Annotated in this window: 96 protein-coding genes, 8 tRNA genes, 2 pseudogenes, 2 riboswitches and 1 other annotated feature (1 of these 109 running past the window's edge); of the genes and pseudogenes, 16 read left to right on the top strand and 90 right to left on the bottom strand. The window is 30.9% G+C overall.

Going from position 1 to position 115,343, the window contains the following annotated elements; all coding sequences use genetic code 11:
- From CPJCM30710_RS18215 to groES, 11 genes and pseudogenes are all read right to left on the bottom strand, one after another.
- Window positions 1-283 (bottom strand): annotated as a pseudogene (locus tag CPJCM30710_RS18215) (PTS sorbitol transporter subunit IIB); the annotation flags it as partial.
- 87 nt (window positions 284-370) lie between these two features.
- Window positions 371-820, bottom strand: a pseudogene (locus tag CPJCM30710_RS18220) (PTS glucitol/sorbitol transporter subunit IIB); the annotation flags it as partial.
- A gap of 41 nt (window positions 821-861) precedes the next feature.
- Window positions 862-1,437 (bottom strand): PTS glucitol/sorbitol transporter subunit IIC, encoded by a 576-nt coding sequence (gene srlA / locus CPJCM30710_RS05600; protein ID WP_212903198.1) that lies wholly within the window; start codon window positions 1,435-1,437, stop codon window positions 862-864.
- 19 nt (window positions 1,438-1,456) lie between these two features.
- The gene (locus CPJCM30710_RS05605) at window positions 1,457-1,882 is read right to left on the bottom strand and encodes a transcriptional regulator GutM (RefSeq protein ID WP_212903199.1); all 426 of its coding nucleotides are present in this window, start codon (window positions 1,880-1,882) and stop codon (window positions 1,457-1,459) included.
- Entirely contained in the window at window positions 1,879-3,849 is a 1,971-nt protein-coding gene (locus CPJCM30710_RS05610; protein ID WP_212903200.1) for a BglG family transcription antiterminator, read from the bottom strand. Before CPJCM30710_RS05610 ends, CPJCM30710_RS05605 begins: the two co-directional genes overlap by 4 nt.
- Window positions 3,850-4,134: 285 nt before the next feature.
- Window positions 4,135-5,667 carry a glutamine-hydrolyzing GMP synthase gene (gene guaA, locus CPJCM30710_RS05615; protein WP_212903201.1) on the bottom strand — a complete coding sequence of 511 codons (1,533 nt, stop codon included), beginning with the start codon at window positions 5,665-5,667 and terminating at the stop codon, window positions 4,135-4,137.
- 49 nt (window positions 5,668-5,716) lie between these two features.
- Window positions 5,717-7,174 carry an IMP dehydrogenase gene (gene guaB / locus CPJCM30710_RS05620; protein WP_212903202.1) on the bottom strand — a complete coding sequence of 486 codons (1,458 nt, stop codon included), beginning with the start codon at window positions 7,172-7,174 and terminating at the stop codon, window positions 5,717-5,719.
- A 181-nt stretch (window positions 7,175-7,355) separates the two neighbouring features.
- Window positions 7,356-7,453: riboswitch (purine riboswitch) on the bottom strand.
- Window positions 7,454-7,827: 374 nt separating this feature from the next.
- Window positions 7,828-8,232, bottom strand: coding sequence for a type II secretion system protein (locus CPJCM30710_RS18045; protein ID WP_281413959.1), 405 nt, complete (start codon window positions 8,230-8,232; stop codon window positions 7,828-7,830).
- A 434-nt stretch (window positions 8,233-8,666) separates the two neighbouring features.
- The gene (locus CPJCM30710_RS05630) at window positions 8,667-9,422 is read right to left on the bottom strand and encodes a prepilin peptidase (protein ID WP_212903203.1); all 756 of its coding nucleotides are present in this window, start codon (window positions 9,420-9,422) and stop codon (window positions 8,667-8,669) included.
- 115 nt (window positions 9,423-9,537) lie between these two features.
- On the bottom strand, window positions 9,538-11,166 hold the full coding sequence (gene groL / locus CPJCM30710_RS05635; protein WP_212903204.1) for a chaperonin GroEL: 1,629 nt from the start codon (window positions 11,164-11,166) through the stop codon (window positions 9,538-9,540).
- 16 nt (window positions 11,167-11,182) lie between these two features.
- Window positions 11,183-11,467: a co-chaperone GroES gene (gene groES / locus CPJCM30710_RS05640; RefSeq protein ID WP_212903205.1), complete on the bottom strand. Its 285-nt coding sequence runs from the start codon at window positions 11,465-11,467 to the stop codon at window positions 11,183-11,185.
- A gap of 424 nt (window positions 11,468-11,891) precedes the next feature.
- On the opposite strand from groES, the gene CPJCM30710_RS05645 reads away from it, so the two are divergent.
- Complete coding sequence (locus CPJCM30710_RS05645) at window positions 11,892-12,563, top strand: TIGR01906 family membrane protein (RefSeq protein WP_212903206.1); 672 nt, start codon at window positions 11,892-11,894, stop codon at window positions 12,561-12,563.
- A 266-nt stretch (window positions 12,564-12,829) separates the two neighbouring features.
- Here CPJCM30710_RS05645 and CPJCM30710_RS05650 read toward each other — a convergent pair whose 3' ends face one another.
- Together CPJCM30710_RS05650 and CPJCM30710_RS05655 are read right to left on the bottom strand one after the other, a co-directional pair.
- Window positions 12,830-13,570 carry a TVP38/TMEM64 family protein gene (locus CPJCM30710_RS05650; protein WP_212903207.1) on the bottom strand — a complete coding sequence of 247 codons (741 nt, stop codon included), beginning with the start codon at window positions 13,568-13,570 and terminating at the stop codon, window positions 12,830-12,832.
- 441 nt (window positions 13,571-14,011) lie between these two features.
- On the bottom strand, window positions 14,012-15,502 hold the full coding sequence (locus CPJCM30710_RS05655; RefSeq protein ID WP_212903208.1) for a 4Fe-4S dicluster domain-containing protein: 1,491 nt from the start codon (window positions 15,500-15,502) through the stop codon (window positions 14,012-14,014).
- A gap of 246 nt (window positions 15,503-15,748) precedes the next feature.
- On the opposite strand from CPJCM30710_RS05655, the gene CPJCM30710_RS05660 reads away from it, so the two are divergent.
- On the top strand, window positions 15,749-16,048 hold the full coding sequence (locus tag CPJCM30710_RS05660; RefSeq protein ID WP_212903209.1) for an HNH endonuclease: 300 nt from the start codon (window positions 15,749-15,751) through the stop codon (window positions 16,046-16,048).
- Window positions 16,049-16,205: 157 nt separating this feature from the next.
- Here the strand turns inward: CPJCM30710_RS05660 and CPJCM30710_RS05665 are convergent, their stop codons facing one another.
- The 11 genes from CPJCM30710_RS05665 to CPJCM30710_RS05715 all read right to left on the bottom strand — a co-directional run bounded on the left by CPJCM30710_RS05665 (window position 16,206) and on the right by CPJCM30710_RS05715 (window position 26,937).
- Window positions 16,206-17,159, bottom strand: coding sequence for a DNA-3-methyladenine glycosylase family protein (locus CPJCM30710_RS05665; protein WP_212903210.1), 954 nt, complete (start codon window positions 17,157-17,159; stop codon window positions 16,206-16,208).
- A 49-nt stretch (window positions 17,160-17,208) separates the two neighbouring features.
- Complete coding sequence (locus CPJCM30710_RS05670) at window positions 17,209-17,355, bottom strand: hypothetical protein (protein ID WP_212903211.1); 147 nt, start codon at window positions 17,353-17,355, stop codon at window positions 17,209-17,211.
- Between the two features lie 226 nt (window positions 17,356-17,581).
- Complete coding sequence (gltA, locus tag CPJCM30710_RS05675; RefSeq protein ID WP_212903212.1) at window positions 17,582-18,967, bottom strand: NADPH-dependent glutamate synthase; 1,386 nt, start codon at window positions 18,965-18,967, stop codon at window positions 17,582-17,584.
- The gene (locus tag CPJCM30710_RS05680; protein ID WP_212903213.1) at window positions 18,967-19,857 is read right to left on the bottom strand and encodes a sulfide/dihydroorotate dehydrogenase-like FAD/NAD-binding protein; all 891 of its coding nucleotides are present in this window, start codon (window positions 19,855-19,857) and stop codon (window positions 18,967-18,969) included. The genes gltA and CPJCM30710_RS05680 overlap by 1 nt, the downstream gene beginning before the upstream one ends.
- A 330-nt stretch (window positions 19,858-20,187) precedes the next feature.
- The gene (locus tag CPJCM30710_RS05685) at window positions 20,188-21,036 is read right to left on the bottom strand and encodes a 3-hydroxybutyryl-CoA dehydrogenase (RefSeq protein ID WP_212903214.1); all 849 of its coding nucleotides are present in this window, start codon (window positions 21,034-21,036) and stop codon (window positions 20,188-20,190) included.
- Between the two features lie 110 nt (window positions 21,037-21,146).
- Complete coding sequence (locus CPJCM30710_RS05690) at window positions 21,147-22,154, bottom strand: electron transfer flavoprotein subunit alpha/FixB family protein (RefSeq protein WP_212903215.1); 1,008 nt, start codon at window positions 22,152-22,154, stop codon at window positions 21,147-21,149.
- Between the two features lie 20 nt (window positions 22,155-22,174).
- Window positions 22,175-22,954 (bottom strand): electron transfer flavoprotein subunit beta/FixA family protein, encoded by a 780-nt coding sequence (locus CPJCM30710_RS05695; protein ID WP_212903216.1) that lies wholly within the window; start codon window positions 22,952-22,954, stop codon window positions 22,175-22,177.
- Window positions 22,955-22,975: 21 nt separating this feature from the next.
- On the bottom strand, window positions 22,976-24,115 hold the full coding sequence (locus CPJCM30710_RS05700) for an acyl-CoA dehydrogenase (protein ID WP_212903217.1): 1,140 nt from the start codon (window positions 24,113-24,115) through the stop codon (window positions 22,976-22,978).
- Window positions 24,116-24,259: 144 nt separating this feature from the next.
- Window positions 24,260-25,042, bottom strand: a complete 783-nt coding sequence (locus CPJCM30710_RS05705; RefSeq protein ID WP_212903218.1) for a short-chain-enoyl-CoA hydratase — start codon at window positions 25,040-25,042, stop codon at window positions 24,260-24,262.
- A 210-nt stretch (window positions 25,043-25,252) separates the two neighbouring features.
- The gene (locus tag CPJCM30710_RS05710) at window positions 25,253-25,888 is read right to left on the bottom strand and encodes a redox-sensing transcriptional repressor Rex (RefSeq protein WP_212903219.1); all 636 of its coding nucleotides are present in this window, start codon (window positions 25,886-25,888) and stop codon (window positions 25,253-25,255) included.
- A gap of 329 nt (window positions 25,889-26,217) precedes the next feature.
- On the bottom strand, window positions 26,218-26,937 hold the full coding sequence (locus tag CPJCM30710_RS05715) for a TerC family protein (RefSeq protein WP_212903220.1): 720 nt from the start codon (window positions 26,935-26,937) through the stop codon (window positions 26,218-26,220).
- Window positions 26,938-27,489: 552 nt separating this feature from the next.
- Between CPJCM30710_RS05715 and CPJCM30710_RS05720 the strand changes: the two genes are divergently transcribed.
- Window positions 27,490-28,350: a phosphatase PAP2 family protein gene (locus CPJCM30710_RS05720; RefSeq protein WP_212903221.1), complete on the top strand. Its 861-nt coding sequence runs from the start codon at window positions 27,490-27,492 to the stop codon at window positions 28,348-28,350.
- A 48-nt stretch (window positions 28,351-28,398) separates the two neighbouring features.
- On the opposite strand, the gene ilvC is transcribed toward CPJCM30710_RS05720, so the two are convergent.
- The 12 genes from ilvC to CPJCM30710_RS05780 all read right to left on the bottom strand — a co-directional run bounded on the left by ilvC (window position 28,399) and on the right by CPJCM30710_RS05780 (window position 40,826).
- On the bottom strand, window positions 28,399-29,400 hold the full coding sequence (gene ilvC / locus CPJCM30710_RS05725; RefSeq protein ID WP_212903222.1) for a ketol-acid reductoisomerase: 1,002 nt from the start codon (window positions 29,398-29,400) through the stop codon (window positions 28,399-28,401).
- A 22-nt stretch (window positions 29,401-29,422) separates the two neighbouring features.
- Complete coding sequence (locus CPJCM30710_RS05730) at window positions 29,423-30,943, bottom strand: 2-isopropylmalate synthase (protein WP_212903223.1); 1,521 nt, start codon at window positions 30,941-30,943, stop codon at window positions 29,423-29,425.
- A 23-nt stretch (window positions 30,944-30,966) separates the two neighbouring features.
- A complete protein-coding gene (ilvB, locus tag CPJCM30710_RS05735) occupies window positions 30,967-32,631 on the bottom strand; it encodes a biosynthetic-type acetolactate synthase large subunit (RefSeq protein ID WP_212903224.1) in 1,665 nt (554 codons plus the stop codon).
- Between the two features lie 11 nt (window positions 32,632-32,642).
- Window positions 32,643-34,301, bottom strand: coding sequence for a dihydroxy-acid dehydratase (gene ilvD, locus CPJCM30710_RS05740; protein WP_212903225.1), 1,659 nt, complete (start codon window positions 34,299-34,301; stop codon window positions 32,643-32,645).
- A gap of 19 nt (window positions 34,302-34,320) precedes the next feature.
- On the bottom strand, window positions 34,321-35,397 hold the full coding sequence (gene leuB, locus CPJCM30710_RS05745) for a 3-isopropylmalate dehydrogenase (RefSeq protein WP_212903310.1): 1,077 nt from the start codon (window positions 35,395-35,397) through the stop codon (window positions 34,321-34,323).
- Window positions 35,398-35,437: 40 nt separating this feature from the next.
- Entirely contained in the window at window positions 35,438-35,923 is a 486-nt protein-coding gene (leuD, locus tag CPJCM30710_RS05750) for a 3-isopropylmalate dehydratase small subunit (RefSeq protein WP_212903226.1), read from the bottom strand.
- Window positions 35,924-35,935: 12 nt separating this feature from the next.
- Entirely contained in the window at window positions 35,936-37,201 is a 1,266-nt protein-coding gene (gene leuC, locus CPJCM30710_RS05755) for a 3-isopropylmalate dehydratase large subunit (protein ID WP_212903311.1), read from the bottom strand.
- Window positions 37,202-37,207: 6 nt separating this feature from the next.
- On the bottom strand, window positions 37,208-38,800 hold the full coding sequence (cimA, locus tag CPJCM30710_RS05760) for a citramalate synthase (protein WP_212903227.1): 1,593 nt from the start codon (window positions 38,798-38,800) through the stop codon (window positions 37,208-37,210).
- A gap of 28 nt (window positions 38,801-38,828) precedes the next feature.
- A complete protein-coding gene (gene ilvN / locus CPJCM30710_RS05765) occupies window positions 38,829-39,356 on the bottom strand; it encodes an acetolactate synthase small subunit (RefSeq protein ID WP_212903228.1) in 528 nt (175 codons plus the stop codon).
- Between the two features lie 710 nt (window positions 39,357-40,066).
- Window positions 40,067-40,255, bottom strand: coding sequence for a hypothetical protein (locus CPJCM30710_RS05770; protein ID WP_212903229.1), 189 nt, complete (start codon window positions 40,253-40,255; stop codon window positions 40,067-40,069).
- A gap of 83 nt (window positions 40,256-40,338) precedes the next feature.
- Window positions 40,339-40,566, bottom strand: coding sequence for an HAD family hydrolase (locus CPJCM30710_RS05775; RefSeq protein ID WP_212903312.1), 228 nt, complete (start codon window positions 40,564-40,566; stop codon window positions 40,339-40,341).
- Window positions 40,563-40,826, bottom strand: a complete 264-nt coding sequence (locus tag CPJCM30710_RS05780; protein WP_212903230.1) for a hypothetical protein — start codon at window positions 40,824-40,826, stop codon at window positions 40,563-40,565. Before CPJCM30710_RS05780 ends, CPJCM30710_RS05775 begins: the two co-directional genes overlap by 4 nt.
- Before the next feature lie 1,027 nt (window positions 40,827-41,853).
- On the opposite strand from CPJCM30710_RS05780, the gene CPJCM30710_RS05785 reads away from it, so the two are divergent.
- Window positions 41,854-42,711 (top strand): tetratricopeptide repeat protein, encoded by an 858-nt coding sequence (locus tag CPJCM30710_RS05785; RefSeq protein WP_212903231.1) that lies wholly within the window; start codon window positions 41,854-41,856, stop codon window positions 42,709-42,711.
- Between the two features lie 189 nt (window positions 42,712-42,900).
- Here the strand turns inward: CPJCM30710_RS05785 and CPJCM30710_RS05790 are convergent, their stop codons facing one another.
- The 9 genes from CPJCM30710_RS05790 to CPJCM30710_RS05830 form a co-directional block, all read right to left on the bottom strand.
- Window positions 42,901-43,056, bottom strand: a complete 156-nt coding sequence (locus CPJCM30710_RS05790) for a hypothetical protein (RefSeq protein ID WP_212903232.1) — start codon at window positions 43,054-43,056, stop codon at window positions 42,901-42,903.
- Between the two features lie 467 nt (window positions 43,057-43,523).
- Window positions 43,524-43,736, bottom strand: a complete 213-nt coding sequence (locus CPJCM30710_RS05795) for a hypothetical protein (protein WP_212903233.1) — start codon at window positions 43,734-43,736, stop codon at window positions 43,524-43,526.
- A 270-nt stretch (window positions 43,737-44,006) separates the two neighbouring features.
- Window positions 44,007-44,936 carry an ornithine carbamoyltransferase gene (gene argF / locus CPJCM30710_RS05800; protein ID WP_212903234.1) on the bottom strand — a complete coding sequence of 310 codons (930 nt, stop codon included), beginning with the start codon at window positions 44,934-44,936 and terminating at the stop codon, window positions 44,007-44,009.
- A gap of 45 nt (window positions 44,937-44,981) precedes the next feature.
- Window positions 44,982-46,151 carry an aspartate aminotransferase family protein gene (locus CPJCM30710_RS05805; RefSeq protein ID WP_212903235.1) on the bottom strand — a complete coding sequence of 390 codons (1,170 nt, stop codon included), beginning with the start codon at window positions 46,149-46,151 and terminating at the stop codon, window positions 44,982-44,984.
- Between the two features lie 85 nt (window positions 46,152-46,236).
- Window positions 46,237-47,097, bottom strand: a complete 861-nt coding sequence (gene argB, locus CPJCM30710_RS05810; protein ID WP_212903236.1) for an acetylglutamate kinase — start codon at window positions 47,095-47,097, stop codon at window positions 46,237-46,239.
- Window positions 47,098-47,123: 26 nt separating this feature from the next.
- The gene (gene argJ / locus CPJCM30710_RS05815) at window positions 47,124-48,341 is read right to left on the bottom strand and encodes a bifunctional glutamate N-acetyltransferase/amino-acid acetyltransferase ArgJ (protein ID WP_212903237.1); all 1,218 of its coding nucleotides are present in this window, start codon (window positions 48,339-48,341) and stop codon (window positions 47,124-47,126) included.
- A gap of 19 nt (window positions 48,342-48,360) precedes the next feature.
- Window positions 48,361-49,401: an N-acetyl-gamma-glutamyl-phosphate reductase gene (gene argC / locus CPJCM30710_RS05820; RefSeq protein ID WP_212903238.1), complete on the bottom strand. Its 1,041-nt coding sequence runs from the start codon at window positions 49,399-49,401 to the stop codon at window positions 48,361-48,363.
- A gap of 15 nt (window positions 49,402-49,416) precedes the next feature.
- Window positions 49,417-50,796 carry an argininosuccinate lyase gene (gene argH, locus CPJCM30710_RS05825; protein ID WP_212903239.1) on the bottom strand — a complete coding sequence of 460 codons (1,380 nt, stop codon included), beginning with the start codon at window positions 50,794-50,796 and terminating at the stop codon, window positions 49,417-49,419.
- Window positions 50,797-50,833: 37 nt separating this feature from the next.
- On the bottom strand, window positions 50,834-52,045 hold the full coding sequence (locus CPJCM30710_RS05830; protein ID WP_212903240.1) for an argininosuccinate synthase: 1,212 nt from the start codon (window positions 52,043-52,045) through the stop codon (window positions 50,834-50,836).
- Between the two features lie 705 nt (window positions 52,046-52,750).
- On the opposite strand from CPJCM30710_RS05830, the gene CPJCM30710_RS05835 reads away from it, so the two are divergent.
- On the top strand, window positions 52,751-53,161 hold the full coding sequence (locus CPJCM30710_RS05835; protein ID WP_212903241.1) for a GNAT family N-acetyltransferase: 411 nt from the start codon (window positions 52,751-52,753) through the stop codon (window positions 53,159-53,161).
- 87 nt (window positions 53,162-53,248) lie between these two features.
- On the opposite strand, the gene CPJCM30710_RS05840 is transcribed toward CPJCM30710_RS05835, so the two are convergent.
- The gene (locus CPJCM30710_RS05840; protein WP_212903242.1) at window positions 53,249-54,514 is read right to left on the bottom strand and encodes a cation:dicarboxylate symporter family transporter; all 1,266 of its coding nucleotides are present in this window, start codon (window positions 54,512-54,514) and stop codon (window positions 53,249-53,251) included.
- A 583-nt stretch (window positions 54,515-55,097) separates the two neighbouring features.
- On the opposite strand from CPJCM30710_RS05840, the gene CPJCM30710_RS05845 reads away from it, so the two are divergent.
- The 3 genes from CPJCM30710_RS05845 (at window position 55,098) to CPJCM30710_RS05855 (ending at window position 59,115) form a co-directional block, all read left to right on the top strand.
- On the top strand, window positions 55,098-56,378 hold the full coding sequence (locus tag CPJCM30710_RS05845) for a sensor histidine kinase (protein WP_212903243.1): 1,281 nt from the start codon (window positions 55,098-55,100) through the stop codon (window positions 56,376-56,378).
- 4 nt (window positions 56,379-56,382) lie between these two features.
- Window positions 56,383-57,303 carry a response regulator gene (locus CPJCM30710_RS05850; protein WP_212903244.1) on the top strand — a complete coding sequence of 307 codons (921 nt, stop codon included), beginning with the start codon at window positions 56,383-56,385 and terminating at the stop codon, window positions 57,301-57,303.
- Between the two features lie 552 nt (window positions 57,304-57,855).
- Window positions 57,856-59,115 carry a VanW family protein gene (locus CPJCM30710_RS05855; RefSeq protein ID WP_212903245.1) on the top strand — a complete coding sequence of 420 codons (1,260 nt, stop codon included), beginning with the start codon at window positions 57,856-57,858 and terminating at the stop codon, window positions 59,113-59,115.
- Between the two features lie 429 nt (window positions 59,116-59,544).
- Here the strand turns inward: CPJCM30710_RS05855 and CPJCM30710_RS05860 are convergent, their stop codons facing one another.
- From CPJCM30710_RS05860 to CPJCM30710_RS05900, 9 genes are all read right to left on the bottom strand, one after another.
- Entirely contained in the window at window positions 59,545-60,498 is a 954-nt protein-coding gene (locus CPJCM30710_RS05860) for a protein kinase domain-containing protein (RefSeq protein WP_212903246.1), read from the bottom strand.
- Between the two features lie 166 nt (window positions 60,499-60,664).
- The gene (locus tag CPJCM30710_RS05865) at window positions 60,665-63,916 is read right to left on the bottom strand and encodes a ligand-binding sensor domain-containing protein (RefSeq protein WP_212903247.1); all 3,252 of its coding nucleotides are present in this window, start codon (window positions 63,914-63,916) and stop codon (window positions 60,665-60,667) included.
- Window positions 63,917-64,110: 194 nt separating this feature from the next.
- Window positions 64,111-65,727: a phosphoenolpyruvate carboxylase gene (gene ppcA / locus CPJCM30710_RS05870; protein WP_212903248.1), complete on the bottom strand. Its 1,617-nt coding sequence runs from the start codon at window positions 65,725-65,727 to the stop codon at window positions 64,111-64,113.
- 304 nt (window positions 65,728-66,031) lie between these two features.
- Window positions 66,032-68,029 (bottom strand): fructose-1,6-bisphosphatase, encoded by a 1,998-nt coding sequence (locus CPJCM30710_RS05875; protein ID WP_212903249.1) that lies wholly within the window; start codon window positions 68,027-68,029, stop codon window positions 66,032-66,034.
- A gap of 282 nt (window positions 68,030-68,311) precedes the next feature.
- On the bottom strand, window positions 68,312-69,379 hold the full coding sequence (locus CPJCM30710_RS05880) for a mannose-1-phosphate guanylyltransferase (RefSeq protein ID WP_212903250.1): 1,068 nt from the start codon (window positions 69,377-69,379) through the stop codon (window positions 68,312-68,314).
- 245 nt (window positions 69,380-69,624) lie between these two features.
- On the bottom strand, window positions 69,625-71,511 hold the full coding sequence (locus CPJCM30710_RS05885; protein ID WP_212903251.1) for an alpha-amylase family glycosyl hydrolase: 1,887 nt from the start codon (window positions 71,509-71,511) through the stop codon (window positions 69,625-69,627).
- A 482-nt stretch (window positions 71,512-71,993) separates the two neighbouring features.
- Window positions 71,994-73,004 carry a LacI family DNA-binding transcriptional regulator gene (locus tag CPJCM30710_RS05890; RefSeq protein WP_212903252.1) on the bottom strand — a complete coding sequence of 337 codons (1,011 nt, stop codon included), beginning with the start codon at window positions 73,002-73,004 and terminating at the stop codon, window positions 71,994-71,996.
- Window positions 73,005-73,009: 5 nt separating this feature from the next.
- Complete coding sequence (gene budA / locus CPJCM30710_RS05895) at window positions 73,010-73,726, bottom strand: acetolactate decarboxylase (RefSeq protein ID WP_212903253.1); 717 nt, start codon at window positions 73,724-73,726, stop codon at window positions 73,010-73,012.
- Window positions 73,727-74,116: 390 nt separating this feature from the next.
- Window positions 74,117-76,864: a calcium-translocating P-type ATPase, PMCA-type gene (locus tag CPJCM30710_RS05900; protein WP_212903254.1), complete on the bottom strand. Its 2,748-nt coding sequence runs from the start codon at window positions 76,862-76,864 to the stop codon at window positions 74,117-74,119.
- A gap of 471 nt (window positions 76,865-77,335) precedes the next feature.
- Between CPJCM30710_RS05900 and hydE the strand changes: the two genes are divergently transcribed.
- Window positions 77,336-78,379, top strand: a complete 1,044-nt coding sequence (hydE, locus tag CPJCM30710_RS05905) for a [FeFe] hydrogenase H-cluster radical SAM maturase HydE (RefSeq protein WP_212903255.1) — start codon at window positions 77,336-77,338, stop codon at window positions 78,377-78,379.
- 53 nt (window positions 78,380-78,432) lie between these two features.
- Here the strand turns inward: hydE and CPJCM30710_RS05910 are convergent, their stop codons facing one another.
- The 7 genes from CPJCM30710_RS05910 to CPJCM30710_RS05940 all read right to left on the bottom strand — a co-directional run bounded on the left by CPJCM30710_RS05910 (window position 78,433) and on the right by CPJCM30710_RS05940 (window position 85,908).
- Complete coding sequence (locus CPJCM30710_RS05910; protein ID WP_212903256.1) at window positions 78,433-79,575, bottom strand: ABC transporter permease; 1,143 nt, start codon at window positions 79,573-79,575, stop codon at window positions 78,433-78,435.
- A gap of 1 nt (window position 79,576) precedes the next feature.
- A complete protein-coding gene (locus CPJCM30710_RS05915; protein WP_212903257.1) occupies window positions 79,577-80,695 on the bottom strand; it encodes an ABC transporter permease in 1,119 nt (372 codons plus the stop codon).
- 10 nt (window positions 80,696-80,705) lie between these two features.
- Complete coding sequence (locus tag CPJCM30710_RS05920; RefSeq protein WP_212903258.1) at window positions 80,706-81,641, bottom strand: ABC transporter ATP-binding protein; 936 nt, start codon at window positions 81,639-81,641, stop codon at window positions 80,706-80,708.
- Window positions 81,642-81,769: 128 nt separating this feature from the next.
- The gene (locus CPJCM30710_RS05925; RefSeq protein ID WP_212903259.1) at window positions 81,770-82,399 is read right to left on the bottom strand and encodes a response regulator transcription factor; all 630 of its coding nucleotides are present in this window, start codon (window positions 82,397-82,399) and stop codon (window positions 81,770-81,772) included.
- A gap of 10 nt (window positions 82,400-82,409) precedes the next feature.
- A complete protein-coding gene (locus CPJCM30710_RS05930) occupies window positions 82,410-83,522 on the bottom strand; it encodes a sensor histidine kinase (protein ID WP_212903260.1) in 1,113 nt (370 codons plus the stop codon).
- A gap of 108 nt (window positions 83,523-83,630) precedes the next feature.
- Window positions 83,631-85,007 (bottom strand): aldehyde dehydrogenase, encoded by a 1,377-nt coding sequence (locus CPJCM30710_RS05935; protein WP_212903261.1) that lies wholly within the window; start codon window positions 85,005-85,007, stop codon window positions 83,631-83,633.
- 187 nt (window positions 85,008-85,194) lie between these two features.
- The gene (locus tag CPJCM30710_RS05940; protein WP_212903262.1) at window positions 85,195-85,908 is read right to left on the bottom strand and encodes a DUF3298 and DUF4163 domain-containing protein; all 714 of its coding nucleotides are present in this window, start codon (window positions 85,906-85,908) and stop codon (window positions 85,195-85,197) included.
- A gap of 306 nt (window positions 85,909-86,214) precedes the next feature.
- On the opposite strand from CPJCM30710_RS05940, the gene CPJCM30710_RS05945 reads away from it, so the two are divergent.
- Both CPJCM30710_RS05945 and CPJCM30710_RS05950 read left to right on the top strand, forming a co-directional pair.
- Window positions 86,215-87,144, top strand: a complete 930-nt coding sequence (locus tag CPJCM30710_RS05945) for an alpha/beta hydrolase (protein ID WP_212903263.1) — start codon at window positions 86,215-86,217, stop codon at window positions 87,142-87,144.
- A 2-nt stretch (window positions 87,145-87,146) separates the two neighbouring features.
- Window positions 87,147-88,046, top strand: coding sequence for a polysaccharide deacetylase family protein (locus CPJCM30710_RS05950; protein ID WP_212903264.1), 900 nt, complete (start codon window positions 87,147-87,149; stop codon window positions 88,044-88,046).
- Window positions 88,047-88,084: 38 nt separating this feature from the next.
- Here CPJCM30710_RS05950 and rluF read toward each other — a convergent pair whose 3' ends face one another.
- Window positions 88,085-88,858 carry a 23S rRNA pseudouridine(2604) synthase RluF gene (gene rluF / locus CPJCM30710_RS05955; RefSeq protein ID WP_246503476.1) on the bottom strand — a complete coding sequence of 258 codons (774 nt, stop codon included), beginning with the start codon at window positions 88,856-88,858 and terminating at the stop codon, window positions 88,085-88,087.
- A 31-nt stretch (window positions 88,859-88,889) separates the two neighbouring features.
- Complete coding sequence (locus CPJCM30710_RS05960; RefSeq protein ID WP_212903266.1) at window positions 88,890-89,906, bottom strand: anti-sigma factor domain-containing protein; 1,017 nt, start codon at window positions 89,904-89,906, stop codon at window positions 88,890-88,892.
- Window positions 89,907-90,587: 681 nt separating this feature from the next.
- On the opposite strand from CPJCM30710_RS05960, the gene ispF reads away from it, so the two are divergent.
- On the top strand, window positions 90,588-91,055 hold the full coding sequence (gene ispF / locus CPJCM30710_RS05965; RefSeq protein WP_212903267.1) for a 2-C-methyl-D-erythritol 2,4-cyclodiphosphate synthase: 468 nt from the start codon (window positions 90,588-90,590) through the stop codon (window positions 91,053-91,055).
- Between the two features lie 218 nt (window positions 91,056-91,273).
- Here ispF and CPJCM30710_RS05970 read toward each other — a convergent pair whose 3' ends face one another.
- The 7 genes from CPJCM30710_RS05970 to CPJCM30710_RS06000 form a co-directional block, all read right to left on the bottom strand.
- Entirely contained in the window at window positions 91,274-91,642 is a 369-nt protein-coding gene (locus tag CPJCM30710_RS05970) for a hypothetical protein (RefSeq protein ID WP_212903268.1), read from the bottom strand.
- A 166-nt stretch (window positions 91,643-91,808) separates the two neighbouring features.
- Window positions 91,809-91,884: transfer RNA gene (locus tag CPJCM30710_RS05975), tRNA-Lys, on the bottom strand.
- A gap of 6 nt (window positions 91,885-91,890) precedes the next feature.
- Window positions 91,891-91,964, bottom strand: a tRNA-Gly gene (locus tag CPJCM30710_RS05980).
- Between the two features lie 79 nt (window positions 91,965-92,043).
- Window positions 92,044-92,118: transfer RNA gene (locus CPJCM30710_RS05985), tRNA-Gln, on the bottom strand.
- Window positions 92,119-92,376: 258 nt separating this feature from the next.
- A tRNA-Gln gene (locus CPJCM30710_RS05990) sits at window positions 92,377-92,451 on the bottom strand.
- Window positions 92,452-92,456: 5 nt separating this feature from the next.
- Window positions 92,457-92,533, bottom strand: a tRNA-Arg gene (locus CPJCM30710_RS05995).
- Between the two features lie 95 nt (window positions 92,534-92,628).
- Window positions 92,629-93,303, bottom strand: coding sequence for a hypothetical protein (locus CPJCM30710_RS06000; RefSeq protein WP_212903269.1), 675 nt, complete (start codon window positions 93,301-93,303; stop codon window positions 92,629-92,631).
- A 202-nt stretch (window positions 93,304-93,505) separates the two neighbouring features.
- On the opposite strand from CPJCM30710_RS06000, the gene CPJCM30710_RS06005 reads away from it, so the two are divergent.
- Window positions 93,506-93,907, top strand: coding sequence for an HNH endonuclease (locus CPJCM30710_RS06005; protein ID WP_212903270.1), 402 nt, complete (start codon window positions 93,506-93,508; stop codon window positions 93,905-93,907).
- Between the two features lie 172 nt (window positions 93,908-94,079).
- Here CPJCM30710_RS06005 and CPJCM30710_RS06010 read toward each other — a convergent pair.
- The 3 genes from CPJCM30710_RS06010 to CPJCM30710_RS06020 all read right to left on the bottom strand — a co-directional run bounded on the left by CPJCM30710_RS06010 (window position 94,080) and on the right by CPJCM30710_RS06020 (window position 94,908).
- Window positions 94,080-94,154, bottom strand: a tRNA-Gly gene (locus tag CPJCM30710_RS06010).
- Between the two features lie 13 nt (window positions 94,155-94,167).
- Window positions 94,168-94,251: transfer RNA gene (locus CPJCM30710_RS06015), tRNA-Leu, on the bottom strand.
- 582 nt (window positions 94,252-94,833) lie between these two features.
- Window positions 94,834-94,908: transfer RNA gene (locus tag CPJCM30710_RS06020), tRNA-Gly, on the bottom strand.
- Between the two features lie 315 nt (window positions 94,909-95,223).
- On the opposite strand from CPJCM30710_RS06020, the gene CPJCM30710_RS06025 reads away from it, so the two are divergent.
- Together CPJCM30710_RS06025 and thrS are read left to right on the top strand one after the other, a co-directional pair.
- Entirely contained in the window at window positions 95,224-95,487 is a 264-nt protein-coding gene (locus CPJCM30710_RS06025; protein ID WP_212903271.1) for a hypothetical protein, read from the top strand.
- Between the two features lie 207 nt (window positions 95,488-95,694).
- Window positions 95,695-95,900: a binding site (T-box leader), on the top strand.
- Between the two features lie 311 nt (window positions 95,901-96,211).
- Window positions 96,212-98,149 carry a threonine--tRNA ligase gene (gene thrS / locus CPJCM30710_RS06030; protein WP_212903272.1) on the top strand — a complete coding sequence of 646 codons (1,938 nt, stop codon included), beginning with the start codon at window positions 96,212-96,214 and terminating at the stop codon, window positions 98,147-98,149.
- Between the two features lie 146 nt (window positions 98,150-98,295).
- Here thrS and CPJCM30710_RS06035 read toward each other — a convergent pair whose 3' ends face one another.
- The 16 genes from CPJCM30710_RS06035 to CPJCM30710_RS06110 all read right to left on the bottom strand — a co-directional run bounded on the left by CPJCM30710_RS06035 (window position 98,296) and on the right by CPJCM30710_RS06110 (window position 114,192).
- The gene (locus CPJCM30710_RS06035; RefSeq protein ID WP_212903273.1) at window positions 98,296-99,006 is read right to left on the bottom strand and encodes a hypothetical protein; all 711 of its coding nucleotides are present in this window, start codon (window positions 99,004-99,006) and stop codon (window positions 98,296-98,298) included.
- 228 nt (window positions 99,007-99,234) lie between these two features.
- Window positions 99,235-99,804, bottom strand: a complete 570-nt coding sequence (locus CPJCM30710_RS06040; protein WP_212903274.1) for a 5-formyltetrahydrofolate cyclo-ligase — start codon at window positions 99,802-99,804, stop codon at window positions 99,235-99,237.
- Window positions 99,805-100,075: 271 nt separating this feature from the next.
- Entirely contained in the window at window positions 100,076-100,228 is a 153-nt protein-coding gene (locus CPJCM30710_RS06045) for a hypothetical protein (protein WP_212903275.1), read from the bottom strand.
- Window positions 100,229-100,308: 80 nt separating this feature from the next.
- Complete coding sequence (gene fsa, locus CPJCM30710_RS06050; RefSeq protein WP_212903276.1) at window positions 100,309-100,956, bottom strand: fructose-6-phosphate aldolase; 648 nt, start codon at window positions 100,954-100,956, stop codon at window positions 100,309-100,311.
- Between the two features lie 381 nt (window positions 100,957-101,337).
- Window positions 101,338-102,591, bottom strand: a complete 1,254-nt coding sequence (locus CPJCM30710_RS06055) for an ammonium transporter (protein WP_212903277.1) — start codon at window positions 102,589-102,591, stop codon at window positions 101,338-101,340.
- Window positions 102,592-102,950: 359 nt separating this feature from the next.
- Entirely contained in the window at window positions 102,951-104,015 is a 1,065-nt protein-coding gene (locus CPJCM30710_RS06060) for a YncE family protein (RefSeq protein WP_212903278.1), read from the bottom strand.
- Window positions 104,016-104,198: 183 nt separating this feature from the next.
- Window positions 104,199-105,932, bottom strand: a complete 1,734-nt coding sequence (locus CPJCM30710_RS06065; RefSeq protein ID WP_212903279.1) for an NADH-dependent [FeFe] hydrogenase, group A6 — start codon at window positions 105,930-105,932, stop codon at window positions 104,199-104,201.
- A 17-nt stretch (window positions 105,933-105,949) separates the two neighbouring features.
- The gene (locus tag CPJCM30710_RS06070; protein ID WP_212903280.1) at window positions 105,950-107,842 is read right to left on the bottom strand and encodes an NADH-quinone oxidoreductase subunit NuoF; all 1,893 of its coding nucleotides are present in this window, start codon (window positions 107,840-107,842) and stop codon (window positions 105,950-105,952) included.
- A gap of 13 nt (window positions 107,843-107,855) precedes the next feature.
- The gene (locus tag CPJCM30710_RS06075; RefSeq protein WP_212903281.1) at window positions 107,856-108,338 is read right to left on the bottom strand and encodes an NADH-quinone oxidoreductase subunit NuoE family protein; all 483 of its coding nucleotides are present in this window, start codon (window positions 108,336-108,338) and stop codon (window positions 107,856-107,858) included.
- 480 nt (window positions 108,339-108,818) lie between these two features.
- Window positions 108,819-110,045, bottom strand: coding sequence for a beta-N-acetylhexosaminidase (nagZ, locus tag CPJCM30710_RS06080; protein ID WP_212903282.1), 1,227 nt, complete (start codon window positions 110,043-110,045; stop codon window positions 108,819-108,821).
- Window positions 110,046-110,122: 77 nt separating this feature from the next.
- Complete coding sequence (locus tag CPJCM30710_RS06085) at window positions 110,123-110,818, bottom strand: CbiQ family ECF transporter T component (protein ID WP_212903283.1); 696 nt, start codon at window positions 110,816-110,818, stop codon at window positions 110,123-110,125.
- Window positions 110,806-111,075 (bottom strand): energy-coupling factor ABC transporter substrate-binding protein, encoded by a 270-nt coding sequence (locus tag CPJCM30710_RS06090; RefSeq protein WP_212903284.1) that lies wholly within the window; start codon window positions 111,073-111,075, stop codon window positions 110,806-110,808. The genes CPJCM30710_RS06085 and CPJCM30710_RS06090 overlap by 13 nt, the downstream gene beginning before the upstream one ends.
- Complete coding sequence (locus tag CPJCM30710_RS06095; RefSeq protein ID WP_246503477.1) at window positions 111,075-111,794, bottom strand: energy-coupling factor ABC transporter permease; 720 nt, start codon at window positions 111,792-111,794, stop codon at window positions 111,075-111,077. The genes CPJCM30710_RS06090 and CPJCM30710_RS06095 overlap by 1 nt, the downstream gene beginning before the upstream one ends.
- A gap of 136 nt (window positions 111,795-111,930) precedes the next feature.
- Window positions 111,931-112,114, bottom strand: a riboswitch (cobalamin riboswitch).
- A 620-nt stretch (window positions 112,115-112,734) separates the two neighbouring features.
- On the bottom strand, window positions 112,735-113,028 hold the full coding sequence (locus CPJCM30710_RS06100; protein WP_246503478.1) for a metallophosphoesterase: 294 nt from the start codon (window positions 113,026-113,028) through the stop codon (window positions 112,735-112,737).
- 57 nt (window positions 113,029-113,085) lie between these two features.
- The gene (locus CPJCM30710_RS06105; protein ID WP_212903285.1) at window positions 113,086-113,781 is read right to left on the bottom strand and encodes a PHP domain-containing protein; all 696 of its coding nucleotides are present in this window, start codon (window positions 113,779-113,781) and stop codon (window positions 113,086-113,088) included.
- Window positions 113,782-113,805: 24 nt separating this feature from the next.
- Window positions 113,806-114,192 carry an RIO2 family protein gene (locus CPJCM30710_RS06110; RefSeq protein WP_246503479.1) on the bottom strand — a complete coding sequence of 129 codons (387 nt, stop codon included), beginning with the start codon at window positions 114,190-114,192 and terminating at the stop codon, window positions 113,806-113,808.
- Window positions 114,193-114,516: 324 nt separating this feature from the next.
- Here CPJCM30710_RS06110 and CPJCM30710_RS06115 point away from each other — a divergent pair, with 324 nt between their 5' ends.
- A protein-coding gene (locus CPJCM30710_RS06115) for an IS1595 family transposase (protein ID WP_212903287.1) crosses the window boundary here: on the top strand, window positions 114,517-115,343 show its 5' portion. The gene runs 211 nt beyond the window's last position; the window shows 827 of its 1,038 coding nt (coding positions 1-827); it begins with the start codon at window positions 114,517-114,519; the stop codon falls past the right edge of the window.

Consider the following 115,343-nt stretch of genomic DNA (forward strand, 5'->3'; position numbering starts at 1 on the left):
GTATAAAATCTGCAGCTGCCTGTGAATTGATTGCAAATAATGCTGGAAGTGCTAAGTGTGGTGGAATATTTCCTTTTCCTATTTCAACACCAATTAGAACTCCTATTATTTGTGCTATAACTGATCCTGGTGCTAAGAATGGAGATAATATTGGCAAGGAACAGATTAATGTTATAATTACTAATCCAACTATATTACCAGTCAATGGTGCAAGAAGATGTGCAAACCATGTACCTGCTCCAGATGCATTGATAATACCAATCAATGTTGCAACGAAAGCCATAAAAGGTAATATTGTATGAATAACAGTATCTATGGTATCTCTACCTGCTTGGAAGAAGGTACTCGTTATTTTTCCTATTCCAATACCTATCTTTGCAACTAATCCTTGGCTTTGTTCACTTATCTTTTTACTTGTATCGTATGCCATTTTATACCCCTCCTTTTATTAATCTATAACCTGTACATTTTCCGATCTAACTGATGAAACATAAATATCTTCTCTTATAAACATTGCTAATGGGCCACTCTTTCCTGTTGCCATAATATTCACTGTAGGAATTTTCTTTTGAGGGTAAATTCCACATCTTAAGGTACCACCACAGTTAATTACAGCACATGCTATTTCGCTATCTTTAACACCATATTTAAATCCGTTAATAAGCTCACATCCTGTTAATTCTGCAATCCTTGCAGCTACATCTGGTTTTGCTCCACCAGTGATATAAACTACCTTATTTCTTACATTAGTAGGCTCTACAATTATTGGACCACCCCAACCACCTGAACCTTTGTTTATTTTTACTTTTTTATATGACATAAAAATCTCTCCTCTCAAATTAAATTATTTTTACTTTAAGCTTAATGAGATTCTTCATGATTAAGATCTACAGAAGTCTTAAGCTTGATACCCTGTTGCTTTTCAACTATAGCAGTAGTGAAATCTGTAACCCATCCTCTGATGAAGTTAGTAACTATACCTACTAACAAATATCTAACAGCTAAGTCCGCTGTTGAAAATCCTAATTTCGTTATTCCACTTGCTATTCCAAGAAATACAAATAACTCTCCTGGGTTAATATGTGGGAATAATCCATTCATTGTATGACATGAGAAACTAGATGCTGCATAATAGCTTGGCTTATATTTCTCCGGCAAAAATTTTCCTAATGATAATGTCATTGGGTTTGCAAATATAAACGTTCCCAACACTGGTAATACCATATACCTGGTAATTGGGTTTGATGCAGATTTCTTTGCAAGCCTTTCAATTCTGTCAGTTCCAACAAATTTTATTATGGCATTCATAATTACTAATGTTGCAATTAATAGTGGTATAATACCAGTAGTAAAGTCTATAAAGACCTTACCTCCTGCTCTAAAAAGATTCATAAACCATTCAGCACCATTTGCTAAAACTTGAAAAAATGTTGTCATTTAAAATATCTCCTTCAATTTAAATAGTATCATTAGCTAATTGAGTACTACTAAGACTTGTTGCCTCTTTATCAGCCTTAAATTTTCTGTAATTATTTATTGCATCTTCAATAGCGGCTCTCATTAATCTATTATATCTATTTAAATCTTCTTTTTCTATTTCATATATTTTCTTACCTTCTAATCCAAGAAATCTTTTAACACTTGCAAAAATGGTTATTCCTTGAATTTTTTTAGCTACTATAATTCTTTCTTCATCATCAATAACTAGCATAACTACTGTTCCTGCTCTTAAATGTCCTTTTTTCTTACCAATGGCTACTCTTCCAAGTTTTCTAAGTTCTATGAAATTTTTATTAAAATGCTTTATCTGTAAAAAACCAAATAAAAAATTAAGAGTCCACATAATTATACAAATAATAATAAGATTTAATACTGGATTCATGAAATCAACTCCTTTTGTAATAATTTTTTAAACTCCTTATAGCTATTAACATTTGTAACACTTTCAATCAGTTTTTTATTCTGACATAATTTCAATAACTCATCATAATATTTAATTAAAAACTCAGAATCAATATATTTTTCATCAGGAATCATTAGCATTAATATTACCTTTATCTCATTACCTGAACAATAGATAGAATTATGCAGAATTCCTACAGCAAGTGATATCATAGTACTGTTATAATTAACAGTATGGGGAAGGGCTATATAGTTACCAAAAGAAGTAGAGGATTTTTGCTCTCTTTCAAGTATTCTTTGTTTAAAAGTTTTATCAACTACTTCTCTTTTCTCTAATTCTTCTAACATAAAATATATATTATCCATGAACTCTTCTTTATTAAGAATAAAAAATCTTTCCTCATCTATAGAGGCGTCTATTAATGATAATTTAGGTTCTTCCCCACTTAAGCTAAGTTTTTTAGTATAGTAACATTTCTCAATTTCTTTTTGTACGTCTTGTTCATTAAAAAGAGTTGTTACCTTAACAAAAGGTGTTTCTGTATCAATATCTATATTTACTGTAGAAAAAACCAAATTGTATTCATCTAATAAGGACTTGGAAACCTCAGAATCAGAGTAAGTATTTATAATCACATCTTTTCCAAGAAGTTTTTTTAACTTTACATATAATAATTGAGCAGTTCCCAATCCTGTACCACAAACTAAAGCTACCTTTTTTATATCGAAGAGCTGATCACTGTTTCTTTCTATATAACTTCCAAAGTGTAATGCTAGGTAGCCAATTTCATCTTCATTTACATTAACATTATAAATTTCTTCAATTACTCTTGCAGACACTTTTGCCATTTCGTAAGGAAGAGGATAACATTTTTTAATGTCGTCCAATAAATTGTTTTTAATTTTTATCTCGAATATAAGTCGATTTAGAGCAAAATTTAAATGACACTCTAGTGCCCATATCAATTCCTTGTCTTGTTTTACATCTATACCAAAACTTACTGATATTTCAGTCAACATTCTTTCCACCAAATTAATGACTGATGATGTAATTCTAGTATCTGATAAGGTGCTCTTTATTGGAGCCTTACGTCCTAATAGAGGAAGAGTAAGAAAAATTGCTTCATTTGAACTAAACGTAGTGTTGAATAGTTCTGTTAATCCTTCAATTATTTTGCAAGACAACTTATACTCATCAGTTAATACTATCTCTCTATATTTTTTTTCTAGAGTATCTATATATTTTTCATTTTTCAATCTGAAGATTGTAACTAAAATATAGTTAAGCACTTCTTTTACTGTTTCATCAGAAACCATGAAATTGTTATTATAAAAAATGGTACTTATTAACACTTTGATCTCTTTATAGTATCCTTCATTACAACTACCAAACAGACTATTTTGCACATCTTCTTCACTTAAACCTTTACACAAAAAAGCTAAAATAAATAGCCTTATTTTTAACTCACTACCTTTAAGTTCTATACCTTCATTTTGTTTACCTTTTACTGATAAATCATATACATCTAGAGCGGTTGAAACTTTCTTCAAATCGTTTATTAGTGTGGTCCTTCCTACATTCATTTCATCAGCTAGATTATCAATAGTTATAGCCTCATTTACCTTTATAAGTTTATTAACTATATATTTAGATCTCTCTTCTGGAGTGTTTAATAACTTAAATTCTTGATGCTTAGATAAGTTAAAACGTATTAATTCATTAAATTTTTCCTTATTGTATACTTCTAACTTGTATCCAATATCCTTAACATTAACTAACTGTGCCACGTCACTTGTTAAATCTGTATTTAACTGCTTAATGTAATTTCTTATACTTCTAGTACTAACCCCAACTACTTCTGCAAAGTCATCTAGTTTATTAGTTTTATTATCAATCGCTTTTAGTAATACCTTTAGCACCCTACCATCAAGTAGTACTATCTTCATATCAAAACTCCCCTCACCAACTTGTCTATATTCCAATCTTATTGTACCCAATAAGTATCAAATAATTAATACACATTTTTTCATAATCATTGCGAAAAAAGTAACTTAATTTATCAACTAAATACTTTGTATTCTTTTTCAGTCTTTAATTTATAATACAACTGCCTCTTTTTGTACCAACTTAATCTATAATAATAAAAATAAAGTAGTGTATGATAATCAACTTTTCACTTAAAAATCATACACTACTTCATTACTGCTAAATATCTAAATTACTGTATTTTCTTATTCCCACTCAATAGTTGCTGGTGGTTTTGAAGTTACGTCATAAACAATTCTATTTACTCCCTTAACTTCATTTACTATTCTTCTTGAAACCTTATCTAATACTTCATATGGTATATGAGCCCAATTTGAAGTCATTCCATCTGATGATGTTACTGCTCTTAAAGCAATTGTATGACAGTAAGTTCTTTCATCTCCCATAACTCCAACGCTTCTTATGTCAGGAAGCACTGCAAAGTACTGCCATATCTCACCTTCAAGACCTGCTAGAGCTACTTCTTCTCTAAATATAGCATCTGCTTCTCTTGTTATTTCAAGCTTTTCTTCTGTAACTTCTCCAAGAACTCTTATTGCAAGACCTGGTCCTGGGAATGGCTGTCTCCACACTAAATGATGTGGAATTCCAAGTTCTTCACCAACAGCTCTAACTTCGTCCTTGAATAATTCTCTTAATGGTTCTATTAACTTGAATTCCATATCCTCTGGAAGTCCACCTACGTTGTGATGGCTCTTAATTACAGCTGAAGTTCCTGTTCCACTTTCTACAACGTCTGGGTAAATAGTCCCTTGAACAAGGAATGCTATTTCTCCAAGTTTGTTAGCTTCTTCTTCAAATACTCTTATGAATTCTTCACCTATAATTTTTCTCTTTCTTTCTGGATCTGAAACTCCTGCAAGCTTTGAAAGGAATCTATCCTTAGCATTTACTCTTATAAGATTCATATCAAATTGCTCTTTAAATATCTTCTCAACTTCATCACCTTCGTCTTTTCTTAATAGACCATGGTCAACGAAGATACAAGTAAGTTGTTTACCCACAGCTTTATGAACCATTACTGATGCAACTGATGAGTCTACACCACCTGATAATCCGCATATAAGCTTCTTATCTCCAACTATTGCTTTTATTTCTGCTATCTTCTCTTCAGCAAATGAAGCCATAGTCCATGACTTTGAAAGACCACAAACTTCATATAAGAAGTTTTGAAGCATTTGCTGACCAAATGGAGTATGTTCAACTTCAGGGTGGAATTGAACTCCATATAATTTCTTTTCTGCATTTTCCATACCAGCTACAGGACATACATCAGTATGTGCTACTATATTAAAACCTGCTGGTGCTTCTGCTATATAGTCAGTATGGCTCATCCAGCATATTTCTTCTATGTTTATTCCTTTGAATAGCTTTGATGTTTCACAAAGGTTTATATTAGTCTTTCCATACTCTCTTACTGGAGCAGTGTCAACTCTTCCACCTAAAGTATGTGCCATAAGTTGGCTTCCATAACATATTCCAAGTACAGGTACTCCAAGTTCGAATACTTCTGCATCTACCTTTGGTGTGTCTTCTCCATAAACGCTGTTTGGACCACCTGTAAATATTATTCCTCTTGGTTCCTTTGCCTTTATTTTTTCAATTGGGTAGTTATATGGAATTATTTCACAATAAACTCCACATTCTCTTACTCTTCTAGCAATAAGCTGATTATATTGCCCTCCAAAATCTATGACTAAAACAAGTTCTCTGCTCATGAGTATCCTCCATAAAATTATTCTAAAAGTATACTTCTATCTTATCCTTTTATTGTTGATTTACGCTGTAGTTTGGAGCTTCCTTAGTTATGTTAATATCATGTGGATGGCTTTCTCTTAAACCTGCTGAAGTTTGAACTACAAATCTTGCAGTTTCAAATAATTCTTCTAAAGTCTTAGAACCAAGATAACCCATACCAGATTTTATTCCACCTAATAATTGATATAAAGTTTCTGATACATATCCCTTATATGCTACTCTTCCTTCAACGCCTTCTGGTACAAGCTTTTTGTTACCTTCTTGGAAGTATCTATCCTTACTTCCACATGCCATAGCACCTAAAGAACCCATTCCTCTGTATACTTTGTAGTTTCTACCTTGGTATATTTCTACTTCACCTGGTGCCTCGTCACATCCAGCAAATAATGAACCCATCATTGCGGCACTTGCTCCAGCTGCTAAAGCTTTAACTATATCTCCTGAGTACTTTAATCCGCCATCAGCTATAACTGGAACTCCATACTTTCTTCCTTCTTCAGCACAATCCATAACAGCTGTAAGTTGTGGTACTCCAACCCCTGCAACTACTCTTGTAGTACATATTGATCCTGGTCCTATACCAACCTTTACACAGTCAGCTCCTGCTTCAATAAGATCTCTAGTTGCTTCAGCAGTAGCTACGTTACCAGCTATTATTTGAAGATCTGGATATAATCCTTTTATCTTTCTAACTGCATCTATAACACCTTTTGAGTGTCCATGAGCTGTATCTATAGTGATTACGTCAACTTGTGCTTTAGCGAGAGCATCTACTCTCTCTACCATATCACCAGTTACACCAACAGCAGCTCCACATAGTAATCTGCCTTTTTCATCCTTTGCTGCATTTGGATATACTCTTGCCTTTTCTATATCCTTTATTGTTATTAATCCTTTTAAGTATCCATCTTCATCTACTAATGGAAGCTTTTCTATCTTATGCTTCTTTAATATTGCCTTTGCTTCATCAACAGTTGTTCCTTCTGGAGCAGTTATAAGGTTATCCTTTGTCATAACCTCACTTATCTTTCTCTCGAAGTTTGTTTCAAAAAGTAAATCTCTATTTGTTATGATACCAATTAGTTTACCATCTCTAGTTATTGGTACTCCTGAAATTCTATATTGGGCCATAAGTTCATTAGCTTCTTTTAATGTATTATCTTCTCCTAAGAATATAGGATCAGTTATAACTCCATTTTCTTGTCTCTTTACTCTATCAACTTCTTTAGCTTGTGCTGCAATTGACATGTTCTTATGGATTATTCCTATTCCACCTTCTCTAGCCATAGCAATTGCCATCTTTGATTCAGTAACAGTATCCATTCCTGCACTCATTAAAGGTATATTAAGCTGTATCTTCTTTGTTAAGTTTGTCTTAGTTTCCACATCTCTTGGTAATATCTCTGATTTGTTTGGTACTAATAATACGTCATCAAAAGTATAAGCAGTTTTCCATATTATAGCCATTTTATTCTTCCTCCCATCAAATTATTTAAATTTTAATTGTATTCCTGCATAAGCGGTTCATTATGACTTTTTTTCTTGCAAAATTATGTACTGTACTCTATTTATTTATTATTTCCTTTATTAAAAATAAATATAAATAGCATATTAACTTTATAAGTGAGTTAATATGCTATAAGTCCTTATAGAATACTAATTCACTCATAGTCGGAAATTTACGGTTTCCGGTAGAAACACTCTGCCATATTCAGAGAGTATACGAGCGTATTAATTATGTCCGTTATTAAATTTTAATCATATTATAATTTATGATTTTTTTATTGTCAATTATAATCGAAAAATAATATGCTGATTTTTGGTAATGAATAATTTCTTTCATGTAATCTTTTATTAAGAATTAAAAAATTCATTATTATTCTTCGGAAAATCTGAAAAACTTAAATAAAAAAAATAGAGCTTGATTAAATCACACTCTATTTTTATTTGCTGTCATTTAACAAATTAAAATCTGGCTTAAATTTAATAGATTCAATAACTATTAAACTTTATTTTAAAAAATTTTTAACTAGACCGTGGGAACCACCTCTATCTTATACGATGGAAGATGGATAACACATTATTGTAAATAACTCAATACTACTTATAATAATTAACTATTAATTCAATTCTATATCTCCAGTTACTACTGAAGTAATATCACCTGATTCAACTTTAAATTCATAAGTAGATCCGTTATGACTTTGAGGCTTTTTTACATCTTTGAATGCACTTGCAATTGTTTCACTAACACTACCGTCTCCCTTAGTTACCGTAGGATCTCCTGAATTTTCAACTGTAATAGTATATTCACCATCCAGCATATCTCCTTGAGAAACTAAAGATAATGCTGTTCTTTTTATAGTTTCACAACTTTGAGTATCTGCTTTTTTCTTAGAATTGTTAATGATTGAAGAAAAATTGGGTATAGCTACTGCAGCTATAATAGCCATTATTGCTAATACAATAATAAGTTCAATTAAAGTAAATCCTTTCTTATTCTTCTTTATTTGTACTGCTCTCATTTTCATACCTCCTAGATAATTAATTTATTTTAATGTACAATACATAGAAAACCTTAATTAAATAATTCATACTATTAGCAAAGTAATAATAATCTTTATAATTATTACCTCCTCCTCCCCCCTGTATATTTTTAAAGTCTTGACATATATAAATTTAAATATTCTCCTAATTCAATATTTTGTTATTTATTTTCAAATATGTAAAATTATTTAATAAATGTAAAAATCATAGATATAGGTTTATATCAAAAAATCTTAATCGTATAGATATATAACTTCATAATTGAATGTATAATTCAAAATTAATACTTTAAACTAATGTGTACCCACAATTTATTACGTAAGAATTTTAATAAGATTTCACTTTACAAAATGACAATAAATAAATAAATAAAGCTGATTAGGCATCAAGCCTGCTCAGCTTTAGACAGATTTCACTTAGTGAAAAATAACAGCAAATAAAAATTTATGATATCTGATTTTAATAATAATGAAATAAGTGCACCTATAGCTAAATAAGGTCCAAATGAAATTGCATCCTGTTTACCTTTTATCTTAAAAACAATAAGTAAAATTCCAACTATAGCGCCAAGGATGAATGAAATCATAAGAGTTATAATCATTCCTTTCCATCCAAGAAATATTCCACAAAGTGCTGCAATCTCAATATCTCCTTCTCCCATTCCTTTAGTTAAAAATACTATAAGAGCAATAATACCTACACCAATTCCTGCTCCTAATAACTCATCCACTAAAGAATCTCCATTTAAAAATAATCCTACTATGCTTAATAGTATTCCGATTGCAATTCCACTGTAAGTAGTTATAGAAAATACATCTGTTGTTTCAAAATCTATTATTGCTATAACGATTAAAAAAGAAGCCATAATTAAATATTTTATTAGATTAAAGGTTATACCAAATTTAATATAAATCACTAAAAATATCCCACCAGTTAATAGTTCTATAAGTGGATATTTAAATGAAATTTTTTCTCCACAGTACCTACATTTTCCTCTTAAAAAAGTATAGCTTATAATTGGAATTAAATCATACCACCTGATATCATTTAAGCATTCTGGACAATGTGACTGTGGATATGCTATAGACTCTCCCCTGGGAATTCTATATATGCATACATTTAAAAAACTTCCAATTAGAAGTCCAAACATAACGATCAAAAGACTCATGTTATACCCCTCTCTACCCAAGTTATAATTTTACATTTTTTACATCATATACAATATTATCATGTTATTAAGAAAAGAAAAAGCCAGTGGTATAAAACCACTGACTATATTAATTTTAGTACATTCCACCCATTCCCATATCCATTCCTGGATTTGGTGCTGGAGCATTCTTTTCTGGAATTTCAGCAACAGCTGCTTCTGTTGTTAAGAATGTTGAAGCTACTGATGCAGCATTTTGAAGTGCTGATCTTGTAACCTTAGTTGGATCTACGATACCAGCTTTAATCATGTTCTTATATTCTCCATGTAAAGCATCGTATCCTAGTCCAGCTTCACTATTCTTAATTTTTTCGATGATTACAGAACCTTCAACTCCAGCATTTGTAGCTATTTGTCTCATTGGTTCTTCTAATGCTCTTACGATTATATTTATCCCCACTTGAGTATCTACAACATCTGATGTTAACTTAGCAACTTCATTTATTACATTTGCATAAGCAGTTCCACCACCTGGAACGATTCCTTCTTCAACAGCTGCCTTAGTAGCTGCTAAAGCATCTTCTATTCTTAACTTTCTTTCCTTAAGCTCTGTTTCTGTAGCAGCTCCAACCTTAATAACTGCAACTCCACCAGCAAGCTTAGCTAATCTTTCTTGATACTTTTCTCTATCGAAATCTGAAGTTGTTTCTTCTATTTGAGTTTTTATTTGGGCAATTCTATTCTTGATTTCTGCCTTGTTGCCCTTACCATTTACGATTGTAGTATTTTCCTTAGAGATCTTAATGCTTTCAGCTTCTCCAAGCATTTCTAAAGTTGTTTCCTTTAGATCTCTTCCAAGTTCTTCTGAAATAACTGTTCCACCAGTAAGAATAGCTATATCTTGAAGCATATCTTTTCTTCTATCACCGAAACCTGGAGCTTTAACAGCTACGCAAGTAAAAGTTCCTCTTAACTTATTAACAACAAGTGTAGCCATTGCTTCGCCTTCAATATCCTCAGCTATAATAAGAAGTTTCTTTCCTATTTGAACTATTTGTTCAAGTATTGGTAAAATCTCTTGTATGCTTGATATCTTCTTATCAGTGATAAGTATTAATGGATTGTCTAATACTGCTTCCATTTTTTCAGTATCAGTTACCATGTATGCTGAAACGTATCCTCTGTCGAATTGCATACCTTCAACAACGTCAAGTTCTGTGCCCATTGACTTTGATTCTTCAACAGTGATAACACCTTCATTTCCTACCTTCTCCATAGCATCTGCTATTAACTTACCTATTTCTTCATCAGCAGATGATATAGCAGCAACTCTTGCTATATCTTCTTTTCCTTCAACTTGTTTAGAAATCTTCTTTATTTCTTCTACCGCTTTTTCTACAGCTACTCTTATACCATTTCTAATAAGCATTGGATTAGCTCCAGCAGTTACGTTCTTTAATCCTTCTCTTATGATAGCTTGAGCTAAAAGTGTAGCTGTAGTTGTACCATCTCCTGCTACATCATTAGTCTTTGTAGCAACTTCTTTAACTAATTGAGCTCCCATATTTTCATACGGATCTTCTAATTCTATTTCTCTAGCTATTGAAACACCGTCATTAGTTATTAGTGGTGCTCCAAATTTCTTATCTAATACAACATTTCTTCCCTTAGGTCCTAATGTAACCTTTACTGTATCAGCAAGCTTATCAACACCAGCTTGCATAGATCTTCTAGCTTCTTCACCGAATCTAATATTCTTTGCCATTTCTCTATACCTCCCCTTATTCTACTACTGCTAAGATATCTTCTTGCTTTAATATAATGTATTCTTCCCCATCAAGTTTCACTTCTGTTCCAGCATACTTGGAGAATAATACTTTATCGCCTACCTTAACTTCCAGTTCAACTCTAACACCATCAATAATAGTTCCTGGACCAACAGCTAAAACTTCAGCTTCTTGTGGTCTTTCCTTTGCTGTTCCTGTAAGTACTATACCGCTCTTTGTTTTTTCTTCTGCTTCTAATCTTTTAATAACAACTCTGTCACCAAGTGGTTTTACTCTCATAATAGACCCTCCTTATTAATTTAAAGTATATTTAAATATTTATAATATTGCTTTTTTGTTAGCACTCACTTAAGTTGAGTGCTAATACAATTATTATAATAGACAATAGTAGTCATAAATTCAAGAATAATTATCCATTTAAATCCACTGAAAATTCTTAAATTTTTTGATTACTTAGAAATAATTCCATAATACTCACTTTTTCTCAATTTTATTCTTTATTTTTTTATTTTCTTAAGATAGAGTGAAAATTAACATTTTCTTAACTAAATCCTTATTATTTCTTCAAAAATGTATATAATTATTAATATATATAAGTTAATAACTAAACTTAGAATCTAAAAAAATATTAAAGGTTAAAATCATTTTATAGAATTACGAAAATACTTAATTTAAATAGTTTTATGAAAGGGTGTTATTATTATTGTTAAGTAAAATTAAAATACATTATTTATTTACAAAAACAAAAAATGTGTTTCTATCTTTGTTAATCTCTATTTTTTCTATAGCAATATGGCCAATACTTGCTTTAAACTTTACTCCAATATATAAGATAAGCATTAAAATATTAGATATACCTAGAGTTACATCACTTTCTGAAAAAGCATTGATTATAAATTATAATATTTTAATAAAATATCTTCAGGTACCATTTATATATAAGCTTAAATTTCAGGACTTTCCTATGAGTCCACAAGGAGAATACCATTTTACAGAAGTAAAAAATATTTTTTTAAATATATACTCAATAGTTTTCGCTCTACTTATTTTCTTTTTATTATGTATATACCTCTATAAAAAGAAAAAGTTATCTTTTCCCATTGAAATTTTTAACTATACCTTTTATATTCTTTCATTTTTTTCATTATCTATACTATATGTTGTTTTATCGGACTTTTCTAAAACTTTCGACAAATTTCATAAACTTTTCTTTAATAATAATTACTGGCTTTTTGACCCTAGATTAGATCCGGTAATTAATGCTCTACCAGAAGAATTTTTTATGATTTGTGGAGTGATAATTCTATGTTCAATAATAGTTGAAGCGATAATCTTAAAGGTTATATATCATAAACAACTAAAAAAACAAAAATAATAAATAATGCTTAATAGAAGAAGGGGCTGTCTCAAAATGCATAAACATGCATTTTGAGCAACCCCTTTGTTTTGTTGTATAACCAGGATTATTATTTTATTTCTTAAAAATATTCTACAAATTTATTGCATACCATATTCATTTTGAGACAGCCCCTTTATAACTTATTCTTCAATATATAAAATTATATAAAGAGATAAAATTGAATAGGTATCGAACTATCAATTTTAGTTAGATTTCATTTTGTGAAATGACAGCAAATAAGTTTATTCATACCTATGTTTAATAATTCTTTTTGCAATTACTACACCTAGTATAAGTAAAACTGTAGAGATTATTATAATTATTAATAAAAGTTCCCAATTACCCCAAGATAACTTATGACCAAAAAAAGTTGATACAAATAATGCAGGTATTCTTCCTGTATTTGATATTATCAAAAAATCCTTTAGAGACAAGCTCGAAATTCCACAAATATATCCCAAAATATCCTTAGGTATTCCTGGAATTACATAAAGTAAAAATACTACTCTCTTTAATGCTTCCATCCTATTCTCTTCATTTCTCTTAGTACTTTCCTTCATCTTTTCTTTTATTTTTCTATCTTTAAAACTTTCTATTTTTCTTAGAAGCCAAAGATCTTTTTCACTTACTAATCTTTCTACGAAAGATTTTCCTAATTTCTTTGAAATTATAAAGGTTAAAGCACTTCCAATAACGGCTCCAACTAAAGATAAAAATGATCCTATCCAAGGACCAAAAATATATCCTCCTGCAACTTGCACAAACTCTCCTGGTATGAAAAAGAATACTATCTGAACTATTTGAAGCAAAATAAATATTAACCCGCTAAAACTTCCATAGCTTAATATAATAACTTTTAATCTTTTTATATCCTTAAACGTATCAAAGTAACCTACATAATATTCATATATTACAAATATAATAAAACATAATATAACTGCAAAGATTGTATGATACTTATATTTCTTTAATTTATCTTTCATAAAAACCAGTCCTCTTAACTCCTTTTGGAATATATTATATATTTTTTTTAATTTTTCTTTCTATTTAACTTTTATTAGCTCTTTTTAAGTTTACCCTCATTCTTTGAAAATAAAACTTAACAACCATCATATCTGCTCATCTCATACATATATTTTCAAATGAAGTAGGAGAAAATAAAACTAAAAGTTTATCGTACCTACTCAGTTTTAGCTAAGCTTCGCTTAGTAAAATGGTCGCAAATAAAAACGCACAGCTTATGCTGTACGCTCTCATTTCCTGTCATTTCAGTAAGTGAAATCTTACTCAATAGCTACACAACTTCATAATTGAATTTATAATTCATGAAAAAACACTCCATATTCAGGCTATTTTTATGAATTATTTAAGGAGTGAAGTTGTGTAGAATTAATAGGCTCGACACCTGTTTAGCTTTATTTATATTATTCTCTTTCAAGATTTATATCATGGAAATCTTCAATCTTTTCATTTGCTAATATTGCTTTCTTTGAAGCAGAGGCATTTAATTTATTAAATACTGCTTTAGATTTCATTGAATTTACTATTGTAGCAGCACCATTTATACAACCACCATCACACATCATACCCTCAATGAAATTTCCATCTAACTTACCTACCTTAGCTAAGGTTATTGTCTTCTTAATATCTAGTCCACAAACTTTTACTGGCTTAAATGTTGCATTTATGCCTTTATCTTTTACATAGTTTTCTATAGCAGCTGTAAGTCCACCATGAGCGCCAAAACCTCTTCCGAATATAGATGCATCATCTACTTGTCTATCTTCACATTGCTCTAAATTTATATTAAAAGCATCAAATAGTGCTATAAGTTCTTCAAAAGTTAAGACATAATCAATTGCATCCTTTATTGATTCTTTAACTGCTTCGCTCTTTTTTGCTGTACATGGTCCAATAAATACAACCTTTGCATCTGGATCATTTTTCTTTATATATCTTCCTGTAGCAATCATTGGTGAAATTGTTCCTGAAATTCTTTCAACTTGATCTGGAAACTTCTTCTCGATAAATGATAAAAATCCTGGACAACAAGAGTTAGTCATATACTTGTCCCCATTTTCCATTCTTTCAACGAACTCATTACTTTCATGAACAGTAACTGCATCTGCTCCAAAAGCAGCTTCAACCATATCTTCGAAACCTAGCTTTAACATGGCATCTTTTATTTGTCCGTATGTTATCTTCATTCCAAATTGTCCTGCTATAGCTGGTGCAACTACTGCATATAATTTTTCTTTTCCAGCTAACTTTTTAGCTACAGGAGCCACCAAACTTTTATCTGAAATAGCTCCAAATGGACATGCAGACATGCATCTTCCACAGTTTACACAATCATCTTCTTTTATCACTGCTCTTCTGTCTTCTGGATCAACATTAAGAGCTCCTGTTGGACATGATACTTTGCATGGTCTTATAACTTCTGTGATAGCATGATATGGACACGCTTTCTTGCACATACCACATTCTTTACATACCTCTTGATTGATATATGATCTTCCAGCAGCCATAGCTATTGCATTAAAATTACATGCTTCAATACATTTATGAGCTAAGCATCCTCTACAAGCGTCTGTAACAGTATACCTGTTGATAGGACATCTATCACATGCTGCTTCTATAATATACACAATTTGCTCATTTGGCATTATATCAGTAAATTCATCATCAACATTATCTCCATTTGCTAAGAATCCTGCTGCAAGCTTTACTCTTTCAGCTACTATGGCTCTTTCCTTATAAACACAACATCTATAATTAGCTTTTGAGCCTGTAATTACTTCATAAGGAATTCTCTCAAGTTCTTCTTTAGTAAGTCTGTCTTCCTTTGCTAAAATGGCAACATGTTTTAATACTTCATGTTTAAGTTTTTTAAGTTGAGTTTCAAATTGAAACATTATTAAACACTCCCCTATATAAAATGTAGCATTTTTATTACAATTTAATTATACCGCAGGATTTAAAAAAAATAGCAAAGTCTTAATTATAAAAATTTTCTAATTTTTCAAGTTTCAAGAATAAATCATTTTATAAAATAAAATTCTTAGATAATATTAAAATAATATTAAAGCAATATTAAGACAATATTAAGAAAATATTAAAATAGTATTAGGAATAAAATCTCTGATGTAAGAAGGTGTAAGATGTTCAACCCAAAGTACATTTGTGATTTATGCGAAAGAGAGGTTTCCAAAGTATCAGAACATCACTTAATACCTAAAAAAGAAGGCGGGAGAAATCTTAATACAGCATTTCTTTGTATACCTTGCCACACGCAAGTACACACTTTATATACAAATAAAGAACTAGCTGCAAGACTATATAATATCGCTCTATTAAAGGATGATATTAAAATTAAGAGGTATTTAAAATTTATTACAAAACACCCGGGAGATGCTCATATATCAATAAAAAAATCGAGACATGTAAGAAGGTTTAAATAAAAAAGTTTACTCCGTGGATTGTGTTATAAGTCATCCATAACTTGACGATTTTATAATTTCCTATAGAGTAAAATCATAAAAGGAATTCAGTTAAAACTGAATTCCTTTTAGTATTAGCTGGATTTCACTTTGTAAGATGGCAACAAATACGTATAAATTACACCTTTATGTTATTTTCTCTTGCATAATAAAATAAATACTGTTGAGCAAAACCTGCAAGTTCACCAAACTTATCTCTTGCAAATATTCTTATCTTATTTAGTGATACATCTGGAGCTAGATAAAAATGCTGCATAGCTCTCTTTATCCAAACGTCTACTGGAAAAGCTGAATATTTTCTCATAGAAAATAACATTATACAATCTGCAACTTTTGCTCCTACTCCTTGAAACTCTTGAAGAGCAAGATGACATTGGTCATCGTTCATATCAGTTATCATATTTAAATCATATTTTAGAATATCCGGTTTATTTTCTTCTGTAAAAATAAATTTAGTAGGATCTTTTTCTATATCATTAAGAAGTTCATTACATTTATATACTTTTTGTATAGTATCATAAATATACTTACTTCTAAAAGATGCTCCCGTCCCTTTTATATCTTCTAAATCAGCCCTATGTAGTTGTTCTACCGTAGGAAATGAAAAGTATGTTCTTCCTTTATATTCAATTGATGTTCCCCATCTTTCGCTTATTTTCTTTATAGTTTTACTTATTATGGGTATACTATTTCTAGCAGATATAATAAACGATACTAATATCTCAAAGGGTTGCTGCTTTAATATTCTTATACCATAACCAAATTCCACCGATTTTTTTAACAGTTCATCCTCTGAAAGTTCCTCTTTAATCTTTGAATAATTTCTTTTAAGATCAAAATAATCTATCCATAAGTTATTAAAATCTTCCTCATTGGTATTATGAATAATAACATCATCACCATTCTGTTCTAATTCTATTACCCTATTATGAGCAACACCAATGTAATTTCCGTTTTTTTCTCTTTCCCATCTAAAACACTGACCACATTCAAAAGTTTGTTTTATATTAAAATTTCTTGTATTTCTTAAGATGACTTTATTATTATCATATTCAACTTTTTCAAAATCCATTTCATCACCTATTTCTCATGCTTATTAATTTTTTTCTATTAAACAAAAATTATCTTCTTTCGCTACTTACAGTATCATAAAGTATTTTTCCAACAGTATCTATCATAATAATACATTTATTCTCGTCACCTTTTTTATATTTTGCTTTTAGTTCATCACATTTATTCGTTTTAAGTTCATCCTTGAATCTCACCATAAACCATTAGTCACCAAACTCTAATAACTCCTTTTATATGTAAGGATTATACATTTAAACGCTATGACTCTTCTTATTAATAATTATATATTTCTCTATTTTTTATTACAACAATAAAAAAGAGCAGGTATGGAGCCTATTAAAGATACGTAAATTCATGAAATGGCACGAAATACAAAAACGAGTGATATTTTCAATCACTCGAATTTATAAAAGAAAACTTATACTATTTTCCAATTAAGTATTCATGTATTGCTTGTGCAGCCTTTTTACCAGCACCCATAGCTAATATAACTGTAGCTGCGCCAGTTACAGCATCTCCTCCTGCATATACACCTTCTCTAGAAGTTAAACCAGTCTCTTCTTCAGCGATTATACATTTTCTCTTATCTATCTTTAATCCCTGGGTAGTTTGTGAAATTAACGGATTAGGTGTTGTCCCAAGAGACATTATCACTGTATCAACATTCATTATAAACTCAGATCCTGGAACTTCTGCAGCACTTCTTCTACCTGAAGCATCTGGTTCCCCAAGCTTCATTTTTATGCACTTCATTCCTCTAACCCATCCTTTTTCATCTTGAAGAATTTCAACAGGGTTTGTTAATAGATCAAAAATTACCCCCTCTTCCTTCGCATGATGAATTTCTTCTACCCTTGCTGGAAGCTCATCTTCTCCCCTTCTATAAACTATGTGTACCTCTGCACCAAGCCTTAAAGCAGTTCTAGCAGCATCCATAGCAACATTACCGCCACCTACTACTGCAACCTTTTTTCCTACTTTAATAGGAGTGTCATACTCTTCTTTAAAGGCTTTCATTAAATTACTTCTTGTTAAGTATTCATTAGCAGAAAATACTCCATTAGCATTTTCCCCTGATATACCCATGAACTTAGGAAGCCCAGCTCCAGAGCCTATAAATATAGCATCAAAGTGCTCATTTTCAAAAAGTTCATCTATAGTTATAGTTCTTCCAATAATTACATTAGTCTCAATTTTAACACCTAATTTTTTCACATTATCAATCTCATGCTTAACTACAGTATCCTTTGGAAGCCTAAATTCAGGTATTCCGTATACTAAAACTCCTCCTGGTTCATGAAGAGCTTCAAAAATTGTAACTTCATATCCAAGTTTAGCTAAATCTCCAGCACAGGCTAATCCTGCTGGTCCACTACCCACTATAGCTATCTTTCTTCCATTTTTCTCTGCTGGCTCTGAAAGTTCTACTCCATGCACTCTTGACCAATCTGCTACGAATCTTTCTAGCTTACCAATAGCTATAGCCTCTCCTTTTATTCCTACTACACACTGTCCCTCACATTGACTTTCTTGAGGGCAAACTCTTCCACATACCGCTGGGAGGGCTGATGACTTTGCTATAACCCTAGCTGCTTCTTTCATATCTCCTTCTTTTACCTTTTCTATAAAGTCTGGTATATCTATATTAACCGGACAACTTCCTACACATCTAGGATTTTTACAATTAAGGCACCTCGCAGCCTCTATTCTTGCTTCTTCTTCTGTATATCCAAGACAAACCTCTTTAAAATTTCTTGCTCTTACTTGTGGTTCTTGCTCCTGTATTGGTACTCTTTTAAATCTGTCCATTACTTGTCACCTCCACATCCACATCCTCCATGATGGTGAGTATTTCCTTCTTCTTCTTGTAATATTTTTCTTCCTTCTTCTGATTTATACATTGTTTGCCTTCTCATTGCCTCATCAAAATTTATGAGATGACCATCAAATTCTGGACCATCAACACAAGCAAACTTAACCTGATTACCTACTGTTACTCTACAAGCACCACACATTCCAGTTCCATCTACCATTATTGGATTTAAGCTTACGATGGTTTTAATTCCAAGCTCCTTTGTAAGCACAGAAACAAACTTCATCATTATCATAGGACCTATAGCAATAACTAAATCATATTTCTTTCCTTGATTTTGTACTAAATCTTTGAGTAGGTCTGTTACAAGGCCTCTATGACCATAGGAACCATCATCTGTCGCTATGTATACATTTCCTGCAACTTCTCTCATTTCCTCTCTCATTATTATTAAATCCTTTGTTTTTGAGCCAATTATAACATCAGCTTTAATTCCTCTTGAGTTTAACCACTTTACCTGAGGATAAACAGGTGCTGTTCCTACCCCACCTGCGATAAATATAATTTTCTTGTCTTTTAGCTCATCTAAATCTTCATATATCATTTCAGAAGGCTGTCCTAAAGGTCCTACAAAATCATTGAAATAATCGCCTTCCTCTAATTCTGCCATCCTTTGTGTGGAAAAACCTAAGATTTGAAATACAATCGTGACAGAACCTTCTTCTGCATTATAATCACAAATTGTTAAAGGTATTCTCTCTCCTTTTTCATCTACTTTAACGATCAAGAACTGTCCTGGCTTAGCTGATTTAGCTACTCTAGGTGCTTCTACATTCATAAGATAAATATTTTCTGTTAACTGTTGTTTTTTTATTATCTTATACAAATTTAATCCCCCCCTAATGGTCAAATATAAAACTATTGACTATTTTATTTTTAAAGAAAAGAGTTTTATAAACATAATCTTTTTTAAAGAAGATATTTATTCTATTTTAGGAATGTGTAATTAAAAATTAGTATTTTTCGAGATATTATTCATATTTTATACACTTATATTAAGTTTAAACTTAACAGATTAAAAATTTAACAGAATATTTTTTAAATATTCTGTTATTTCGCACTAACATTATTACAAATTTTATAATTGTCAGCTGTAAAAAGCTATTCCTATTATACGAACAGCTCTTTATGTGAATTGATATTAAATAAACTATACTTATCTATTGTAAATATGAAATCCTTTTTTTGTCTTTCTTCCTAACCATCCAGCTCTTACATATTTTCTTAAAAGACTATGAGCCCTATACTTAGCATCTCCAGTTTCCTTATATAGAACATCCATAATAGCTAAACATACATCCAATCCTATTAGATCACCTAAGGCTAATGGTCCCATTGGGTGATTAGCACCTAACATCATAGCCTTATCTATATCCTCAGCTGATGCTATTTCCTCTGCTAATATTCCAACAGCTTCATTAATCATAGGGATAAGAATTCTATTGACTACAAATCCTGGAGCTTCTGCAACTTCTACTGGCTCCTTACCAATGTCTGTTGAAACTCCCTTAACAGCATCAAAAGTTTCTTGTGAAGTAGCCATTCCTTTAATTATTTCAACTAGCTTCATTACTGGAGCTGGATTAAAGAAGTGCATTCCTATAACCTTATCAGGTCTTCCTGTAGCTGTAGCTACTTCTGTTACTGATAATGATGAAGTATTGGATGCTAATATTGTTTCTGGTTTACATATCTTATCAAGTTCAGCAAATATTTGTTTCTTTACTTCCATGTTTTCGACTACAGCTTCAACAACTAAATCACAATCAGCAGCAAGATTTATATCAGTGGTTCCTGTTATCCTAGAAAGGATTTCTTCTTTTTCTGCTTCTGTCATCTTACCTTTTTCAACAAGCTTAGTTAAGCTTTTATTGATTCCAATTAACCCTTTATCAACAAACTCTTTCTTTACATCGCTTACAATAACTTCGTAACCTTTTTGTGCAAATGCTTGAACTATTCCAGCACCCATTGTGCCTGCTCCAAGAACAAAAATCTTTTCCATGATATTATACCCCCCATAAAATTTATACTTGTCCTACTTCCATAAAAGCCGGACCCCATATATCATTTATAATAAAATACCCTTTTTAAAAATTTTTACGTGATATTATATTATTCAGCTTCTTTCATAGCCTTAGCCTGAGCTATCATTTCTGGGAGAACCTTTTTTAGATCACCAACTATAGCATAATCAGCAACCTTCATGATTGGTGCATTTGCATCCTTGTTAACTGCTATAATCATATCTGAATCTTGCATACCAGCAACATGTTGAATAGCACCAGATATACCACAAGCGATATATATAGTTGGTCTAACTGTTTTTCCTGTTTGGCCTACTTGATAATCTCTTTCTATCCATCCATTCTCAACAGCTGCTCTTGAAGCTGCAACTGTTCCTCCAAATACTTCTGCAAGCTCTTCTAAAAGCTTAAAAGTTTCTTTATCACCAACACCTCTACCACCTGATACTATTATGTTAGCTTCACTTATATCAGCGATATTCTTTTTCTCTTTAACTATCTTAACTACCTTTGTTCTAATATCAGCATCAGTTAAATTTACATGTACTTTTTCAACTTTAAATTCTTTCTCTTCTTTTGGTAACTTTGAAAATACTCCTGGTCTTACGGTAGCCATTTGCGGTCTGTGATTAGTACATTCTATAGTTGCCATTAAGTTGCCACCAAATGCTGGTCTAGTTGCTAGAAGATATTTTTCTTCCTCATCTATATCAAGTGAAGTACAATCAGCAGTTAATCCTGTTGAAAGTCTAGCAGCTACTCTTGGACCTAAATCTCTTCCTATGAATGTAGCTCCAATAAATAATATTTCTGGCTTTCTTTCATTTACAAGGTCGCATACAGCTTTAGTATATCCATCAGTTGTGTAGTGTGATAATAATTCATTATCAACTACTAAAACTTCATCAGCGCCATGAGTTCCTAACTCGTTAATTAAAGTATCAACTCTGTATCCTATTAATAATGCACTTAGTTTTACTCCTAACTTATCTGCAATTTTTCTTCCTTCTCCTAAAAGTTCTAAAGAAACTTTTTCAAGCTGGCCATCTCTTTGTTCAGCAAAAATCCATACCCCTCTATAATCTGCTATATCCATGATAAATTACCTCCTAAATTCTAGATATAGTGTTTTTCCCTTAATCGTCCTAAAACATAGCTTACTGCTTCTTGAACTGGCTTATTAACTACTTCTCCTACTCCTTTAGATTCCTTTGTAGTTGATTTCTTAACTTTTGTTGGAGAACCTTTCAACCCAAGCTCATTCTTGTCTACATCTATATCATCGGCTGACCATTTTATTATTTCCTTATTAGCTTTTTCAAAAATATACCTTACATTCATGTATCTTGGTTCATTTAATTCCTTTATGGCTGTTAATAGTACTGGAGTTTGAACCTTTATAAGTTCATATCCGTCTTCTAATGCTCTATTTACTAATAATTCATCTTTTTCAACCTTTACTTCTTGCACATAAGTGACTTGAGGAATATCTAAGTGTTCAGCTATTTCCGGACCAACTTGAGCTGTATCTCCGTCTATAGCTTGTCTTCCTGCAAATACTATATCGTATTGAAGCTTTCTTAATGCTCCAGCCAAGGCTTTTGATGTAGCTAATGTATCTGCTCCTGCAAATGCTCTATCTGTTATAAGAATCGCTTCATCAGCTCCCATACATAAAGCTTCTCTTAAGGCTGCTTCTGCTTGTGGAGGACCCATACTTATAACAGTAACATGTGCATCATACTCATCCTTAAGTTTTAAAGCCTCTTCTAAAGCATGCTTATCTTCTGGATTTATGATCGATGGAACACCTTCTCTTATAAGGGTTCCGGTTTTAGGATCTATTCTTACAGCTGTAGTATCTGGTACTTGCTTTAAACAAACTACTATCTTCATTTCCCGCATCCTCCCGAAAAACTATTTTAAAATATTAGCCGAGATAACCATCTTTTGAACTTCTGAAGTTCCTTCATATATTTCTGTTATCTTGGCATCTCTCATTAATCTTTCTACTGGATATTCCTTAGTATACCCATATCCACCAAAGACTTGAACTGCTTTAGTTGTTACTTCCATAGCAACTTCTGCAGCGAATAACTTAGCTCTTGCAGCATCTAATGAATATGGAAGACGTTGATCCTTTAACCATGCAGCTTTATAAACTAAATGCCTTGCCGCTTCAACCTTAACGTCCATTTCAGCTATATACCATTGTAATCCTTGGAATGCTGAAAGTGGTTTCCCAAATTGCTTTCTTTCCATCAAGTAAGTCTTAGCTTCTTCTAAAGCACCTTCAGCTAATCCTAAAGCTTGAGCTGCTATACCTATTCTTCCTCCATCAAGAGTCTTCATTGCTATCCCAAATCCCTTACCTTCTTGACCAATTAGATTTGATTTAGGAATTATGCAGTTTTCCATGATAAGCTCAGTTGTCGATGAGGCCCTGATACCCATCTTGTTTTCAACCTTACCAATTGAGAATCCAGAGAAGTTTTTTTCAACGATGAATGCTGATATTCCTTTTGTTCCCTTACTTCTATCAGTCATAGCAAAGATTATGAATATCTCAGCAACACCTCCGTTTGTTATGAATATCTTAGATCCATTTAAGATATATCTATCCCCATCTAACACTGCTGTAGTTTGTTGTCCTGAGGCATCCGTACCTGCACCTGATTCAGTTAAACCAAATGCGCCTATTTTTTCTCCTTTTGCTAATGGAGTTAAATATTTTTCTTTTTGAGCTGGAGTGCCAAATTGCTCTATTAATGAAGCGCATAGTGAAGTATGGGCTGAAATTATAACACCATGAGTTCCACAAACTTTTGAAAGTTCTTCTACAGCTAATATATATGAGAGTGTATCGCCCCCAGCCCCTCCATATTGGGATGAAATTGGAATTCCCATCATGCCTAATTTAGCCATTTTCCTTACATTTTTCATAGGAAACTCTTCAGTCTCATCTATTTCACCTGCTATTGGTTTTACTTCACTTATAGCGAATTCTCTAGCCATTTGCCTTACCAGCTCTTGTTCTCTTGTTAATTGAAAATTCATTTACTTCCCTCCTGTCTTCTTATTAGCACCCAACAATCATTAATTGTTGGGCCTCCAATCTTCTTATTATCACTGAACAATTATTAATTATTTAGTCTCCTTATTCTATAAGCTTTTTTCAACGTTTACTAATCAATAATTAAATTATCTATTTTGGAAATTCTTAGTCCTCTTTTCTATGAAGGCTGTCATACCCTCTTTTTGATCAATAGTAGTAAAACACTTCCCAAAATCCTCAACTTCCATCATTATAGCGCTATCTATATCAACTTGAATTCCTCTATCTATAGCATCCTTACATAACTTAACAGCTATTGGAGCATTTTTAGCTATTTTATTTGCCATAGCTTTTGCTTCATCCATTAAATTTTCTAAGGGAACAACCGTATTAACTAATCCTATTTTTAATGCTTCTTCAGCACTTATAATCTCTCCTGTATAAATAAGTTCTTTAGCCTTTCCTAATCCAACTATTCTTGAAAGCCTTTGAGTCCCACCAAATCCTGGAGTTATGCCAAGCCCAACCTCCGGCTGTGCAAATCGTGCTTTTTCACTAGCTATTCTTATATCACAAGCCATTGCAAGTTCACATCCTCCACCTAAAGCAAATCCTGATATTACAGCTATAACTGGTTTATCTAATGTTTCTAATCTTCTGAATACTTTATTGCCTAATACACTAAACTCTCTTGCTTGTTCTTCATTAAGATTTTTCATTTCAGAAATATCAGCACCAGCAACAAATGCTTTTTCACCTGCTCCTCTTAGAATTACAACATATACCTCATTATCAGTTTCAAGTTCAGCTATAATATTATCTAAATCCTTTACAACTTGTGAATTTAATGCATTTAGTGCCTTAGGTCTGTTAATCGTTACAACAGCAATTTTACCTTCTTTTTCAAGAATAACATTTTTTGATTCCATGGTGATAATCCTCCTTTAAAAATGAGATTTATCTTTCAGATAGAATTAGGTGTGAGAAAACTTTATATTGAAGAAGATATATTAAATTAATTGTTAATAATGTAACAAGAATAAAAAAAAATAATTGAAGTAAACTACTTCAATTATGATTATAAAGGTTGGATATTTCTTTTGCAATATAAATAATGTAAAATTTTAACAAACATTATATTACTTCTGGGACTCATTTAAAAGATATACTAATGTTAATAAACTTTCACTTAAATGAACATTTTCAATAATAACATCCTCTGGAGCTACAAGGTCTATTGGTGCAAAGTTCCAAATACCTTTTACCCCTCCTACTATAAGTTCATCACATATCTTCTGAGCATTTACTTTAGGAACGCAAAGAATTCCTATATCTATATGATTTTTGTGTAAAAAAGCACCAAGATTATCTATATCTTGAATTTCTACATCCCTTATTTTCATACCTAAAAGCTTAGGATTTGCATCAAATATTCCAGAAAGTTCAAACCCTAAATTCTTGAAGTTTGAATAATTTGCAATAGCCTGACCTATATTCCCTGCTCCAACTATCACAGCATTATAGTGTTTATCTAATCCAAGTATTGCTCTTATCTCACCGTAAAGTTGTCTAACATTATAACCATAACCCTGCTGCCCAAAGTCTCCAAAGCAGTTTAAATCTTGTCGAATTTGAGAAGCTGTGAATCCTATCTTTTCACTTAATTCTTTTGATGAAATTCTATCTACATCATTTTTTAGAAGCTCTAATAAATATCTATGGTACTTTGGCAATCTTTTTATTACAGCCATAGATATATTTTTCTTTTTATCCACTTATGGCACCTCTTCCATTATAATTTAAGTTCACTTATCTATTTTAACTCAGCATAATCTATTTTTTGTAAGCTACTTAATATATATTATCATACTTCATTATTAATAATCTTTATTTTAACATTGTTTTCTGTTTTTTGCATCATATACGCAATCAAATTTATTTCAAAAATTTTCTGAAAATACACTTCTTTTATTGTTTCTTCTTCATTTACAACTAATCTTCCCATTAGAAAATAATTTAAAATTATTGTTAAAAATGTCACATTATTTTCTTTGTATTTTTTATTAAATAAACATAAAAGGAGAGATTTCTCCCTCCAACATTATTAATTAGTTTTAGCATTTCTAAATTTGTGTAATACAAATGTACAACTTAATACTAATACAAATATTAGAAAGAATATTACTTCTGGTACTTCAACATGGAATAGTTCTAGTAACATCTTAAAACCTATTATTGCAATGAGTATATATGCTCCACTTTCAAGTTCAGGTACTTTATCTATAAGTGCTACAAATACCTTGGCAACACCTCTCATCATAAGTATTCCAAATATTGCACCTAAATATAAAACCCATATTTCACTTGAAACTCCAAATGCAGCCGCAACACTATCTATGGAAAATGCGATATCCATAAGTTCTACTGCTATAACAGTTCCCCATAATGATTTTTCTATAGCTTTAACTTCATTTTCACTATGTTCTTCATCTAAGAAAAAGCCTACAGATAACTCTAATAGATAGCCTGCTGCTATTAACTTTACCCACCATATTTTTATTAAATAAGTTCCAACTCCAATTGCAAGAAATCTAAATATATAAGCTCCCCATATACCATATGTTAAAGCCCTTCTCTGCTCTTTTTCAGGTAAATGTTTCACCATCATAGCTAGTACTAGTGCATTATCAGCGCTAAGTAAACCTTCCATAATAACTAAAGTTATTATAATAGCCCAACTACTGGGGTTTAATAAAGTAGAAATCATAACATCCCATGAGAAAAATTGAGAATAATTATCTAGTATACAATTTATAGAGTTCATTATGTTCCCTCCTGTATTCCTTTTTTGCACTAAATAATTAATAATTATTCAGACTCCTGTATTCCTTTTTTGCACTAAATAATTAATAATTATTCAGACTCCTGTATCCCCTCTTTGCACTAAACAATTATCAATTGTTTAGCCCTTAAGCAAGTTTACTAACAAAGCCTTAAATACCATTAGAATATCCTTATTCAACAGAATTAAACTTCTATTCATTATTATACTTATAAAATTCTCAAGCTATTACACAAGCTTTAGTTAATATAAAAATAAGGCTTATGTATAACGCAACCCTCGTTATACATAAGCCCTACAACTAAATACAAAGCCAATAAAAAATATCAATATGTTGACTCCGTAGCAGTACACAAGTACTGCATGCTACTCCCTACGCCTGAAAGTATTCTCAACAAAAGATATTATATTTAATTATATATTCAATGTCAATAATTTTGTTGAATTTTTTCGATTTTTGTTGTAAATTGTATAGGTCTTTTTCAAAGTATTAAAATTATGATAAACTAATATAAAAAACGTAAGGGAGTAAACATGGAAATAATTAAATTTCTTCAAAGTTTTTCAAATCCTATATTAGATTATTTTTTCTTATTTATAACCAATTTAGGGGGACAAACCTTAGGACTTATTATCTCCCTAATATTCCTGTGGTGTATTGACAAAAGATACGGTTATAAACTTATATTTGCAATTGCTTTTTCATTAGCCGTAAATAACATAATAAAAATACTTATTAACTCTCCCAGACCTATAGGAGTTGAAGGTATAAAAAGTCTTGGTAAAGAAACTGCCACAGGTTCATCCTTTCCATCAGGACATTCTCAAGGAACAGCATCTACTTTTACCTCGCTAATTGTAGAATTTAAAAAAACATGGATTATTATATTATCCATTACAATGATGATTTTAGTACCTCTTTCAAGGCTTTATCTTGGGGTTCACTGGCCGAAAGATGTAATCTTTGGTACTATTTTCGGTATAATTTGTGTATTTATATCAAACCATTTATTTGAATATTGTGAAAGAAATGAAATCGCTTATCCTATGTTTTTTCTTTCTGCGCTATTCATAATATTAGGTATATTTCTAAAAAATAGTGACTACTTTAAATCTATTGGCGCTTTCACTGCAATATGTATAGGATATTTTCTTGAAGATAAATACATAGGCTTTAATCCTCAAGAAGCCCAAATTCAAAAAATATTTAGAATGATTATTGGAACTATAGGTTTCGTGGTAATATATATTTCTTTTAAAATTCTTATGAGCACAAGCTATGCAAGGGATTTTCTTTGCTACTTTTCTCTAGGATTATGGGCAACAGTATTAGCTCCATATATATTTGTAAATGTTAGTTTTAAAGAGCAAACGGCTAAAAAGGAGTTGAATTAAATTCAACTCCTTTTTATTAATTATACATAATAGTAATATTATCTTATATTACTCTATGTCGTTCTTTATCCAGCTCATCATGCTTCTAAGTTCTTTACCTACTTTTTCTATTTCATGTTCTTGTTCCATTCTTCTTACTGCACTGAAGTAAGGTCTGTTTACTGCATTTTCAGTTAACCAGTTTCTAGCAAATGTTCCGTCTTGTATTTCTTTTAAAACTTCTTTCATTGCCTTTTTAGTTTCATCAGTAACTATTCTCTTACCAACTACATAGTCTCCATATTCTGCAGTATCACTGATTGAGTATCTCATAAGGCTCATTCCACCTTGGTATATTAAGTCAACTATTAATTTCATTTCATGAAGACATTCAAAATAAGCGTTTTCTGGTGAATAACCTGCTTCAACAAGAGTTTCAAATCCAGCCTTTATTAACTCAGAAACTCCTCCACAAAGAACCGCTTGTTCTCCAAATAAATCTGTTTCTGTTTCATCCTTAAATGTAGTTTCTAAAACTCCTGATCTAGCTCCACCAACTCCTATTGAATAAGCTAAAGCTAAGTCCTTAGCCTTTCCAGTATAATCTTGATGTATAGCTATTAAACATGGAACACCTGATCCCTCAGTATAAGTTCTTCTAACCATATGTCCTGGTCCCTTTGGTGCAACCATGAAAACATCTACGTTCTTAGGAGGTACTATTTGACAGTAGTGAATATTGAAACCATGAGCAAAAACTAAAGCTTTTCCTTCTGTTAAGTATGGTTCTATATCTTCTTTATATACTTTAGCTTGCTTTTCATCAGGTATTAATATCATTATAACATCACATGCTTGAGCTGCATCCTTAACAGTAGCAACCTTTAATCCTGCTGCTTGAGCTCTTTCCCATGACTTACTTCCATTATATAATGCAACAGTTACATCAACACCGCTTTCATGCAAGTTTAATGCATGTGCATGACCTTGGCTACCATAACCTACAACAGCCACCTTCTTACCTTTTAACAAGTCTAAATTTCCATCTTTTTCATAATACATTTTTACCATTATAAATTCCTCCATTCGTTTATTACTTTTTATTATCAAAGTAATCCATCATTTTATTAACAGCATTTATTAAAGCATTTATGCTTGCTTCCATTACATCTCCTGATAGTGCCTTTCCTACAAACACTTCTCCGGATTCTTCTATCTTAACTGTTACTTCACCTAAAGCGTCCTCTCCATCAGTAACTGAATGAATAGAGTAATCTCTAAGCTTTACTTCTTTTCCTACAGCTTTCTCTACTGCTTTAAAAGCTGATTCTATAGAACCATCTCCTACTGCACTTTCTCTAAGCACTACACCGTCTTTCTCAATTTCAACTGTAGTAGTAGCTATGATTTTGTTTCCTCCAAGAATTTGGAAGGATACAAGCTTGTAGGCTTCCTGAGGTAATGTAACATTATTGCTAACTAAAGCCTCAATATCTCTCCATGTAATTGTCTTCTTTCTATCTGTAAGCTTCTTAAATCTATCAAAGGCTTCTTCTAATGCTTCTTGTTCGAGCACAATTCCATTATCTTTTAAATAACTGGAGAACGCATGTCTTCCAGAGTGCTTTCCAAGAACTATATTATTATTATCTACTTTACCAACAGATTCTGGAGTTATTATCTCATAAGTAGACTTTTCTTTCAATACTCCATCTTGATGTATGCCTGACTCATGAGCAAAAGCATTTTCTCCAACTATAGCCTTGTTTGGTTGAACTACAACTCCACTAAGTGAAGAAACCAGTTTACTAGTTCTCCAAAGACCTGTAGTATTTATATTAGTATACATACCAAGATGATTTTTTCTTGTCTCTATGGCCATAACAATCTCTTCTAAAGATGCATTTCCAGCTCTTTCTCCTAAACCATTTACAGCACATTCAACTTGAGTTGCACCAGCTAATACTCCGCTTAGGGAGTTAGCCACTGCAAGCCCTAAATCATCATGACAATGTACAGAAACATCAACTTTTTCTATTCCTTCAGTATTATTAACTATATACTTTATAAAATCATGATAATCATTAGGAAGAGCATAACCTACAGTATCTGGTATATTTAATACCTTTGCTCCTGCTTTTATTACTTTTCCAAAAAGCTTAACTAAAAATTCAGGGTTACTTCTATATGCATCTTCTGCAGAAAATTCTACATCACTACATAAAGTAGAAGCATATTTAACCATTTCTACTGCTCTTTCAAGTACTTCATCCTCTGTCATATTAAGCTTATATTTTAAATGAATTGGTGAAGTAGCAATGAAGGTGTGTATTCTCGGACTTTGTGCTACTTTTATAGCTTCATAAGCCCTATCAATATCACTTTTTGTAGCTCTACATAAAGCTGCTATAGTTGAATTCCTTATCTCCTTAGCAATAGTGTTAACTCCTTGAAAATCTCCTAAAGAAGCCATTGGAAATCCTGCTTCTATTATATCTACCCCTAAATTTTCTAAGCTTTTAGCAATCATCAGTTTTTCTTTCAAGTTTAGGTTTACCCCTGGAGTTTGTTCACCATCTCTTAAGGTTGTATCAAATATCTTTATTCTTTTCATGCAACAACCTCCGCTACTATTGTTTACTCTTCGCTGATTATTTCACTTATAGGTGCACCAGGTGCTACCATTGGAAATACCTTTTTATCTTTATTAATCATATAATCAATTACTACTGGTACTTTACTTTCAAAGGCTTCTTTAAGAACATCTTCAAGCTGTTCTTCCTCAGTAACCCTAAAGCCTTTTGCACCGTATGCATCAGCTAATTTTACAAAATCTGTGCCTCTATTTAATGTAGTATTAGAAAATCTACCTTCATAAAATAATGTTTGCCATTGTCTAACCATTCCCAAGCATCCATTATTTAAAATTATTACTATTACAGGAGCCTGATTAAATACAGCCGTTCCAAGCTCTATAGCATTCATGGAAAAACTTCCATCTCCAGCTATATTTATTACCTTTTTATCTGGCATAGCAAGTTTTGCACCAATTGATGCACCTAATCCATATCCCATTGTTCCTAATCCGCCAGAAGTTAGTAAGGTTCGTGGTTTCATAAACTTATAATTAATCGCAGTCCACATTTGATGCTGACCTACTTCAGTTGAAATAATTGCATCTCCTTGAGTAAGCTCATTAAGTTTATTAAACAAAAACTCTGGAGTAAGATCATATGTCTCATGGTTTTTAGGAGCTTTTAAAGCCTTAAATTCCTTTAACTTCCCTATCCACTCTTCATTTTTGTTCTCTTTTACCAATGGAAGTAATCTTTCTAAAGTAGAGTTAACATCACCTACAATATAAGCATCGGCCTTAATATTCTTATTAATTTCTGCAGCATCTACATCTATTTGAATTATCTTAGCATTTTTTATATGATTTTTACTGCTTACAACTCTATCAGAAAATCTAGATCCTATTGCAATAATTAAATCAGATTTTGTAGCTAATAGATTTGATGCTTTTGTTCCATGCATGCCTATCATTCCAGTATAAAGCTCATGGTCTCCTGGAAAAGATCCTATTCCCATTAATGAAGTTGCTACAGGTGCATTTATTTTTTCAGCTAAATTTTTTAAAGCTTCAGAAGCGCCAGCGCTTATTATACCTCCACCTGCATATATAAGTGGTCTTTTACTTTCATTTATAAAAGTAGCTAGATTCTCAAGAGCTTTTTCAGTAATATATTTTGTATTTGCCTCAACTTTTAAAGCTTCCTTATGCTCAAATTCAGCCATTTTTGCTGTGATATCTTTTGGTATATCTATGAGCACCGGACCAGGTCTTCCTTCTTTTGCTATGTAGAAAGCCTTTCTTATTGTATCTTGAAGTTCTTTAACATCTCTAACTATAAAGTTATGCTTAGTGATAGGCATTGTAATCCCAACAATGTCAACCTCCTGAAAGCTATCTCTTCCAAGTAAAGGAGTAGTTACATTTCCTGTTATAGCAACCATAGGAATTGAATCCATATAGGCTGTAGCTATACCTGTAACTAAGTTGGTTGCGCCTGGTCCTGAAGTTGCAATACAAACCCCAACTTTTCCTGTTGCCCTAGCATAACCATCTGCAGCATGAGCTGCTCCTTGTTCATGACAAGTTAATACATGTCGTAATCTATCTTCATATTTATATAAAGTATCATAAATATTTAATACTGACCCACCAGGATACCCAAAAATAATATCAACACCTTCATCAAGTAAAGTGTTTACTAATATTTCTGAACCATTTAATAACATAAAGGCACCTCCTATTTAAAAATCGCTCCACTACTTGCTGAACTAACTAGCTTAGCATAACGACTTAAATATCCATCTTTAACTTTAGGCTCTGGTGCTTTCCAAGCTTTTCTTCTTGTGTCTAATTCCTCTTCACTAACCTTTAGTTCAAGCTTACCATTAGGGATGTTTATAGATATTAAATCACCTTCTTGAACAAGTGCTATATTTCCACATTCAGCTGCTTCTGGTGATACGTGACCTATAGCAGCACCTCTAGTAGCACCAGAGAATCTTCCATCAGTAATTAATGCTACATATTTGTCTAATCCCATACCAGCTAAAGCTGAAGTTGGAGAAAGCATTTCTCTCATTCCAGGACCACCTTTAGGGCCCTCATATCTAATAACAACTACATCTCCCTTATTTATGTTTCCACTAAGAATAGCTTCTATTGAATCCTCTTCACAATCAAAAACTCTTGCTGGTCCTTCATGAACCATCATTTCTTCCACTACTGCTGAACGCTTAACCACAGCACCATCTATAGCTAAGTTTCCTTTTAGTATAGCTATACCCCCAGTTGTGCTATATGGATTTTCTATAGGAGTTATAACTTCTGTATTTGTTTCCTTAACACTCTCTATTAACTCTCCTTGAGTTTTTCCTGAAACTGTTACACAACTTAAATTTAAAAGATCCTTTTTAGTAAGTTCCTTCATAACTCTTTGTACGCCACCTGCCCAATAAAGATCTTCAATATGATGATCTCCTGCTGGTGAAAGTCTACAAAGGTTTGGTGTTTTGTCACTTATCTCATTAATCATATCTAAATTCAAATCAATCTTCGCTTCGTTAGCTATAGCTGTAAGATGTAGAACGCTGTTTGAAGAACATCCTAAAGCCATATCAACAGTTAAGGCATTTGTTATACTTTCCTTATTAACAATATCTCTTGGTTTTATATCTTTTTTCACAAGATCCATAACCTTCATTCCTGCTTCTTTAGCTAATCTTATTCTTTTTGAATAAACAGCAGGTATTGTTCCATTCCCTGGTAATGCAAGACCTAAAACTTCACTTAAACAGTTCATTGAGTTTGCAGTAAACATTCCAGAACAAGAACCACAAGTTGGACAGGCGTTTTCTTCTAATTCCTCTAATTCTTCCATAGTCATATCCCCTGCTCTGTAGGCTCCAACCCCCTCAAATACAGTTGATAAACTAACATCCTTACCATTAAATTTTCCTGCAAGCATTGGTCCACCACTAACTACTATTGCAGGGATATTAAGTCTTAAAGCTCCCATCATAACTCCTGGTACTATTTTGTCACAGTTTGGTATAAGGACTAATCCATCAAAGCCGTGAGCTTTAACCATACACTCAATGGAATCAGCAATTAACTCTCTAGTAGCTAATGAATACTTCATCCCCTCATGTCCCATAGCTATACCATCACAAACACCTATTACAGGGAATGCTAGTGGAGTTCCACCAGCTAAAAGAACTCCCTTTTTAACACCTTCTACAATCTTATCTAGATGTACGTGACCTGGAATTATTTCATTATGGGAAGTTACGATACCTATTAACGGTCTTTCAAGTTCCGCGTTTGTAAGACCTGCTGCCTTAAATAATGATCTATGAGGAGCTTTTTCTACTCCCTTTTTAACAACATCACTTCTCATAATTTTTCCCCCTGTTTTTTTATTTTCTCATTGCTGAAACTACTAAGTCTCCCATTTCTTTTGTGCCAACGAGCTTCATTCCATTACTCATTATGTCACCTGTTCTATATCCATCCTCTAATACCTTTGATACTGCATCTTCTATATCTTTAGCTTCCTTATCAAGATTAAAGCTGTATCTAAGCATCATTGCCGCAGAAAGGATTGTTGCTAATGGATTAGCTATACCCTTTCCAGCTATATCTGGTGCACTTCCGTGTGCTGGCTCATACATTCCTATATTTCCTTCTCCTATACTAGCTGAAGGAAGCATACCTATTGAACCAGTAACCATTGAAGCTTCATCAGATAGAATATCACCAAATATATTGCTTGTTACTAAGACATCGAACTGTCTTGGGTTCTTAACAATCTGCATTGCTGCATTATCAATATATAAATGATCTAATGTTACATCTGAATAATCCTTAGCTACTTCTTCAACTACAGTTCTCCATAATCTTGAACTCTCTAGTACATTTGCCTTATCTACGCTTGTAACTTTTTTATTTCTTTTTCTAGCTATTTCAAAAGCATTCTTTGCTATTCTTCTTACTTCAGATACTGAATACTTTTCAGTATCATAAGCTACTTGCTCACCATTTTCTTCACTTCTTCCTCTTTCACCGAAATATATTCCTCCTGTTAACTCTCTAACAACACAGAAATCTATTCCATCCCCAATAATTTCATCCTTTAAAGGAGAAGCATTTCTTAATGGAGCATAAAGTAATGCTGGTCTTAAGTTACAATATAACCCAAGAGCTCCTCTTAATCCTAAAAGGGCTTGTTCTGGTCTTACCTTTCCATTAGGATTATCCCATTTTGGTCCTCCTACAGCTCCAAGTAAAACAGCATCGCTATTTTTACATATCTCTATAGTTTCTTCTGGTAATGGTATGCCATATTCATCTATAGCACATCCTCCAGCTAATACAAATTTATATTCAAATTTATGATTATACTTTTCTTTAACTACATCTAATACCTTTAAAGTTTCATCAATTATTTCCGGTCCTATTCCATCACCTTTTATAACCGCTACTTTAAACATTATTTTATGCCCCCTTTTATTCATTCCTCAAGCTTTTGTTATATTATCTATTTTTTATATAACCAACTAAGCCTTCACTTTGTATAATTTTCTGCATAAACTCTGGGAAAGCTTGCGCTTTGTATTCTTCATTCTTTGTAAGATTTTTTATAATACCTGCATTAAAATCTACTTCAAGCTCATTTCCATCCTCTATAGCTTTTACAGCTTCATCACATTCTAATATAGGAAGACCAATATTTATTGCATTTCTATAAAAAATTCTTGCAAAAGTTGAAGCTATAACACAGCTTACTCCACTAGCCTTTATTGCTATAGGTGCATGCTCTCTAGAAGAACCACACCCAAAATTTTTATTTGCAACCATTATATCTCCTGGTTGAACTTTCTTAACAAATGTATTATCAATATCCTCCATACAGTGACCTGCAAGCTCCTTTGGATCTGAAGTATTTAGATATCTTGCTGGTATGATTACATCAGTGTCTACATTATCTCCGTACTTAAAAACTCTTCCTCTTGCCTTCATAACTATATCCTCCTAAACTAATTCTGGGTCTGTTATTTTTCCTGTAATAGCTGATGCTGCTGCAACCGCTGGACTTGATAAATAAACTTCTGATTCTACGTGTCCCATTCTTCCTACGAAGTTTCTATTAGTTGTAGATATTGCTCTTTCTCCTGCCGCCAATATTCCCATATGTCCTCCAAGACATGGTCCACAAGTTGGTGTAGATACTACAGCTCCAGCTTCTATGAAATCTCTGATTAATCCCTCTTCCATAGCTTGAAGATATACTTTTTGAGTTCCTGGGAAAATTATAGTTCTTACATACTTGGCTACCTTTTTACCTCTTAATATAGAAGCTGCTATTCTTAAGTCCTCTAATCTTCCATTCGTACAAGATCCTATTACTACTTGATCTATCTTAACTTCACCAACATTATCAATTGTTCTAGTATTGTCAGGAAGGTGAGGGAATGCTACTGTTGGTCTTAGAGTACTTAAATCTATTTCATATACCTCATCATATTGAGCATCTTCATCAGCTTCATAAACTTTAAATTCTTTTGTTGAATGTTCCTTAATATATTCTATAGTCTTCTCATCTACTGGGAATATACCATTCTTAGCTCCAGCTTCTATAGCCATATTTGCTGCTGCAAATCTGTCATCCATTGATAAGTGCTGAATTCCATCGCCTACGAACTCCATGGACTTATATAAAGCACCGTCAACACCGATCATACCTATTATATGAAGAATTATATCCTTACCACTTACCCATTTAGCTGGCTTATTCTTAAGAACAAACTTTATTGCTGAAGGAACTTTAAACCAACACTTTCCTGTAGCCATTCCTGCTCCCATGTCTGTTGAGCCTATTCCTGTAGAGAAAGCTCCTAAAGCACCATACGTACACGTATGAGAATCTGCTCCTATTACTACATCTCCTGCAACAACTAATCCTTTTTCAGGAATTAGAACGTGTTCTATACCCATTTCACCGATTTCAAAGAAGTTTGTTATTTGTTTTTCACAAGCAAACGTTCTTATGAATTTACACTGCTCTGCAGCTTTAATATCTTTATTTGGTGTAAAGTGGTCTGGAACTATAGCAACTTTATCTTTATGAAAAACTTCGGAAACCCCTAACTTGTTAAATTCCTTGATTGCAACTGGTGAAGTAATATCATTTCCTAAAACTAAATCAAGATTTGCTTCTATAAGTTGTCCTGCCTTTACACTTTCTAAACCAGCATGTGCTGCTAATATTTTTTGAGTCATTGTCATCCCCATGTTTATCGCCTCCTAAAAATATGTTTTAACTTTTCGTTGAATATCTTTAATAAGTTTATATTCTATGGAATCTACTAAAGCAATCCAACTTGCCTCAATAATATCCCTTGAAACTCCTACATTTGTCCATTTTTCAATACCGTCTGTTGATTCAATTAATACTCTAACCTTTGCATTGGTTGCACTTTCAGAATCTAAAACTCTTACTTTATAATCTACCAGTCTTACATTTTTAAGCTGAGGATAAAATACATCTAGAGCTTTTCTTAATGCTTTATCCAAAGCATTTACTGGACCATCTCCCTCTGCAGCAGTCATCTCAGTTTTTCCATCAACAGTGATATTTATTAGTGCAGTAGAACTGAAGTTACCATTAGAAGAAGGTTGTTCTCCAATTATTTTAAAGTGATTAAGTTTAAAGAAAGGTTCATACTTACCTATGATTTTTCTCATAATCAGTTCAACAGTTCCTTCTGCCCCTTCAAATTGGTATCCTTCATACTCTAACTTCTTCAAATGTTCAGTTATTATTTTAACTTCTTCACTCTCTTTTGACATACTTGGAAATACCTTCTGAATCTCTTTAAGAATCATAGTTTTTCCGCTGACTTCAGAAACTAAAAATCTTCTTTTATTTCCTACTTGTTCTGGACTTATATGCTCATAAGAATTTGATACTTTTTCAACTGCATTGATATGCATTCCACCTTTATGCGCGAAAGCTGAACTTCCAACATAAGGTGCATCATCATTAAGTGGAATATTTGAAACTTCTGATATATATCTTGCTGTAGTTGTTAATGAACTTAGTTCTTCTTCAATACACACATCATAATTTAATTTAAATTTTAGTGTTGGTATTATTGTTGATAAATTTGCATTTCCGCATCTTTCTCCAATTCCAATAAATGTACCTTGGATATGATTTACCCCAGCAACAACTCCTTGTATTGAATTTGCAACTGCCATTCCAGCATCATTATGACAGTGTATTCCGATATTGTCTCCCAAAGTTTCATGTACATCCTTTGTTATTGACAATATTTCATTAGGTAAAGTTCCTCCGTTTGTATCACAGAGTACTAAAACACTAGCTCCAGCCTCTTTAGCTACTCTTAAGGTTTCTACAGCATACTGTTTGTTGCTCTTATATCCATCATAAAAGTGCTCACTATCAAAAATTACCTCTTTACCTTTTCCTTTTAAAAATCTAATAGAATCGGAAATCATATTTAAGTTTTCTTCTAAGGTAGTTTTCAAGACATGCATAACCTGAAAGTCCCAAGACTTACCAAATATTACCACCATCTTTGTTTCTGCCTCTAATAAATTTTTTAAACTTTTATCGTCTTCTGCCTTTATTCCAGCTCTTCGTGTACTTCCAAAGGCAACAATTTGTGAATTTTTTAATTCAATACCTTTTACTAATTTAAAAAATTCCATATCCTTAGGATTTGATCCTGGATTTCCAGCTTCTATATAATCAACTCCAAGTTTATCTAAACAGCAACATATTTTGATTTTGTCTTCTAAGGAAAAGGAAATCCCATATCCTTGGGAACCATCCCGCAAGGTTGAATCTAAAATATATATCTTCTTATTCAAAGCCCCACTCCCCTATTTACTTTATAAATTATCCTATATATTCTTCTTCAAAATAGTCACCATAAGAATTTATATCTTTACAGCCTCTCTCAAGAGCTGCTAATCCCGTCCTAACCATCTCTCTTATTCCGTACTCTTCCATAAGTTTTATTAAAGCAGATACCTTATTGTCGTCTCCTGTTAACTCAATAGTTAATGTATTTGTATCTAAATCAATTATCTTACATCTAAATACTTTTACTATATCATTAATAGCTGCTCTCTGGTTGGCATCTGCATTAACCTTTATTAGTACTAACTCTCTATAAACCGAACTTTCTGGAGCTAATTCTATTATCTTAATTACTTCTTGTAATTTATTTAACTGTTTAATAAATTGATCTAATACATCTTCTCCACCCATAAGAGTTATTGTCATTCTTGAGATTTCTGGATTTTCAGTTCGGCCTACGGATAAGCTGTCAATATTAAATCCCCTTCTCATAAATAAACCTGAAACTCTGCTCAGTACACCTGAAGAATTTTTAACTAGTACTGATAAAACATGCCTATCCATCTCAATTCCCCCTTAAAAATTTTAAAATTATTACCTTAGAATTGTCTTATTTAATATTTTCCTCAAGGTAAAAAGGTTAAAAAAATCCCACCATCAATGATATAAATCACTAAAAGTGGGATATATTATCGCCGCCTTAATCAAAAAATATCACCAGGTTCAATCAAACCTGTGCCTTTAACGGGGCTTACCGGAAATCGCCTACTTACGCCTTTGCTTTCGGGACTCAGCTCAGGAGTGATTATCATCCAGTAAAAGCATCGATTCTCACCAACCATCGACTCTCTGTGGCTTTTTATATACCAAATAACGTTCTCCATCTTAGCATTTAATTAACGGGCATTCGTTTAGTTGTCATTACATATGATTTTATTGTCCATTTTTTGTTTTGTCAATACTTTTTTACAAATAATCTATTAATTTTTTTTTGTAAACATTAACGGTTTATTAGTTAAAGTACGCTATCATTAAATATATTGTAACTTATATCAGTGAATAAATCCTTAGTGAATTTTAGGAAATAGAGTAAAATCTCAAGATTTTTCATTAGACTTTTAAATTTAACTATTTACTTTTAATATTCTCATAGAATTTAAAACTGCTAAAAGTGCTACTCCAACATGTCCAAAAACTATTTCCTACATATTAGCTATACCTAAAGCTCCTAAAACTAATATAATAAGTTTTATTCCAAGAACAAAGATAATATTCTACCATATAATAATGTTCGATTTATTTGTTAAATAAGTTATTAAATATATTTTACATAGTTCATCGATCATTATTACTACACCTATCTTTTCAATTGCTGTATCTGACCTAACCCCTCCCATAACAATTCCTATATCAGCTCTTACAAAAGCAGGTGCATCATTTATTCCGTCTCCTATAAAAATCACTTTGCCATTTTCATTTTTATTCTTTAGAAATTCCTAAAGTTTATCTACCTTACTATCCGGAATTAATTGTAAATAAATATCAGCTACCCTAAACTTCCACCTTCAAATTTTGCAATTTTTCTATCATTTGTCGTAAGCATTGCAATTTTTTTTACACCTTTTTTCTTTAATCGTTTAATTACTTGTTTTGAATTTTCTTTTATTTCATCAGAAATTATAATATAACCACTATAACTTTTATCTATAGCTATATAAATTATAGTACCAAATTCATCATTATAGTCATTATATTGCACTCTATAAGTTCTCATGAATCTATCATTACGAGCGAATATCTCTTTTTCTCCAACATTAACCTTAATCCACTTCCTCGGGATTTCCTAGAAACAATTGATGACTTCTTTATCATCCCCTCTCCAAACTCATTCATTATCGATACAGCTATAGGATGATTAGAATAAATTTCTGCATAAGCTGCATACTGTAATACTTTTTCTTTTACTAGATTTTCACTAGGATTAATTTTTAAGACTTTAAATGTATCCTTTATTAACATCTCAGTTTTATCCAAAACCACTGCTTCTACTTTGTTTAATTCTTCTAGATAGTTATCTCCTAACTAAAATACCATGCTTTGATGCTGCACCTATATGTTCAAAAAAGCTTAAAGGAATAGAAATAACTAATGCACATTGACATGAAACTATCAAGAAAGCTAATGCTCTATATATCTACTGGGAAAACGAGGTATTATCCATCACAAATAGAGACAAAAACGCAAGTACTAATGCAAAAAACTCAATAATAGGAATGTAATATTTGGGAAATCTTGCTATATTTTTTTCGTATGAGCTTTTTTATTCCCTGTATATTACAACTACATGTGGCTCTAACTTATTTATTATTTCTTTAGCCTTAATAATGTCATCATCACTTTTCCTTTTCCATTCTTGTCGCATCTTAATTCTACTAGAATTAAACAAACACACGAACAATTAATTGTTTATGTTTTTGCTTGCATTATGCTCTTTTTTCATTAAATAGGAAATACTTTTAACATATTTTGCAGAGAATTCTCTATACTTTTAGGAATAAGATGTGCAGCTTTGCTATTAGACAACTATTTTCATTCATAAATCCCTAAACTCTCAATATAATTACAAAAACTTCTCTGATTACTGGATACTACGAAATTGTGAATCTAACTTAAGTGAGATTTTACTTCATGAAGTGACAACAAAAAGAGAGACATGTAGTCTATTATTAATTAAACTACATGTCCCTTTTACTATATCCTTCTATTATTTATAAAAACAAAGTTGCTTTTTTACCCATTCTGGAACTGGATCAATAACTCGTTGGTACATCAAACTACTATTCAAACTAAATACCGAGTAATTTAACATCATTGTTTTTCTATAGTTGTACATATTTACTCCTAACTATTAATTACAAACAAATTTTACCATTAAGACAACTTATTGTAAATGTTTTTTACTTACTTGCTTTAGTAACTTAATAAAATAATAGTGTAATATCTCTTATTTTTTCTATATAAATATATATAAACTAAAAATAACAGACGAAGGTGTTTAAATATGAGTAATGATTTATTGAAGAAACTCTGCAATGATGATGTTGAGTTGAAGTCTATTATAGAATCAATACCCAAAGAAAAAATAGATATAATTCTTAATTATAGTGAAAATACAACGGATGTACTAATTAATATCGGAAAAGAGTTACTTAAGACTAGCGATTTTTTGAACGCATACTTCTACTTTAATTATATCTATAATAAATTCACCCCTTCAGATTTCAATAAAAAAGCAGTAATTGGAACATGCTATAGCTATGTATGCATAATGCTTAATAAATTAGATGAAGCATTAAAAATAACAGAAGAGTTTTTGGTTGAAGAAAAGCATTATACTAAAGATTTAAGATACAAACTTCTATTTAATAATATTCTTGCTTATAAACAGAAAGGTGACTTAGATATAGTTTTAGATAAAATTCATTATGTTGAAAGTATATTCCGATTGAATGAAGTTCATGTCTTCAACATCTTAACACTTAAAGCAAATATATTAAAAGATAAAGGTTATTTAATAAATGCAACTAAAATTCATGAAGTAATATTTGATTCATCACATAAAATTGAAAATAAGCTAATATCACTATGTAATGTTTTTGAAATTAGTATAGCTCTAAAAGATTGTGTAAATATAAAAAAATATATTAACAAATGTGAGCTTATGATTGAGGAATATTTAAAGATTCCATATAAGATTTATTCTCCATCTATATTCTACAGTATAGGCTTAACTTATAAATTTTTAAATGATTTTGAAAAAGCGAAAAAATACTTTTTACACTCTATAGAACTATCAAAGGAATATAAAAACTTCAGCATTTTTACGAAATGCCAAAATGAATTAAAAAATATTAAATGAATCTGAGCAAGCATTGAGCCTACTAAAGATACACAACTTCAACCCTTAAATAACTGAGTTATGAAGTTGTGTATCTTTAGATTGAGTGAGATTTCACTTTGTGAAATAACAACAAATATAAAAGTCATGTAATTTGAAGAATTACATGACTTTCTTATTAGGATAGATCTTTTGTAAAATTCTTGTAAACTACCATCCATTTTTCTTTGCTTTTATGCCACTTTCATTTATACCAGGCTTCTCAACAGTAGTATTATTCCTATTTTGTGCCCATTGATCTTGGCTTTTTGTTCCATTAGTCTTAAATGTTTCTTTTGTATGTACCTTTTCATGTTTTGATTTCATATTACAAACCTCCCAAAATAATACTCATATGTTGTAAACATCCAAATTCATCATTCAATTTTAAAAAGAACTTAGTTATTATTTTATGAAATTCATTAAATAATGAACTTGTTTGTATTTAGTATGTCTATAAATTTATCAAAGTAAACCTGTTAAGATAAACGCATTTAATTCTTAAGAAGAATTAAAATTATATTATTTATACAGTTACATTTATTTTATTGTAAACAAATCGCTAATTTTAATTAGTTTTCTTCAAGCTTTCCAAAAACTTAAATAAAATATAATTACCCACTTTACGATATATATATGGCAAAAAATGATTATACCATTTAACAGCATAATCATGATTCTTCTCATCATCATAGGAATTATAGAAATTATTTACAAGATAACTCATTATAGCTTCTTTAAGTATAAAGTAAGGTTACTCTCTGTTCTTAATTAACCTAATATGCACAACTTCATCACTTCTCTTTCTCTTTAATATCCTTATTACTTTCTGCTATTTCTTTCAATGCCTCTGCCTGAACACCAATCATACTCAAATTGTCACCTAATAATATAAAAAATTGTCCTAATACTACTTGTTGCTTTGGAGTTAAGCCTATTGACATCTGTATAGCAATCAAGCTAGTAAATACAGGTAATTCTTCTGGAGATAAATCAAAAAGTGTCATGCTATCCCTCTAAAACTATTACTCTAGCTATATTTTATTTCTCCCAAGAAAAAAGTTGTTACTTTTTACATACTTATTATTAAAAGTATAGTAATTTACATGATATAAAAGTTGTAAAAAATTCGAATTAATATCGTTCCCTTACTATTGTTAGATTTCACTTTATAAAATCATAGCAATAAGAGTTAAAGGGCATCGAACTCTTTTACTGTTGTCAGATAATAAAAAAACCTTTTACAACACTTTATATGCTGTAAAAGGTTTTTTTACTTAACTCTTAGCCATTAACTTTACCATAACTGCCTTTTGAACATGGAGTCTATTTTCAGCCTCTTCAAATATCTCTTTTTCATGCTCTTCAAGGATTTCTTCTGTTATTTCTTCACCTCTGTGAGCTGGAAGACAATGAAGTACAAGAGAATCCTTATTTGTTAAATTCATAAGCTCTCTATTTATTTGGAAGCCTTCAAAAGCTGCCTTTCTTTTTTTAACTTCCTCTTCCTGTCCCATGCTTACCCAAACATCTGTTATCAATACATCTGCTCCAGTAGCAGCTTCCTTTGGTGAATTAACAAGGTATAACTTACCTTTAGACTCTTTTTCTATTTCCTTAACTTCATCAATTATATGAGCTTGTGGTTCAAACCCTTCTGGTGTTGCTATAGCTATATTCATACCAAGTTTTAAACAACCAACCATTAATGAATTAGCCATATTGTTTCCATCACCTATAAATGCTACTTTTAACCCTTCGAATTTTCTCTTAAATTCCTTAATTGTTAAAAGGTCTGCAAGAACCTGACATGGATGTTCATCGTCAGTAAGTCCATTGATTACAGGAACGGAAGAATAATAAGCTAATTCTTCTACTTCCTTTTGTGAATATGTTCTTATCATTATCCCATCCACATATCTTGATAATACTCTTGCAGTATCTTTTATTGGTTCTCCTCTTCCCATCTGAATATCTTTAGAACTTAAAAACAATGCGTGACCTCCAAGCTGATACATTCCTACCTCGAAGGATACACGTGTTCTTGTTGATGATTTCTGAAATATCATCCCTAAAGTTTTTCCTCTAAGACGATCATGAGGAATTCCGTGTCTTGTTTCATATTTAAGTTGTTCAGCCAACTCTAATATCTCAATTATTTCTTGTTTAGAATAATCATTAAGCTTAAGTAGATGTTTCTTATTCATATTATTCCTCCCTCCCCCAAAACTAACTGAATTTTTAATTAAATTTTATATACATTGTACCAAAAGTTCTACGCCCTTTTTAATTTCTTCTTCACTAATTGTTAAAGGCGGTAAAAGTCTTACGACATTTTGTCCTGCAGTAAGAATTAATAGTCCATTAGATAGTGCCTTTTCCTGAGCTAGCTTGCTCTCACCTTCAATCTCTATACCTATCATTAATCCTTTTCCTCTTACCTCTTTAATCTTTGGTGAATTTAATCCTTTTATTGCTTCCATAAGAAGCTGTCCTTTTTTCTCAATTTCTTCTAAGAAACCTTCACTACAAACTTCATCTAGTACCACAGCAGATGCAGTAAGCGCCACTGGGTTACCTCCAAATGTTGAACCATGGTCTCCTTTTTTAAAGGTATGTTCTACTTTTTCTCCTGCTAGTATAGCTCCGATAGGTAATCCGCCACCTAAGCCTTTAGCAAGTGTTACTATATCAGGCATAACATCAAAATGATTAAAACCAAAGAACTTTCCTGTTCTTCCTACTCCACACTGTACTTCATCAAACATAAGAAGTATATCTTTTTCTTTGCATAATTCTGCTACTTGCTTAACAAATTCCTTTTGAAGAGGATGCACTCCTCCCTCTCCCTGAATTGCTTCCATCATTATTCCACATACTGTTCCATCTAATTCATTAACAAGTGCTTCGAAATTACTTGCTTCTACATATTTAAACCCTTGAGGAAATGGAAAGAAATAGTTATGGAACTTTTCTTGTCCCGTAGCTGTTAAAGCTGCAAGAGTTCTACCGTGGAAAGATTGTTTTAAAGTAATGATAGTACCCCTACCTTCACCATATTTTTCAAAGCTATACTTTCTAGCAAGCTTTATAGCACCTTCATTTGCTTCAGCTCCTGAGTTGCTGTAGAATACCCTCTTCATTCCACTTCTTTGTATAAGCTTTTGTCCTGCTTCTATAGTTGAAGTGTTGTAGAATATGTTTGATACATGAAAAACCTTATGAAGCTGTTCTGTAATAGCCTCTATAAGCTTCTTGTTTCCATATCCTAATGATGATACTCCTATTCCACTAGTAAAATCAATATATTCCTTACCATTTACATCGTAGAGGTAACTTCCCTCTCCCTTTTCAATTGCTATATCTAGCTGTCCGTAAGTGTCCATAAAGAAGCTGTTCCATAATTCTTTATAATCTTTCATCGCTTCCTCCTGTATTTATCAACTTATTTTAATTTATCAATTTAATTTCAAATCTATATAATCTAACCGCCAATAAACTCTTGGATTACTGATAAATCATAGTTCCTATACCACGGTCTGAGAACAATTCAATTAAAATGGAGTGAGGAATTCTACCATCTATGATATGTACCTTCTTAACACCATTTCTTACTGTTTCAACGCAGCTTTCTATTTTAGGTATCATACCTCCACTAATGATCTTCTCCTCCATAAGCTCTGGAACTTCACTTACCTTTAATTCTGAAATAAGAGTTTCTTCGCTACTTGGATCTCTTAAAAGTCCTGGAACATCAGTAAGAAGTATAAACTTTTCAGCTTTTAGTGCTGAAGCTATCTTTGCTGCTGCTACATCACCATTTATATTATAAGTTCTGCCATCTTCTCCGATTCCAACAGTTGCGATAACAGCAATATATCCTTCTTTCAAGCAGTTATCAACAACTTCCGTATTAACCTTTTTAACTTCACCAACAAAACCTAGATCTTCTTCACCTTCATGCTTTTCTGTTAGAAGCATGTTTCCATCTATACCACAAAGACCAATTGCTTTACCACCATTAGAGTTAATTAGAAAAACTAAATCTTTATTAACTTTACCTGCTAAAACCATTTGAACCACTTCAATTGTTTCCTCATCAGTATAGCGAAGTCCATTAACAAACTTAGCTTTCTTTCCTAGTTTTCCTAGGAAGTTATTAATTTCTGGACCTCCACCATGAACAAGTACTACATTTATTCCAACACAGCTCATAAGGATTAAGTCATTAATTACTGCCTCCTTTAAGCCTTGATTCTTCATAGCACTTCCACCATATTTTACTACAACGGTTTTCCCATAGTACTCCTTAATATATGGAAGAGCTTGAATCAGCGTATTCGCCTTTTCTAAATCTATTTTATTCAAATTTGTCACCTCTCCATACCTTTATCTTAAGTTCTATAGTCACCGTTTATTCTTACATATTCATAACTTAAATCGCAGCCCCAAGCCATTCCTTCTTCTTCTCCCATCTTAAGGTCGATAAGAATAGAAACTTCACTTTCTCCAAGAACTTCTTTAGCTTTTTCTTCACTGAAAGGCATAGCCATTCCGTCCTTGCATACTTCAACAAATCCCTTAATACTATCAAAAGCAACATCAACTGTATCTGTATTTAGTTCCTCTCCTGAATAACCAAGGGCACATAAAATTCTTCCCCAGTTTGCATCTGCACCAAACATAGCAGTTTTAACAAGGCTAGAAGTTATAACTGATTTTGCTAAAGCAACTGCATGATTTTCGTCTAATGCACCTTTAACATAACATTCTATAAGCTTAGTAGCACCTTCTCCATCTCTTGCAATAAGCTTTGAAAGTTCTATACAAACATACTTTAAAGCATGTAAAAATTTATAGTAGTACTCAGTTTTTCCAGTTATTCTATCATTACCTGCTTTTCCATTAGCTAAGATAGCTACCATATCATTTGTACTTGTGTCTCCGTCAACACTTATTCTATTAAAACTTTTATTTGTAACATTAGCTAATGCTTCTTGTAAAAGCTCTCCATCAATATTTATATCTGTAGTTATAAAACCAAGCATAGTAGCCATATTAGGATGAATCATTCCTGAACCTTTAGCCATGGCTCCTATAGTTACCTTTTTATCATCTATCATTATAGATACTGCCAATTCTTTTTTCATTGTATCTGTCGTCATAATGGCTTCTCTTGCATCTATATTTCCACTTCTTCTAATAGAACCTGCTAATTCTTCCATACCAGCTTCTATAAGCTGTATATTAAGAGGCACCCCAATAACTCCAGTAGATGCTACTACCACATTTTCCTTTGTTATGTTTAACTTTTCTCCTACAAGCTCTGCCATTCTGTTAGCTTTATAAATGCCATCATCTCCTGTACAAGTATTGGCATTACCACTATTTACAATAATAGCCTGAGCTTTTTTATCTACTAAGTGGTTTTTTGTAACTATAAGCGGAGCTCCCTTAACCTTGTTTTGAGTATAAACTGCTACTGCATCACACATAGTTTCTGAATAAATTAGAGCTAAGTCTTTTTTATCCTTTTTCTTTTTTAATCCGCAATGTATGCCTGCAGCCAAGAAACCTTTAGGAGCTGTAACTCCTCCTTTTAGTATCTCCATGTCATTTCCTCCTAACTTTTTAAAAGGCTGGTGCAAGAAGCTTTAATCCCTTCTGCTCATCAAAACCCATCATTATATTTAAATTCTGTACCGCTTGACCTGCTGCTCCTTTAACCATATTATCTATAGTTGAGCAAATTATAACCTTTTTAGTTCTCTCATCAGAATGAACTGATATATGACATAAATTTGAGAATTTTACATTCTTTAAAGCAACTGCCTCGCCTAAAGGAAGTACTTTCACAAAAGGTTCATTTGCATAATAGTTGCTTAGTTCCTTATGAATTTCCTCAGTAGTAACCCCCTCAACAGCGTCACAATAAATAGTTGAAAGTATTCCTCTATTTATTGGAAGAAGATGTGGTGTAAATGTTACTGGAACATCTTCACCTGCAGCAATACTTAAATTTTGTTCAATTTCTGGAATGTGTCTATGACTTCCAATTTTATATGCTGAGAAGTTTTCGTTACATTCTGGGAAATGTGTTCCTAATGAAAGTCCTCTCCCAGCTCCTGTAACACCTGACTTTGAATCAGCAACTATACCTTTTTTACTTACTAAACTTTTCTTTAAAAGAGGCATTAAAGGAAGAGATATACTAGTTGGATAACAACCTGGATTTGCTATTAATCTTGCTTCTTTAATCTTCTCTCTATTAAACTCTGGAAGTCCATAAACAGCTTCACCATGAAGCTCTTTAACTGCAAAAGGTTTTCCGTACCATTTTTCATACGCTTCTTCATTAACAAGTCTAAAGTCTGCACCAAGATCTACTACTTTTTTACCTGCACTTAATGCTTTACTTGCTATTTCTTCACTTAATCCATGAGGAAGAGCTAAGAATAAAAAGTCACTTTTTTCTATTACTTTTTCTGCACTCTCACACTTTAGAGAACAAATAGAATAAAGGTTTCCGTAAACTTCCTCTATTCCCTTACCTTCAAAGGATGTAGAGCTTAATCCAACAAGCTCTACATCATCATGATTTAAAAGAATTCTTATTAGTTCCACTCCTACATACCCTGTAGAACCGATTATTCCTATCTTTAACTTACTCAAAATATCACTCCTAACTTACTCCGCTTTTTTTATAAAAGCATCAAGTTCATCAAGTTGTATTCTTAAAGATGACGTACTCGGTCCACCTATTACTCTTCTTCTTTCTACACAGTTAGAAAGATCAAGTGCGTCATAAATATCCTCATCAAAAATACTAGAAAAACTTTTAAATTCTTCAATTGTTAATTCTTCAAGAGATTTATCTTTTGCTATAGAATAGAATACAAGTTTACCCATAACTTCATGAGCATCTCTAAAAGGCATTCCTTTTTTTACAAGATAATCAGCACCGTCAGTAGCATTTGTAAACCCTTCACCAGCTGACTTTCTCATTCTATCTTTATTTACCTTTATTGTTGCTAGCATATTAGCAAATATTTCTAAACAAATCTTAACATTATCAACACTATCAAAGATCGCTTCCTTATCTTCCTGCATATCTTTGTTGTATGCAAGAGGAAGTCCCTTCATCATTGTTAAAAGAGTTATAAGATTTCCATATACTCTTCCGCACTTACCTCTAACAAGCTCTGCAACATCTGGGTTTTTCTTTTGAGGCATTATACTTGATCCTGTTGAGTATGCATCGTCTAGTTCTATATAACCAAACTCTGTAGTACACCAAAGAATTATTTCCTCAGAAAACCTTGAAAGATGCATTGCTATTAATGATAAACAGCTATTTAGTTCTATTGCAAAATCCCTATCAGATACTCCATCTAAGCTATTTAATGTTACATCTGAGAAACCTAAAAGCTCCATTACCATATATCTATCAAGATTGTAGGTAGTAGTTGCAAGAGCACCACTGCCAAGAGGCATATAATCCATTCTCTTATAGCAGTCTGTAAGTCTTTCATAATCTCTCTTAAACATTTCAGCATAAGCAAGTAAATGATGGCAGAAGTTTATTGGTTGTGCTTTTTGAAGATGTGTATATCCTGGCATTATAGTATGCATATTTTCTCTTCCAAGAGTGAATATAACTTTTTCAAGCTTTACTATAAGCTTCTTAAGATTTAACACTTCCTTCTTAAGATACATCCTTAAATCTAAAGCAACTTGGTCATTTCTACTTCTTCCAGTGTGAAGTTTTTTACCTACTTCTCCTATCTTAGCAGTAAGTAAAGTTTCCACATTCATATGAATATCTTCAGCTGCTTCTGAAAGCTCAACTTCACCATTTTTAATTCCCTCAAGAATTTCATTTAATCCATTGATAATAGCTTCAAGTTCTTGTTCATTTAATATTCCAATAGAACATAACATTTTAGCATGAGCCATGCTGCCAACGATGTCCTCTTCATAAAGCCTATAGTCAAAGGATATAGAGGAATTAAAGGAATTCATTATCTTATCCGTTTCCTTCTGGAATCTTCCTCCCCAAAGTTTCATTTACTCTCCTCCTTAAATCATCATCTGATAGTATATATTATTTCTTATCTATAAGCTTAGCCTTTACTGCTATTGGTAATCCAAATAGATTGATAAATCCTTCTGCATCCTTTTGGTCATAAACTTCATCTTCTCCAAAAGTAGCTATTTCTTCACTGTAAAGAGAATATGGTGAAGTAATTCCAGCAGTTAAGATATTTCCTTTATATAACTTAAGCTTAACTTCTCCTGTTACCGTTTCTTGAGTCTTATCAACAAAAGCACTTAATGCTTCTCTTAAAGGAGTGTACCATTGTCCGAAGTATACTAACTCTCCAAACTTTACACTTACTAATTCCTTATAGTGAGCTGTTTCTCTATCTAAGCAAAGAGATTCTATTTCTTTATGAGCATAGTAAAGAATTGTTCCACCTGGAGTTTCGTAAACACCTCTTGACTTCATTCCAACAAGTCTGTTTTCAACTAGATCAACAATTCCTATACCATTCTTTCCACCAAGTTCATTAAGCTTTTGAATAATTTCTACTGGTGAGTACTCTACTCCATCTATCTTTGTAGGAATACCCTTTTCAAAAGATAATGTTACATACGTTGGCTCATCTGGAGCTTTTTCTGGTGATACTGAAAGTTCTAGTATCTTGTCATACATAGGTTCATTTGCTGGATCTTCAAGATCTAATCCCTCATGGCTTAAATGCCAAAGGTTTCTGTCTTTACTATAGTTTGTTTCTCTTGTAAGTTTTATTGGTATATTCTTTTCTATTGCATAGTCTATTTCTTCATCTCTTGACTTTATATCCCATAATCTCCATGGCGCTATTATTTTCATACCTGGAGCAAAAGCCTTTATTCCTAACTCAAATCTAACTTGGTCATTTCCTTTTCCCGTACATCCATGAGCGATAGCATCTGCATTTTCCTTTGCAGCGATTTCAACTAATCTCTTAGCTATTATAGGTCTTGCAAATGATGTTCCAAGTAAATACTTTCCTTCATAAACTGCATTTGCTTTTAGACATGGTATAATAAATTCATTTACTAATTCTTCTTTTAAATCTTCTATATAAAGTTTAGAAGCTCCCGTACCTATTGCTCTTTCCTCTAAACCTGATAGTTCTTCTCCCTGTCCTAAATCAGCAGCCATAGCTATAACTTCACATCCATCGTAATTTTCCTTAAGCCATGGTATTATTATTGAAGTATCTAATCCTCCAGAGTATGCTAAAACAACTTTTTTTATCTTATCCATAAAATTCCCTCCAATGTTCTCTAGTTATTCGCGTGTTATAATTATACAACACTATTTCATAATTATGCAAGATTTTTATACATATTTTTTATCTTTATCCTGTAATTTTTTATTCTTAAACCATCCTCATATACTCATCTCAATATCCCAAATCCAAAAATTAGTATTTTTTTATTACAATAGAAAACTCTACTAAAACCTTTTCATTTTTCTTTGCATATTTATACTCTACTTTCTGTATAAATATGCATAAAAAATGTATTGTGTTACAACTTGATTATATTAATAATGTCTAAAATTAGATACTATAATTTTTTAACAAATTAATAATAAACAATTATAAATTATAGTACTTCGTAGTTATATTATATCCATAAGCCTAGTAATTATATTTTTATAATAAATCTAAAAATTTAACAATAAATAAAAAAATAAAGCTGAATAGACATAGAGTCTACTTAGCTTTAGTCGGATTTTACTTTATGAAATAACAACAATAAAATTAGCTTGTTATTAAGTTTCTAATTATCTACAACATTCTATTATTCTGAATTATTTCTGTGCATTAACTTTCATTTTATTGTTTATTAATAGTTATTTGTTGATAATTATATTTAATAAAGATTATGGATATACTATTAATGTTATATATGCTATAATTGACCAAGTTGTGATATGTATTTTTACCAAGAAGGAGTCTACAGTATGGAATTAATAGAACATGAGTATATATTTACAGATGATAAAACAAAGATTAATTTAAATGCAGTTCATAACTTATTAAAGCAGTCTCACTGGGCACAAAATAGACCGCTAGAAATTATAGCAAAATCAATAGAAAATTCTCTTTGTTTTTCAATTCACCATGACAATGTTCAAATTGGATTTGCAAGAGTTGTAAGTGATTGTGCTGTTTATAGCTTAATATCCGATGTAATAATTGATGAGAAATATAGAGGGACTGGTTTAGGCAAAAAGTTTATTAACTTTATTAGCAATCATCCCACTATAAAGGACACAAGTAGAGTCCTTTGGACTAGATATGCAGAAAACTTATATCTACAGTGTGATTTTAAAGAAGAAAACCATTATAAATTTTTATTTAAAAGACCTTAATAATAATCAATATTAATGATTAGAAATCACCATCTTAATACATACTAAAAACCTTGTTCACAAAAAGTGAACAAGGTTTTTTATAATCTATGCTATCTTTTTAATAGATTCTGTATATTTTAGTGCTTTTACAGAGTTAAATTCACCTTCCCATTTAGACATAATAACTGCAGCTAAAGAGTTACCAATAACATTAACAGCTGTTCTTGCCATGTCAAGGATACGGTCAATTCCTGCTATAAACGCTACTCCTTCTAATGGAATACCTACTGAGCCAAGAGTAGCTAGTAATACAACGAAGGATGCGCCTGGTACCCCTGCCATACCCTTTGAAGTAACCATAAGTACAAGTACTAAGTTAATTTGGGTAGCTAATGGTAAGTGTATACCGTATATTTGAGCAATAAATAATGCTGCAATTGCTTGATATAATGTAGAGCCATCTAAATTAAATGTATATCCAGTTGGAATAACAAATGAAGTAATTGCTTTTGGACAACCGAACTTCTCCATTTTCTCCATAATCTTTGGTAACACTGACTCAGAACTTGCTGTTGTATAAGCAAGAATAAGTTCATCCTTTAAAACTTTCATAAGTGTTATGATGCTTGTACCAGCCATCTTTGCAACTAAACCAAGTACAACAACCACAAATAAAATCATAGCTCCATAAACAGTAATAATTAATTTTCCTAAAGGAATTAAAGAAGCAACTCCAAACTTTGAAACTGTTACACCTATTAGTGCAAATACTCCAAATGGAGCAACCTTCATAATTTGATTAGTCACCCAGAACATTGTATCTGCTACCCCTTGGAAAAAAGCAAGAACTGGCTTTCCTTTTTCTCCAATAGCTGCAACTCCTGAACCAAATAAAACTGAGAAAAATATAATTGCAAGCAAGTTTCCACTAGTAAGAGCTTCAAATACATTACTTGGAACAATATTTATAAATGTATCTGCAAAGCCATGGCTAGCTGCTTTTTCTGCAGTATCCATATAATTTTTAACATTAGTTTGTGATAGCTCATGTATATTTATGCCTGAACCTGGGTGTACAACATTAGCCACTAATAATCCAATAACTATAGCAATTGTAGTAACTACCTCAAAATAAAGAATAGTTTTTCCACCTAACTTACCAAGCTTCTTCATATCACCTACACCAGCGATACCAACAACAAGTGATGAAAGTACAATTGGAACAACTATCATTTTAATTAAACGAATAAAAATATCCCCTATTGGCTTTAAAAAGGCTTCTACAGCAGGATTACCATAGAAAACTGCACCTACCATAATACCTAATACTAGTCCAATAACAATCTGAACTGCTAATCCAAACTTTTTCATTTTATAAAATTTCCCCCTTATAACTTTTAATTTACCTCACTTTTCCGCCATATACTAACTTAAATTAACATGATTGAATTTTATAACCCAACCTACAAAAAACAACAAAAATCTACAAGGTGATTTTAAATAATTTTTAAAAACCATTTTTCAGAATATTCTTATATAGATATGCAAAATTTACGAAAAAACATTGCATATGAAAGCTACTTGCTGTCATTTTAGAAAGTGAAATCTAGGTAAAAGTTAATAGGTTCGATAGCTATTGAATTTTATCTTTCATGAATCGTTTAAGGATTAACGTGGTTTATCTTTATGTACTTCAACTATTTGTCAATAAACAAAATTTAATGTAAATACTAGCATATTAGTAATTTTTCTATTATTCTTTTTAATAGGATATTTTTAGCGTTTTAATAATCACTCTAGATTTAATGCATTTACTTTATCTATAATATGTACACAATGACCTATTTCCTTCTTCTTAATTGTTGACATTAAGAAGATCACTAAATAACAATATAGTCACGCTCTCCTAAAGGGGTAGTGGCTTGTATAATAACTTATTAGAGGTGGATATTAATTGAAAGAAAACTTGCTTACTCTTATTTTGATGATGATAACAGTACCTTTAGCCGGTGAATTAAAATTTCATCCTTTTAACGATACATTTCGTGTTAGTTTAGGCACACCAGTCTTTTTCTTTTTTCTGCTATGGATACGTAAAATACCGTTAATTCTTTTTGGTTTTATGGTTGGAATTCTTGTTGTTGTTTTTCGTATTCTATTTGATTTTATTATAAACAGTGGAACCCAATTAGAATATGATTTTATACTTCATTCACCTACCTTTTTCTATTACTTAACATATGCCTCATTTTTTTCTTTAATAAAGGTAAATAAACTACATGATCGTCCATTATTAGTTGGAATTACATCTGTGTTTACAGAAATAATATCAAGTTTAACAGAATTATCTATTAGACACTTTTTTTTAGAAGAAACTATTACTTTATCTTTTTTAGGTCAAATTATAATTATTGCAGTTATCCGGAGTTTTTTTGTTTTGGGATTCTTCAATATTTTTAAACTTCATGAAGCAAAATTAACTGCAAAACATCAAGAAAAACAAAATAGACATATGCTTTCACTTATTTCTAATTTATATGAAGAATCCATTCAATTAAAAAAAACCTTACAATACGCAGAAGATATTACACGAGACTGTTATAACTTATATAGAAATTTACAAAGCAGTGACTGTTATATAAAAAAAGAAGACTTGTCAGGAAAATTATTAAGTATTGCTGGACAAATTCATGAGATAAAAAAAGATAATCAAAGAATTTATGCTGGACTTACTAAAATGATTTCTAATGAGAATTCAACTGATTATATGAATATAGCAGAAATAGGAGATATTATCGTCCAAACTAATCAGAAATATGCTCAATCATTAAATAAACATATTCAAATCACCTTAAATATTGAAGATTTTCCATCTAAATTCCATGTTTATACAACATTATCTTTAATTAATAATTTAGTATCTAACTCAGTAGAATCAATTGAAAATATAGGGTTAATAAAAATATCTATTTACAAAATTAATGAATGGATTCACTTTAATGTTACTGATAATGGAGTGGGTGTACCAGAAAAGAAAAGAGAACTGATTTTTAAACCTGGATATACAACTAAATATGATGTGTCTGGCAAACCATCAACAGGAATGGGATTACCTTATGTAAAAGAAATAGTTAGTAATCTTAAGGGAGAAATATCAATACAATATACTCCAGAAACAAACGAGACAACTTTCATTATAAAACTGCCAATTAATATTTTAGTGAAGAAAGGATGATATAATGAGGTTTTTTATTGTTGATGATGATGATGCCATTCGTTCTATGTTAACTGAAATTATAGAAGATTACAGCCTTGGAGAAGTAGTCGGAGAAGCAGAAGATGGATCTATTATAAGTACTAATTTACTTAACTTAAAAAACGTAGATATTCTTATCATTGATTTATTAATGCCTATGCGTGATGGTATACAAACTATTCGTGAATTACATTCTTCATTTAATGGGAAAATCATTATGCTTTCGCAAGTAGAAGATAAGGAGATAATTGGTGAAGCCTACTCACTAGGCATTGAATACTATATCACTAAACCGATTAATCGTCTTGAAATTATAGGCGTTATCAAAAAAGCAATTGAACATATAAAATTACAAAAATCTATATATGATATAAAAAAAACACTAAGTGTTTTAGATATTGGAATACTAGTAGAAAAAAAAGAGTCTCCTTCAACTGAGAAAAGTATTATTACTTCTGGACAGTTTCTATTAACAGAGCTAGGTATGATTGGAGAAAGCGGCAGTAAAGATCTACTGGATATGTTAGAATATTTATTTAAATATGAAAAAGAAAAATCTTTTGAGCATGAGTTTCCTCCTCTTAAAGATATTTTCACCAATATTGCTACGAAAAAGTTAGGAGTTTCAGTAAAATCATCAGACTTAAAAAAGGAAATTAAAGCTTCCGAACAGAGAGTTCGTAGAGCGATATTTCAAGCATTAAATCATTTAGCCTCCCTAGGACTTACAGATTACTCAAATCCTAAATTTGAAGAATATGCTACAAAATTCTTTGATTTTACTGAAGTTAGAAAAAAAATGATAGATTTAGAAAGTAAACTTGAATCATCAACATCTAATGTTCGCATTAATACTAAAAAATTTGTTAAGGTTTTTTATTTAGAATCAAAAAAAAAGTTATAAAAAACGTACTTCATATCATAACTAAAGATAAACAACTTCAATCTTTAAACAATTCATGTTAAATAAAATTTAATAGGCATCGATCCTATTAAATTTGAGCCAGATTTCACTTTGTGAAATGGCAGCATAATAGCCTCGACATGCAATGCTTTTTCTAGGATATACAACTTCAATTCTTAATTCAATATGAACTTGTATAGCATGAATTATAAGTTAAATTATGAATTTGGTTATCTATATACATAAATGAACTTACTATAAATTCTTATAAAACAAATTAACCATAAAAATACTATGCTTAGATTTGTATAAATAAATCTGAGTATAGTATTTTTTGTATACTTTTAACGTAATTTGTATGAAAATATTACTAAATTACATGTGAATATTTTATCATTATACCGTATAATATATTTATTGGATAATATTGGATTGAATATATTGTACTTTACTTAATTTTATCCAAAGCTAAGTCATAGTCTTAAAATCTAATAAATATATAGAATAGAATAGAATAGTATATGTTTTTCAAAAAGATCGGGGGTTGAAAACATGGAAACACAAAAAATATTAAAAACACCAAAAACATTCGGAACAAAACTAAAAATAATACTATTAATATGCTCCATAACTACACTAATCCTAATATGTAGTATAAGCTCCTTATATCTATTCAATAAAAAAGCTGATAAATATATCTATAAAGGAGTAATTGTAAATAATATAGATGTGGGCGGCTTATCAAAAGAAGAAGCCAAAAAAAAATTAGAGGCTTTAAATAATTCTTTAAAAGATAGAAAACTAATACTTTCATATGAAGACAAAAAAGTAACTTTAGCTCTTTCCGATTTAGATTCTAAATATGATTTAGAAAAAATATCGCAAGACGCATTTGAATATGATAAAAACTTAAATATATTTAGTAAATTAGCAAGCAGAACTTACTTGAAAAATAATCCGATAAATATCAAAGAAGAATTTACCTATAACAAAGATAGATTAAATACTTTCTTAGAATCTTTAAGTAAATCTATAAACAGAGAACCTGAGAACGCAACTATTATGCGTAATAACACTGGAGAATTCCTAGTTAGAAGAGATCGATCTGGAATAAAAATAAAAAATGAAGAATTAAAACAAGCAACTTTGGCACAAATATTTTCTAATAATCCATCTGAAATTGTAATTCCTGTAGAAACAACTACTGCTAAAATTAAATATAATGATTTAATTTTAGTAAAAGATTTGGTATCCACTTATACAACATCACTTACAAATAACTATAATAGAACTGAAAATATAACAATTGCTTCTAAACACTTAAATCAAACTCTAGTAATGCCTGGAGAAGTCTTTTCAATGAATCAAGCTTTAGGTACTAGAACAAGAGCTAAGGGTTACCTGGATGCTGCTATATTTGTAAATAATCAAGTAGTCCCAGACCTTGCTGGAGGAATATGTCAATTAGTTTCAACAACATATAATGCAGCTCTATTGACTAATTTAGAAATAGTAGAAAGAACTCCCCATTCCATGGCTGTAGCTTATGTACCACCTGGTCAAGATGCTACAATAGCTGGTGATGCCATAGATTTTAAATTTAAGAATAATAAAAATTATCCATTATATATAGAAAGTTATATAAACAATGGACAACTAACTGTTAATTTCTATGGACAACAAGAAGCGAATGGAGAGACAGTAAAAATAATTTCTAGAGGTTCTAGATCTTATGCAGAAGTTTATAAACAAATATACAAAAACGGACAACTAGTAAGCTCAACATTAATATCAAAAGATAGTTATAGATAAATCTTAGCAGGCATCGAGCCTACTAAAGATACACAACTTTAATCTTTAAACAACTTATGAAAATAGCCTGAACATACAATACTTTTTCTAAGATATACAAGTTCAATTCTTAACGAATTTTAGGACATATTCTCGGGATTCAATACTTCCCCTGAAATTCTTAATTCAATGTGAACTTGTATATCATCAATTATAAGTTCGGTTATGAAGTTGTGTATCGATAGATTGAGTCAAACTTCATTTCGCAAAATGATAACAACTAAAATTAACTACAACATCAATATAGCTAAGATACTTATTTCTTAATAAAGATAAACAACTTCAGTATTTAAACAATTAATGAAAATAGCCTCGACATGCAATGCTTTTTCATTAATTATAAATTCAGTTATGAAGTTGTATATGTATATATTGTGGATCATAAGATTGTTAAAACTTTAAAACATAAACAACTAGAAAAATTATACTTATAAAAGTTAGTAACGCTAATACACCTCTATGTAATCTCAATATGTTTTTCTTTTTAACAATCCTACTTTTTATGGATTTGTCTAACTTAACATATTCATCATTTAAAAACGAAGTATTTTTATATTTACTTTTTCTCAATTTTTCTATTATAATCTCATTATTTAACTCTTCAATTGAAATATATCTATCTTTAATATCAATTTGAAAACATTTCTGTATTATTCTCTTTAAATCACTATCTACATTAACATCATAATTTTCATCTAAAATAGGTTCTAGCGCTATAGATGGAAGTTTTCCCTTAGTCATGAAGTACATCATTCTACCAATGTTAAAGATTTCTTCTTTGTTAATAGATTTTCTTAAATTATCTTGATCTAAAATAATATGTTCATTTAAATCCATATGTAAGATATCATAATACTCAATAGCTTTATTATGTATCCTTGAAACATCAAAATTAATTAAAACAACTTTTCTCTTCTTCGTTATTATGATATCAGACGGATTACAGTATCTATATGTTATTGGAAGATTACTGTTATTAAAATAAGTCATAACATTACATATAGATGAAGTAATATTGAGTATAGTTTCTGCTTCTATCGATTGCTTTTCCTTTATATACTCTTCAAGAGTTTTTCCTTGTACATATTGCTGAACTATATAAAAGTTGTTTTTCTCATAAAACACCTCAATTATTCTTGCAACACATGGATAACTTAATTTTTTTAATATATTAGGCCTAGATAAAATACTAAGATCTTTTTGAAAATCATTTTTTACTTCTTTTATTATCCAAAGACCTTTAAATTTAATATCTTTACATAAATAAACTTGTCCTATATTAATTCTTCGTAATACCTTTATTACTACATATTTTTCACCTAGAATATATCCCTTATCTAGCATAGCCCACCTCTTCAATAAATCTTATATGATATATTAATTTAATATTTTTTCCAAACATAAGTCAATATTACATCTGGCAAAGAATTTCTAACTATCAATATTATTGTTGAACACTAATTCAAAATAATAACCGTACTATTTTCATAGTACGATTATTGATATATTCTTATTTATCTTTATGTAAGTTATTATGCTTTACAGGTAAAGTAATAATAAATTCACTACCTTTGTTTAAATCACTTATAAGACTTATCTTTCCACCATGAATTTCAACTAAGGATTTTACCAAAGTAAGCCCAATACCACTACCTAACTTATTATTTGACATATTATCTGCTTGACCAAATCTATCAAATATTTTTTCATGATACTCTCTTGGAATACCTATACCGTTATCTTTTACCGATATATCAACAGTATTATCTTTATCATATAAGCTTATCCAAATAGTTCCTTCCTCCGGAGTAAACTTAACTGCATTAGATATCAAATTAACAACACATCTTTCTATTTCAGCTGGATCACATTCTATAATCTTTTCTTCAACTTCAGGATCTATAATAAGATTTAGCTTATTAAATTCTATAAACTCCTTCATTGATAAGGCTATTTCTTCTACCAAGTATACAATGTCTGCTTCAACCATATTTACTTTATAACTTCCTGCCTCTATTTTCGATGTATCTATAAGATCATTAATTATTTTTAAGAGACTATTTGAATTTCTTTTTATTATTTTCATGTACTTATGTAAACTTTGCTTCGATAATGGTAAATTATCCTCATTTAATTTATTAATTAATTGTACTGTGGACAATATTACATTTAATGGTGTTTTAAGCTCATGTGAAAGGTTGACAAAATAATTATTTTTAAATCTTTCATGTTTTATAAGCTGATTATATAATTTATCATTTTCTTGTAATTTGTTATTCAGCTGAAGAGTTCTCTGTTTTATTAGATTTTCCATTATACTTACATAATTCCACATCAAGCACATCATTAGTAAAAATAATAAACAGTATGATGTATATGCCCACCAAGTTTTCCAAGGGGGTTTTGCTACTACAATTTGAATTGAAGTAGGCTCACTCCATGTTCCACTACTATTTCTTGCTTTAACTTTAAAAGTGTATGTTCCATCACTCACATTAGTATAACTTGCATAATTTCTATCATTAGAAAATATCCAATTTTTATCTACACCTTCTAGCTTATATGCATATTTTGTTTTTACTGGATTTCTATAATCTGATAGAAAAAAATCTAATGAAAAATAGTTTTGATTATATTTAAGATCTATCTTATCTTTTAAATTAATAGGTTTATCATATACTTTAAAACTTTCAATTACTACCTTTGACATATAATTGTTCTCTGATAAGCTCTCAGGATAAAAGCTACTTAATCCATTTATTCCACCAAAAAACATTTCTCCTGTTTTACTTTTAAAGTACGAATAACCATTAAATTCATTACTTTGCAAACCATCAGTAACATTAAAATTTATAATCTTTCCTTGAATTACATCTACCTTTGAGATCCCACCATTTGTACTTACCCAAGGATTATTAAATTTATCAATTAAAACTCCACAAACAAAATTATTACTAAGCCCATCATCTTCAGTATATCTAGTAAAAATCTCTGTTTCAGCATCAAATCTATTAAGACCATAATTAGTCGCTATCCAAAGGTTTCCTTCACCATCTTCAGCTATTCCTTTAATACTATTATTACTTATACTTTTATTGTTTGTCGGGTCATACTTATAGTTTGTAATCTTGTCAGACTGCCTATCATATTTGACCAAACCTCCATCTATTTCACAACCTAACCATAAAAAACCTAAATTATCTTCATAAATATAAGAAATACACGAGTCCTCTATGCCACTAGCCTCAAGCGATTTATTATAATTCGTAAACAACCCAGTCTTTTTATTAAAAGAATCTAATCCCTGTCTCGTTCCGATCCACACTAAACCACTTTTATCTTCATATACAAATCTTACTTCATTATTTATTAAACTGTTTGAATTAGAATCATGTAAGTATCTAGTGAAATTTTCTGTCTTTTTATTAAATCTGTTCAATCCACAACTAGTGGCTATCCACAAATCACCAGAACTATCTTCAGTAATACCCCAAACAGTATTGTTACTAATACTCTTTTCATCCTTAGGATTGTTCAAATAATGTTTTACTTCTCCTGTTTTTCTATTAATAGAATTAAGACCTCCACTATTTGTTCCAACCCATAATACTCCATCAGCATCTTCATATATTCCGCTCAACATATTATCATTTAAACTATTTTTTTCAATAGGATTTTTTTTATAGTGTTTAAATCTTGAAGTTGGATTTAAAATACTTATACCATTATAAGTCCCTATCCAAAGCATTCCTGATTTATCTTTATATATACATAATACATTATTATTAATGAGGCTTTGATGATCATAATAATTGTTTCTGTAACTTGTCAATTCATCCCCATACTGATTATATTGACTTAAACCGCCTTTAGATCCAATCCACAAATCACCATTACTATCTTCAAAAATCGCTTGCACAAAATTAGATGGTATGCTTTTATTATCATTTAAGCATTTAATAAATCTATTATTTTGTCTATCGTATTTATTAAGTCCACCTTCTTGTGTAGCTACCCATATATTTCCCGTATTATCTTTATATACTTTGCTGATATAGGTGCTTGCTATACTGTATTGATCTCCTGGCTGATTTAGCAAATATCTTGTAAACTTGTTTGTACTAGTATCAAATCTATTTAGTCCATTTTTAGTCCCTATCCAAATGGCGCCATCGTTATCTTCGCATAAAGATGTAATAAAATTACTACTTAAACTATTATCATCTTCTTGATCATTATAGTACTTTACAAAAACATCAGTTTTTTTATCATATTTATTTAAACCTTTTTCAGTTGCAATCCATATGTAACCTTTACTATCCTCCATAATGTCCCAAACATTATAATGAGATACACCGGTTGGATCATTTGGATCATTCACACATCTTGTTATTTTATCTGTATTAGTATCTAATTTATTCAAACCTTTACTAGTGCCTATCCATAGAAATCCATCTTTATCCTCTATGACCGCACCGATACAATTTGATGTAATACTATTATCATCATCAAGCTTGTACTTATAAACTTTAAATTCATGACCATCATACCTATTTAATCCGTCAGATGTTCCAAACCACATATATCCTTTACTATCTTGAAATATAACTCCTACTGAAGACTGTGATAAACCGTCTTCAATAGTTATGTTCTTAAATTTCAAATCATTATCATAAGAATAAGCTGTAGTTCCTTTAATAAAAAAACAGGACAGTAATAAAAAAGTTATGAATATACTTATTTTTTTTAGAAAACTTACCATAACCCCTCCCTACCAAAACAATATAAATTATATATTAATATTTTCCCATATTTTAATAGTGTTTACAATACAAAATACGACATAAAATTCTAAAATTCCAAAATAAACAACAAAATAACACTATTAAAACTAATACAATTTTGTGATAAAAAAAGAGAAGCAGCTTAGCCACTTCTCTAGATACCTATAGATAATTAACCTATACTTCCTCTTAACTTACCCATTCTAACAATCCATTCGTGTAGAATATTTAATTCTTCAGTTTTGTTATGTATAAGTTCATTTTCTGTTCCTATTACATGCATTAATATAGGTCTTGTAGTTTTTAACACTGTATGATAGAAATCATTATCACTAAGCTCATTAAAATCTACATCTAATCCTAATATTTCGTTTGTAAGATTTAAATCAAGTTCATACTCTAATCTTGCTGATTCATCTATAATTCTCTTACAAACCTTTGGATTTGCATACTTAGCTGCAAATGCCATATCCTCTTTGATTTGTGGATAGAAATCAAATAATTTATCTAATCCTTCTTGTCCATACTTTTCTTTTATTTCTCTTAGACCTCTACCCGTACCTAAGAATTCTGGAGGTAATCCTATAGTATACATAGCACCAGTATAAGCTATTGCTCTAGGCACTGAAACTTTAAGTTTAGTATTTATACTTAAAAGTTCTTCTTTTAATTTCTCATCTTTTACAAGTTCAGCTATTTTTTCTACATCTGCCACATCTCTTGAATATGTTAATCCTGTTTTAAGCTTAGTAAGTCTATCTCTATTTTTAGGTATAAAATCAGAAATATCTGAAACCATATTTATTATTTTAACAAAGCTAGTTAGATAATGCTTTGAGAATATACCTATAAACTCATACATTAGTTCCATATCTTCTTTTGAAAACTTTCTAGCAACAGATTTATGTATATTATCTTGAAGATAATTTAAAGCTTCTTTTGTTTTTTCAGGACCATGATCATATCTTAATGCTGATTGGAATGTAAATGTCTTAACTCCTGAATATGTTTTAAGTACATTAGGTACATTTTCTGCTGTGAAGTGTCCTCTAAATGGAAGTGATCCACATCCAAGTATAGGAGCAATCTCTACACCATGTTCTTCTCCCCATGCAGCTGATTTAGAAATAGCAATTACTATAGAAAGTATGCCTGATACTATACCATAAGATAATGCTGAATCAGAACGTCCAAGCATAAATCTTATATAATCTAAAGTAAAACCTTTCTTTTCAGAAATATGATAATAATCATCTAATATAGTGTCCACATTTACTAGAGCAGGTACGTCTTCTACTAGTGGAATTATCTTTATAGAATTATTTTCAAACTGTATAGGATAATTCTTATTACCTAATTCTATAACAGAATTTATTCTATCTTGGAAACCTGCTACCTCTTCACCTGATTCACACATTGGTATGACAACCTCTTTTATAGCTTGCACACCAGTTTGTTCAAAAATTTGAGCATTAGTTTCTACGATAGACATTATACTCATAAGTTGTCTAAATAAAGATTCTTTATTAGCATTAGGTATTCTAGGAGTGATAACTGCATCCTTTCCTGGAATAACATTTTTATGTAAAAGACCTGAAGCTACCTGTGATGTTTGATGGTAAGGAGTTAACTTTCCTTCAAAATCTAACATAAGTTCTTCTATACCTAATCCACCTGCCTCGTGAGGAGATAGAGCTTGGATAGCCTCTTCTGGTTCATTTTGGATTGATACATAAGTATCAACATTATCTGGATGTTGTGTCATCATACTTGATGGAAATTTGCGCATAATTTATAAGCCCCCTTAGTACATTAATTTTATCTGAATGTTATTATTTAATTATTTCAATTATAAATATTAAAATCGCTAGTCATATTATATCAAGAAAATTGATTAAGTCAACCACTCTAACTATCATTTTTCTAAAAATTCATTACAATGATTTAAATTAGGTAGTTAAAATTCATTTTAAAAATTAAGAGATATCCCAATATGAGATACCTCTTACTACTACATATATTCCTTTAAGTTATATCATTTTCATTAAGTGTATTTAAATTAACTATTATTGTATAGATATATTACTGCAAGATTATTTTCTACTTTGTTCTTTAATTAATCCTTTTCTAAATGCTTCAAGAAGCATTTTTAATTCCTTTATCTGCAGCTGCAGAGTAATACCTACATCAGTATCTCCAACTCTCTTTCTACTCACAACTTGTTCTAAAACAATAGTAGAAGATAATATATCTGTTTCCTCTTTTATAGCCATTTCTGTAGATTCAAACGGTTGATGGGATACAAGTTGAAGTCCATATGAGTTATATATTAATGTATATCCAGCAATTCCAGTCTTCGGCTGATAAGCTCTTGAAAAACCTCCATCTATAACCATTAGCTTTCCATTAGCTTTTATAGGGCTTTCTCCATTTTTCTCTTTTACAGGTACATGACCATTAACTATATGGGAATTTTCCGGATTTAAACCAAATTCTTTCAATATATTATTACAAATCTCTTCATTATTCCTAAAACTATAGTAAGGATCCTTTTCTTCATAATGAGTTTCTTCTTCCTCAATAAAATACCTTTCAAAAGTCGCCATTTTATCTTTTCCAAATAGAGGGGAACAAGGCCCTGTCCATAAATACCACATTATATCCATACCATTTTGCTTGATCTCAGTATCTTTCTTGTAAAAGTATCCTTCTCTTGCTAGCATATCTAACCTATCTAAAAGTTTTCTTCCTTTATACTCTTTCCCATTAACTTTTACAGCTCTAAAATTTCCATCTTCGTCTAAAGGTATACATCCATGATATAAAAGATTTGAATTATATTTTAAATATAAACTCCCATTTGAGAATAAAAAGCGTACATGCTTATTTAATTTTTCACTATTCATAAAAGATAACTTTAACTTTTCAATTAATTCTTTTTCTTCATCCAAAAGCCCATATGGTTCTTGCGGATCTATAGTAGGAAAATATGAATCTTTTAATTTATATTTTTGTCCATATAATTCAATACTTCCTTCTTCATAATTAATTTTATTTAATAAAAGTCTATGTTCCATATCAAACTCTGGATGTCTTGAAATCACTTCACCTTCCAGTTTAAATTGTATTATGGATATTGCCTTATGCATCTGCGCTATTAGCTGAATTTCTTTCATACTATAATCTTTATCACAAGTAATTTTAGGTAAAAAATTATTACATGGATCATCTTTATAAAATTCCATAGCAAAAGTAGCTAATGGCAATAGATTTATCCCATATCCATTTTCTATTGTATCTAGGTTAGCATATCTTGCAGAATTTTTTATAACATTGGCAATACATACTTCTGAACCTGATGCAGCACCCATCCATAATATATCATGATTTCCCCATTGAATATCAACAGCATGATATTCTACCAAAGTATCCATAATGATATCTGCGCCTGGTCCTCTATCAAATATATCGCCAATAATATGCAATCTGTCTATAACTAATCTTTGTATTAACTTTGATAAAGCTATTATAAATTCTTTTGCCCTATCAATATCAATAATAGTTTTAATAATTTCACCATAATACTCATATTTGTCTATCTCATTAGGTTGTTCATGCAATAATTCCTCTATAATATAAGCAAAGTCTTTTGGCAAAGCCTTTCTTACCTTAGATCGTGTATATTTAGAAGAGACATATCTGCATATCTCAATTAGTCTATATAAAGTTATCTTATACCAATCGTTAATATTTTTTTCCTGCCTTAAAACTATATCTAATTTTTGTTCAGGATAATATATAAGAGTTGCCAAGCTCTTTTTCTCACTTAGTCTTAAGGAGTTATCAAAAATATCTTCAATTTTTGTTTTAATAACTCCAGAAGCATTTTTTAATACATGTATAAAAGATTCATATTCTCCATGAATATCCGTAAGAAAATGTTCCGTACCTTTAGGCAGATTTAAAATTGCTTGAAGATTAATGATTTCAGTTGATGCCTTATTAATTGTAGGATATTGTTGTGAAAGCAATCTTAAATATTTTAGGTTATTACTTATTTCCTCATTTGATAAATCGTCTTTTAACCCCATAACTGTCCCCCACCATTCTCAATATGTTATATACTATTTATTTATTTATATACATATTATATATACTAATTAATATTTTGTCATCACACTTAGTTGTTATATATTAAATAAATACAGCATTAATGGAACATCTATAATAACCTATTCCATGAATTATTTAAGGATTAAAGTTATATATTTTTATTAATAGACATCATAAACTCATACTAAAACTGATACTTCTGGCTGCGGAAAATAAATATAAAATTTTAAGGGGTAACCGTCAATGGCTACCCCTTTTCTCTACATATATTCCTTTAAGTTATCATTTTCATTAAGTGTATTTAAAAGATGTTTGATTTCTTGGTCACGGTATTTATCCATTACCAAAATTACATCTCCAGCATCTACTATAACTAAATCTTTTAACCCAAAACCTATTACAAGATTTTCATTCCCAAAAATAGAACAATTTTCACACTCATCTAAAAAAACATTCTCCGATATATTATTACTTCTTACAGTACTTAAAAATCTACTCAAAGCCGTAAAACTTCCAATATCATCCCACATAAAATCACATTTTATAACATACGCCTTTCTTGTCTTCTGCATTACTCCAAAATCTATGGAGATGCCGTCTATAAGGCAATACTGCTCTCTTATTACCTCTTCTTCTCTCTCAGTGCCTATATACTTATAAATTTCCATAAGGCATTTATACATTTTAGGAAGATATTTTTCCATTTCTCTTAGAATTACGTCTGCTCGGAAAATAAACATACCGCTGTTCCAAAGATAAGTCCCCTTTAACAAAAAATCTTTAGCTACTTCTAAATTTGGCTTTTCAGTAAAACGAGCAACCTTATAGGTTGCAATATTTCCTCCAACTCTCTCGCCCATTTCAATATAACCATAACCAGTTTCCGGTCTAGATGGTTCTATTCCTATAGTTACTATTCCTCTTCTCCTATCAGCGATCTCTACTGCCTGCTCTAGTGTATCTATATAATGTTTTTCCCCTTCTATATAATGATCTGAAGGTAATACCATTATTACAGCATCCTTGTCCTTCTTCAACAACTTTACAGCTGAAAGACCTATGCATGTGGCAGTTTCCTTATTAGCAGGTTCAGTGAATATATTCTCAGCACAAATGTCTGATAATTCCTCTCTTATTTGACCCTCATAGTCTTTATTTGTTATAACATAAATATTTTCTTTAGGAATTAATGGACGAATTCTTTCTACAGTATTTACTAAAAAGCTTTTATTGTTCACTATTTTTAAAAATTGCTTGGGTCTACTAGATCTTGAAAGCGGATATAATCTTGTGCCTTTGCCTCCTGCTAAGATTAGTGCATAAAGCATTATGCTTTCAACTCCAAGTATTGCTCTACTCTATAGTATGTTAACATGTGTATTATTGTGAAATGTTTGTTAGACAAACACTCCTAATATAAAAGGAAAATTTAAAACTTAAATAAATCAACTTATTGCAACAATTATGTCATAAACAACACTTATAAAAAAAAGAAATTCCAGCATATTAACCTATCATTATTAACTAAAATTATGATAGAAATCAAATATACTGAAACTTCTTTACATTTATCTTATGCTAACCACAAAAACTCATATGGTGCTAGAATAATTTTTTCTGAATTTAAATCTATTTTTTTCTGTTGGAGCATATCCGTTACACACTCACCAGAATAGTATTTTTTAAGTATATCCATATCTACATGCTGCTCATATTCTGAAAAATTAGCTAATACAAGAAGTTTTTCATTTCCGGTTGTTTTAAAATATCCTAAAACCCCCTTGTTTCCTGTATAAAAAGGTTCAGATAAATTATCTGATCGGAATATTGTGTTTTCTTTTCTACACTCAATCATTTTATTTATATTTTTATAAATAGTGCCTTCAATTGTTGCTAAATTATCCGTATTTTTTACCTTTTCCCAATTCATTTTTGGACGATGAAGCCATCTACTATCCGCATATTTCTCTGCATTCTGTTTATATGAGTAATCATTAAGCTGCCCTATTTCATCTCCACTATAAATTACCGGAATTCCACCGTAAGATAAAATTACACTGTGAAGCAGTAAAATTCTTTTAATAGCAAGTTCTTGTCCATATTTATCATGTTCTTCTAGGGCTTTTTCAAGGCCACATAAAGAAGCTAATGTTCCAGAAGTTCTTGCATCCATGGTCACTTCATCAAATTCATAGAGTTCTCCTTTAGCAAAACTTCCTGGATAATTTCCTTTATAAAAGTTAATGATAAATTGCTTATGCTGGAAAGGATCCATACCTAATTCTTTTATAATATCATTTTCAAATCCCCAACCAATATCATCATGGCATCTTGCATAATTCATCCAGGTCGCAGTATGAGGAATTTTAGGACTACGCTCTAAAGTCATCTGCATAAGTCTCGTATCCCTTGTCGCTAAAGAATTCCATAAAAGAACCATCATCGATGCGTTATACATTGTTTGACACTCTTTTCCTTCATCTTTTCCTTCCCCAAAATACTTTAAAATTTCTCTTGGAGTTACAATTGCTTCTCCCTTAAACATAACTCCTGGACAAACTATCTTTGCTGCTACTCTTAAAATTCGCATGACAGTATGAACTTGTGGAAGATTTCTGCAGTTTGTCCACAATTCTTTCCACATAAAAGGAATAGCATCTAAGCGAAGTACTTCTACTCCTTTATTTGCTAAAAACAACAACTTTTCTGCTATCTTATTAGTTACAAAAGGATTATGATAATTTAAATCCCATTGGAATTCATAAAAACTTGTAAATACCCATTTTTTAAACTCATCGTAATATGTGAAATTTCCTGGGGAAACCTTTGGAAATACCTCTGGTACCGTTGCCTCAAATTGCCTTGGTACTTCATCTGTATCATACATAAAATACATATCTTGATATTTCTTTTCCCCTTGTTTCGCTCTCTCTGCCCAAGTATGTTCTTTTGAAGTATGGTTCAAAACAAAATCTAGGCATACACTCATTTTATTTTTTCTAAACTCATCTGCAAGAGCCTCAAGCTCTTCCATTGTTCCAAATTTCTCATCTATATTAGTATAGCTAGAAACTGCATAGCCTCCATCATTTTTTCCCTTTGGCATTTTTAAAAGAGGCATTAAATGCACATAATTTACTCCTAAGTCTTTTAAGTAATTAATTTTTTCCTTTACCCCTTTTAAGTTATCTGCAAATAAATCTACGTACAACATCATACCAACCATTTCTTGAGATAAAAACCAGTCTGGATGCTGCTCACGTTCTTCATCTAATTCCTTTAATGCCTTTTTTCGATTATTATAAGCCTCTGCCATTCTTATTATGAGATCTTCAAAATTTTCTTTTACATCTTCCCTTTGCCCATATAACTCATAATAATCCTGTTGCAGCTCACCTATATTTTCTAAAAGCCTTTTTTCAAAAATCTTATCGGTTTTGATTTTATTTAAAACCTCCATACGTCATCCCCCTTTTGTATAGAAAATTACTTCTTAATAAGTTTACTTTTTACGAAACCAGGAAATCGGTTTCCCAAAGATCAAAAAAAATTATCCTTAGATAATTTCATATCCTCTGAAAAGCATCTTCAATAATGGATACGTTAACACCAATCTGTAACTATTATACAAAAAATTAACCTTTATGTCAATATATACCATAACATTACACTTAAATTAACTGAGCATCTAACTTGTTTAGATTTAGTGAAATCTGACTAAGGGCGAAAGGGCTCGATGCCCCTTCAATGTTATCTACTGCCACTTTACAAAGTGACATCTGGCTCAAAGTTAATAGACTCGATACCTATTAACTTTTATACTCCTAAAATTTGTTAAGGATTGAACTTGTATATCTTAGAAAAAGCACTGCATATCGAAGCTACTTTCATGAGTTATTTAAGGAGTGAAGTCATTTATTTTTAATTGGATTGGTTCAAATATTAATCTTTAATCTTACTCATACTTTGTCTTTCAATAATTTTATGAGGAAAGATAACATTTTCAACTTTCTTGTCTGGACATTGTATCATATTTATTAAAATCTTTATAGATTCTAATCCCATTTCATAAACAGGTTGATTCACTGTGGTAAGCATAGGCCTAACCATGGACGCCAAAGAAATATCATCAAACCCTATAATAGAAATGTCCTCTGGTACACTTAACCCACTATCGATAGCACAACTCATAGCACCAATAGCCATTTCGTCATTCATTGCAAAAATTACAGTAGGCTTACTATCTTGTTTTAAGAATTCTTCCATAGCAGCATATCCACTTTCAAATTTATAATCTCCACTTTTTACAAGATGCTCTTCAAAAGGAAAACCATGATCTTGCAATGCCTTCTTGTATCCTTCTAATCGAAAAAAACTAACATTTTGGTAGGTTAAAGGTCCTCGAATAAGCCCAATAGAACTATGGCCAAGAGATACAACATACCTCACTACATCATAAGCCGCTGTAAAATTATCAATATCTACAAAAGGTATATTAAATTCTTTAGAGTTTGTTCCAATAATAACTGTAGGAATAGAATTTGTCTTAAAAAATAAATTATGCTCTTCTAACAAGTGAGAAGTTAAAAAAACAATTCCGTCTACCTGTTTGTTCTTTAAGACTTGAAGACTTTTATTTTCTTTCTGAAATTCATTGTCTGCATTGCAAATCACAATATTATAATCTCTTGCATTTGCTTCATCTTCGATCCCTCTTACAAGTTGTGAAAAATATGGATTCGCTATTTCTGGAATCACTATACCTATTAAGTAGGTTTTTTTTATGACCAAACTTCTTGCAATAGAGTTGGGATTAAATCCTGTCTCCTCTATCACTTTTATTACCTTATCTCTAATTTCATCACTAACAGGCTTCGATTGATTCAAAACCCTAGAAACTGTTGCCTTCGATACTCCTGCCATTTCAGCAATTTCATTGATTGTAATCTTCACAACACTTACCTCTCCACTTTACTAATATCATCTCTTCTATCTTCTACATCCATTTGGTAAAAAGTACTGTTTTGTGGTAGCTCCATTCTAAAGCAGGAACAGTTTTGAATTTTTATTTTTGCTAAATCTATACCACAATCTATAACATGTCCTCCAACATTTTTATCTGCATCTATAAAATGAAAGTGATAACCTGGTACATTTAACCCATCAACATAATCTGGACATCTAAACCCAACTATATTGCCTTTTATATTAACATACTGAAAAATAGGTTGAGTTTTTACCACTTCAGTCATAGGCTTATAGGGCATTTCTTGTTTTACCACAGTTCTTGTTTTTACATACTCAAATTCACCTTCTATACTAAATGCATAAAAAATATTTTTACTCTCGATAAACTCATCTAATCTTTTTGTAAGTTCTCTAAAATCACTGCAATCTTTGATTGTAAACTCTTTATAATCACTAAATTTAGTTACCACAGCAAAAGGGGCCGTTACACTTTCATCGCATAAGCATATACTTCCATCTGGATTTGTTCTATAACAATTGCCATCTAAAAGCGTTAACTCTCCGTCTAAACCCTTAAATGTTCCTATACCGAAATCACCCTTTTGTTTTAATTTATTTAAAGAAATACATCCATCATATAATCCAGAAATCAACGCACTTATAGTGGACATTTGATATATGTGATTTGGAACTTGTTGCTCATTCATCCTTATCCCCCCTACTGATAATTCTTTTATACACAAACAACTTCATAACTGAATTGATTTACTGCCATTTCACAAAGTGAAATCTTGCGAAAGCTGATTAGACTGGATGCCTGTTCAGTTTTATTAAGGAGTAAAGTTGTCTATCTTTAATCACATCTTTATAGAATTTAATATATTATTTATTATATCCTATATACCATACTAAAGTATATTAGCTTATTAATATCTTTAGCTAGATTAACTCAGATAATCTCTTAATATATATAAATTAGCTTTTTGATATACAACAAAACCTTGTCTGTGATACGACAAGGTTTTGCTTTAAAATAGTTTATTATATATTTCCAATCTAAAATATAAGCTTTTAATTCAAATATATTTGTTATACTACTAGTTTAGTTTTGCTTGTTTAGAGTTAGCAGTAAGAACTCTTGAAAATCCTTTCTTTATCATCTTAACAAATTCTGAGTAAAGAATTATTGTAGATGATAAAAGTATTATCTTAATCCACAAACCTATTTCTAGTGGCACTGTTGAGAAAATCTTACCAGCAAACTGTACAACTAGTATTTGAATTATAAATGTACCACCAACAGAATAAAGCATAACCTTATTGCTTAATAAATTTGGGAATATGCTTTCATCCTCGAGCTCTCTAGTATTGAAAGCATTAAATAGTTGGAAGGTAGCAAAAGTGGTAAATACTATAGTTGACTGTTGTTCTATAGAACCACCTAAGATATGATATTGTTGTACAAGCATAAGCATTATTACAATAAACACACCATTACTTATTATCCTTGTAATCATATCCCTTGTTATTATATTTTCGTCCCTCTTAACTGGAGTCTTATTCATAAGGTTCTTTCTTAAAGCCTCAAGGCCTAGAGATAAAGCTGGAGGTCCATCCATTATTATGTTAACCCATAAAAGCTGAGTTGTAGTGAATGGAAGGTCATATCCAAATATTTCAGAAAGTATTATTGTAAGTACTGCAACAACATTAACTGTAAGTTGAAACTGTATAAATCTCTGTAGATTTTCGTAAATTCCTCTTCCCCACTCTACTGCTTTCACAATAGTTGAGAAGGAATCATCTAATAAAACTATATCTGAAGATTCTTTAGAAACCTCTGTACCAGTTATGCCCATTGCCACACCAACGTCTGCATTTTTTAAAGCTGGTGCATCGTTGATACCATCGCCAGTAACAGCAACTACATTGCCCATTTTCTTAAGAAGATTAACTACTCTCATCTTAGTAAGAGGCTTACTTCTTGAGATTACAGTAATTCTACCTATAATATCTTCAAGTTCTTTATCACTTAGATCATCAATTTCATTTGCATCAATTACTATACTATCTTCTTTAAGAATTCCTAACTGCTTTGCTATAGCCGATGCAGTAACCTTATTATCTCCAGTTAAGATCTTTATACCTATGCCTGCCGCTGAACATTTTTGAACAGCATGGTAAACTTCTTCCCTTAATGGGTCAGCAATAGCAACAAAACCATCAAATATCATATCTTCTTCAACTAAGTGCTGCTCACTTCCCCAATTTAAGCTTTCTTTTACGGCTCTATGAGAAAAACCTATTATTCTGTATGCTTCTTTTTGAAGCTTAGTGATTTCTTTCTCTATAGACTTTCTTCTCTTATCATCAAGCTCTACCACTCCATTTAAAGTATTTATCCATTTTGAGAATTCTAACATCTTCTCTGGACTTCCCTTTGAATAAGCAGTAAAGCTATTATTATTCTTAACTACTGTAGTCATAGACTTTCTCTCTGAACTAAATGCATATTGATAAGCAACTTCTAACTTTTCTCTTATCATATTATAACCTAGCTTGTTTACATCATAAGCATATGCCATGTCCTCAGCATATGAAGATTTATTGAACGCTTGAAGAAGTGAACATTCTGTTGGATTACCAACAAACTTTTCCCTTCCATCTTTAAGTTGAAGGTTTGCTGTGGAGTTAATGCAAAAATTATATACTAACGCTTCTCCCTTTAATTCTTCTGGGGAAATAAGCCTCCCTCTTTCCCATACATGCATTACTGTCATTTGATTTTTTGTAAGTGTACCAGTTTTATCTGAACATATAACATTTATGCTACCTATAGTTTCGCACGCAACCATCTTCTTAACTAAAGCATTATTTTTTGCCATTTTAGCAATGTTAAAAGCAAGTATCATTGCAACTATGGTTGGAAGTCCTTCTGGAACTAAAGCAACAATAAGTGCTATAGAAGCTACAAAAGCTTCCTGGACATTATCAAAGGTAAAACTGTTTGTAGCGAACATTCTGTAGCATTCAAAAAGAAATATTAAAAAGGCTCCTATACCTCCGAAAAAGCTTATCTTTGATGCCATCTTTTCAAGCTTTTCCTGAAGAGGGGTTGACCCTTGATTTTGTCCCTTAAGTTCATTTGCTATGTTCCCCATCTCTGTGGAATCTCCCACAGCTGTTACCAGAAAAGTACCTTTACCATATGTTACAAAAGTTCCACCATACACCATATTTACTCTCTCTGCTAGAGAAGTTTTTTCTTTTGAAAGTACCACAGTAAAATCTTTATCAACTGCTTCACTTTCTCCTGTAAGCATTGATTCATCTACTTGAAGCTCTAATGAATCAATAAGTCTTCCATCAGCAGGAATCTTATCTCCAGCTTCAAGTGCTACTATATCTCCTACTACTACTTCACTTTTTGTAATATATTGGGTAGTATTATTTCTTATTACTTTAACCTTAATATCGTCATTAATATTATTTAAAGCCTCAAAAGCTGCCTCAGATTTACTTTCCATTATAATTTGAATTCCTGCTGAAAGTGCAATAGCAATTATGATACCTATACTTTCTCCAAACTCAGCTTCGTGTCCGTTAGAAAGCTTAAATATATTAATTCCTATAGTTATAATAGCTGCAATAATAAGTATTAATGTCATTGGCTCCTTTAAAGCTTCTAAAATCTTTTCCCAGATACTTGTTTTCTTTGCTGGAGAAAATTCATTTGCTCCATACTTTTTTCTTCTTTCCTCGATTTCTCGAGAGTCCAGTCCCTTTTGCGGATTAATAGAAAATTCTTTTAGAACATCATCCTTGGACTTTAAAAATTGACTCATCTCCATCCCTCCTGATTCTATTAGTGTTAGAACTTCTTTTTAATCGGAAATGGCAGTCTGCTCTCCGAATATGTAACTTAATGATAAAACCACAGACTACACCTTAATGCAAATTTTGTAACTTAATATAAATAAAAAAGACTTTTGGCACAATGATAACATCCATTGTGTCAAAAGTCTCACTTTAGCAAAATTTACGCTAAGATAAAGCCAGGCTTATTAAACCGTGTGTTGACTTTATCACTCTTAAACCTAAGAGCAGTTACTCCCCTTTAACATAATATACTACTATGTATTTACTCTTATATTGTAACCCATAATACAGTATTTGTCAACTCATAAAAATATATAAAATTAGTATATTTAATATACACAATCTTTGAAGCTTATTATAAAATTTAATTAGGGATATAGATAAACAACTTCATAGTTTATCTTTAAAAGTACTTTTCCGTTTGATAGGAGGCTATAATGGACTCATTAATAAAAAAGGCAATGGAAACACACTCACTTACAAAAGAAGAAATAGTAGAACTTTTAAAAAACAATGAAATAGAAGAAGAACTTTTTAAAGCTGCTGATAAAGTTAGAAAAGAATATATCGGTGATGATGTACATCTTAGGGGACTTATAGAATTTACAAATATATGCAAAAGGAATTGTCTTTATTGTGGGCTAAGAAGAGATAATAAAAACCTAGAAAGATATAGGCTCACAGAGGGTGAAATCATAGACTTTGCTACTAAAGCTGTTAGTTACGGTTATAAAACCCTTGTACTTCAAGGTGGTGAAGATGACTATTTTACAGTAGAGAGAATGACTAGAATAGTGAAGAAAATAAAGGAGCTTGGGGTTGCCATAACTTTAAGTATAGGAGAAAGACCTTTTGAAGATTATAAAGCTTTTAAAGAAGCTGGTGCTGATAGATATCTTATAAGAATTGAAACTACTAATGAAAATCTTTATGAAGAACTTGATCCTGGTATGAGTTATAAAGAAAGAAAAAGATGTCTTAAGGACTTAAGAGAGCTTGGATATGAAGTAGGAAGTGGATGTTTAGTCGGGCTTCCTGGACAAAGTTTAGAATCTCTTGCTGATGATATACTTTTCTTCAAAGAAATTAATGCTGATATGATTGGTATAGGACCTTTTATACCAAATGAAGATACACCTTTAGCTGAAGCAAACGGCGGAGACTTTACTGTTGCTTTAAAGGTAATGGCTATTACAAGACTTGTTCTTCCAGATATCAATATTCCTGCAACAACTGCAATGGAAACTCTAAATAAACAAGGAAGAGTAATTGCTCTTCAATGTGGTGCAAATGTAGTTATGCCTAATGTAACAGAAGGTGAATATAGAAAGCTTTATGCACTTTATCCTGGGAAAATATGTACCGGCGATACTCCATCACACTGTAGAGGATGCATAACCGGAAAGATAACCAGCATCGGAAGAAAAATTTCTGATGGTTATGGCTTTAGAGGAAATCAAAACTCTCCAAAAACTAAGTAGTGTGCTTGCTATAAGCTTTAGATTTAAAAAAATGCAGTTTAAACTGCATTTTTTTAATCTAAGGCAATCATTGCTTTTTGACTTACTTTAATCTTATATGCTGCAATCAAGAAAAATGCTACAGCAAAAGCTAAAAGAATAACCATATTCAATCCTAAAGCACTAAAGGAATTTCCATTTTGCATCTTTTCTATTCCATCTAATACCCATCTTTGAGGAGTGAAAAAAGATATATTCTGAACTTTTTCAGGAAGTAACTTTATTGGTACAAAACAACCTGAAAACATAGCTGTACCTGTTAATATAAGATTAGTAACCATGTTATATGTCTGCGAGTTTTCAAATAAAGCGATAGCTAAAATTCCAAAAGCAACTGCAACTAAAACTATAAGCATCATCAATATAAACATAGGTAGCATCTCTACACCTGTATTTAATTTTAATATATATTGAAGACTTACAAGAGTAATAAGAACCTGAATGGATAATAGGATAATGTTAGCTAAAATATTTCCTAGTAGATATTGAAGGGAACTTACAGGAGCAGTAAAAATTCTTGAGTAGGTGTTATTATCTCTTTCCTTGATTATTATTGCTGAAACCATTATTGCTCTAATCATCAAATAATATAGTAAAAAGCCTATACTTGATTGAGTTGCTTGATATCCATATGCTAAATCCTTTAAGGATTGCGTGTTTATCTTTAAATCTCCTATTTTGTAGCCATTTAGCATCTGATAATACTTATCCTTATCACCAGAAGCTCCTATAGCTAAATCACTTACATTCTTTATTTGTATATTCAATATACTTCTAACCATTTTTGAAAGATTATTATCTTCCCCTACAGTAATATCTATATTTTTGATCTTGTTAACTAACAGACCTTCTTCAAAACCATTAGGTATGGTTATAATAAGAAATGTATCCCTTTGAATTAAACTCTCTTTTTTCTTATCTTCATTGATGTTAACAACATTTACTGTTGAGATACCTTTTAACGAATCTGTTATAACCTTTGAGGAAGCAGTATTATCCCTATCTACAAGTCCAACATTTAGATTACCTGATCCGTTAGATAAAAGCTTCATAAAGGCTAATATAATTAATACTGGTATAATTAACTGAAATAAGGACCACTTTGAGTCAAATATGAGTTTTAAATTCTTTTTAATGAGCACCAAAACTTCTTTCATGCTATACTTCCTCCTTTCTAATAATAAGTGCCAGCATAAGGAATATTAATCCTAAAGCCAGATTAATTGTGAGTGTATAATTAAATTTAGAATAATCACTTGAGTAAATTATATTAATAATAGATCTATTTACCCATCTCATAGGAGAAATCTTAGTAACAAGATTAAAAATGTTATTTACATTCTCATCAAAGTACATATATCCTCCTCCAAGAAAAGTAAGAATAGGAATTATAATTGTTGTCATTAAAATCTGCCCAGTTTTTTCTTCCTTAAATAACCATCCTAGGCATACTCCTAGAGCAGTAGAGAAAAAGTTTAATGAAGCTAATATAGCAAGTATACTCCAAGGATTGGTTCCCCAATAGGTTTTTAATATAAAGAATGAATAAAGGAAAGCAGGTACCATTGTTACACTAACAACCACAAAACTAGAAATCAATAAATACATCATATATTCAAATCTTGATATTCCTGTACTTAAAATTCTATTTTCAACTCTTTTTTTTCGTCCTAAATGAACTGAATAAAAAGCAAATTGTGCACCATATAGCAGCATCATTGTTATTTCAACTATACCGTAATAATCAAATGAAGACATACTCCTTCCGATATCTATTTTGCTTAGAACTGTGTAATCTTTAGAAAAATCATTATCTATTTTACTTACTACTTGTGGGGAAACCTTTATAATTTCTCCATATACATTATATCTATCCGATATAGTTTTTAACATTTGAAGAACTACGTTAACAGAAATACCCTCCTGTTCATTTTTATAAACATCTATTTCCTTTTCTTTTATTTCTACTAAGACTGTTTCTCCATCTTTTTTAACTTTATCTTTTCCCTCTTCAACACTTGAAAGCTTACTAAAGGTTATCTTGTTCTTTTCCCCTTCATCTATTAACTTCTTAAAGATATCTCTTGTACCTTGTGATCCATTATCAACATAAGCTACTTTTATTGGGGATAATTCCGCTTCATTCTTAAAAGCACTTGAAAGAGCAAAACCTAAGATTGTCATAAAAATTATAGGGAAAACTATCATAGAAACTACTCCTGATTTATCCCTAAATTGTCCAAGCATTATATACCATATAGCTCTAATTGCTCTCATAAAATCACCTCTAATCTCTTAACTTTCTTCCTGTAAGACTTAAGAATACAGTTTCTAAGTCCATCTTTTTATATCCAATGTTTCTAATAGATACATTATTTGAGGTAAAATAGTTTATGATTTTATCTAAATTATTTACCTCTCTTATAGAGTTAATAACTACACTATTTTCCTTAATGTTTAGATTCTTAACTCCTGGAATATCCTTTAAGCTTCTCTCATCAATACTTTCAAGCTCATCAATTTCCACTTCAAGACTTTGAGTATCAGATACTAATGAAATAAGTTGTTCCTTTGTCCCCCCTGCAATAACCTTTCCATGGTCTATAATAACAATTCTATTGCAAAGTTCCTCAACTTCTTCCATATAGTGAGAAGTATACACTATAGTGCAGCCTTCTTTGTTAAGCTTCTTAACAGACTTTAATATGTGATTTCTTGATTGAGGATCTATACCAACAGTGGGTTCATCCATGATTACAAGCTTAGGTTTATGAGCTATAGCACAAGCTATATTTAATCTTCTCATCATACCTCCTGAAAAGTTCTTAGCTTTAGAGTTCCTATGCTCTAAAAGACCTGTAAATTCAAGAGCATACTCTACAGCTTCATTTAACTCCCTTCTATTTAATCCAAAAAGTCCAGCAAAAAACTTAACATTTTCAACTGCTGTTAAGCTATCATATATGGCTAAGCTTTGAGGCACAACACCTATATTTCTTTTTATATTCATCTCATTAGAATTAAAACTTTTACCGAAAATCTCGATGTCTCCTCTATTGCTTTTTAAGAGTCCTGTTAAAATATTTATAGTAGTACTTTTTCCTGCACCATTAGGGCCAAGCAATCCAAAAATCTCTCCTTCTTCCACCTCTAAAGAAAGATTATCTACTGCTATCTTTTCACCAAATCTTTTTGTTAGATTCTTAATTGTAATAACCTTCATAACTTTTCTCCTTTCTTAAACTTTCTATTTAAATATTAACTTCTAAAATGTCTCTCTTAATTCTATTATAGAAAAACCTCCTCTACTTTTGCAGTAGAGAAGGTCATAACCTATAATGACTTTTGTCACTATTTATTTGTGCCTTTTAAATAATATATTGCAATTTGAGTTCTATGGCTAAGCCCAGTTTTGTTAAGAATATTAGTTATATAGTTCTTTACAGTTCCTTCTGAAATAAACAGCTTTGCAGCAATCTCCTTGTTAGACAACCCTTCTGCTATACTTTCTACAATACTAAGTTCTCTATCTGTAAAAAGACCTTTATCTAATTTACTTTGATTAGACGTCATTCTTTCTTTTAGCTTTTCAAAAACCTTGTCCTCCATAACCTTATTGCCCTTAAATACCATCTTTATGGTATCAATTATCTTTTCAGGTGAATTATTTTTTAGTATATATCCGCTAGCACCGTTTTTTACAGCTTCATTTATATATTCATCCTCATCAAAGGTTGTTAAGATAATAACCTTTGCTCTTGTCTTTCCTACAATCTCTTTAGTAGCTTTAACTCCGTCCATTACAGGCATTCTCACATCTAAAAGAACTATATCAACAATGTTTTTCGAACAAATCTCTAATGCCTTTAGTCCATTCTCTGCAGTACCTACAATTTCTATTTCCTCATTCATACCAAGTATAATCTTTAAACTCTCTCTTATAAGTGCATCATCATCACATATTAAAACTCTTATAGCCATATTAAACCTCCTAAAGTGGTAATATCATAGTTATTCTAAAGCCATCATTTCCATCAAATATAGCATTTCCACCTAAATCAATACACCGTTGTTCTATTCCTAAAAGACCTAAACCCTTGGTCACATCTTCAACACCATTTCCATTATCTTTTATTTCTATCCTTGCAACCTTATTAAGAACATAAATTGATACATCAATCTTATTTCCTTGTGAGTACTTAATGGCATTGGTAACAGATTCTATAGCACTTTCGCATATAGCCTTCCATTGAATATATTGAAGCTTCCCAATTTCTCCTTTAAAGATTAAAGAATATTTGAACCCTGTTCCCTTAGTACTTTCTTCTAAAATAAGCTTTATTCTATTTATGCCTAATTGTTCTGAAGGAGGTTTTATTTTTCTTAGAGCTTGTCTTACATCCTCCATCCCTACTCTTAACACATTTATCGTACTTTCAATGATTTCCTTAGCCTTATCCTTATTACTATCAATAAGAAGCTTTGAAGCTTCTAATTGCATTAAACTAGCTGCTAAGGTATGCCCTATCTTATCATGCATTTGCTGCGAAAGTGAATTTCTTTCCTCAAGCTGTGAGGTATATACTGCTTGTCTTTCATGCTTTGTTATGTGTTCAATTTCTTTTACATACTTACTACCTTTCTCTCTTAGTTCATCATTTTCTATTAATAACTTTTCAATTTTCACAAGGTATTTTTGTATTAATATGTGCAAGAGAAAAAGTAAACAAAGTAATAAAACATATACTGATAATATTTTCTTTGGTAAAACAAAAGCAAATAAAACTGCAGCAACTATTCCATATATAAATGAATATCTTTTTATAAAAATAATATCAAAAAAGTTCATTGGTAGAAGTATTAGAAAAATACTATCCAGTCTTAACCCACATAAAATACTAATAACTACAGAAAACATAATCCAAATTAAACTAAGTTTCTTTTTTATGAAGATAAAAATCAATGTGTTAAATATCACATATAAAAGAGACAGGATTACCACCTCTGTGGTAAAACTGTTTCCCATTATATATTCGTAAATGCAGTATATTAAAATAAATATTCTAGTTAATAAAAGATAATCCTCTCCAGTTCTTAAAACCATACTCTTCCTCACTATATCAAAGTAACTAATAATCGAACTTAGAATTTTTCAAAAATAATTAACTATATAGTCAATTCTTATTACCACTAATGACTTAATTTATACATCCTATCTTATAATTTTCTTTAGGAGTTCTACTTTTTTAGTAAACGGCGCATATCTAAAAGATACATCTAACCAAGTTCCTCTCTTAATTATTGACTTTTTATGTATAAAAGTTTCAAAACTTGCTTTTCCATGATAAGCTCCTATGCCACTGCTTCCTACCCCTCCAAAATGCATATGTGGGGATGCTACATGAACTATAGTATCATTTATAGATACACCTCCTGAGGTTGTTTCATTAAGCACTTTTTCAATACTCTTCTTATTTTCAGAGAAATAATAAAGTGCCAAAGGCTTAGACTCATGATTTAACTTCTTTATTACATCATCAAGATCTTGAAACTCCAATACTGGAAAGATAGGACCAAAGATCTCATCAATCATAACTGGGTGATTCCAATTTACTTCTTGAAGTATTGTTGGTTGAATATAGAGCTGTTCCTTATCTGTATGCCCACCAAAATAAAGCTTACTATAATCTATGTATGAAATTAATCTATCAAAGTTTTTCTCATTAATTATTCTAGGATAATCAACAGATTCCTTCATATTTTCTCCATATTGTTCTTTTATTTCTTTGACCATACTTTTTAAAAGCTTGTCCTTAGCATCTAAATGTACATAAATATAATCTGGTGCTACACAGGTTTGTCCCGCATTTAAAAGCTTTCCCCATACTATTCTCCTTGCTGCTAAAGATATATTTGCATCCTTGTCTACAATACAAGGACTTTTACCTCCAAGCTCTAAAGTTACTGGAGTTAAATTCTTTGCTGCTGCCTCCATTACTATTTTTCCTACTCTTACACTACCAGTAAAGAAAATATAATCAAACTCCTTGTTTAAAAGATCTTGTACTGCCTCTTTTCCACCATAAGGCTCAACCACAGCTATATACTCCTCAGGAAACACCTCATTTATCACCTTTATCATAATCTCAGATGTATGTGGGGTAAATTCTGAAGGCTTTACCATAGCACAATTACCACCTGCAATAGCTCCTATTAAAGGTGCAATACACAACTGAAAGGGGTAATTAAATGGACCAATAATTAGTACTACCCCATAAGGCTCCTTAAGAATAATACTCTTTGCTGGGAAATAGACTAAAGGAGTTTTCTTTCTTTCTGGCTTAGCCCATTTCTTAAGATTTTTTATCATAAGATTTATTTCCTCATATATCATTCCAACCTCTGTAGCATAAGCTTCAAATTGTGATTTTCGCAGATCCATGTTCAAAGCTTCTAGTATTTCCTTCTCATATTTTTTTATGGATTCTTTTAATAACTTTAAGCTTTCTATCCTAGAATCTAACTCTCTAGTCTTCCCAGAAAAATAATAATTCTTCTGCCTTTTTAATATCTTTTCTATATTATACATATTCTTATCTCTCCTATTAAAATAACATCTAATGGATAATTAGAATTTCCTCCTTGATTGAAAGTGTCTCCCTAAAAATGCAATCATTTAAACAATAGCAATTTTTACTCTTTTAGAAGTCAACTAAAGACAAGGAGAGAAATTCTTAATACAACAAGACATACTCCATAATGGCCCACATATAATTTTACTTAAAATTTATTAGCCCCTCCTTTAACTCTGAGAAAGGAACTTTAAACTCTCTTATTCCTGAAACATAAGGGGCAATCTCATAAAGTTGATACACTATAACAATACCATCATCCGTAACATAGTAATCTTGGTTGTCTTTTATCCCCTTAAAGTCTTTACCTCCATTAAAATACTCTTGAGGTGACTGGCTTATCTGTTTTTTTATACTTTCATTAATAATTGTTTTAAAATCATATCCTTCATTAAAAAGTTCTTTAAGTATTAAATTCTTTCCACTATTTAAATCTAAATTATAAGTATTTCTAGTAGTTATTCCATGAGCACCACCTGTATATTGATAATAATCAATATATAGGCTCAGAAAGTTATTTTTATTATATCCAAGTTTATAAACTGTTACTAAATCAAACGGTCGAACGTCTATTCCTGCTTTTTGTGAATCTAACTCATTTTCCTTCGCCATTTCAGTTAGATCTTTTTTCCAATTTAAAATATTCCCTTCGATTTTTGTATTTATTCCATCATAAATTTTGTTTCCTGCATTTGCAATATAGGGTATGGTTAAATCAATATTTATATAAGAATACTTTTCCTTTAAAGTCTTTGATTTTATAGTAACCCCTTTAGCATCGTCTTTAATGGACATTCCCATTAGAGTGGTTAGAAAAATAACTATCAGTGTTATTAAAGGTACAAATCTTTTTTTCATAGTAAACCCTCCTAAAATCATTAAACTTGTTCATCTTTATAAGTATTAGTAACATTATAAACTGTTATACTCACATTTTTACAATAAGTTATCCACAAGCTTCTGTGGATAATGTGCATAATTTCCATTAATTTCAATTAATTACCGATACTTTTTAAATTATTTTATATAACAAACTAAAAATGCATTTAAATTCAATAAGATTATTTGTCAATTCAATAGTTAACTTGTGTATTAAATCAGTTCTATTTGTTTTGTTAAATAATGTTATGTTATAATAAATTCATTGAAGTTAGGGGGATTACAATGACTTTTATATTATTAGCTGTTGTTTTACTAATCGGTTTAATTTATATTTCAGATTACTTCTATAAAAAGGTTATAAAAAGAAGGCTAATTAATGAAGATACCACCTTCAAAGAATATGTAAACAAAAAACTCATTGATGAGGAGTTTTATTATTCTCTTACTAGAGAAGATTTATATATAACTTCAAAGGATGGACTCAACCTGAAAGGAACATTTATAGAAGCACAAAAAACGTCTAATAAGTATGTAGTACTAGTACATGGAATATCTATTGGTCCTGTAGGTTCACTTAAATATTTAGATGCTTTTTATAGCTTAGATTTTAATATATTGATTATTCACCAAAGAAGACATGGTAAAAGTGAAGGTAGACATTCAACTTATGGTTATCATGAAAAGCAAGATTTATTCTTGTGGGTTTCTTATTTAAGGAAAATATTTGGTAATGATATAATCATAGGTCTTCACGGTGAATCCATGGGTGCAGCCACTGTGCTCCAATATACTGAATTAGATCAAAACATAAGTTTTATAATTGCTGATTGTGGATTTAGTGACTTATCTGAACTTTTAAAATTTCAAATTAATTATAGCTATCCTAATATACTAAGACCTCTTCTAAATATACTTATTAACTTAATAAATATACGTGCTATAAAACGTGCTAAATTTAATTTTAGAGATACGTCTCCTATAAAAGCAGTAGAAAACAGTGAAATCCCAACCCTTTTCATTCATGGTAAGAATGATTCCCTTGTACCATGGTTTATGAGTGAAAAAATGTACCAAGTTAAAACTAAGGGAATAAAAGAATTATATTTTGTAGAAGAAGCTGCTCATGCAGAAGCAATTAAGAAAGATAAGAAAACCTATGATAAAAAAATAACAGATTTTATAAATAAAGTATTATCAACAAGGGAGTGCTAAGGATGAATAAAAAAAAGATAGTTCTATCTGCTGTTTGCTTGATTCTTTTAGTAATAAATGTTCTGATTATTACTATAGGTTACATGTTAAGAAAAACTTCTATAAACTCAGCAAGCATAAAGGTTCAAAACATAACAACTGAAGCTTCAAAAGAGTCAATTCAAACATTAGATAAGAAAAACAAACCCGAGAAACAAGATACCAATAGATTTGAAGGATTTAAATTAACTTCTGAAAATAAAGGGATTCCTATTTTATGCTATCATGATGTAAATCCTGCTCAAAGCAATGAACTACTGCTCTCACCTGAAAAATTTAAAGAACAAATGAAATACTTAAAGGATAATGGCTATCTTCCTCTTACTTTAGATGAGCTTTACGGTTTTTTAAGACAGAACAAACCTGTTCCTGAAAAATCAGTAGTTATAACTTTTGATGATGGATATAGATCCAACTACACTTATGCCTATCCAATTCTTAAAGAATTCGGGTTTAAAGCGACTATCTTTGTTATTTCAGACTTTATAGATAATGATCTTTATATGACAAAGACTCAACTTAAAGAATTATCTGATTACGGGTTAGATATTGAAAGTCATACGGATAAACATGAAGATCTTTCAACATTAAATAAAGAAATGCAAATCACAACAATGATAAAATCAAAAGAATCATTAGAATATCTTCTTGAGAAAAAAATTAATTATATAGCATATCCTTTTGGTAGAATGAATGAGGATACAAAAAAAGCTGCTGAAGTTGCCGGATACAAACTTGGTTTCAACTTACAACAGGGATTAGCAGATAGGGACGACAATATATATAATATTGATAGAATCTATATTAGTAACGATCACTCCATTGATGAATTTATTAAAAGAGTAACTACAACAAAAAAATAGTATATCAATTAACAATGGGCACTATTCTATGCCCATTGTTAATCATAAAAAGATGCTTCTTCTGTTTTTAAAGAAGTAGATATTAATCTATTCAACTCACTAAGTTCTTTATGAGTTAAGTATCTCCAATTACCGACTTTAAGAGTTCCAAGTTTAACATTCATTATTCTAAGTCTTTCAAGTTTCTTTACCTTATATCCTAAAAATTCACACATTCTTCTTATTTGTCTATTAAGTCCTTGAGTTAAAATTATTCTAAATATATATTTTCCTTCTTTTCTTACAAAGCACTTTTTTGTAATTTCACCCAAAACAGGTACACCACTACCCATTCTTTTTATAAATTCATCAGTTATAGGCTTATCAACAGTCACAACATATTCCTTTTCATGGTTATTGCCTGCTCTTAATATCTTATTTACTATATCACCATCATTTGTAAGAAATATAAGCCCTTGAGAATCCTTATCTAGTCTTCCTATCGGAAAAATTCTTTTTTCATGATCTATAAAATCAACTATATTACCTCTCACTTTAGATTCAGTGGTGCAAGTTATTCCTACAGGCTTATTTAATGCTATATATACGAGTTCTTCCTCTTGCTTTAAAAGTTTCCCATTCAAACGAACTTCTTGTCCCTTTTTAACCTTGGTACCCATAGTAGCAATAACGCCATCCACTGTAACTCTTCCTTGTTCTATAAGCTTATCTGCTTCTCTCCTAGAACATATACCAGTTTCACTTAAAAACTTATTTAATCTTACTTCCTCACTCTTTTCATTATGAGTTATAATACTCTTTCTCTTATCCATCATTAGCTTCTAGGTTCCTTTCTAATATTTTCTATTTATCGTCTTGGGAATAATTAATTTCTTTTTCAACTCCCCTATTATTAATTAACACTTTAATCTTATTCGCCTTTATATATTGCTCACTCATTGGAAGCCAATCATTTCTTAAATTATGTCCACTTATTATAATTACCATCTCTTTCGATGGGATCATTTTATTTTCATTAGCATATTTTATTATCTCATATATTCCTTCATCAATATCTTTATGAACTACATTTATACTATGAACCAAAAGTTGACCTTTAGTAGTAGCAGAATATATATAATTAATTCTATTTAACACATTAACTTCAACTTTAATTTGAGAAGTAGAATTTATAATTATAGTTGAATAGTTCATATTATATATATAATACAAAGCTGGTAAGGTCATAAATATTAATGCAGTAGCTCCTACTAGCTGCTTTTTATAATGTTTTAAACCCTTCTTTTCTTTTCCAGATAACTCCTCACCTAAAACTTTATCTTCATTACTGTTTTTAATTTTTATAAAATCTCCTAAATTGGTTATTATAATTGAACTTCTTTTTCTATTACTTAAAGCTAAACCTCTATAAATAACACTTTTTTCATTTTTTTCAATAACTGATATAATTGCATTACTATCAGCGTCTCTTTCTTCTATATTCATGTAATTATTAAGAATACGATAATTAGGATTTGCTAAAATGATAACATAAACTATTAAAAAATCTCTCCAACTCTCAATAAGAACCTTAGATGTTCTAGTAAGTTTGGCTAGTTTTGCAACTGGTATCTCTCTTTTCCTAGTAAATTCACTATATAATTCACTATCTTTTACTATATAAAAAGCTATATTAAGAAGTATATTTTTAATATCATATCTTGGTGTTCTTCTTACTAAACTCTTTAAATTAACTCCGTAAAGTCTAATTCCTTTTAAAAAAAGAAATATCTCCTTCTCTGACTCTTTATCCTCTTCCTTTACAGCTCTTAGTTTTGGTTTGGTAGAAAAAATATATTTATCTTTAATAAATACTTCCATTTAATATTGTTCCCCCATTATATGTATTTTTATAAAAAGACTACAGTCTGTAAATTTACTTCTTAAAAATCCTTTAAACCAGCTAAATTCCTCCATGCCTCTTAAAGTTATAATCCAAACTCCAGAGTATTTATAAAAATTTAGTTATGATTGTTTTTTATAAGTTGCATATTCCATCTATATTATAAGAATAATGATAATGCTAATTCTACATTTGTTACAATAATACTATAAATATAAAAAAACTTTTTTAATACTCATTAACTAATTAATACTTTTATTCATATAATAATATTATAGCACATTATAAATCTACAACATTTTCCTTGATAATAATATTATTTAAAAATTGATAGAATTTTCTTAATATTTCCACTATTTTTATGATATAATAATATTACAATATATTCTATTATAAGAGGTGATTTTATGAAAAATAATATCATTTATGTAGACTTTCTCTTTAAGAAAAAAACAATCGCCTTGAAGAAAAGTAAACTTCTATTTTTGCAACATTTAATTATAAAGATAACACGATTCTTCTCATCAAAGCATTATTCAAAAGAAAACTTAACTCAAATTCGCTCAAAAAACCATATATCATAAAATTACTCTTTAAGTATTATAAATTATATTTTCTATGATAAAATACTAATAAAGTATAATTTATGAGGTGATACAATGAGAGTAGGATTAGGGTACGATGTGCATAAATTAGTAGAGAACAGAGAATTGATCTTAGGTGGAGTAACTATTCCTTTTGAGAAGGGTTTGCTTGGTCATTCGGATGCAGATGTATTGCTCCATGCAATTATGGATTCTCTATTAGGAGCTGCAGCTCTTGGAGATATTGGAAAGCATTTTCCGGATAATGATGAAAGATTTAAAGGAGCATCCAGTATTATACTATTGAGTCACGTTGAAAACTTATTGAAGGAAAAGAGCTATAACATTATAAATATAGACGCCACAATCATAGCACAAAAACCTAAAATGGCTCCTTACATTATGCAAATGAGAGAAAATATCGGAAAAACATTAAATATTACTATAGATCAGATTAACATTAAAGCTACAACTGAAGAAGGTTTAGGCTTTACTGGAAGATGTGAGGGAATCTCTGCACAAAGTATCTGCTTAATAGAGTGATAAAAAATGAGCTTAAGTACTTAATATATAAAAACTCCTAATTTTGGGAGTTTATTTTGTTTGGTTATTAAATCCAAAGAGGTATATCACTACTTTTTTATGATACACCTCTTTTCTATAAAACTAATATAATATTTTAGCCAGATTTCACTTTGTGAAATGGCGTAAATAAAGCCTACTGGTTAAACCAGCAGGCAGCTACAGGTATTTTAAAATTACTAAGTATTTCTTAAATGTTCTTTCCTATTCATTTGCTTTTCTTTTAGATTACTCAAATCTTCACTTGACATATGCTCAGCATTATATTTCATATATGTTTGTGCTTTTTCATAATTCTCTTTTAAGTTTTCTTTATCATTTACATTGTAATTGTCACCATAGACTACTTTATTTGTTAAATTATTAATCTCTTCTCTTCTTTCATTTTGAATTCTATCTGCTTGGTGCTTTTGCTCCTCTGATGTTATATCTTGATTTTGTTCCAAATGTCTCTGTGTTCTAGTATAATTTTCGACAGTCTCTATAATCTGGTTTACTTGGTTTTTAATTTCACATGTTTTAGTTTCACATGGTTTAGTATTACTCATTCCTACTACCTCCTCACAAGGTTGTCACTATTATTTTACTCAAAAAGTAGCATGTAATACTAATAAATAATTGCTTACTTTATGTGTTTTAGCCTTAAAATACATTACTATCCAAAAACAAATTTAATTTTAAAAGCAAAAAAGCTGTGATATTAATCACAGCTTCTGGTGCACCATCAGGGATTCGAACCCGGGACACCCTGATTAAGAGTCAGGTGCTCTACCGACTGAGCTAATGGTGCATAAATTGGAGCGGGTGAAGGGAATCGAACCCTCGTAACTAGCTTGGAAGGCTAGGGCTCTACCATTGAGCTACACCCGCATGTCCTTTAGCACATAACTATTATATATACAGATAAATAGTTTGTCAATCTTTTTTATTAATTGTAAGTTATTTGAAATGGCTGGGATAGTAGGATTCGAACCTACGAATGCTGGAGTCAGAGTCCAGAGCCTTACCGCTTGGCGATATCCCAACGTCTATATTAAAATAATAGCATAATTACAACTTTGTGTAAATCAACAAAATACTATTATGTTAAAATTTACTTATATACTACTAAAATATAGTATATGTATTTACTTCAAATTATATTAAGTTATCTAAGCATAATTCTAATATAAATCTCTATAAAATAAAACTAAATAAGAATAAAGCTTGCTCAATTTTAATTAGATTTCATTTTATGAAATAACAGCGCAAATAAAAAAAGCACGAATACTATCGTACTTTTTGGCTGGGGTGGCAGGATTCGAACCTACGGATGACGGAGTCAAAGTCCGTTGCCTTACCACTTGGCCACACCCCAATAATTGGTGTGTCTTAAGGGATTCGAACCCCTGGCCTACGGCTTAGAAGGCCGTTGCTCTATCCAGCTGAGCTAAAGACACATCTCTTTGAGACAAATGTTATTATATAGTGAGCGTTTATAAAAGTCAATAACATTTTAACCCAAATATTATCATTCATCTAGATGCATCTATAATTAAACAATTTCTGATAATTCTCTAATTAAAATTCTCTTAAATTTTTCCGCTTTTTCCTTATCTTTATTTATTTCTGAACATAATTTTAGCCATTCTTCTTCACTCATACCAATCTTTTCTTCAAAAGTTGTATCAAAGCTAGTTTGCCGGTTAGTATTAGCTATAAACTCACCAAGCTCTACAGCATTTCCAAAAACATTTATATATAAAAATCCAGCACTATCTCCATACCAAGTTTTGTTAAATTCCCTTCCAAACTTTTTAAGTTCAGTCATTAATTTATTACTAGGAAAATCCCACATATTCTTTATTAGCGAGATCTGTTTCTCTACATCACTAACTTCCTTTTTGGTTAATTTACCACATTTTTTTGCCCTTAAAATAATTTCATCTACAGTCATATGTGGTATAATAGTAACAACTTTATCTCTACCCTCAATCCATTTATAAAAGGCTTCTGGCATAAAACAATATTGTATATATCCTAAAAGCATTCTAGCATTAGGAATCGGTGTCCACACACTTTCAACACCTGACCTCTTATTAAATATTACATAATGAAGATATACAGTTTTATCAGTTATTGGTTCACTTTCAAAAATTCTAGATTTTAAAGTTTTATTTAGATTAACAATTTTATTCCAGTAGTCAAAGGAGTTATACGTCATTATCATATAACCACATCCTTTCATTTTCCACAGGAAAATTCTAACATTATAATTATATTATATTTTAACTTATAATGCAATACTAAAAACCACATTGCACTGCAACTACTCCTTGTTATTTTGTTAATATCTAACACAAAATATTAACTTGATTGAATATTCTGTTTATGCTATCTTATAATTAAAAAGAAGGTAAGGAGGAGATTTATTGTATCGCTGTGAAATATGCGGAGCACAAGCTGATATACATCATATAATATATAAAAGTGAAGGCGGTTTAGATTTTGAGCTGAATTATAAGTATCTCTGCCCTAATCATCACCGCGGAAAAAATGGTCCTCACCGCAATAAAGAAGTTGATTTAAAATACAAGATTGAGCTCCAAGAAAGTTTAGAAAGACTGTTAACTGAAGAGTATTATTCCCCAGAAGAATTATTTTACACGCTAAAGATACGTAAAAATCTCTTGAAAAAGTTAACTAAGAACTTGAAACTTTATAAAGAGGGGTATAAATCTAAAGATATAGCATATGCATTAATGGGAAATAAATTTTATTCTACTGAAATGTTAGAAGATTTTATGTTGGAAAAACTTCTTTCAAACTATTGATTACTAATATCCTCATTAATACTTGTTATAATCATAAAAGTTCTATAATAAAAATGAATAGTATTTTATATAAAATATTTTTATATACTGCAAAAAAGCATGAACATTTATGTTCATGCTTTTTATAAATAAAATTAATATTCGTAGTAATATATATTCCTTAAAAGTCATCTGGAGCGGAAGACGGGATTCGAACCCGCAACTTTCACCTTGGCAAGGTGACACTCTACCATTGAGTCACTTCCGCATATTTTTTTAATTGGTGCAGGTGAAGGGAGTCGAACCCCCACGCCGTAGGCGCTAGATCCTAAGTCTAGTGCGTCTGCCAATTCCGCCACACCTGCACGTCTTATAAATTATATTATATACGATTTTAAAATAAAATCAATAGCTTTTTACTATATTATTTATGGGGGATATCTAGCGGGTGAAGGGGATAAAGTTCAATAATAAATCTATAATGTCACAAAACATCAATATGGATACACCCGCAAAACTATTCAGTAACTAACCTACCATATTATTCTACACAAATTTCCTTATTTCGTCAAGTTTAATTTATAACTTTCAACAAAAAAGTCTATTACATCTCACAATTAACATATTTCACAACTGGTTATATTTTAATATTTCGTTTTTTTTAAATATCAAACTATAAAATATAATGTTATTTAATTTTTTTCACAAAAATTAATTCTCTAACGACAAAATACAAACAACCTTTATATTAACCCTTTTTTACGTAACTTATAAATATGCAACTTCTTATAAAACAAATCTGAACATACATAAGACCTACTCAAATTCTACTTTATGAAATAGCAGAAAATAAAAAAATCCACTCCGTGGATTGTGTTATTAGTTATCCTTAACTTGACGATTTTATAATTTCCTATAGAGTAAAAAAAAAGTAGCATAAGCTACTTTGGAGCGGCAAACGGGATTCGAACCCGCAGCCTTCACCTTGGGAAGGTGACACTCTGCCATTGAGTTATTGCCGCATAATTCTAATACTATTGTAGCATTTAATTGATTTTATGTAAATATATTACACTTAAATATTTACAATTTCACTAACAATTTTCAACTATCATTCATAAATTATATAGTATGAAAATATCATGTAATTTAATAAAATTAGTAAATATATTTAACTTAAATTGGATTAAAATTTAATTAAACAATTTTTTGTTAACTATTTAATAACTTTTCAAAAACCAAATTGTTATTTTATTACACTTGTGGTAAAATATCCTCATAAAGTAGTGATTTCCTTAATATAATTCAACATGAATAAATTATCGGGGGGAGTAAGAATGAAGAACTTGGATGAAATTTTATTAGAGGAAGCCAAAAAAGCTATCACCGAGTTGAACAAAGATCATGCTCAAATCTCTACAATTAAAATCATTGAAAAAATCACCGGTCTGCCTTATAGCCTTTCCTACTCTACAAACAATATAGGATTAGCTGGATTCTTAAGTGCACATCAAAAAGAACTCGGAATTGAATTCCTGAACTATGAACACGTCACCATTAACAACCATAAAACATCAACAGTAATTTGGAGGCTAATGTAATAAACATATGTCGACTTAACTTGATATACCTAAATTATGTAGTATTACAAATTAACTTAAAAGTTATCTGAATTACTTTGTTATTTCATTAACTATCGCACTAATATTTGTAAAAATTAGTTGTAAATATCAACCTATTGCTAGTTTTATTTGATATTGACATACAGATAAAATAAACTTATAATTAACTAAAGTAAAATATATTTTAAAAACACTATGAAGAGAAGAGTAAGCTTTGGTACATTTACAGAGAGAGAATACATATGGTGTAAGTATTCTTAAGTGGAATTAGCTGAAAACCACCTCTGAGTGACTCTAATAAAGTCCGTTAATTACGTTATAATTGCTTAAGTGGCCTGTTTCAATAGGCAATTTGGGTGGAACCACGGGAAAACTATACTCTCGTCCCTTTTCATTAGTAAAAGGGATGAGAGTTTTTTATTTGCTCCCATTTAACAAAGTGAAATCTGGCTCAAGGGATAGATATACAATCTAATAAGTAAATTAAAGCATTGCACGTCGAGGCTATTTTCATGAATTATTTAAGTATTGAAGTTGTGTATCTTTAATAGGTTCAATGCCTATTAAATCTACTTTTAGCAATTACTACTAAGATAAAAAAATTAAACATCTAAATTAAATTAAGTATTAACCCTTAATACATATTTTTTCAATTAAACTTAATTATAAACTTATTTATGTATTAAAAGAAAGGAGATTTAAAATGATTAAAATTACTCTCAAAGATGGTTCAGTAAAAGAGTTTGAAACAGGACTTTCCGTACATGAAATTGCAAGAAATATAAGTGAAGGTTTAGCAAGAGTTGCATGCTGTGGTGTTGTAAATGGTAAGGTTGTAGATTTAAGATTTATAATCAATGAGGATTGCGATTTAAATATATGTACATTTGATTCTGAAGAAGGAAAGGATACTTTCAGACATACTTCATCCCATATTTTAGCTTATGCAGTAAAGAGATTACATCCTGATACAAAACTTGCTATAGGACCATCTATCACCAATGGATTCTACTACGATTTTGATAAGGATGGCTCCTTCTCATCTGAAGATTTAGTTAAACTTGAAGCAGAAATGAAAAAGATAGTCAAGGAAGATCCTCAAATAGAAAGATTTGAACTTCCTAGAGCTGAAGCTTTAAAGCTAATGGAAGAAAAAGGTGAACCTTATAAGGTTGAATTAATTAATGATCTTCCTGAAGATGAAGTTATCTCCTTCTATAAGCTAGGTGACTTCGTAGATTTATGTGCAGGGCCGCATCTAATGAGTGTAAAATCTATAAAAGCCATAAAGTTACTTAGAAGTGCTGGTGCTTATTGGAGAGGCGATGAAAAGAATAAAATGCTTTCAAGAATATATGGAACTACTTTCCAAAAAAAGACTGATCTAGATGCATATCTCGAAGCACTTGAGGACGCAAAAAAGAGAGATCATAATAAACTTGGAAGAGACCTTAAACTTTTCACAACTGACGAAAATGTAGGGCAAGGTCTTCCATTATTAATGCCAAAGGGCGCTAAAGTAGTTCAAGTTCTTCAAAGATGGATAGAAGATGAGGAAGAAAACAGAGGTTATGTACTAACTAAAACTCCTTACATGGCCAAAAGTGACTTATACAAAATTTCTGGTCATTGGCAGCACTATAAGGATGGTATGTTTGTCCTAGGAGATGAAGAGAAAGATGATGAAGTTTTAGCTCTAAGACCTATGACTTGTCCATTCCAATTTGCAATATATAACAGTGAACAACATAGCTACAGAGATCTTCCAATAAGATATGCTGAAACATCTACTCTATTTAGAAAAGAATCATCTGGAGAAATGCACGGACTTATAAGAGTAAGACAATTTACTTTATCAGATGGTCACTTAATTTGTACACCAGAACAATTAGAAGAAGAATTTAAGGAAGTTGTTGATTTAATTAAGTATGTCATGACTACTTTAGGAATAGAAAATGATATTACTTACAGATTCTCTAAATGGGATCCAAATGATACTCATAAGTATATAAATAATCCTAAAGCTTGGGAAGAAACTCAAACTATAATGAAACAAATCCTTGATCATCTTGCAATTGACTATGTTGAAGTTGAAGGAGAAGCTGCTTTCTACGGTCCAAAGCTTGATATCCAATTAAAAAATGTTCATGGTAAAGAAGATACAATAATTACTGTTCAAATAGACTTTGCTCTTGCTGAAAGATTTAATATGACTTATATAGATAAAGATGGCAATAAAAAGCTTCCTTATATAATTCATAGAAGCTCTATAGGATGCTATGAAAGAACATTAGCTATGATTATAGAAAAATATGCTGGTGCATTTCCTACATGGCTTTCACCAACTCAAGTTAAAGTTCTTCCAATATCAGATAAGTTCAACGACTATGCTGAAAGTGTAGTTAAGACACTTAGAAATAAAGGAGTAAGAGTTGAAGGTGACTACAGAGGTGAGAAGATAGGATATAAGATAAGAGAAGCAACTCTTGAAAAAGTTCCTTATATTCTAATCGTCGGAGAAAAAGAAGCTGAAAATAATGCTGTTTCAATAAGAAGCAGAAAGAACGGAGACGAAGGTTCAGTAAGTCTAAATACATTTGTAGATAGAATAGTTAGAGAAATTGAAGATAAAGAAAAATAGTAAAAGCAGTGAGTTCTATCTCACTGCTTTTATCTGTATTCATAAAAATAAACTACTTACCTTAATATTCAAATCTAATAAATTTTATAAGTTAAGTTGCCTAGTATAATTATCTTCTCTATCTAAATGAACTTCTTTGTGAATCACTACCAAGTTGTTCTTGGTGTCTTTTGACCACCCATTTGGCCTTGTTGACCACCCATTTGACCTTGTTGACCAGCCATTTGCTGTCCTTGTTGACCACCCATTTGCTGTCCTTGTTGACCACCCATTTGCTGTCCTTGTTGACCACCCATTTGACCTTGTTGACCACCCATTTGACCTTGTTGACCACCCATTTGCTGTCCTTGTTGACCCATTTGACCTTGTTGACCCATTTGACCTTGTTGACCCATTTGACCTTGTTGACCCATTTGGCTTTGTTGGCCCATTTGACCTTGCTGTCCTTGTTGGCCCATTTGATGTAATTGTTGCTGAGCCTGATCTATGATTTGGTTCATTTGATTAAGAACTTGATGTGATATTATTTGTTGGTTAGCTTGACTTAACACATTTATTGCTTGTTGGACAGATTGCTGTAACTGTTGTTGTGCTTGTTGTTGTTGTTGTTGCGCTTGTTGTCTAAAGTTTTCTATTTGTTGTAGAAGTTGTTGTGCAGTTTGTTGACTTTGTTGAGACTGAGCTTGTTGCATGCCTTGACCTTGACCTGATGGAGATACTGGAGTTAATTTAAGTTGGTTAAGTGAGTTTTCCATAGCACTAAGTTGATTTCTAAGATTTCCCAATTCCGCCCCAATTTCTACTTCAGCTTTTTTTTCTAAATACCCTTCTAAAACCTTTTTATTTTTTTCATCCATACCAATTCCTCCTGTATCTTATTTAAAAATAAACACAAAAATATATTCCCCTGATACATTTTATTTATTCAGATATAGATATACGATTTCTAACTGAATGTATGGCTCATAAAAAAATATTTCATACTGAGGTTGTTTGTTATCATTTCAGAAAGTGAAATCCGTTAATTAAATTATAAAAAATAAAAAACAGTTTGTTATTAAGGTTTCTACAAACTGTTTTTTTTGCTACTCTTTACAATTAATTGCCTGTTTTTCTGTAATAACGTAGTCTACCCTCACATCATGTTTTTCCACTGGTACACTTTCAAAAACCTGAAAATCATATGCAAGTACTATCTTTTTTGATTTATGAGGTTGAAAAAGGAACTTATCGTAATATCCTCCACCATACCCAACTCTTCCTCCATTTTTATCAAAAGCAAGACCTGGCACAACTATTAACTCTATTTCGTCAATATCTAGCTTCAAATCAAAAGTAGGTGGTTCCAAAATTCCAAAAGGAGGTGTCTCTACCATTTGGCTCAAATTTTTTATTTCAACAGCCTTCATAACTCTGTTTTTGATATCTATTTTAGGAACACAAACCCTTTTTCCTTCTTCTAATGCTTTTAATATTATAGTTTTAGTATCAATTTCTTCATTCATACTAATATAAATAAATATAGTCTTACACTGCTTATAAATCTCACTATTTAAAAATTTTCTACTTATAATATTATCAAAATTATCTTTAGCTACTTTTGATAGTTCTTTCCTTTTTGCTATAACTATATTTCTAATTTCACTTTTATCCATTACACACCCTCCACTCTTCTATATAAAAATAAATAAGTTCTACTATGAATTTACTTATCTTTACTATAAATTATATATTAAAAACTATATTATTTCTTAGCAATTTAATTTACAGAAACACAAGACAAAAAAAGCAGCAAAGTGCCGCTTTTTATAAAACAACTAAATATAATATTATAGTTTGAGCTGTATTTAGGTAAACAACTTCATAACTTAATTGGTTGAGAATTACAGTTGTTTATTTTTATTAAAGACTGCTCAGAAACTACCTTTAATGAGCATTTTCTTTAATATCTTTTGGTGGAGCATTTTGTTCTAAAAATGCCTTCTCTTCTGCTTCTAATTCAAAGCTTATATTTGGTGAAATTTTTTCAGAAAATTTTTTTCTATATTTTCTACTAAAAATATACTTTAACAATTCCATGCTATCACTCCATACTTATAGGAATATTATGGATTTAGTATGGATAAATTTTCATATTTATATACATAAATAAATTTTTTTTATTTATTAAAAGCTTCTTCCCAATCTTTTTTAAATCTTTCTATACCTTGATCTGTTAATGGATGCTTCAACATTTGCATTACAACTTTATATGGAACTGTTGCTATATGTGATCCTGCTTCTGCTGCTTGAAGAGCATGAATTGGATGTCTTACACTTGCAGAAATTATCTCCGTCTTTATATTATGAACCCTAAATATATTTGATATCTCTTTTATTAAATTTATTCCATCTGTAGATATATCGTCTAACCTTCCTAGAAATGGACTTACAAAAGTTGCTCCAGCATTCGCTGCAAGTAAAGCTTGACCTGTTGAAAACACTAATGTAACATTTGTTTTTATCCCTTCCTTTGCAAGAACATTAACAGCCTTCAATCCTTCTGCAGTCATTGGTATCTTAACTACCATGTTCTTATGAATAGCTGCAATTTCTCTTCCTTCTTTTATCATTCCCTTAGCATCATCACTCATTACTTCTCCACTTATAGGGCCGTCAACAATTGATGCTATAGTCTTAATTGTTTCAACAAAATCTTTTCCTTCCTTTGCAATAAGAGATGGATTTGTAGTAACACCACATATTACTCCCATTTCATTCAACTCTTTAATCTCATTTACGTTTGCTGTATCTATGAATAATCTCATATAAATCCTCCTCTTAATTCCTCTATTAATTTATCTTTCCTCATGTTTATCTATTCTATAAATTTGTTTATATATAACGATAGAAATGACTTCTAAAACTTTCACCCTAATATGACCATAAAACAACCTGTCGCACCACGCTCCCCTTAATACTCTTGTCCTTTTTTTCAAATTAATTCCACTAATTCCATATTTATTGTACTACTTTTTTTTTACCTTTTTCAAGGAAATTTTAAAAAATACTTTAATTTTTTCAGAAACTTATTAAATATTTTAATCATGTTATGCATATTAAATAAAGCAAAAGCTGTGGTAGTTACACCACAGCTTTAAAAATATATATGAAAGGAAAAAGTGAGGTTTACAATATTTACGTGAGTCTTATAATGTTTGTTCCCTAAAGGTCTTTCCATAGGCTTTTTCACCATGTACTGCTAAGTCTAAGCCCATTTTTTCTTCTTCTTCTTCAACTCTAATACTTGTAAAGAATGATATTCCCTTTAATATTACGAATGTACCTGCTGCTGCAAAGGCATAAGTAGCTACTACTGATATTATCTGAGAACCTAGAAGTGCCCAGTTTCCTCCAGCTAGAACACCATCTGCACCAGCTGAATTTATACTCTTAGTAGCAAATATTCCTGTTGCAATTGCTCCCCAAGTACCTCCAATACCATGACATCCAAAAGCATCCAATGCATCATCATAACCTAATTTTTCTTTAAGTACTGCTACAGCAAAGTAGCATATAACTCCCCCAATTAAGCCTATGATTATTGAAGCCATTGGAGTTACATATCCAGCTCCAGGTGTTATAGAAACTAAACCTGCTACTGCTCCACTTACTGCTCCCATCACTGTCACTCTCTTTGCGTATAAACCTTCTGAAATAATCCAGCCTAAAGCTGCTGCTGCTGCTGAAGTATTGGTTGTTAAGAAAGCGTTGACTGCAACCTTTCCTGCTTCACCATTAACTCCTAATGCACTTCCTGCATTAAATCCAAACCAACCAAACCATAATAGTCCTGCTCCAAGTACTGTTAATGGAATGTGATGCGGACCTGCTTCTTCCTTCTTTATTCTCTTACCTAACATAAGTGCTCCAACTAAACCTGAAACCCCTGAACTTATATGAACTACATTACCACCTGCAAAGTCTAATGCTCCAAGAGTTCTTATCCAACCTCCAACACCCCATACCCAGTGCGCTAATGGATCGTAAACAAATGTTGCCCACAATAACATGAATATTACAAATACCTTAAACTTCATTCTCTCAGCAAAAGCTCCTGAAATAAGAGCTGGAGTTATAATTGCGAACATTAATTGGAATAACATGAATAATTGATGTGGTATAGTTGCTGAATAATCAGCATTTGGTTCAAAACCTACTCCATTTAGTCCTACCCAGTTTAATCCACCGATTAATCCACCATGATCAGTTCCAAATGCTAAACTATATCCAAATAATATCCATTGTAATGAAATTAATATGATTGCGACATAACTATGCATTTTTGTATTTAAAATGTTATTCTTAGTTACCATTCCTCCGTAAAACAAAGCCAAACCAGGCGTCATTAACATAACTAATGCTGTTGAAAAAATCATAAATACGATATCTGATGTTTGCATATACATATACCTCCTTTAAAGTCATTAAAATATACAAAATTAAAAGAAAAAAATATTTCGAATATTACCAATAAACTGAATATTAAAATTAAGATAACATACTCATTTACTAAAAGACCTTGGCCAAAGGTTTATACTAATAAAAAAGGCGCTTTCACTGTTATCAGCGAAAGCGCCTTTGCTTTATATATCTATTATATGCATCTCTTTATTTTTTGTCAATGCAAACCTTAAAAGTATTTTCAGTTTTTTTATTCGTAATAGTACGTATAATACTTAAACCTCATACCACTACATTGGCGTGATTCTTAGGTAATCTCTCCTAATCAAGAAATTATTCAAAATAACTTACCACTTCCTCAGGGTTTATAGCTAATACCGTTCGGAGTATTACCAACCTTAACTGTTGCTAATACACTATTCATATCATTATTAATGACACTAACAGTATCATCATACATATTAGTTACATAGACATACTTATTATCATTGCTCGTTACTACCCCATGAGCACCCTTACCTGTTGGAATTGTTGTGGAAACCTTTTTGGTAGTTAAATTAATTTTTGAAATTGTATCTGAGGGATTTTTTTCTGTTCCTTGATTTGCTACAAAAGCATACCTATCATCACTTTGAATAAAAACTTGTACTGGCCCCTTCCCTACTGGTATTTTTTCAATTTTATCTGTTTTTATATCTACAATAGCTACTGAGTCCTCTCCATTTAGTGAAACAACCATTGTGTTCCCATCACTAGTTACTGCGGTAGTCATTGGAGCTTTGCCAACTTTTATTTTTTTAACCTCTACAAAATTAGTTAAATCCAACACACTTACTGTATCTTCTTTCATATTAGCAACATAAGCAAACTTACTATAATTAGAAATACGAAAACCATGGGGCCCACTTCCAGTAGATATAGTCTTAATAATTTCATAAGTTTTAGTATCTATAACTGATACATTATTATCTCCATTATTTGAAACCAAAATATACTTTCCGTCTGCTGTAAATACGATATGAGAAGGATTATTTCCTACATCAACTTTCTTGATAAGCTTATCTGTTTCAATATCATAGAAAATTGCAAATCCTTTTATTTTCTTTTCTTCATTCATGGTTTTAATTTCTGCCTTAGGAATTACTGTAACCCCTATTATTTTGCCATCTGGTGAAACTTGCACATTATGCACACTACCCTCTACTGATTGTGTACTAACTAATTGATTTGTAGCAGCATCAATCTTTGAAATGCTACCTCCTTCATTTGCTGTAAAATAGTACGCATTTTTACTTGGTACTTCAGCACGATTTCCAGGTGGTTTAGAAGGTCTAACTTCTTCCTTTGTTGAAGCTGTGCACGCTGTTATAAATAGTGCAATAACAACACAAAAAACTGTTAGTAAATATTTTGTTTTAAACATATCGACTTCTCCTTTTCATTAGTAGTATAATCATTTCTAATATAATTTTTGTATAATAAAACACTATTTAATTTACCTTACTATATTTTTTTTATGTATTATTAACTGTAACTAATACCAATGTAAAGTAAAAGGTGTACCTAAAATAGCACACCTTTTTAAAAATATGGTATATAAATCTTTCTATCGTGGCTCATAATGAGTATGCAATAGTTCATGAGCTTTTTCACTATTAGTCTCTACTAAGAATTCATCATACAACTTCTTAATCATGGGATTTTCATGGGATTTTCTTATTGTCTTATTCTTATCTGCATCATATAGAATCTCTGTCCTTTTTGCTAAAATCTCCTTATCCCCTCGAATGAAAGGTTGACCTCCTCCACCAATACATCCAAATGGACATGCCATTATTTCAATTATTGAATACTCACAGTTGCTATTCCTTATATCTTCCATAAGCTTTCTAGCATTTCCTAAGCTACTTACAACTGCTACTTTTAAATTTATATCACCAATTTTTACTGTAGATGATTTTATTCCTTCTAATCCTCTAACAGGCTCAAAATCCACTTTACTTAAAGTTTCTCCCGTAACCCATTCATAAGCAGTTCTTAAAGCTGCCTCCATAACACCTCCTGTAGCTCCAAAAATAACTCCTGCTCCAGTAGATTCTCCCAGAGGATTATCAAACTCTTCATTATCAAAATCTTTTAAATCTAGCCCTGCACTTTTTATCATACTACTTAATTCCCTGGTAGTTATAACTATATCTACGTCTCTTATACCCTTAACTTCCATCTCTTCTCTACTAGCTTCAAACTTCTTAGCAGTACAAGGCATTACGGAGACTACCACCATATTTTTAGGATCTACTTCCATTTTTTCTGCTAGGTAATTCTTAGCTATTGCACCAAACATCTGTTGAGGTGACTTACAGCTCGAAGGCAAATGAAGCAAATCATGATAATTATGTTCTAAGAATTTAATCCATCCCGGACAACAACTTGTAAGTAGAGGTAAATTTTCATTCTTCTTTATTCTTTCTATAAGTTCTGTTGCCTCTTCCATAATAGTTAAGTCTGCTGCAAAATCCGTATCATAAACCTTATTGAATCCTAGTGCCCTTAGTGCAGCTACCATCTTACCTGTTACATTTGTTCCAGGTGATAATCCAAACTGTTCTCCTAAGGCTGCTCTTATAGCTGGAGCTGTTTGTATAACCACCACCTTAGATTCATCTTCTAAGGCATCCCATACTCTATCCTCATCATTCGCCTCTCTTAGAGCTCCAGTAGGACAAACTGCCACGCATTGACCACAGTAGGAACAGTTAGTTTCAGCTAAGGGATCTAAAAACGCAGTAGACATTATAGTATCAAAACCTCTTGATGCAGGACATAAAACATTTACAGTTTGAATCTCATTACATACACTTACACATCTTCTACATAATATACACTTATCTACATCTCTAGTTATAGCTACTGAGGAATAATCCGTAGGAGTTGTAGACATCTCTCCTTCATATCTTATTTCTCTAATTCCTAAATCTGCAGCTACTTTTTGAAGCTCACACTTTAGATTCTTTTGGCACTTTAAACAATCTTGAGGGTGATCTGATAAAAGTAATTCAACAATAGTTTTTCTAGCATTAGCTACTCTTTGAGTGTTTGTCTTGACCACCATATATGGTGCTACTGGTGTAGAACATGATGCTGCTAAATTCTTTCTTCCTTCTACTTCTACCACGCACACTCTGCATGAGGAGGTACAACTTACATGCTTTCCATCTTGAAGCTTTAAGTAACATAAAGTTGGAATCTCTATATTAAGTTTTTTTGCTGCCTCTAGTATAGTAACCCCCTCATTAACTTCAATTGTTCTTCCATTTATAGTTAATGTAACTAAACTCATTTTATACCCCTCCCCGCTTATTTGTGCACAATAGCTTTAACTGGGCATGCTTCGTAACAGCTTCCACATTTAATGCATTTTTCTTCATTTATTTCATGCTTGAATTTTATTTTTCCTGAAATACAACTTACAGGACAAATCCTACTACATTTAGTACATCCTATACACTTATTCGTAATTTCATATCTTAACAATTTCTTACAATTACCTGCTGGGCATCTTTTTTCACTAACATGCGCCTCAAACTCATCCATAAAATATGTCATTGTACTTAATACAGGGTTAGGAGCAGTTTGACCTAATCCACAAAGTGATGTATCTTTTATAACTTTAGAAAGTTCTCTTAGCTTCTTTAAATCTCCTTCAGTTCCTTTTCCTTGAACAATTTTTTCAAGAATTTCAAGTAAACGTTTGTTTCCAACTCTACAAGGAGTACACTTGCCACAGGATTCATCTACTATGAATTCCAAATAAAATTTGGCAATATCAACCATACAGTTATCTTCATCCATAACAATCATTCCACCAGAACCCATCATTGATCCAATAGCATTTAAAGATTCATAATCAATTGGCAAATCTAATAGCATAGCTGGAATGCACCCTCCTGAAGGTCCTCCTGTCTGTACTGCCTTAAACTCCCTATTATTTTTTATTCCTCCACCTATTTCATAGATTATCTCCCTTAAGGATATTCCCATAGGCACTTCTACAAGACCAACATTATTTATTTTTCCTGCAAGAGCAAAAACCTTAGTTCCTTTTGATGTGTTTGTTCCAATAGAATTAAACCAAGTAGCTCCCCTATTTATTATTACTGGAATATTAGCAAAAGTTTCTACGTTATTTACACAAGTAGATTTTCCAAATAATCCTCTCTCTGCTGGAAAAGGTGGCTTAGTTGTAGGCTCTCCTCTAGATCCTTCAATAGAATGCATTAATGCAGTTTCTTCTCCGCAAACAAATGCTCCAGCTCCATATTTTATCTCTACATCAAAACTAAAATCTGTACCTAAAATATTCTCTCCTAAAAGTCCCAATTGTCTTGCTTGATCAATAGCTATTCTTAATCTGTTTACAGCAAGAGGATACTCTGCCCTTATATAAATATATCCCTTATTAGCACCAATGGCATATCCAGCTATAGTTATTGCCTCTAATATATTATTAGGATCTCCCTCTAACAAAGAACGATCCATAAATGCTCCTGGATCACCTTCATCGGCATTACAAATTATATATTTTTCATCACTCTCAAACCCCCTAGTAAATGCCCATTTTTTTCCTGTAGGGAATCCTCCACCCCCTCTACCTCTTAGACCAGATTCTATAACTTCTTCTATTACACCCTCTGGAGACATTTCTGTAAGTACTTTTCCTAGCGCTAAATATCCTTCTGCGCCTATATACTCTTCTATATTTTCCGGATTAATAATCCCACAATTTCTTAGTGCAATTCTTTTTTGTTTTTTATAGAAAGCCATATCATCTTGTTTTTCAACCTTTTGCTTTATTGTTGGCTCTTCATACAATAATCTATCAACTAAGGTACCATTAATTAAATGCTGACTTACTATTTCTTGAGCATCTTCAGGTTTCACATGAATATAAAAAGTATTATCAGGTAATATCTTAACTATAGGTCCTTTTTCACAAAATCCAAAACAACCTGTCATTTCAACAGAAACATTATCTTGTAAATTTGCCTTTTCTATCTCTAATTTAAGATTTGAAATTATTTCATCTGATAAAGAAGATTTACATCCTGTTCCTCCACAAACTAATAAATTTCTTTTTCTATCCTTAATCTCATTAATTAAATCTATATTCTGTGTTGTTCTTAAACTCAAAAGTTTTTTAAACTTTTCATGGCAGTGTTTTAACTCATCAAAGGACTTTATCTTTTCCATAAGATTCCTCCACTTATTCACTATATTCTTTTATTAATTTATCAATTTCATTTTTAGTAAAGTGCCCGTAAACCTTTCCATTAACTAACACTACAGGTGCAAGTCCACAAGCTCCAACACATCTTAAAGTATCTATAGTAAATTTTCCATCATGAGTAGTTTGTCCTTCTTTTATACCAAGCTTCTTTTCAAATTCTTCTAATATATCTCCTGCACCTCTAACAAAACAGGCAGTACCAGTACAAACATTTATTATATATTTTCCTTTTGCAGTAGTGGAAAAATAAGAATAAAAGGTGACCACACCATATACTTTTGAAAATGGTATATTAAGTTTTTTTGCCACAAATACTTGAACTTCTTTAGGTAAATATCCAAATATCTCTTGAGCCCTATGCAAGATTGCAATTAGTTCTGATTCTTTATTAACTTGTGCATTAATAAATTCTTCTAATTCTTTGTATTTTTTTTCAATACATTCATTAGAACAACACATATACTATCCTCTCCTTTTACGTTAGTGAAGTAAAACTATTTAATAAATTATATTAATATAATAATACTCAACTTGTGAAAAAAATAACTTTTATTTATAAGAAAGCTTTCTAAAAAAACCTTAGTTTTATATATTTGACGTAAATCTGTTTTTCCCTTTAATTTAATATGTAAAATTTTGAATTTTTATACTTTTCTATCAATTCCTTTTAATACATAGAATTCATCGAACTAGGATATAACTTACTAAAAGTACTTAACTCTAAATTTACCTTCAATATTATTACGCTAATTATGGAATATTATTCATATTTTTCATAGTTAAAATTATAGATAAACACGACATATATAATTAATAATGACATTTATTATATTTAAAAAAACAAATTAAAAAAGTTCCATATTCCTCATATAAGGACTATAGAACTCTTTCTAATTTATAAAATATTTTGTATAAAATATTTTGTATAAAATTATTAGTTTATCTATTATTTAAATAAATATTTAAAGTACTTCTAATTCTATTATTGATTTTATCCACATCAAATGATTTTATTAAATCATTATTTAGATTATATTTTGACTTAAGTTTTAATATTCTATATACACTTTCATCTATTCTTTCTTTTGATATAGTTTTATCTTCTACCGCTTTCTTCAAAGCATTTATAACAGCTACCTCAGTATCGTATCCGTGAGCCACCAAGATAATATCACTACCAGCATTTACAGACTTCACTACAGCATCTCCTATATTATAATTCTTGGCTATAGCCCCCATAGTCATATCATCTGTAACTACAACGCCATTAAAATCTAATTGATTTCTTAAAATATCCGAAATGATAGTCTTTGATAATGAAGATGGATTATTTTGATCTATTTTAGGTAAAAGAACGTGGGCTATCATCACTACATCTGCATCATTATTTATTACTTCTTTGAAAGGAACAAGTTCAAAAGTTTTTAGACGATTTAAATCATTATTAACTACAGGTAACCCTAAATGAGAATCTACAGATGTATCTCCATGACCTGGAAAGTGTTTCACTACCGGAATTACCCCTTGTGATTGAATTCCTTTCATTGTTTGAACGCCTAATTCACTTATAACTTTTTCATTAGCCCCAAAAGACCTGTCTCCAATTACGGGGTTTTTAGGGTTACTATTAATATCTAAAACAGGTGCAAAATCCATATTGTACCCAAAGGATTTTAGTTCTTCACCAATTATACTGCCAATACTATACGAAAAATCTTTATTATTTATACTTCCTATAAGTTTATTTGAAGGAAGCTTTTTAAATTCTTTTGGAATTCTAGTTACTCTTCCGCCTTCTTCATCAACCGATATAAATAATGGAGTCTTATTCTTTAAGTTTGTTGTTTTTAATGAATTAATTAGATCTAAAAGTTGGGATGAGTTCTTTATATTATTATCATATAAAATTACCCCTCCTATAAAATAGTTCTCAATAAGTTTTCTTGTATTCTCATTAACATCATATCCCTCAAATCCGACTATAAGCATTTGACCAATCTTTTCATCTAAGGTCATTTCCTTAATCTGCTCTTTTAAAGGATCAATTTCTTCCTTTATTTTATTATTTTTTTTGTCAATTTCCTTATCAAATTTCCCAATTGAACATCCTGACAAAAAACAAATAGCTGTAATTAAAATAAAAAAATATGTAAGTCTTCTATACATTTGCTCATCTCCCACTTGAGGATTTAGTACAATAAATTAAAATCTAGAGAGTAAATTTTAATTAAGCATTTTTCAAGTTATTTTAAAATTATTATAACCATACAGACAATATACGTTACCATTCCAGTAAACCTGCCATAATTTAAATTCGAATGACTCCTTATATAAGGCATGTACCCATTATAGCATCTGCTATTAAGAGCATCTTTTATATAACTCCACCTCTTCATTGAATTCACTAAAAGTAATGCTGCTAACCTAGCAGTATTCTTAATAATCAAAAACTTTGTTTCAAATCCACCTCTTGATTTAATTGAATTATAAAGTATGTAGTATTCATCCTCAATTAATATCAAAAACTTCTCAGTACTTTTAATAATATCACAAACATCTCGTGCAATGTTAATTTTATACAAATAGTATAAAATATCATCTAATGGTGTTGTAAAACTTAGAAAAAGCAAACATAAGGTTGATGAGATTGTTTTTACTATCAATAACATTGAAAAATTTATTCCATAATCAAAAACAAGTGTAATTGAAGAAAATACTGAAAATATAAACATTCCGAGGGTTAATTTAACTAAATACTTCAATGGATTTCTAGCAATAATATTTAGTACAATAAAAACAATTATATTTATAATAGGAACAGTTACATTCTTAGAAAAACTGTTGATAATAAGGCAACATATGCAAAATACTAATTTTTCTATAGGATTTATATGTGAAAATTTACTTATCTTTGAGTACAATAATATTATTTTGAACATTTTTCTTTTTTGCCTATATAGTAGCCTATAAAACCAGCACCTAAAGCTGCCTGTAAGGAAAATAGTAAACTCTCTATCTCACTTGAAGGTGGCTCCCACATACTATTAAACCATGGTTTATAATTTGAATTTATCTCATTTATTGCTTGCTCTGCCCTATCATCAGTACCACTAAAACCCTTATCAGATCCTAAGACTAACCCTGTAACAACTAATAGAATACATAAAATAATTAATCCACAATGTTTTCTCTTCATTATTTAATATTCTCCAATTCCGTAATTTCATTTACTGCATGCTTTCTTATAAAATCAAATATAATCACTGTAACCACACCTTCAATTGCTGCAAGAGGTATTTGAGTGATTGCAAAGATACCCATAAATTTTAAGAAAGAAACTATAACACCTCCATCTTTTGATGGAAAAGCAATTGCAAGTTGCACTGAAGTTATCATATAAGTTGTTAGATTTCCAATCATTGCTGCTAAGAAAATGGCAGTTTTCTTATTTCTATTCTTAAGAAGTTCATAAATCATATATGCAACTATAGGACCCACTATTCCCATAGAAAAAGTATTTGCTCCAAGAGTAGTTATACCTCCATGGGCTAAGAAAATTGCTTGAAATATTAAAACTATCATTCCTATAACAGACATTACAAAAGGGCCAAAAAGAATTGCTCCAAATCCTACTCCTGTAGGATGAGAGGAGCTACCTGTAATTGAAGGAAGCTTAAGTGCTGATAATACAAAGCAAAATGCTGTAACTAATCCTAAAAGCATTTTTAAATCTTTATTCTTATTAGTTTTTATTCTTATATCTTTAATACCCTTATAAATAAAAGGCATGCAGAGTAAAAAATAAAAAACACAATATTTAACTGGCAAAAAACCTTCTGAGATATGCATTGCATACGCATTCACTGGAAAAAAAATAAGAATTATAAATAGATAATAAAAAAATATTCTTTTCATGAAAAACCCTCCTAAATTTAAACATCCTTTTAACTACAATGTTAAAAGGATGTCCTAAAACGTATTAAATACACTAATAAAATAAATAATTAGTATCTTTAACCACATAAGAACACCTCCCCATCTTCCGTAGAGTTAATGGTGTAAAATACAGGCAGGTCTTCTGACTCAAGGATCATAGTCTATATAAACCTTCCCAGTTTCCCAGTGGTATATAACTATATAAACTTCCCTTACACAGCGGCGGGACCGTGCAGGATTTTCACCTGCTTCCCTTTTAACTAATCATTGAAATTAGCACCTATATTTTATTATTCAACTAGCAGTTTTATTATAACTTATAAGTAAAGCATTTTCTATCTAGTTTAGCTACAATTTCTAGTTTTGGTCTTCACTATATTGATGTATAAAATTCATTATGTATAAATTCAGATTAAATTAATGACCCTAGGAAAAGCATTAGATGTAAAGCTATTTGCTATCATTTTGCGCCCTTTACTTTGTTACAAATAAAAAAACACACATTCTCACCTATACTGAGAATGTGTAATTAATTAATATCAATGGTGGATTACATAGGTAAATCTACTACTATTTTGAATACATTTAGTTTTAAATAAAAAAATTGTAGGTACTGTGGAATATACCGCTAGAATCTCTGCATTATTATTCATTATATAAGAGGAGCTTGTATGATTAGAATAACAAGTGCTGTTTTAAGTAATCTTCACATTTGAAGTGTGCAGTAATAAAAAAATATGGATCATAGAGAAAGTAAACCTATCGCAAATCTAATTGGTATCGGTAGGTTTATCTATTTTGAATTCATCTATCTTTTTCCCCTTTGAGCTGATTGCAGACACTTTAATGCAATCTCCATATAATATACTGTTTTATTATAACCTTTGAGAGAGTTGCCAGGGATTAAGTCACTGTAAACCTAGCTGAAGATTTTTTCAAATCTGTCATCTGTTGGCTCAATATTAACTTCATGGTTACTTACCACAGGGATTAAGGGGTTGTTTGGATGATATTTTTCTAGTAGATTCCTTAGGTTTTTCAGCTGAATAGCTAATATTTCCTCTTTACTGCTGCCAGCTACAGTATCTCCACACATTACAATAAATTGAGGTTTAGGATTTAATTTACATGTTTCACTCCTGATTGCTTTTATTATTTTTTCATTTATACCATTCTCTTTACCTTTTGAGTCACCTAAAACTATGAATCTCATTTTTTCTCACTCCCAAAAGAAATATTTCAATAATACCCTATAGCTTATACATATGTGTTAGCTTAAGAGAGCAGCTCCTGATTTTCTTAAAAACATTTTAATCTCTTCAGAATTAAGGTAGGTATCTCCAATAAGGCAATGCTTAGTATCTTTTCTTTTGTTTGTGTGGAAGTCCGAGCCTCCTGTGTAAAAGGAAAACCGTGCTAATGCTGTACTAACAAAATACAATGTTTTGTAATAGATATTATGGCAATATTTTGCTTCTAGTCCATCAAAGGGCATATTTAGAATTTCGGCAAGATATTTTTTGTTTATACGTACAGGGTGTGCTAATACTACAGCTCCTCCAAATGTTTTCAGTAGATATATTCCTTCAAAAACAGAAAGACCATCTTCAGAGGACTCTTTAGGCATAAAACTACCTAAGATATCTCTTGCTTTTTTAACTTTGTGAGTTCTTATAAGTTTAAGTACTTCCTGAAAAGTACTGTCATTATACGATGCATTCTTAAAATATCCTAATAGATGAATACTTTCATGGTTATACCTAGTTGATATTTCAACTGCCGGAATTACTGATACACCATGTTGTTTACCTGCTTCAGCAGCCTCTTTTATTCCATCGGTTGTATTGTGATCAGTAATTGCTATTGTGTCAACTCCTCTTCTTTTTGCCGTTACAATTATCTCCTCAGGGCTAAGTTCGCCATCAGATGCAGTTGAATGGATATGAAAATCTCCTTTAGTTAACATGTTAAACACCTATCTTCTAATAATTTAATTAGAATATTGTAACCATTTAGTATAAAGTTCGGGTCTTATAGCCTTAATAAAATTTAGAAATTGTTTTTTGTACCCAAGCTCTTCTAATCCTTTAATAATTAAGTATGGATATATGGTTCTTTTCTTCATAGCTCTAGCGGTATCAATAAGCTTAATATCACCTGATGGTGTTATAAAAATATGAAATAATGCTGCATCCAATCTGTTATAACCCACCCCCATCATAGCCTCATACAATTCAACAATTTTACTTGAAACACTTGATGTAAGAGTGTGTACTGATAAGTATTTGTCAAGTTCAATACCGTTTATACACTCTCTTATAATATAGTTTTTACCATATGCATAAAGTCTGGGAAAATGTGAGTCTTTTTGTGCCATAACTAGCGTTTCTAACTCATCTTTACATACTTGTTTTCTTTTGAAAATTTTAATACACCTTTGTGAGTCAATTCTGTATACTTTACCTTGTGTTCCACGCCCTAATAATTCCAGTTCTTTTATATTTAAGCCTGCATACAGTTTAATGACAATCACCTGATCAATATAGCAATATCGATATTAGTATATGATGATAAACAGCTTTTTGACTTATGCAATTTTAAGAATTTGTTTTTAGGCTATGTTTTAAATAAATGTTGATTATTGTTTTATTTGTATTATTCAGGTATAATAAACTCAAAGCATTAGTCTGGGGGAATTGTTATGCCACAAATAAAATCTTTGATATCATACATTGAAAAACTATCATCACAGGAACAAGACCAATTAATGTGTTACTTGGAAGAAATCCTTACACTAGATAAACGAGCAGATCAAATTACTGAAGAAGTAATGGAGAGCAGATTTTCAAGGGGCAAAATATGCCCACATTGTAATTCGAATACTATATCAAAAAATGGTAAATATAACGGTAAACAAAGGTATATATGTAAGTCTTGTGGTAAGACTTTTAATGATTTCACACATTCTGCAATTTACATGAGTAAAAAACCCCTAGACAAATGGTTAGAATATGCTAAATGTATGATTAACGGATACTCTATTAGAAAATGTGCTGAAATTGTAGGAATTAATATTGCAACAAGTTTCTTTTGGAGACACAAACTTCTGGATGCAATAAGACTATTCATTGGGATAGGTTCTGTTAAAGGTATAGTTGAAGCTGATGAGATCTTCCTCACCGAATCTTTTAAAGGTAATCATAAGAATAGCAAAAACTTTAAGTTGCCAAGGAATGCTCATAAAAGAGGTGAAGATCTTAAAAATAAAGGGATTTCAAAAGATCATATATGTGTTGCTACTGCAATGGATAGACAAGGCAATATAATTATGGAGTTATTATGCAAAGGTAAAATGACACATCAAGAATTAAAAAGACTCTATACCGGACGTATTACAAATAATTCTATCCTTTGTACTGATAGTGATAAAAGGTATAACCATTTTGCAATAGATCTTTCTTTAGGATACAAACCTATAAAAGGAGGTTACCACAAAGAAGGAATTTACCATATTCAGCATATTAGTTC

The sequence above is a fragment of the Clostridium polyendosporum genome, from assembly GCF_018332455.1.
In the GTDB taxonomy this organism is placed as follows: domain Bacteria; phylum Bacillota; class Clostridia; order Clostridiales; family Clostridiaceae; genus Clostridium_AY; species Clostridium_AY polyendosporum.

Excerpts from the sequence above, each read along its gene's own strand:
- srlA (WP_212903198.1), bottom strand. The coding sequence starts at position 1,437 with ATGACAACATTTTTTCAAGTTTTAGCAAATGGTGCTGAATGGTTTATG.
- CPJCM30710_RS05605 (WP_212903199.1), bottom strand. The coding sequence starts at position 1,882 with ATGAATCCAGTATTAAATCTTATTATTATTTGTATAATTATGTGGACT.
- CPJCM30710_RS05610 (WP_212903200.1), bottom strand. The coding sequence starts at position 3,849 with ATGAAGATAGTACTACTTGATGGTAGGGTGCTAAAGGTATTACTAAAA.
- guaA (WP_212903201.1), bottom strand. The coding sequence starts at position 5,667 with ATGAGCAGAGAACTTGTTTTAGTCATAGATTTTGGAGGGCAATATAAT.
- guaB (WP_212903202.1), bottom strand. The coding sequence starts at position 7,174 with ATGGCTATAATATGGAAAACTGCTTATACTTTTGATGACGTATTATTA.
- CPJCM30710_RS18045 (WP_281413959.1), bottom strand. The coding sequence starts at position 8,232 with ATGAGAGCAGTACAAATAAAGAAGAATAAGAAAGGATTTACTTTAATT.
- CPJCM30710_RS05630 (WP_212903203.1), bottom strand. The coding sequence starts at position 9,422 with ATGAGTCTTTTGATCGTTATGTTTGGACTTCTAATTGGAAGTTTTTTA.
- groL (WP_212903204.1), bottom strand. The coding sequence starts at position 11,166 with ATGGCAAAGAATATTAGATTCGGTGAAGAAGCTAGAAGATCTATGCAA.
- groES (WP_212903205.1), bottom strand. The coding sequence starts at position 11,467 with ATGAGAGTAAAACCACTTGGTGACAGAGTTGTTATTAAAAGATTAGAA.
- CPJCM30710_RS05650 (WP_212903207.1), bottom strand. The coding sequence starts at position 13,570 with ATGAAAGATAAATTAAAGAAATATAAGTATCATACAATCTTTGCAGTT.
- CPJCM30710_RS05655 (WP_212903208.1), bottom strand. The coding sequence starts at position 15,502 with ATGTTTCAATTTGAAACTCAACTTAAAAAACTTAAACATGAAGTATTA.
- CPJCM30710_RS05660 (WP_212903209.1), top strand. The coding sequence starts at position 15,749 with ATGTTCAACCCAAAGTACATTTGTGATTTATGCGAAAGAGAGGTTTCC.
- CPJCM30710_RS05665 (WP_212903210.1), bottom strand. The coding sequence starts at position 17,159 with ATGGATTTTGAAAAAGTTGAATATGATAATAATAAAGTCATCTTAAGA.
- CPJCM30710_RS05670 (WP_212903211.1), bottom strand. The coding sequence starts at position 17,355 with ATGGTGAGATTCAAGGATGAACTTAAAACGAATAAATGTGATGAACTA.
- gltA (WP_212903212.1), bottom strand. The coding sequence starts at position 18,967 with ATGGACAGATTTAAAAGAGTACCAATACAGGAGCAAGAACCACAAGTA.
- CPJCM30710_RS05685 (WP_212903214.1), bottom strand. The coding sequence starts at position 21,036 with ATGGAAAAGATTTTTGTTCTTGGAGCAGGCACAATGGGTGCTGGAATA.
- CPJCM30710_RS05690 (WP_212903215.1), bottom strand. The coding sequence starts at position 22,154 with ATGGATATAGCAGATTATAGAGGGGTATGGATTTTTGCTGAACAAAGA.
- CPJCM30710_RS05695 (WP_212903216.1), bottom strand. The coding sequence starts at position 22,954 with ATGAAGATAGTAGTTTGTTTAAAGCAAGTACCAGATACTACAGCTGTA.
- CPJCM30710_RS05700 (WP_212903217.1), bottom strand. The coding sequence starts at position 24,115 with ATGAATTTTCAATTAACAAGAGAACAAGAGCTGGTAAGGCAAATGGCT.
- CPJCM30710_RS05705 (WP_212903218.1), bottom strand. The coding sequence starts at position 25,042 with ATGGAATCAAAAAATGTTATTCTTGAAAAAGAAGGTAAAATTGCTGTT.
- CPJCM30710_RS05715 (WP_212903220.1), bottom strand. The coding sequence starts at position 26,937 with ATGAACTCTATAAATTGTATACTAGATAATTATTCTCAATTTTTCTCA.
- CPJCM30710_RS05720 (WP_212903221.1), top strand. The coding sequence starts at position 27,490 with ATGGAAATAATTAAATTTCTTCAAAGTTTTTCAAATCCTATATTAGAT.
- ilvC (WP_212903222.1), bottom strand. The coding sequence starts at position 29,400 with ATGGTAAAAATGTATTATGAAAAAGATGGAAATTTAGACTTGTTAAAA.
- CPJCM30710_RS05730 (WP_212903223.1), bottom strand. The coding sequence starts at position 30,943 with ATGAAAAGAATAAAGATATTTGATACAACCTTAAGAGATGGTGAACAA.
- ilvB (WP_212903224.1), bottom strand. The coding sequence starts at position 32,631 with ATGTTATTAAATGGTTCAGAAATATTAGTAAACACTTTACTTGATGAA.
- ilvD (WP_212903225.1), bottom strand. The coding sequence starts at position 34,301 with ATGAGAAGTGATGTTGTTAAAAAGGGAGTAGAAAAAGCTCCTCATAGA.
- leuD (WP_212903226.1), bottom strand. The coding sequence starts at position 35,923 with ATGAAGGCAAGAGGAAGAGTTTTTAAGTACGGAGATAATGTAGACACT.
- ilvN (WP_212903228.1), bottom strand. The coding sequence starts at position 39,356 with ATGGATAGGCATGTTTTATCAGTACTAGTTAAAAATTCTTCAGGTGTA.
- CPJCM30710_RS05775 (WP_212903312.1), bottom strand. The coding sequence starts at position 40,566 with ATGAGAACTTATAGAGTGCAATATAATGACTATAATGATGAATTTGGT.
- CPJCM30710_RS05785 (WP_212903231.1), top strand. The coding sequence starts at position 41,854 with ATGAGTAATGATTTATTGAAGAAACTCTGCAATGATGATGTTGAGTTG.
- CPJCM30710_RS05790 (WP_212903232.1), bottom strand. The coding sequence starts at position 43,056 with ATGAAATCAAAACATGAAAAGGTACATACAAAAGAAACATTTAAGACT.
- CPJCM30710_RS05795 (WP_212903233.1), bottom strand. The coding sequence starts at position 43,736 with ATGACACTTTTTGATTTATCTCCAGAAGAATTACCTGTATTTACTAGC.
- argF (WP_212903234.1), bottom strand. The coding sequence starts at position 44,936 with ATGAATAAGAAACATCTACTTAAGCTTAATGATTATTCTAAACAAGAA.
- CPJCM30710_RS05805 (WP_212903235.1), bottom strand. The coding sequence starts at position 46,151 with ATGAAAGATTATAAAGAATTATGGAACAGCTTCTTTATGGACACTTAC.
- argJ (WP_212903237.1), bottom strand. The coding sequence starts at position 48,341 with ATGGAGATACTAAAAGGAGGAGTTACAGCTCCTAAAGGTTTCTTGGCT.
- argH (WP_212903239.1), bottom strand. The coding sequence starts at position 50,796 with ATGAAACTTTGGGGAGGAAGATTCCAGAAGGAAACGGATAAGATAATG.
- CPJCM30710_RS05830 (WP_212903240.1), bottom strand. The coding sequence starts at position 52,045 with ATGGATAAGATAAAAAAAGTTGTTTTAGCATACTCTGGAGGATTAGAT.
- CPJCM30710_RS05835 (WP_212903241.1), top strand. The coding sequence starts at position 52,751 with ATGGAATTAATAGAACATGAGTATATATTTACAGATGATAAAACAAAG.
- CPJCM30710_RS05840 (WP_212903242.1), bottom strand. The coding sequence starts at position 54,514 with ATGAAAAAGTTTGGATTAGCAGTTCAGATTGTTATTGGACTAGTATTA.
- CPJCM30710_RS05850 (WP_212903244.1), top strand. The coding sequence starts at position 56,383 with ATGAGGTTTTTTATTGTTGATGATGATGATGCCATTCGTTCTATGTTA.
- CPJCM30710_RS05855 (WP_212903245.1), top strand. The coding sequence starts at position 57,856 with ATGGAAACACAAAAAATATTAAAAACACCAAAAACATTCGGAACAAAA.
- CPJCM30710_RS05860 (WP_212903246.1), bottom strand. The coding sequence starts at position 60,498 with ATGCTAGATAAGGGATATATTCTAGGTGAAAAATATGTAGTAATAAAG.
- CPJCM30710_RS05865 (WP_212903247.1), bottom strand. The coding sequence starts at position 63,916 with ATGGTAAGTTTTCTAAAAAAAATAAGTATATTCATAACTTTTTTATTA.
- ppcA (WP_212903248.1), bottom strand. The coding sequence starts at position 65,727 with ATGCGCAAATTTCCATCAAGTATGATGACACAACATCCAGATAATGTT.
- CPJCM30710_RS05875 (WP_212903249.1), bottom strand. The coding sequence starts at position 68,029 with ATGGGGTTAAAAGACGATTTATCAAATGAGGAAATAAGTAATAACCTA.
- CPJCM30710_RS05880 (WP_212903250.1), bottom strand. The coding sequence starts at position 69,379 with ATGCTTTATGCACTAATCTTAGCAGGAGGCAAAGGCACAAGATTATAT.
- CPJCM30710_RS05885 (WP_212903251.1), bottom strand. The coding sequence starts at position 71,511 with ATGGAGGTTTTAAATAAAATCAAAACCGATAAGATTTTTGAAAAAAGG.
- budA (WP_212903253.1), bottom strand. The coding sequence starts at position 73,726 with ATGAATGAGCAACAAGTTCCAAATCACATATATCAAATGTCCACTATA.
- CPJCM30710_RS05900 (WP_212903254.1), bottom strand. The coding sequence starts at position 76,864 with ATGAGTCAATTTTTAAAGTCCAAGGATGATGTTCTAAAAGAATTTTCT.
- hydE (WP_212903255.1), top strand. The coding sequence starts at position 77,336 with ATGGACTCATTAATAAAAAAGGCAATGGAAACACACTCACTTACAAAA.
- CPJCM30710_RS05910 (WP_212903256.1), bottom strand. The coding sequence starts at position 79,575 with ATGAAAGAAGTTTTGGTGCTCATTAAAAAGAATTTAAAACTCATATTT.
- CPJCM30710_RS05915 (WP_212903257.1), bottom strand. The coding sequence starts at position 80,695 with ATGAGAGCAATTAGAGCTATATGGTATATAATGCTTGGACAATTTAGG.
- CPJCM30710_RS05920 (WP_212903258.1), bottom strand. The coding sequence starts at position 81,641 with ATGAAGGTTATTACAATTAAGAATCTAACAAAAAGATTTGGTGAAAAG.
- CPJCM30710_RS05925 (WP_212903259.1), bottom strand. The coding sequence starts at position 82,399 with ATGGCTATAAGAGTTTTAATATGTGATGATGATGCACTTATAAGAGAG.
- CPJCM30710_RS05930 (WP_212903260.1), bottom strand. The coding sequence starts at position 83,522 with ATGGTTTTAAGAACTGGAGAGGATTATCTTTTATTAACTAGAATATTT.
- CPJCM30710_RS05935 (WP_212903261.1), bottom strand. The coding sequence starts at position 85,007 with ATGTATAATATAGAAAAGATATTAAAAAGGCAGAAGAATTATTATTTT.
- CPJCM30710_RS05940 (WP_212903262.1), bottom strand. The coding sequence starts at position 85,908 with ATGAAAAAAAGATTTGTACCTTTAATAACACTGATAGTTATTTTTCTA.
- CPJCM30710_RS05945 (WP_212903263.1), top strand. The coding sequence starts at position 86,215 with ATGACTTTTATATTATTAGCTGTTGTTTTACTAATCGGTTTAATTTAT.
- CPJCM30710_RS05950 (WP_212903264.1), top strand. The coding sequence starts at position 87,147 with ATGAATAAAAAAAAGATAGTTCTATCTGCTGTTTGCTTGATTCTTTTA.
- rluF (WP_246503476.1), bottom strand. The coding sequence starts at position 88,858 with ATGGATAAGAGAAAGAGTATTATAACTCATAATGAAAAGAGTGAGGAA.
- CPJCM30710_RS05960 (WP_212903266.1), bottom strand. The coding sequence starts at position 89,906 with ATGGAAGTATTTATTAAAGATAAATATATTTTTTCTACCAAACCAAAA.
- ispF (WP_212903267.1), top strand. The coding sequence starts at position 90,588 with ATGAGAGTAGGATTAGGGTACGATGTGCATAAATTAGTAGAGAACAGA.
- CPJCM30710_RS05970 (WP_212903268.1), bottom strand. The coding sequence starts at position 91,642 with ATGAGTAATACTAAACCATGTGAAACTAAAACATGTGAAATTAAAAAC.
- CPJCM30710_RS06000 (WP_212903269.1), bottom strand. The coding sequence starts at position 93,303 with ATGATAATGACGTATAACTCCTTTGACTACTGGAATAAAATTGTTAAT.
- CPJCM30710_RS06025 (WP_212903271.1), top strand. The coding sequence starts at position 95,224 with ATGAAGAACTTGGATGAAATTTTATTAGAGGAAGCCAAAAAAGCTATC.
- thrS (WP_212903272.1), top strand. The coding sequence starts at position 96,212 with ATGATTAAAATTACTCTCAAAGATGGTTCAGTAAAAGAGTTTGAAACA.
- CPJCM30710_RS06035 (WP_212903273.1), bottom strand. The coding sequence starts at position 99,006 with ATGGATGAAAAAAATAAAAAGGTTTTAGAAGGGTATTTAGAAAAAAAA.
- CPJCM30710_RS06040 (WP_212903274.1), bottom strand. The coding sequence starts at position 99,804 with ATGGATAAAAGTGAAATTAGAAATATAGTTATAGCAAAAAGGAAAGAA.
- CPJCM30710_RS06045 (WP_212903275.1), bottom strand. The coding sequence starts at position 100,228 with ATGGAATTGTTAAAGTATATTTTTAGTAGAAAATATAGAAAAAAATTT.
- fsa (WP_212903276.1), bottom strand. The coding sequence starts at position 100,956 with ATGAGATTATTCATAGATACAGCAAACGTAAATGAGATTAAAGAGTTG.
- CPJCM30710_RS06055 (WP_212903277.1), bottom strand. The coding sequence starts at position 102,591 with ATGCAAACATCAGATATCGTATTTATGATTTTTTCAACAGCATTAGTT.
- CPJCM30710_RS06060 (WP_212903278.1), bottom strand. The coding sequence starts at position 104,015 with ATGTTTAAAACAAAATATTTACTAACAGTTTTTTGTGTTGTTATTGCA.
- CPJCM30710_RS06065 (WP_212903279.1), bottom strand. The coding sequence starts at position 105,932 with ATGAGTTTAGTTACATTAACTATAAATGGAAGAACAATTGAAGTTAAT.
- CPJCM30710_RS06070 (WP_212903280.1), bottom strand. The coding sequence starts at position 107,842 with ATGGAAAAGATAAAGTCCTTTGATGAGTTAAAACACTGCCATGAAAAG.
- CPJCM30710_RS06075 (WP_212903281.1), bottom strand. The coding sequence starts at position 108,338 with ATGTGTTGTTCTAATGAATGTATTGAAAAAAAATACAAAGAATTAGAA.
- nagZ (WP_212903282.1), bottom strand. The coding sequence starts at position 110,045 with ATGTATAGAAGACTTACATATTTTTTTATTTTAATTACAGCTATTTGT.
- CPJCM30710_RS06085 (WP_212903283.1), bottom strand. The coding sequence starts at position 110,818 with ATGTTCAAAATAATATTATTGTACTCAAAGATAAGTAAATTTTCACAT.
- CPJCM30710_RS06090 (WP_212903284.1), bottom strand. The coding sequence starts at position 111,075 with ATGAAGAGAAAACATTGTGGATTAATTATTTTATGTATTCTATTAGTT.
- CPJCM30710_RS06095 (WP_246503477.1), bottom strand. The coding sequence starts at position 111,794 with ATGAAAAGAATATTTTTTTATTATCTATTTATAATTCTTATTTTTTTT.
- CPJCM30710_RS06100 (WP_246503478.1), bottom strand. The coding sequence starts at position 113,028 with ATGAGATTCATAGTTTTAGGTGACTCAAAAGGTAAAGAGAATGGTATA.
- CPJCM30710_RS06105 (WP_212903285.1), bottom strand. The coding sequence starts at position 113,781 with ATGTTAACTAAAGGAGATTTTCATATCCATTCAACTGCATCTGATGGC.
- CPJCM30710_RS06110 (WP_246503479.1), bottom strand. The coding sequence starts at position 114,192 with ATGGCACAAAAAGACTCACATTTTCCCAGACTTTATGCATATGGTAAA.